We start from the raw sequence: 112,893 nt of genomic DNA on the forward strand, positions 1-112,893 counted from the left end.
AACGATTCGGGCGGCGCGCGTCGCGGTCGAACATTCGGAACATCTGGCGCCGGTCGGCGACGCCTTGGAAAACCTTGCGGATGGGAGAGAGGGCAGGCTCGTCGGGCTGGAGCGCGGCTCCCCGCCTCGGGGAACGCCATCTTCGCCTCGTCAGCCCTCGTGACCCCTCCTCCGCGGCCGCCTCTTCATCCGGCCGGGTCAAGGGCCGCGGCACGCGGGCGAAGCCGGATTTTCCTTCGGTCTTCTTTCGTTTCCTCCTCCCTTCCTTCCTTGCGCTGCTTCACTCCAATTGCTATCATTGCTCTCATTGAGAACAATGGAGCCATACCGATGCCCGGAAACCTGCACGTCCGCAATCTGGACGACGACCTGATTTCGAAGCTGAAGATCCGAGCGGCCCGCCATGGACGCTCGGCGGAAGCGGAACATCGCGAAATCCTGCGCCAGGCCTTGGCAAGCGAGGGCGGACCCGATTTCGAAGAACTTGCGGCCGATTTGCGGAAGCTGACCGCATCCCGCAAGCAGACGCCCTCTGAAGTCCTGCTGCGCGAAAGCCGAGACGAGCGCTGATGGAGACGCTCGTCGCCGACGCCAGCATCGCGATCAAGTGGGTCGTGGAGGAGGAAGGAACCGACAGCGCCGTTGAGCTGCGGTCGCGTTTCCGATTTGCGGCACCTGAGCTTCTCATTCCGGAATGCGCCAACATTCTCTGGAAGAAGGTTCAGCGTGGCGAGCTTTCGCGCGACGAAGCCGTGCTTGCCGCAAAGCTGCTCGAGCGTTCCGGCATCGACTTCGTTTCGATGACAGGGTTGCTCGAAGAGGCCACGAACCTTTCCATCGTGCTTTCGCATCCGGCGTATGACTGCACCTACCTGATAGCGGCGCAGAGGACCGGATCAAGGTTCGTCACGGCTGATATGCGCCTGCTGCGCATCGTTTCCGAGCGCGCGCCAGGCGAAATTGCACGGCTGTGTGTATCACTCCAGGATGCCCGGAATGATGCGCATTAGGGGTCGGACCCGTCCGCGTAATTCGTCTTTCCAGTCGACGTCCTTCGATCGAAGGCGCTCAAAGCTTCGCCATCTCAGGCGGTCCGCATACTTATCGCCCTGGACATTGTTGTCAGTCGCCGCGACCAAGCGGCTCAAGAGCGCTCGGATCACCGTCACGAGCAGTCGGTCGACGCACACGGCGTCCTCGATCAAGGACCTGCAGACGCTTCTCAGCCAAGAGGCTGGCGATCTAAAGATTATGCGGGAAATCCTCCACCGCATCGAAGGCAGCTTGATGCGGCGAAATTGAAAGGAAGCGCCCCTGGAGGTAGGGCGCTGTCCCGTTCGTCACGCGGATCGATTCCCTGGCTGGCGAAATCGATCTGCTCGTCAGCGTCGATGCCGATTCAATCGACAGTGTCGAGGACGTGCGCCGCCAGGTAGCTTCCGTTCCCGGCATTGCGGCCGTTACCACCGCGCTTGTCCTGCGTCGCCATCTGTGAGCCGCACGCGCGGCTTGACACCTATTGTTCCGCCGCTGGCAGCCAAATCGAGAAGGTCGCCGCGCTCGCCGATCTCGGGACGAGTCCCGCACATTCCGTCTGTCCAAGAGCGGACTCCGACGATCAGAACCGTGAGTTAACCTACTGCGCGGGCTGCGTGTTGGGCGGCTGAGTGGTTGATGGTTGCGGCGCCGGCGTCGTTGGGGCTGGCTCGGTCGTCGGAGGAGGAGCGCTCGTCGAAGGTTGAGGAGTCGTCGGCTCAGTCGTGGTAGCCGGCGGTGTCGCTGTTTCCGTCGCATTTTCGTCGGTTCCGGGCATCAGCAACGCGACAGCTACCAGAATAATCACGATGCCTATTGCTACCGCGATGTAGGTGTTCCGATTCACGCCGGGTCCTCCTGAGCTGTAATGCGGGCGATGGAGCTCCCGAGCTACCTAGAGCGTAGCCGTCTTTCGGGATTAGCGTTTCCAGCGGCCTTCGTATTTGAACTCGGGGGCCGCCTTAAGCTGATCCTTGGTCGCGTCCATCACAGCCGTCCATTTCTTGTCGTTTTCGACGTAGGTGATTTTGACAGCCTTCGGGCTGACAACCACGTAGCGCTCGCCCATCCCGAGGACACCTCCGACCGACAGGATATATCCGGCCAGCTGACCTTCCGAGAGGACCAGATCCTTGATCTCCCCGATCGACTCGTTGGCAGTGTTGGTGACGTTGAGATTGATGAGATTGTAGCTCAGCACGTCGGTCGGCTTGGCGGTGACGAAGGTTTCGGTGGTCGTGGTTTCCGCCGTCTGTGCGGCAGCCGCTCCAACAATCGTCGTGGTCGCAGCAAGAGCAATCAGAATACGTCGCATGGTCCCACCCCTTTGAGGATGCTCAGGAACCCGGAAACGCCATGATGCAATCGAAAGTTCCAACGACCTCAGCGAATTGGGCAGCCTTCGAGCTGGTCGCGTTTAAATGCCGTTTATGAAGATCACCGGCGCTGTCGATCCCCGAACTGCCACCGGGCAAGATGGACGCTTTCCTCATAGAGAGTGACATTCGATATTCTTATCGTGCCTTCCGCCTCGTGATGACCGACCACCCCAACTTCGGTCGTCGAGGCGCGGAAGACAGCGGCTGTGACTGGCGTAGCACAACGACACGAGGCAACGGATCTTTGTACGCGGATCTTTGGATGAATGTCGGCAACTGGAACAACGTTGGTTCCTTAGCGTTTGCTCATTTGAGGTTAGGGAGGGTGCCATGGTCCTGGTCACACATGATCCAAGCCGGCAGAGTTGCCAAGGCTCCGACTCGGCGTCCCTCATTGCATCTGTCCGTTGCGCGATTGCATCGGAAGTGCCATTCGCCGTGACGAATTTATCCTACCGTGTTTTGGGCGACAGCATTGTAATCGAAGGCAATGTGATTAAGCGAAGCGACGCCGAGCTGATCCACCGAATTGCCGAGGACATTGCCGGTCACGGGCGTGTAATTATGAGGGTCGGCGGCATAAACCTCTAGGGCCGCGGTTCAGGTCGGCTTCGGACTCCGATAATCCCCTCAAGTTGACACGGGAAGGGTCGGGATAGACCTAGGTAACCCGAAATGCGCGAACGCACCTGATCAACTCCGCATCTGCTTCAACGAGGGCTTCAGTCCTGCGTTGTTCGCCTTAGCGTTGCTTGGCGTACTTTCAACGCGATGTCCTCAAAGCCAGTCGAGATCGAGCTCTATGACATCGCGCCATGCCCGCTGGGCTTCCTTGACCAGGCCGCGAAAACGGCGTCAACCGCCGGTCCAGATCCTTCGTCAGATCGACGGTTCCTTCAATGATGCTCATGTTCCTGTCCTTCCGTTTCCGTGTTTCAGACCCGACATTGGACCGGAAGGACGGCGAAGGTCAGCGGCAGACTCGACGGCTTCGGGGCATTTGTGCCAAACTTGGATGGTACCGATACCCCCACGCCCTACCGCCTGACCCCGGCAAGCCGGGATCAGGCGCTCGCGGTCTACTGATGCGCCGCCACTCGCCAACGTCCTTCACGCTTGACGTAGACGGTCAGGCAGTCGACCGCCTCGGCGGTTGGCTGATCGTTCCATCGGGCGTCGGCGTGATACGCCACCAAGCAGGTCCCGGCCGCGACCTCAACCGCCGTCTCGGCCGAGAAAGAGACCTCGGCCCAGTGACGGCCCGCGGCGTTCTCGCCGCGGATCGCCTCGACTGCCGTATCGACATCGATGCGGCCGATGCCAGGAAAGATGAGCACGGCCTCCGGCAAATAGGTTGCGGCATAGATGTCTGCATCGTTCCGCCAGAGCCGCCGCTCGATCTCCAGAAGTTCGTCCAACGGCGTCATCGCATCAGCCCTCCACCTTCTCGTCGAACGGCATTGGTTCGGAGCTGTGTTCGTGCACGATGCGCCAGCCGTCCGGCGTTCTCGTCAGGCCGAGCGTCAGCCTCAGGGTATATTCGACGGGTCGGCCGTCTTCGGTGCCGCCGCAGTCCAGGAGGCCGGTGGCAAAGGCGATGTCGCCGCCGGCGTGAACGGAAAGCTCGCGCAACGCGAACTTCCCGGTTCCGCCATGCCAAGGAAAAAACTCGTCCTCCCACGCTCGGCGATAAAGCGCCTTGCCCTCGCGCTGCAATTGCCCCACCACGTCGAAGACGAGCAACGGGTCCGCGTAGCAGACGGCTTCAATGTCGCACGCTGCGACAGCACCCGCCCACGACCGGATCGTATCCTCTGCTGTGATTGGTGCTTTCGTATGTGTCATCGCTTCAGCCTCACCTTCTTGGGGAAGCCATTTTGACCTATGATGCCGCAGGTTTCCGCCAGTAATACGCCGGATGCGCAGGAAAATCGCCGGAGCGAGGACTTGGACGAGAAAGATCTGAAGCTGATATCACTGTTGCGCAGGAACGCCCGCGCCCCGATCGTCGCGCTGGCGCGGCACATCGGGTTGTCGCGCAGCGCCACGCAGGATCGGATGGCTCGTCTGGAAGGAAGCGGGGCGATTGCCGGCTATAGGGTCGTCGAGGGAACGCCCGGCACCATCGTGCAGGCCGCACATCTTCTTGCCCGCTTCGAGAGCGGCAAAACGTGCGACCAAATCGCGCCGCGGGTGAAAGCGATCCCGTTCGTCACGCGGATCGATTCCCTGGCCGGCGAAATCGATCTGCTCGTCAGCGTCGATGCCGATTCAATCGACAGTGTCGAGGACGTGCGCCGCCAGGTCGCTTCCGTTCCCGGCATCGCGACCGTTACCACCGCTCTGGTCCTGCGTCGCCATCTGTGAGTCGCACGCGAATGGATGCAATATCTGGCGAGCCACGCGAAGGAGAGTTGAATGGCTAAAGACCTGTCGCCGCGGCTTCTCGCCATCGTGGATGCGCTGCCGCTGCGGCGGGGCATGCGTGTGCTGGAGATCGGCTGCGGGCCCGGTGCGATGGCCCGCGAGATCGCGGGCCGGATTGGCGACGGGCACGTTCTCGCCATCGACCGATCGGCCAAGGCGATCGCGCAGGCACAAGCCGCATCCCAGGCGGAGATCGGATCCGGAAGGCTGAGCTTGCGCCAGGTTGCCGCTGAGGATTTCGAGCTGGAAGCGGGTGAGATGCCTTACGATATCGCAGTCGCCGTGCGCGTCGGTGCGCTGGATGGACGCCATCCCGAAGCGGGGCGACGGGCCAAACGCCGTGTTGCGGCGGCGTTGACGCCGCAGGGGCAACTGTTCATCGACGGAGGCGATCCCCTGCGCAGGCTCTTGCTAGACGATTGATTGTTCGCTCACCACTGTCTCGCGACATTCGGATTTCGTAAGAACGCCCAAGTTCTTGCGGCAGGTATTAAGTCAAACCCTCTGCCCTGAGCGACTTTTGTACCGACGGCCGCGCCTCGACCCGCTCGGCATAGGCGGTCAGCCTGTCCGGAAGCTCGAGGCCCGAATCGCGCGACCAGCGAACCATTTCGTACCCAAGCGCGTCGCCAGTGGCGAAAGCGTCGCAGAGCAGATAGTCGCCTTCCAGCTGTTTTCGCGATCAGCGCCGGCGTTCGGCGATCGCCTGGCGTGCTGCCTGTTGCGAGACCGTCCGAGACTGCGTTCAGGCGCAAGGTGCGGTGTCTCTCCCGCAACCCAATCCAAAATCGCTACATTCTCGGTCAGCACCTGACGGCGATGAGATCGTCGCCGTACTCGGTGCGCCGCGTTCGCCACGTTCCAGTTTGACGGCTGAGATCGTCCGGAAGTCAGGCCGCCTGGACGATCTGGTCCAAGCCATAGAGCCTCTCGACCTCATCTTGGATGATGCAGTTAAGTGGCGCGAGTTGATCAGCTCTGACGTAAGATCATCTACTCACTCGAAAGGAATCGATCCGCAGACCACGGGCGGTGAAGAGCCATGTCCCTACGCCAATGGTCGACGCTCGCGCCGGCGGTTCCCTTCAATACAACGCCGACCCCAGAGACATTGCGGGTTTCAATCAATCCGGAGCGTCGAACACGGGGCCATCAGGGCTGAAATTGAAGGTCTCCAGGCGCATGCCACCGGGCTTGTCGGCAAGCACTGTAACACTTGCGGGCCCGACGGGTATGATCCGCTTCGGCGGCAGGCCCAGCAATCCATCAAGCAAGGCGCGAATGACGCCACCGTGGCAAACGACAAGCAGCCTTTCTCCCGGGATGGAAACCGCTTTGCCGAGCCCGGCTGTCACCCGGTCACGGAATTCCTGCCACCTCTCCCCTCCTCTCGGCGCATAGGTGCCCGCGCGCCAGCCAAGATAGGCATCCTGATCTTCAGCCATCAGGTCGCCGATGGCACGGCCGGTCCAATCGCCGACGTCGATTTCGCGCAAGGCCGGGGAAAGCTGCGCATGCGGATACCCCAGAAGCGCCGCCGTATGCCGTGCACGCAAAAGATCCGATGCGATGACATGGTCGGGGCGCATCGCCTCAATCGTAGCGCGCAAGGCGGTTGCCTGCGCCTCGCCTCGTGCCGAAAGTCCAATGTCAGCCTGCCCCTGCAGGCGGCGGACGGAATTCCATGCACTTTCGCCGTGGCGTACCAGAATGATCCGCTTCATTGCGCGCGCACTCCTTCTGGCGTGAAGAACATGGATGGTGCCGGCGGCAGCTGGAAGTGGACCTCGTGGCCCACCGAGAACGATGGCAGGCTGTCGACGATCGCCGTGAGGCGAAGATCGGCACGGATGCCGGTCACCATGACCCGCCCGGCCATGGGGCTCGCCTCGGCATAGTCGAGCGTCAGGGTTCGGTCCGACGGGCTCTCGGCAAGCGTCAGCTCTTCCGGCCTGAACATGGCCGATCCATTGCGACCGGCCAGTGCCGCATCGGCGAGACGGCCGCAATAGGCCCCGTTTACCACGGGCACCAGGTTTGCCGGAGGCGTGCCGACGAAGGTCGCGACGAAAGCGGTCCGCGGGCGGGCCACCAATTCCCCGGGACTGCCGAACTGCTCGATCCTTCCCGCGTTCATGACCGCGACATGAGTAGCCATGGTCATGGCCTCGACCTGATCGTGCGTAACGTAGACCGAAGTCGCCCCCGTCGCGCGATGGACGCGCAACAGCTCCGTCCGCATCTCGACGCGCAATTTCGCATCAAGATTGGAAAGGGGTTCGTCGAACAGCAGGATGCCCGGCTTCGGTGCGATCATGCGGGCGATCGCCACGCGCTGCTGCTGACCGCCGGAGATTTCGTTGGGATAGCGCGCAGCAAGTTGGCCGATGCCGAGTAGATCGAGCACCTCCCCGACACGCGAGCAGCGCTTGTCCCTGTCGAGACCGGCCACCTTCAGCGGCCAGTCGATGTTTCCTGCGACAGTCATATGCGGCCAGAGCGCATATGACTGGAAGACAAGCCCGGCATCGCGCCGGGATGGTTCGATGACCCAGCCTCGCCCACCATCGGAGACCGTGTTGCCTCCGAAGGTGATGGTGCCGGACGTCGGCGCTTCGAGACCGGCTAGCATGCGCAGTATGGTGGACTTGCCGCAGCCGGATGGTCCGACCAGCACCAGAAAAGCGCCTTTCGGGACGGAGAGGCTTACGCCTTGTACGGCTTCATAGCTGCCGAACTGCTTATGAAGGGATTCGATCTGTATCATTATTGCAACCACGGCTGTGACTTGGCCTGCAGGCGATTGGCGAAAAGCGTCGCGGCGACGGAGATGACAAGCACGACGACAGTGAGGGCATTGGCAAATTGGGTGAAGCCGTCCGAGGCATAGCGGTAGGCAAGTACGGACAGCAGCGGCATGGTCGGCGTGAACAGGAACACGACCAGCGACAGATCGCGGACGATCTTGACGAAGACAATCAGAGCTCCAGCCGATAGTCCGCGAATGGCAAGCGGCACGGTGATTGCGAAAAGGCGACGCAGGAAGCCGGCGCCGGTCATCCGCGCGCTCTCATCGAGGTCGCCCGATACCTGCTGGATCACCGCGCGTCCGGTCTGCACGGCAAAGGGCACCAGATAGGCTGTGGCGGCGATGACCAGCAGTAGGAATGTCCCGTAGAGCGCTGGCAGCGGGCCGATCGGCGCGCCGAGCAACGCGACGTAGGCCGCGCCGAAGGCGATGCCCGGCACGAGCAGCGGCAGGAAACTGATCTGGTTGATCGCGGCCGACAGAAAGCCGGACCGGAAGCGGGCAAGAACGAAGGCCACCAGTAGCCCCACAAGCGAGGCGGAGAAGGCAACCGTCACTCCAAGGCCGACAGTAACGCCAGTAGCCGACAGGATCAGCGGATTGTTCCAGATTCCGGCCTGACCGCGGGCTATCGCCGGATCAGACGCGCCGATCCAGTAGTGCAACGACCAGTCAGAAAATAGCGCTGAGGAGGATGGCGCCAGGCTAGAGGCGATGAGAATCACGACCGGAACGACAGTGGTGAGTACGCAAATGGATGCGGCCGCAACGAACAACGGCAATCGCGCGGTCCCCAGCGCAAAGCGCTTCGACCGACCGCCCTTGCCCGTGATCGTGGCGTAGGATCGGCGCCCCGAAATGACCCGGTTGCCAGCCCATAGGAAGAACGCCGAGACGAGGATGAGCAGAATTGCCAGCACATAGCCGCGCTCCGCTTGACCGATTTCGATCATGCCGTAGAGGCGAGTGGCGAGAGTCTGCATGCGAACCGGCAATCCAAGCAGTGCCGGCGCCGCGAAATTGGAGACTGCCCCGGCAAATGTGAGCGAGGCCCCGGCGACCAGCGCGGGAAGTGCCACCGGCAGTACGATACCGAGAAAGATGCGGCGCCGTCCGGCGCCCGTCATCTGCGCAGCCTCCACCAGGTCGGAATTCACCGTGGCGAGGGCTGCTGCGATGACGGTAAAGGCAAGAGAATAGTAGTGCGCCATGAGAACGACCAGCGTCGGCACCATGCCCCAGGCAAGCCAATCGGGCACAGAAAATCCAAGCCCCTCAAGGAAACCAATCTGGCCTCCCACGCGGGCATTGCGAAACAACGAACCCCAAGCGAGCGCAGTTGCGAAACTGGGAATCATGAAGGGCAGCGTTGCCAGAAGGCCAATCGTGCGTCGGAACGGCACGTCCGTCATGACCACGAGCCAGGCGAGAAAGCCGCCGACGAGCACACAGCCAGTGGCGACACCCGCGCCGAGGATCATTGTATTAGCAAGCGGTAGCCAGAAGAGGTTTCGTGACAGATTGCTTGCAAGCACGTCGGACCAGGCGGACCACGCACCGGGTGCAAGCGTGGCGCCGAAGACCTTCAATAGCGGAGCGGCGACGAGTGCAGTCAGCAGCACCAGCACGGCCGCCTTCAGCCCCAGGCCGGGGCTGAGGAACGCGTCCTTGAACGAGCGATTTCGAGACTGAGTAGACATCAAAATATCCGATAGCGCGGATGCGCCGCGGCCCGAGGGCGACGGCGGCACGCGGATCATTGCAACTGGAGAACGAGGTCACCGACGGACTTGCGGATCGTGGCCGTCGCGGCCGGGTCAACCCGCCAGGCCTTGAAGTCCGCCAGCGGGATCGCATCCGGGTGGCCCTTGATGTCGCTGCGCGTTGGCCAGTCACCCGCCACGTAGAACGGAGCATAGCCCGGTCCGCCAGTCTCGCTGTCATCACCCATCAGGAAGTCGATAGCGAGGCGTGATGCCGCCGGGTTCTTTGTGTCAGCGGTAAGCGCCAGCAGAGCCGGGAATACGATCCCGTTGGAAGGAACGACATCGTTTACGACCTGCAGCGCCCACCCCTCGTCCTCATTGTCGCGTCGGTCGGAATAGCTGGTGAAGCCGACGGGCGGCTGATCCTGACCGAGTTTACCAACCGCCGCATTCACATCGTCCGTCGAGGCGAGCAGAACCAGATCATTCTCGAAAAGATCTACGATGAACTGGTGCCCGGCTGTTTCCACGCCGTCATCCAGTTCGATCGGTTTGCGGAATAGCGCTTCGTACGCCTTAGCCATCTCGTCGGACCTCAGGACGAACTCCGTCATCAGGTCCAGATAATCACCACGCTGAAGCGGATCGACCATCAGCACCTTGCCCTTCCACTCCGGCGTCGTGAGATCCCAGAGGTTCTTGATCGGAGCGCCGTTGGGATAGGCAGCTTCGTTATACATCAGGACCTTGGTCGAAAGGCGTTGGGCCAGGAGCGGAGACTTGAACGCCGTGTCGAGCTTGTCGGCAATGCGGGGCGGTACATAGTTCTTGAGCAAACCCGTTTCCAAGAGATCGCTGAGCACCACCGGAGCGTCGGAAACATAGACAACATCCGCATTGGTGATGCCGGCTGCGGCCTCCGTGCGCAGGCGCGTGATCATTTCTGTCGAGGACATATCAAACCCGATCAGATCGATGCCCGGATACGCTTCCTCGAATGCCTTTTCCACTCGCGCGATACGGCTGGTGAAGGAATAGACCGTCACCTTGCCTTCCTTCTGCGCCAAAGTCAGCAGCGCTTCCGGCGAAAGCGTATCAACGTCTTGCGCCATTGCCGGCGCGGCAAGTGCGACCAGAACAGCGCCAATCATCATCATGCGTTTCATCGTGCTTCCTCCCCAATGGTGGCGGACTTCGCCACCGAATATGCATTTCTTTTTGCACCACTAGCGCGGGACGCAAGTATTCTTGCAGTCTCCAAGCATGCCAAAACGGCGCCACCCCCTTCGGCGCTCAGCGTCCCTCAAGTTCCCCGATCAGTTCTCCCAATTGTTCCAGGTTGCTCAATGAGCGCACCTCGTCGGATTGTGCCATGCTGAGAATGAGCCCGTTACAAATCGCCATGGGCACCGTCAGCGTCTGGAATGCATCGGCGTCGCCAGCGCGCGGCGCAGCAAGCAGGTGATCGGCCTTCGGCGATAAGGAAGGTCCCACCGTTCCAGAGACGACGACACTAACGGCGCCAACCTTTCCTGCTCGCTCGATCAGCGGCGCATAAGCACGCGGCTGACGGCGAAACGCAAAGACGAGCAGCGCATCATCCGGCCCCATGGACAGGATCTGCTCAGCGATATCGCGGCTATCACCGCAAACCAGCACAGTTTCGAACGCCATTCGGCGCAGACGCCGGTTCATCAGAACGGCCAGTGTTTCCGCATTTCCGCGCGCAAAGATGAAAATCCTTCTGCGGTCGCTCAAGGCGGCAGCAGCGGCAGCGAGGCGCTCCTCGTCGACATAGCTCGACAGTCGGGTCAAGGCCTCGATTTCCTGCTGGACGAGCATTTCCAGCATGCCATGGCCACGGGACGTTTCCAGCGTACGCCGCACGCGCAACGCCGGATCGGTCTTCACGATGAACTCATCCCGGATTGCGTGTCGAAACCCGGCATAGGTTTCGAAACCGAGCTTGCGCGCAAGTCGGGATGCCGTCGCCTCATGCACTCCGGTACGCCGCGCCAATTCCCCGGCCGTCCCTAGCGCCACATCGCGCGGCTTGGCGATGATCTCCTTGACGAGACGGCGTTCAGCAGGCGTCAGCGTATCGGCAATAGTTTGCACACGTTCGGCAATGAGCATCGGTTCCTCTCCCTACCGCCAGCTATACATTCCGCATGCAGAATTGCAAGATGTAAAATGAACGCAAGTCGGCTTGCATAAATCAAACGCCAACTTCGCTCACGATTGATTTCTCGCCTGACACGTCTGCCTAAATCTTCCCTCAAAAAGCTACGACATATTTTGACGAGCCGTGGCCCCGCCTTCTCGGCCACCTTCATGGCATAGGCTCTTCGCAAGCGATCACGCGGGCGCATTTGAACGGCTTGGGTTTGGCAGCTCTTTGGAGCCGCTGCGGCTCCAAAGCCGGACGTCTTGGAACCCTACGCCGTCGATCCATAAGCCAGGAAGGACGGCTTCCCAAATACTCGTGATGACATCACAGCTTGAATTCGCTGGCGGACATCACGTGGTGGTGGATTCGACCCTCGAAGAATTCGGCAAGGACGGCCTCGGTCGCCGCACGGGCCTCGGCGCGCACGGGGCTTGCGAGAGCTTCTTCCACGGCTTCGAGGTCGGGATAGTTGATGGCGAGGATCATGGATAGTTCCGGGGCCCCCTCGTCGCGGCTTTCGGCAAACGAGATGCGCACGTCGGTGGCGTGCGGAAACTGTTTCCATTTCGGCAGGATACGTTCGATGACGGCCTTGCGGAAGGCTTCGGTATGGCCGTCCTTCACTTTGCCCTCGAACAGTGCGTACCGCGTAATCATTTGAAGTTCTCCTTATTCGGTCCACGAAAAAATTCCATCAGCGCCGCCTGATCCTCGCCGCCCAGCCCGGCAGCCGTCAGCATTCGGTGGATCTCGGCACAGGCGGCGGTCAGTGGCATGGCGGTGTTGGTGCGGCGCGCGAGGTCCTGCGCGCCGGCAAGGTCCTTCACCATGTTGTCGATCCGCCCGGTGTGGCGGTAATCCTTCGTCACGAAACGCGGCATGTATTCCTGCAGGATCGCACTGTCGGCCCTCCCGCCCATTAGCGCCTGCGGGATCTTTGACGCGTCGACGCCCGCATCTAGCGCGAGCTGGGTGGCTTCCGCGACAGCGAGGAAGCCGAGGCCGCAGAGTACCTGGTTGATCAGCTTGGTCGTCTGACCCGCACCGACCGATCCCATATGGGTGTAATTGCTGGCGACATGCCTGAGGACGGCATGCGCATCCTTCACATCCTGCGCCGTGCCGCCAGCCATCAGCGTCAGTTCGCCGATCAAGGCCTTGGGCGCGCCGCCGGAAAGCGGGCTGTCCACCCACCGCAGGCCCTTCTCGGCCGCGTCCGCCGCCAGTTGCTTGGTCGCGTTCGGGTCTATCGACGACATGTCGATGATCAGTGTGCCCGCCTGCGCGCCGGCCGCCACACCCGCGTCACCGAAGACGGCCTGGCGCACGATGGCGGGGGCGTTGAGGCTGAGTATGACGTAGTCGCTGAAGGCGGCGGCCTCCGCGGCCGACGGGGCGGCAAAGGCGCCTTTGTCCACCAGTGCCTGCACCTTATCCGGACCGGGATCGAAGACGGTCAGACGATTGCCGGTCTCCACCAGCCGCGCGCCAATACTGCCACCCATGGCGCCCGCGCCAATCAGCGCAACCCTGTTGGTCATGATGGGGTCTCCTCCAGTTTTACGGCGATTTCGTCGACGAGCACCTCAAGCGGCTGGTCGATATCGACGGTTATGACGTTTTCGTCTGTCGTTGGGGGTTCGAGGGCTGCGAACTGGCTCTCGATGAGGCTCACGGGCATGAAGTGGCCGGCGCGCGCGCCCATGCGGGCGGTGATGAGGACCTTCGTGCCGGAGAGGTGGACGAAGGTGACGGGCGCCCCCGCTTCGTTGCGGATATGGTCACGGTAACGACGCTTCAGCGCCGAGCAGCCGATGATCAGAACGCCGTCAGGGGCCGCGAGCCTTCGTCCGACGAGGGTGAGCCAGGGCCAGCGATCGTCGTCGGTGAGCGGTTCGCCGCGGCTCATCCTGGCGATGTTTTCCGGCGGGTGCAGGTCGTCGCCGTCGACATAGGTCGCGCCGAGACGGGTGGCGAGCGCGGCACCGATCGCCGACTTGCCGCAGCCGGCGACGCCCATCAGGACGATTCCCCGTCGAGCGGAATGAGGGGCCATCTCAGAGCGAGGCCGTGATGCCGCCGTCGACATAGAGCACGTGTCCGTTGACGAAGGAGGAGGCGTCCGAGGACAGGAAGATGCAGGCCCCGACCAGTTCCTCCACTTTGCCCCATCGGCCGGCTGGCGTGCGCCTTTCGAGCCAGTCGGAAAAGCTCGGGTCGGCGACAAGCGCAGCATTCAGCGGCGTGTCGAAATAGCCGGGCGCGATCGCGTTGCATTGCAGGCCGTATCTCGCCCAGTCGGTCGCCATGCCCTTGGTCAGGTTGCCGACGGCACCCTTGGTGGCGGTATAGGGCGCGATGCCGGGGCGGGCGAGCGCCGTCTGGACGCTGGCGATGTTGATGATTTTGCCCGCGCCGCGCTTGATCATGTGGCGGGCGACCGCCTGGCCGACATTGAAGACACTGGAGACATTCGTCTTCAGGAGTCGCTCGAAGGCGTCGGCGGGAAAATCCTCCAGCGGCGTGCGGTGCTGCATGCCGGCATTGTTGACGAGGATGTCGATCGCGCCGACGTCCGCCTCGAAGGCGTCGACGGCCTTGCGCACAGCCTGGTGGTCGGTGGCGTCGAAGGCGAGCGTGTGCCCTGCCCCGAGGTCTCTTGCGGCGGCCGCGAGCTTGGCGGCGTCGCGGCCGTTCAGGATGATCTCGGCGCCGGTCGCGGCAAGACCCTTGGCCAGCGCGTAGCCGATGCCCTGCGAGGAGCCGGTGACGAGGGCGCGCTTGCCCGTCAGGTCGAAGAGTTCGGTGCTCATAGTGATGTCTCTTTGTTCTCGCAATTGCGGACGGAAAGCCGCTTCACACTTTTCCTGCGATCGCTTTAGCTAGGCAAAGGCGATCTGCGTCTTCATCGATTGCCCCTTGTCCGAGGCGATCTCGAAGGCTTTCAGCGCCTCGCCAAGCGGCAGCGTGTGGGTGATCAGCGGCTTGACGTCGATCAGGCCGCCCTGCATCAGCTTCACCGCAGTCGCGAATTCCTCATGGAAGCGGAAGGAGCCGCGCAGGTCGAGTTCCTTGGCGGTGATCGCCATCATCGGCAGGGCCATGTCGCCGCCAAGACCGAGCTGGACGATGACGCCGCGCGGGCGCAGTGCCTGGATGCCGGCTACCAGCGCGGGCTGCGCCCCCGAGCACTCGTAAAGCACGTCGAAAGTGCCCTTGTTCTCGCTAAAGGGAACAAGACCGTCGCGGTCTTCCGACAGATTGACCGTGCGGTCAGCACCGACGGCACGGGCAAAGCCGAGCGCGCGTTCGGAAAGATCGGCGGCGACGATCTCGGCGGCGCCCGCCCTTCGGGCGGCGAGGATCGACAGCGTGCCGATCGGCCCGCAGCCGGTGACGAGGACGCGCTTGCCCAGCATCTCGCCGGCGCGCCGCGTGGCGTGCAGCGTCACGGAGAGCGGCTCCGCCATCGCCGCCTCGCCGGCCGAAAGCCCTTCGGCCTTCACGCACTGGCTGGCCTTGGCGACGAGCCGCTCGCGAAAGGCGCCCTGGATATGCGGGAACGGCATGGCCGAGCCGTAGAAGCGCATGTGGAAGCAATGGTTGGGCAGGCCTTTGAGGCAGTAGTCGCAGGCGCCGCAGGGCCGCGAGGGCGAGACCGCGACGAGATCGCCGATGGCAAGGTCCGATACGCCTTCGCCGAGCGCCGCGACATGACCGGAGACCTCATGGCCGAGGATCATCGGCTCCTTGAGGCGCACCGTGCCGAAGCCGCCGTGGTTGTAATAGTGCAGATCCGAGCCGCAGATGCCACCGGCCGCAAGGCGGATCTCCACCTCGCCGGGGCCGGGCTTTTCCACCGCACACTCTTCGACGCGCAAGTCCTTGGCCGTATGGATGACGATCGCCTTCATGGCCTCTTCCTCACAGAACCGGAGTTGGCAACGGCCGGCCGCCGAAATGGGCCGACAGGTTGTCGAAGACGAGCTGGCCCATCGCCTTGCGGGTCTCCGCGGTGCCGGAGGCCATGTGCGGCTGCAGCAGCACATTGTCGAGCGCCAGGAAGCGCGGATTAAGGTTCGGCTCGCCCTCGAAGACGTCGAGCGCGGCAGCACCGAGCACCTTGCTTTCGAGCGCGTCCAGCAGGGCTTCCTCGTCGATGTTGGAGGCGCGCGAGATGTTGATCAGCATGCCGTCCGGCCCGAGCGCCTCGATGACCCTGCGCCCGACGATATGACGCGTCTCGGCAGACGCCGCGAGCGTCACGAACAGGAAGTCGGAGCGGGCGGCAAGCTCGACCGGATCGGCAATGAAGCTCCAGTCCCTGGCAAAATCCTTCGCACCGGTATCGCTATAGGCGATCTCCATGTCGAAGCCGGCAAGGCGTTTTGCCACCTCGAAGCCGATGCGGCCAAGGCCGAGCACGCCGGCGCGCTTGCCGTGGACGCGGCGCTTCAGCGGATAGAGGCCCTTCTTCGCCCAGTCGCCGCTCTTCACCCAGGTCTCGCCGCCGATCATGCCCCGCGCATGCGCCAGCATCATCGCGACGCCGAGGTCGGCGACGTCCTTGGTCAAGACGTCGGGCGTATTGGTGACGCGGATGCCACGCTCACGCGCCGCAGCCAAGTCGACCGCGTCGTAGCCGACGCCATAGACCGAGATGATCTCCAGCCTGGGCAGCGCCTCGATCATCGCCCAGTTGGCACCAAGCTCGCCGCGTGTGGCAATGCCGCGGATGGCTGCGCCATGCTCGGCGAGGAACGCCGCTTTGTCCGCCGCCTCGAAATAGCGGTGCATGGTGAAGTTCGCATTCAGACGCTCCTCGTCCCATGAAGGGTACGGGCCAACCTGCAATAGCTCGATCTTGGGCATGGGTGCTCCTTCGGCAGAGCGTTTCTGCCAATGATGTCAGACGATGGGGCGGACGAAACTGCCTCGCGAGGCTCAGCCTACTTCCGCGTGGAGGAAGGCTCGAAGTTCAGGCGTTTTCGGCGAAGAGAAGAATTCGGCGGAAGGCCCTTCCTCGTGGATGATGCCGTCCCTCATGAAGATCGTCCGATTGGCCACGCGCCGGGCGAAGCCCATTTCATGGGTCACGAGGATCATGGTCATGCCGTCGCGCGCCAGCTTTTCGATGACGGCGAGCACTTCACCGGTGAGTTCCGGGTCGAGGGCCGACGTGACCTCGTCGAAAAGAAGGACCTTCGGCTGCATGGCGAGCGAGCGGGCGATGGCGACGCGCTGCTGCTGGCCCCCGGAGAGCATGTCGGGATAGGCCTCGAAACGATCGCCGAGTCCGACGAGCGACAGACAGCGTTTCGCCTCGGATCGCGCGGCGTCCTTGCCGATTCCCTTCACCTGGACCGGGGCGAGCATGATGTTTTCGCCGGCGGTGAGATGCGGGAAGAGATTGTAACTCTGGAAGACAATGCCGACATCGCGCCGCAACCGGCGAAGCTCGGCCGGTTTGCGCGACATTCGGTGGCCGGCGACCTCGATCTCACCGGAATCGACGCTTTCGAGGCCGTTCAAGCAGCGCAGGAAAGTGCTCTTGCCGGAGCCGCTGCGGCCGATCAAGGCGACAACCTCGCCGCCTTCGACCGTGAGCGATACGCCCTTCAGCACTTGGAGCCCACCGAAGCTCTTTCGAATATTTTTGGCGACGACAACGGACATTTCGGACCTCTTCATGTGGGGGCGCCGCGGGCGCCCCCGGTTCTGTCGATTAGAACGACGGCAGTTCCGGGATGGGCGTCTTCATCCACTTCTCATAGATCGCACCCAACTCCCCGCTCTGCTTGTGGACGAAGAGCACGGTGTTGAGCCAATGCAGGAGGTCCGGATCGTTACGGCGCAGCCCGACGCCGTAGAAGCTCTGGAGATAGGTGGTCTTCTCCTCGAAACCGCGGTCGGGATAGCGCTCCTGCAATTGCGCGGCGATGTAATTTACAGTGCCGATGGCATCGACCTGGCCAGAGACAAGCGCGTTCAGCGTTGTGCTGTCGTCGTCGAAGCGCACGAGTTCCATGCCCTCCACGTTGGCCGCCGAAAGGATCTTTTCATGCGCCGTGCCGCGTGGGACGCCGACACGCTTGCCGGCAAGGTCGGCCAGGCTTTTGATGGTGGCTTCCTTCGGCGCGATAATGATTGACCTGTGGCCGCCATATGGATTGGAGAAGGCGACCGAAAGCGCCCGCTCGGTATAGATGCCGAAGCTTGCCACGACGAAGTCGACCTTGCCGGTCTGAAGCGACGGAATGCGGCTCTGGCCGGTGACGGGCACAAGTTCCAGCTCGACGCCGAGATCCTTCGCGAGCAGCTTGGCGACATCGACGTCCAGCCCGTCCGGCTGCATCTCCTCATTGGTGATACCGAAGGGTGGGACGGACAGGTCGACGCCGATCATCACTTTCTTACGGGCGATAATGTCGTCGAGGGAGGAAGCCGACGCCGTTGCGGCGCCAACGGTGATGGCAAGAAGCCCGACGAGGGGCAGAAGAAGGGATTTCAGGCGCATGGTCATCCTCTCAGTTCTGGAGTTCCGGGTGGTTTGGACGGCCTTCTTCGGGCCGTTGGGTGATCAGGTTCGGGCGCCCCGGCAGGCCGTGCGCCGCTCGAGCCAAAGGCTCAGTTGCGTGAGCGGGAAGCAGACGGCGAAGTAGAGGGCGGCGACGCTCAGGAAGGCCTTGAGCGGCTCGAATGTGGCATTGCTGACAAGCTGGCCGGCGCGAGTGATCTCGATGAAGCCGATGATAGAGGCAAGCGAGGTCTGCTTGATGATCTGCACGAGGAAGCCGACGGTGGACGGCAGGGCGAGGCGGATCGCCTGCGGCGCGATGACGAAGCGCAGTGTTTTGTAGGGCGTCAGCGCCAGCGCGTCCGCACTCTCCCACTGCGCCTTGGGAATTGCCCTGAGCGCGCTTTCCCAAATGGCGCCAAGGAAGGCGCTGGAATTGATGGTGAGCGCAATGGCCGCCGCGGTGAGCGCCGCGATCTCGATGCCAAAAAGCGACGGCGCATAATAGCACAGGAACAAGAGCACGAGCAGCGGCAGGCCCTGGATCACCTGCATGTAGAAGGTCGTGATTGCACTGAAGGCCCTGATGCGGGCAATGCGCAGCAGCGCCAGCACGATGCCCATGATGCCGCCGCCGACGAAGGCCAGGACGGTGAGGGTCAGCGTCCAGCGAAGCGCATAGACGATGAACAGGAATTCGGGGGAGCCGAACGTGCGCATCTCAGGCCCTCCCGAGCAGGCGGCGGCGCGACCGCGTGAAGATCATGAGGCCGGCAACGTTGAGCACGGCGCGGAAGACGAAGTTCAAGACCACATAGACCATGGCGACGACCAGGTAGATTTCCATCGTGCGGAACGTTTCGGAGCTTGCGATCATCGCGGCTCCCGTCAAGTCCTCGACGCCGATTGCCGAGACGAGGCTGGTCGACAGCATCAGCAGCACGCATTGCGAAACGACCGGCGTAAACACCTTCTCCAGCGCCGGCGGCAGGATCACGTAACGCAGCGTCTGGAAATAGCTAAGGCCGAGGCTTTCGGCCGCCTCCACCTGGCTGCGATGGGTGGCCTCGATGCCGCCGCGAACGATCTCCGCGACATAGCCGCCATTGTTCAAAACGAGGGCGATGAAGACGGAGGTGAGCGGCGACAGACGGATTCCGATATTCGGCAATCCGAAGAAGATCACGAAGATCTGCACCAGCAGCGGCGTGTTGCGGACCACCTCGACATAGAGGCGGACGAGCAAGCGCGGGATTGGCGAGGACGAGGTCGACATCACCGCGCAGAAAATCCCGAGCGCGATGCCGCCGAAAATGCCGACGAAGGACAGGCCGATCGTCAGCCACAATCCGCTGACGATTTGCGGCAGGTAGTTCAGCAATGGGCCGAACTGGAACGTATAGTCCATCTCTAACCTCGGCTTTCCCTCTTGGCAGTTTTTTACGGCTTCCTACTGCATGCCGATCGGGCGGACGCGCAAGTTCGGGCCGGCGAAACCGATCGTCTCCGGATGGCACAGATCGAGCGCCGCAGCGACATGCCACCAGGCATGGTCGGCCTGACGGATGATGTAGCATTCCGTACTGTGGCCGATATGCGCCCCTTCGAGCGAGTGTCCCATGCAGATATGGCCAATTTCTTCCGGCAGGCCGACCGAGAGGCAAACATGGGTGCCGTAGGCCGAATGGCGGAAGGACGGTTCGCCGTAGCGGTCGCCGCGTTCGCGCCAACGCTTCAGGTTGATCGGATCGAACTCCCAGGTCTTGCCGATGTCGTGGCAAAGTCCGCCGGCGAGAATGATGTCACGATCGACCCTGGCCTCGGGATAGGTCCTGGCGAACTCGTCGTAGATCGCAAGCGCAAGGCGCGTGACACCGCGCAGGTGGGCGTCCTGAGTGCCCCGCTTGAGCGCAAAGACGTTCGGGCTGCCCTCGCCAGGAATGTCGACCACGCGATCGAAGGACGAGCGTTCCAGCGCGAATACCCAAGCGTCCACCACCTTTTCTCTCAGGTCGTCCGACTGGATCTCCGCGATCTCCGGCAGGTCTTCGAGAATGTGTTCCCGGGAGATGGTTTTGTGCATGGTGTCCCCGCGTCTCTGATGTGGATGTTGAAAACCTACGCGGTCTTGAGATCAAAATCTAATTAGGATACTTAGAGCTATCGATAGAAAAATTCTATTCAAATGACCTTAAGTTTTTCCGCCCTGGAATCCTTCTATTGGGTATCTCAGCTGCGCAGCTTCAATGCGGCGGCCAACAAGCTGAATGTCAGCCAGCCTACGGTTTCTTACCGGATCCGCGAACTGGAGGAGCGGCTCGGCGTGTCGCTCTTCGTGCGCCAAAGGCGGCAACTTGTGCTGACCAGCGAGGGCGAGGCGCTGAAGCACTATGCGGAATCGATGATCGCCATAGCGCGCGACATTGAATCCAATATCAAGACCCGCAACACCCGCCTGCCGACGCTGAGGGTCGGCGTGATCGATAGCTTCGCAGCCGTGTGCCTCCCTTCCCTGCTCGATGAACTCGACATCCGTTTTGCCGGCGCACGCATCGCCGCGACGGTGGACACCAGCCACAAACTTGCTGATCAACTCTCTGAGGGGCTGCTGGATATAGCGGTCCTCTCTACGCCGCCGTCGCACGACAATGTCGCGCTTGAGCTTCTCGGACGCCAGAGCGTCGATTGGATCGCCAGCCACAAACTCGGCTTGCCGCAGACGATCGTCTCCGACGAGGAACTCCTACGTCAGCGCATCTTTGCGACACCCGCACCGTCCAACCTTCATTCGCTCACCACTGGTTTCCTCGCCGCAACGGCTGGTGCCGGGCTGCGGCTCAATGTCTGCAACAGCCTTGGCACGATCCTCAATCTCGTGGAATCGGGAACCGGTATAAGCATCCTGCCCTCGCGGCTGCTTCAAGAGCAGATTCGGCACGGGACAATACAGGTTCTGAAGACCCGGACGACACTACCCTTGCAGGAAGTTTTCATCGGAACAAACAAGGGCGCAATCGTACGCGCACTCCCGCAGGTCTCTCAGATGATCCGCAAGGTCAGCGCAAGCGTGGGCTTCTGCGTGTGAGATCATCTTGGCAGCATCTTGACTGACCTCCGGCATTTGACGGCATGAGATGCCGGGCCGTTTTCAGCATGGCCAACTTACTGCTTACTGTTGCCGCCAGCCACCTTCGCCGCATCACCGTTGAGATAGTTGTATACCGTGGCCCGGCCCATACCGAGGAGTCGACATATGTAGCCTGCCGCGTTTTTCCCGCTAAACGCGCCATCGTCGGCGAGAGCCTGCACGAGTTCCTTCTTCTGTGCGCGCGACAGGTCGGAAATATTGAGCCCGCGTGACGTCGTCCAATGCCGAATATAGCTGTTAATGCGCTCAAACCAGTCATCGCGAAAAAGGCTGTCCAGCTTACCGGCCGTGGCAGGAAGAGAGACGAAGGTCTGCAGCGTAAGAAGGATGTTTTCGAAGACGGAGACGTCGACGTTTATACACAACACACCCACTTCCTTGCCCGAGGCGGTTCTCAGCACCGAGCTGATCGACTTGATCCGCCGACCATCCCAGTTTGTCTTTTCGTATGGCCCGATTAACACATCGGCGGGTTTGAAGTCGATCTCCTCGAGATTTGAGGGGTCGCCGAATTCCCGCTTTGAGAAATTCCCGGCAATGTAGACCACGGATGCACTCGCCATGTCATGCAGCACCACCTCCGCGAATGGGGCGAATAGGTTCGCAATGGCGTCGCAGACGGGGACGAACGGCGAAAGCTCCGGACCTATGCCTTTTCCCAATTCCTGGTCTTTCTTCTTCAACGAACGGTCTCCTTCAGAGGCTGGCGCAGGCGAAATGTAGCTCAAGTGCCATGCGATCGGCATTCACAATATACAGACTGGACAGTCTATTTTGGATGATCTAGTCTATTTCCTATGGTGCTTCCGTGCAAGCAGCTAGAGAGACAACCCGCTGCAACGAGGTTGTGCCGGTACCAGAAAAAACGAGAGGGGAATGAACGCAATGAAAAACTGGCAAACGTCCCTCACCGGACTAATCACAGCAGTGCTCCTCAGTGCTGCGCCGGCGAACGCGGACACGCTTCGCGTCGGCATGGAATGCACCTATGCGCCGTTTAATTATCGAACCTCCGATGGAAAGCTTGAAGGCTACGATGTCGATGTTGCCAAAGGCATTTCTGAAATCATCGGCGTCGATTTCGAGTATGTCTGCCAGGAATGGGACGGCATGATCCCGGCCTTGCTGGCCAACAAGTTCGACCTGATCATTGCCTCGATGTCGATTACCGACAAGCGCAAGGAACAGATTGATTTCTCTTCGCCCTATCGCAACTCGGTCGGCCGCATCGTGGGCCCGGTCGGCAAGGATTTGAAGCTTTTCGACGACAAGGGCCAACCGGTCGTAGAAAATTTCGATGGACTTCGGATCGGGGTAGAGCGCGCCTCGACCTACTTCGAATGGTTCTCGGCCAAGCTGCCGAAAGCCGACCTGGTGTTGTACGATAGCAATGAGGCGATGTATCTCGACCTCAAGAACGGCCGGGTCGATGTGATCATGACCAACCCGATGAAAGCGCATTTGAGCTTCCTCAGCGGCGAGGGAAAGGGAAAGTACGAATTCATCGGTCCCGAGGTCAATGAGCCGAAATTCTTCGGGCCCGGCGTCGGCGTGGGCCTGCGCAAGGGCAACGACGAACTGCGTGATAAGATCAGCGCAGCGATCCGCAAACTCATCCGCGAAGGCAAGCTTAAGGAATACGCGCTGAAAATCTTCCCGTTCCAGATCCACGATGACGCCTGGGCCGAAGAGTAATCATCGGTGGGATGACATCCAAGAACACGGAGTAGGGCATTGGAAGCACTGAACGGCTGGTGGGATGATTATCTGTTGGCGTCGGTAACCGTCGCAAAGGTTTTCGTCTGTTCGCTGATCCTGATGGTGATCTTCGGGCTGCTTGGCGCGTCTGCCAAGCTCTCTTCCAACCGCCTGGCCAACGCTGTCGGCAACGCCTACACCGTGTTCTTCCGCGGGACCCCCGAAATACTCGTCATCCTGCTGTTGTATTTCGGCTCGGCGGTTTCGCTGACGACCATCGCCCGAGTTTTCGACCCGTCCGTTGCTTTTGTCGATATCCCGCCCTTCTGGGCGGGATCGATAGCGATTGCATTGGTGGTCGGGTCCTACGCCACCGAGACATTCCGCGGCGCGTTCAATGGCGTGAAGAGCGGGAGCATCGAGGCCGCACGGGCGCTCGGAATGAATGGACTGCAAACGTTTTTCTACATCCGCATCCCGGAAATGTGGCGAATTGCCCTCCCGCCCTTCGGCAATCACATGCTGTCGCTCATCAAGGACACCGCCTTGATCTCCATCATCGGACTGAACGAGACGCTCTTCGTCGCAAAGCAGGCTGCCAGCACGACGGGAAAACCATTCACGATGTATATCGTCGTCGGGCTTATATACCTGGGCTTCTCAACCGCCATTACGATCTCGGTCCTGCTTCTTGAGACCCTTGCGAACAGACATATTCAGCGGAGGCCGTCTTGAATATCGGCATCGTATTCGACGCGATACCTCGGATGCTAAGCGGCATCGTGATGACATTCCAGCTATTGCTGCTCTCCCTGGCGATCGGGACAATGATTGCCGTCTTGCTGCTCCTGATGCGGATCAGCGGCCGCTGGTGGCTGTCGTGGCCTGCCCAGTTCTATACCTATGTCTTTAGGGGCACGCCGATCCTGGTGCAGATTTTCATCGTCTACTACGGGTTGCCCCAGTTCGAATGGATCCGCGAAAGCATATTCTGGCCGATACTGCGAGACCCGTTCGGCTGCGCGATTCTGGCGCTTTCGCTGAACACCGGCGCTTACCTCTCGGAAATCTTCCGCGGCGGCGTGCTCGCCGTCGAGCGCGGCCTTCTCGAGGCGGGCGCGGCCCTCGGGATGAGCGCGACGCACCGCTTCATTTATATAACGACGCCGCTTGCCATCCGCATTGCCCTTCCGGCCTATGGCAACGAAGTCATCAGCCTGATGAAATCGACCGCTCTCGCCAGTACCATCACGCTCGTCGACATGACCGGCATCGGGCGGACGATCGTCGCCGAGACCTTTGCCCCCTACCAAGTATTTCTCTCACTGGCGATCGTCTACGTGGCCATAACGTGGATCATCCAACGATCGGTGAAGCGCCTGGAGGTTTACCTCGGCCGGTCCACCGCACGCTGACGTGAATAAGGATGATTGAGGCGACATTCATGAATAAACCCAATGACACGATGATTCAGCTGATTGGCGTGGGAAAGCGCTTTGGTCAGTTCGAAGCGCTCAAGCAAGTTAGTCTCGAGGTACGTCGAGGCGAGAAGATCGTCCTGTGCGGCCCCTCCGGTTCCGGAAAGTCAACGCTCATCCGGTGTATCAACCGTATGGAGGAACACACGAGCGGACGAATCATAATCGACGGCCGGGAGCTCACCGACAGGACGAAGAACATCAACGCCGTGCGGCGCGAAGTTGGCATGGTGTTCCAGAGTTTCAATCTCTTCCCTCACATGACCATCCTGAAAAATCTGACCATTGCGCAGCGCCTTGTCCGCAAAACCCCCGAGAAGGAGGCAAAGGAGGTCGCGATGCATTATTTGAAGCGAGTGAAGATCCCGGAACAGGCCAGCAAATACCCGGTACAGCTTTCCGGCGGTCAGCAGCAGCGCGTTGCAATCGCGCGAGCACTTTGCATGAAGCCGCAGATCATGTTGTTCGACGAACCCACCTCGGCCTTGGACCCGGAAATGATCTCGGAGGTTCTGGACGTCATGGTCGATCTGGCACGGGATGGGATGACGATGATTTGCGTCACCCATGAGATGGGCTTCGCCCGGTCCGTTGCGGATCGGGTAATGTTCATGGATGGCGGCCAGCTGATCGAGGAAGGCGACCCGGAAACGTTCTTCGCTAATCCGCGCAACGAGCGAACCGCGCTTTTCCTCCGCCAGATTCTAAGACATTGAGCGTTTAGGCACCCGCCGAGACGGGTGGCCCCACCGGTGCCAAGAGCGGCGCCGCAACGCAAAAAGACCTGAAACAGCCACGGATGAGCCATGCACGGCGCATTCGGACGAAGCCCTGCGGGCTCATGAAATGACATGAGGCACTAGATGACCAAGGTTTTTGGAATTGAAGAAATACGCGCTGCCACGGCGTCGATGGATCTGACGTCGGAGATGGAAGCCGGATTCGTCGCCTACTCCGACGGCAAGGTGGTCGTTCCCCCGGTAGGCGAGCTGCTGTTCGAAGAACCGCCTGGCGACACGCATATCAAATACGGGTACATCCGGGACGACCGGGTCTTCGTGATAAAAATCGCGTCCGGCTTTTACGGCAATGCGGCCTTGGGCCTGCCTTCGAGCTCCGGGTTGATGCTGGTGTTCTCGCAGAAGACGGGCTTCCTTGAATCGGTGCTGCTCGACGAGGGCTATCTCACCAACGTTCGCACGGCGCTTGCCGGCCGGATAGCCGCGCGTTACCTGGCCCCGAAAGAGGTAAAGGCGATCGGCGTGTTCGGCACCGGTACCATGGCCCGGATGCAGGTCACCTATCTTTCCACCGAGACGGACTGCCAAAATATTGTCGCATGGGGTCGGTCGGATGACAGCCTCCGGCGCTATTGCGATGACATGGCGGCGCTCGGCTATCACGTCACCACTACTCGTGACCCGCGCGAAGTGGCCGAGGCGTGCAACCTCATCATCATGACCACCCCCTCGACCAAACCCCTGCTTATGGCGAGCCAGCTGCAGCCGGGCACCCACATCACGGCGATGGGGTCGGACACCCCGGAAAAACAGGAACTCGATAGCCTGATCCTGGCACGCGCCGACATCGTCGTCGCAGACAGCCTCGAGCAGTGCCTGTCGCGCGGAGAGATATTTCACGCGGTCCGCGCAGGCCATATCGCGGCCGCGCAGGTACGTGAGCTCGGCGGCCTGATACGCGCCGGTACGCGGGTGCGCACTTCACAGGACCAAATTACGGTCGCCGACCTGACCGGCGTCGCAGTCCAGGATATTCAAATCGCAAAAGCGGTATGCGAGCGGCTGTCATCGTGACGTCGACATACCTGCGTTCCAACACACACATTTGCCGTCCATTTTCACTTCAGGAGGAAAGCCAATGATCAAGTATGTTAGCACGACCGGGGGAATAGAGCCGGTAGGCTTCGACGAAGCCGTGCTGCAGGGCTTTGCAGCCGATGGGGGCCTGTTCGTACCCGATCGAATTCCGGTGATCGACCAGGAGCAGCTGCAGGCATTTTCAACCCTTAGCTTTCAAGACCTCGCCTTCGAACTGGTATCGCTCTACATCGATGCATCGATCATTCCGCGGCAGGATCTCAGACGTTTGATCGACAACAGCTACCGCGAATTCCAGCGCCCCGACATCGTCAATCTCGTGCCTATCCGCGGCAATCGCGACACATACGTACTAGAGCTTTTCCATGGTCCGACCCAGTCCTTCAAGGACATGGCAATGGGCTTCCTGATGCAGGTGGTCGACTATCTTCTCGGGCAGCGTCGGGAAAGACTGAACATCGTGCTTGCGACAACCGGTGATACAGGCCCCGCCGCCGCATGGGCGGCCGCAGGCAAACAGCGCATCGATTGCTGGCCGCTTTACCCGAGAGGAATGATTTCCCGGGAGCAGGAGCGCCAGATGACCACATTGAGGGCGGATAATGTGCATCCCGTCGGGGTCGAGAACTGCCCGGACGGCGGGGACGACCTCGACCTCGTGGTCGCAGAGTTGTTCTCCGACGAAAAACTCAAGCGCACCTTGGCGCTCTCCAGCGTCAATTCCATCAACTGGTGCCGCGTCATGACGCAGACGGTGCACTATTTCTACTCCTACTACCGGGCAGTCGAGCGCGTCGGCGATCCCGTCGTCTTTTCCGTACCGTCCGGTGCGTTCGGTAATTTGTTCGCCGGCTACCTCGCGCGCTCCATGGGCTTGCCGGTCGCCCGTTTCGTCTGCGCCAACAATGTCAACAACGCGCTGCATACCGCGTTTTCGCGGGGGGTGCTGCCCCGTCACGATCTCGTTCAAACGCCTTCGTCCGCCATTGATATCGTGGCCCCTTACAACTTCTGGCGGCTCCTATATTTCGCGACGAACAGAGACACCGCCCGTATCCGCCAGTGGATGAAGGACTTCGCCGCGCGTCGGGAGGTGGTGCTCGACGTCGAAACGACGAAGACCATCCAAGGGGGCTTCATTTCCGCTTCGATATCTGATGAGGAGACACTGGCCACCGTCCGCAGTGTCTACGAAGCGGAAGGCCATTACCTCATTGACCCGCACACGGCTGTTGCCGTTGCGGCGGTTGAAGCGGTCAGGGACAGCCTGCCCGCGGCTGCCGCGATCGTTTGCTTTGCAACGGCGCATCCGGCCAAGTTCCCCGATGTCATCAAACGCGCCCTTGACGTGGAGGAACTGCCGGCAGCAGGGCACCATCCGGTAATCGACGAGGCTCGCGATGCCTGTGAGCACCTGCGTATATGCCAGTTGGAGAACCTCAGATCGAATCTGATTGGTGAGATGACGCGGCACGTCGCACGCAGAAGAGGTTGATCCTCTCGCCGCGCGATGGCCAAGCAAAGATCGGTCACCGCACAGAAGGGTGATGCCACCCATGCAATTTCTTCGCGCGCGGAGGTCTCCCGCCGACAACCGTCTGTCCATCGGGATCGCCATTCCGACATGCCGACGCTGGACCTGCTCGCCTGCTGGCGGGACGGTGCCCCCAACGACAATCAAAGGAGTGCAGAACTCGATGTTTGATCCGCCGCTCGGAGAATTTGCCAGTTTCGCTCACGACATCGCCGACCTTGCGCGACAAACGATCAGCAGCGCGGCGGGGGTAAGGCGCGAACCTATCGCGAAGTCGGACGCCAGTCCGGTGACGGAGACCGACCGAGCCGTGGAGAAATGCCTGCGCGAGCGCATAGCCGACCACTTTCCCGATCATGGGGTGCTTGGGGAGGAATTCGGCGCCGAAGGATTGGGCAATGAATTCGTCTGGGTTATCGATCCAATCGACGGCACGAAAGCCTTCGTTGCTGGTCTTCCGGTATACGGCACGTTGATTTCACTGACGCGCGGAGGAACGCCCATCCTTGGCCTGATAGACAATCCCATGACAGGCGACCGCTGGCTCGGCGTATCTGGCCAACCGACCACTCTCAACAACGTTCCGATTAGAACGGCCTCCACAACCGCTCTCGCAACAGCTTTCATAGCGAATGGCAACCCGGACGCGTTCAGCCCCGCTGACAAAAGCAGGGTTGAATCTCTCAGAAGGATCACACGCTGGTGCGTCTACGGCGGAAGCTGCATAGCCTACGGCCGTGTAGCCGACGGCAGCGTGGACATCAGCATAGATGGAGGCTTAGACCCCTATGACTATTGCGCGCTTGTTCCCGTAATCACAGGCGCTGGCGGCTGCATAACCGACTGGCAAGGGCGGCCGCTTACGCTCAACTCAGGAGGTTTGTGCGTAGCCACAGCTACCGACCTACTGCACCGACACGTGCTCGAGATATTGGCTTAAGAAGGGGCGCTGTGCGTAAGCGGCACGATAAAGCTTTCAGGATGCGTGCGCCCTCCCCCTGCAGGAGGTGTTCATCGGCACGAACAAGGGAGCAATCGTACGCGCCTTGTCTCAGGTGGCATAGATGGTTCGCAGGGTGAGTGCAGGCGTGGGCTTCTGCGTTTAAAGGCCCTCGTGGGACCCAGGCTGCGGCTGCCGACATAGAAAGCCTCTGCCAAGCCCTGACTTCATTGGACACCGCACTGATAGTGCGTTGCACACTCAAGGCCTCATGCATCCGGAGTAAGGTTCCGGTGGATACATTATGCGATCCTGGACGAACAAGCCGGGAAGGGACTGTCAGGAATTCTGTGCGGTGGGCCATGATGATGAAAAGGAGAGAATCATCACATGGCTATCGAGAAAGAACTTCTGGACCAGCTCCTGGCTGGACGTGATCCATCCGAGGTTTTCGGCAAGGACGGTTTGCTGGACGATCTGAAGAAGGCGCTTTCAGAGCGCATCCTCAATGCGGAGCTTGACGACCATCTCGACGTCGAGCGCCTGGAGGGCGGCCCCGCCAACAGGCGCAACGGTTCCTCCAAGAAGACGGTTTTGACTGGCACATCGAAGATGACGCTGACCATCCCGCGCGATCGGGCGGGTACCTTCGACCCAAAGCTGATCGCCAGATATCAGCGCCGGTTTCCCGATTTCGACGATAAGATCATTTCGATGTACGCCCGTGGTATGACAGTGCGCGAGATCCAGGGGCATCTTGAAGAGCTCTACGGCATCGATGTGTCGCCGGATCTGATCTCGGCGGTGACCGATACGGTTCTGGAGGCCGTTGGAGAGTGGCAAAACCGGCCGCTCGAGCTTTGCTACCCCCTCGTGTTTTTCGACGCCATCCGGGTCAAGATCAGAGACGAGGGCTTCGTACGCAACAAAGCCGTCTATGTCGCCCTGGCCGTGCTCGCTGACGGCAGCAAGGAGATCCTCGGGCTCTGGATCGAGCAGACGGAAGGGGCAAAGTTCTGGCTGCGGGTCATGAACGAGCTGAAGAACCGCGGTTGCCAGGATATCCTAATCGCCGTGGTCGACGGCTTGAAGGGCTTCCCCGAGGCCATCACCGCCGTCTTTCCCCAAACAATCGTCCAGACCTGCATCGTCCACCTGATCCGGCACTCGTTGGAGTTCGTATCCTACAAGGATAGAAGGACCGTTGTGCCGGCGTTGAGAGCCATCTACCGCGCCCGAGATGCCGAGGCGGGCCTGAAGGCGCTGGAGGCCTTCGAGGAAGGGTACTGGGGCCAGAAATATCCCGCTATCGCTCAAAGCTGGCGGCGCAACTGGGAACACGTCGTTCCCTTCTTCGCCTTCCCCGAAGGGGTCCGCCGCATCATCTACACGACGAACGCAATAGAGGCCCTCAACTCGAAGCTTCGGCGAGCTGTGCGTTCCCGCGGGCATTTCCCTGGTGACGAAGCCGCGATGAAGCTGTTATATCTCGTTCTTAACAACGCGGCCGAGCAATGGAAACGGGCGCCGCGGGAATGGGTCGAGGCAAAGACACAGTTCGCCGTCATCTTTGGCGAGCGGTTCTTCAACTGATGAAACCGGCCCACCGCACAGAATTCCTGACAGTCCCAGCCGGGAACATTTCGCAATTCCGGTGGGCCACGTCTCTGCCCCATAAGGAACTTTACGCGTCCAGGGCCTCCGGCTGAGGATCGATCTCAGCGATTTTCTGAAACTCCCCAAGATATTCTTGGCGGTGATACGAAAGCCACCGGGTGATGCGAGTGTTGGCGAGCAGCTTGGCAACGTATCCGCGTGCGACGGTAAGATGCAGATTGTCGATGCCGTAAGTTTCCTCGACGCTTTTCACTTGAGTCTGAAGTGATGCAGTTCCCTTTCCATCCGGGCAATCTGCTGGCCTGTCGGCGTGGATGCAGCAGCGCCTGTCATCTTTTTGGCTGCGACCAACTGGCTGTCAGGCGTGGCAGCGCGTATCGCTCGCGCGAACATAAGCGTAAAATTGTGCTGACCGATCATCAAATCTGCCGCTTCGATTTGCCGAACGGCGTTCATCTGCCGCAGGACATCGAACACCTTCATCGAGCAGGGCGTGTCTTTCAGCATCTCGGCTACCTCGGGCTGATGCCTTCCAACAGACGGAACCGGCGAATGACGGACTCTGAAGCCCCAATGCATCGGCTATATCGGCCGAAGAAACGCCCCGCTCGATGGCACGAGCAATCATCCTGTGCTCCTGGATCGGGGCCAGCCGGTTGACCCGCTTGTTGTAGTGTAGGTGTCGTCGTCAATCGCAACCAAACACTCGACCTCCGCGAAGCCAAGTTCCTTCAGTGCTTCCAGCCGCAGGTGTCCATCGAGCAGGTACCAGGTTCCCGCGCTCCTTGTATCTGCAATGACCACCGGTGCCTCGACGAGTCCAATTGCCTTGATCGAGCTCAGGATCTGCGCAAACTTTCGGCTCTCGCGAGCGCCCTCCGGGAGTGACTTCAGGGGAACGATCGCAGAAATTGCGATGGTTTGTATGTCGCGGTCAAAAGCGAAGTGGATTCGCCCGTCCCCACCGTCGTCGCCTTTGCACTCTTCATTCATCGCATCTCCCGGAAATCCGTGTAGCGAGGGCTCTTGGCATAGTCTCAAGCCCCTCGGCTCGCAGCAAGTTGAGAAACCCTTCGTCAGCGAGCAGGTCCTTCAGGGCCTCGACGATGAACAGAAGGCGCGTCTGCGCACGTCCGCGATGTCCTTGCCACTCATATCCTAAAGCAAACCGGATCCTACGACAGCCAAGGTACGCTATCCAGGGCACGCCGGAGATGATTGCCATCCCTGCGGGTCCCTTCTCGCCACAAGACAAAGCGGCGCTTGCTGCGACGATTCTGAATCAGGTATGGAAGCGGCGTAGTTCCTGCAACTTTTTTCCCGGAAACTTGATAGGTGTAGCACGGAGTGCTATATGAAGAGATGTCAGGACGGACTTTCAAAACGGCGTGGTTTTCCAAAGCAGCGAAGAAAGCGCGGATCTCCGACAAGGCCCTTTGCAAGGCGATTGAGCAAGTCGCACGCGGACAGGCTGATGACCTCGGTGGCGGCGTGTTCAAGAAGCGGCTCAACGACAACATGCATCGTTCGATCGTTCTGGCGAAGGCCGGTGAGTACTGGGTGTTCGCCTATCTGTTCGCGAAGAAGGACCGCGCAAACATCGATGACGACGAGCTCCTGGCTTTCCGGAAGCTTGCCGAACTCTATCGGCGCAAGACACAGGCCGAGCTTGATGCGGACATCGGGACCGGCGCCCTATTGGAGATTTGCAATGGCGACTAAGCGCAAGTTCAAGAGCGATGCCTTTGAGGCGATCCATAGCGCCGTCGAAGACATGTATTCGGCAGGTACCATCGACAAGGAAACCATGAAGACCTTCGATGAGACTTGCCTTTCCATCCCGCAGGAGCTGACGCCAAGCGAGATCAAGGCGCTGCGCGAGAACAATCATGTCAGCCAACCAGTCTTCGCGCGCTACCTGAACACCAGTGCATCAACAGTGCAAAAGTGGGAAACCGGCGCGAAGCGGCCGAGCGGCCCCGCCTTGAAGCTGCTCTCGATCGTCCGGAAACACGGTCTCGAGATGTTGTCCTAGAAGGACACTGCCGCAGAAGGATAAGCGCGCGCAGTTCCAGCCGATACATTATGCGATCTATTTAGCCCAGAACGTGAAGATCCTTGCAACAAGCCGTGCCCGGGCTCGTGATGCACGGCTTCCTTCGACCAAGAACGAAGCCGCTCGCGCGACGGTGGCGCTCGTGGTGACGGTACAGCAGTGATGTGAATTATGTTCTACGGCCGACATCAGGCGGCGTCCCGTGGTAGCGGTTCAGGCCGATATCCATCAGAGCCGCCCTATGATGGATCTCCGCCATGACAGGTTCGAAAATTCTGTTGCGGCGCTCGAGGTCAGCATGTTCGGCAAGATACGCCGGCACCAGCTCGGCAATCTCGTCGAAGATGGCCGGCTCATCCAACGCGGTCAACCGCCTGTCATGCATCACGATCCGACCGGCGACGATCACGGTCTCGATAGAGGAACCGTTCTCCGAATAGACCAAATGCTTAGCTAGATCGTTCAGTGGCATGAAGGGGTAGGTGCGCAAATCGAGAATCAGAAGATCTGCCGCCTTGCCGGCCTCAAGCGAGCCGGTCACCTGTTCCAGCAAGGCCGTCCTCGCACCGCCGATCGTGGCCATCGCGAGAATCTCGTCCGCCGCAACCCATTTCGCATAGTCGGGCCCGGAAACGCTATGGATGAGGCCGGCAACACGCATAACATCGAAGATGCGCGAGGTGTCGTTTGAAGAGACGCCGTCGGTGCCGAGGCCAATCGTCACTCCTGCATCGAGCAGGCGGCGGATCGGGGCGATGCCAGCGCCTAGCTTCATGTTCGATACGGCATTGTGGGCGACGGAGACACCCGCCTCCCCCATCAGGCACATGTCCTCATCGCTTACCCAGACTGAATGCGCGATGGTTGTGTTGCGCTTCAAAAGGCCAAGGTCGGCCATGTAAGCGATCAGCGACTTGCCGTGGAGCAAGTGGCCCGTCACGGCCTGGGTTTTGGTTTCCAAAATATGCGTGTGGAACGGCACGTGATTTTCGATTGCAAGATCCATGCAAGCGGCCATGAGATCAGGCGAGCAACGCTGCGGCGCCGAGGGCGCAATCATGAAATTCAGGCGGCCGGACTTGCCATGCAGGCTGGAGAAGGCCGACTTGCAGTAGTCCAGATACGCGGCGGCAGTCATGGGCGGGCCGAAATCGAGAAGGTCCTGCAATTGAGTGGGCATTACCTCGCGCGCGAAGGGCAGCGCTTCGAGCGTGTGGACGTTCATCACGGCACTCGACACATTGGCGCGGATGCCCGCATCGTCGTAGGCGCGGAACACCGTCGCCAGTCTGTCGAGATCGTGACGGGGCGGATCGAAGAAATCGTCACACAAGGTGGTGACGCCGTTACGCAACGACTCCATCGCCAGCAGCAGGCTGCGCAGGTAGAGCAGGCGTTCGCCGATCGGGTCGTTCATCAGCAGCGGATAGGCATAGAGCAGCCAGACTTCAAGCGGCATGCGATCATAGCGGCCGCGAAGGAAGGTCTCGCTGGAATGGGTGTGGGCGTTCACGAGTCCAGGCATGACCAGCTTGCGGTGCCCCTCGATGATGCTCGCATCCGGCTTGGCGGCAAGCGCCGCGCCCATCGCCTTGATCTTTCCTCCATCAATCAGAATATCACCGGTAAACGGCGCTGTACCATGGGTAGCGTCCATAGCGACGATCGTCGCATTGCGGATCAGGATTTCACTCATGGCAGGTTCCCCAAAGATTGAATGAGAAGGTCGTAGTAGGCGACGGGGTCGCCATCCCTGACATAGAAGACATTCTTCGGACGGTCGGTGGTCTGCCACCAGTCGGCGACCGTCATCCCCGCTGTCAGCGTGCCGTTGAGCTCCACCGAGACATTGATCTGCCGGCCTGAAAACATGTCCGGCGCCAGCATGAAGGCGGGCACGCATGGCCCATGCAGCGGTGCGCCCTCCCAACCGTATTTGTTGAGGTCGAAGGCTTGGGAATATTCCAGCATTTCGGCGGTCGCCACGCCGCAGCGGTTTGCCAGAGCCCGCATTGCGCTGAGCCGCTCCGGCGTCGAGCGCATTCGGTGTGTCACGTCGAGTGGCAGGAGCGTGGTCTTGATGCCGGCCTTCAGCACGACGTCCGCGGCTTCGGGGTCAACATAGCAGTTGAATTCCGCCGCCGGCGTGATGTTGCCGACCTCGAAATAAGCTCCGAGCATCGCGACAACCTCATGAATCTTGCCGGCAATGTCGGGCGCCTTGCGTAAAGCCATGGCCAAATTGGTCACGGGGGACAGCGAGCATATGGTGACCTCGCCGGGATGCGCGCAGACGGTGTCGATTATGAAATCGATGCCGTGCTTTTCCTGCGGCTTGATCGACGGCGGCGGCAGGTCCGGACCGTCGAGACCCGTCGGACCATGCACATGCTCGGCCGTGACCAGCGGACGGATGATCGGATGCGAGCAACCGGCGAAGACGGGAATATCCGGCCGGCCGGCCAGTTCCATCAGTTTCAGGCAGTTGGCGATGGTGTGATCGAGGTTGATGTTGCCGGCGGTGGCGACCAGTCCGAGAACCTCGAACGCTTGCTTCTGCCCGAGGATCGTCAGGATGGCAGCCGCCTGGTCCTGACCCGGATCGGTTAGGATGATCAGCTTGCGTGTCATGCGGCCACCCTGCCAGGAGCGCCGCCATCAAGCCACGCGTAAAGCTCCCAGGTCTCGCCGTCAGGTCCGCGGAAATAGAGGCACCGGGCGTTCCACGGGTAGTCGGCCGGGGGATTGACGAAGGTCACGCCATCTTTTTCGAGGTCCGCATAGAGGACATCTATATCAGCGGGACTGTCGACTCGCACCGCCACGAGCACGGCCGATGCCGACCCTACGGGCACGCGCACATCAGTGTGGCTTTCGATATGCGACCGCTCCCACAGCGCGAGCGTCAGCCCCGCGCCGATGAAATCGGCAAAGCCTGGTGCGCGGTGCTTGAGTTCGAAGCCGAGCTTCTGCGTATAAAAGCGGATCGACGCCTCAACGTCGGTGACCAGGATGCAGACATCCTGGATCGGATGGAGTTGCGCGAACTTCATGGTGCCTCCCTATTGATCCTTGAGTTCGGCGAACGAGCTGGCGGCCTTCGCGCCGCCGCGCAGCTTGCCGGAAAGCCAGACGCCGAAGACAGTCGCGAGATAGGGCAAAGCCTGCAGAAGGTCGTGCGGGATCTTGTCGCCGAACATCAATTGCGCCCGGATACCGAGCGCGCCAACGACGGCGAAGAACAGCGCAGCGAAAGTGGCCCCCACCGGATGGGAAGCGCCGAAGATGACCGCAGCAAAGGCCATGAAGCCGCGACCCGCCGTCATGCCCTGGGCGAAGAACTGCAGGCTGCCGGCGGCAAGTTCCGCCCCGCCGATGGCACACAGCACCCCGCCGATCGCCAGCGCCACGAGGCGCATCCGCGAGGGATTGGCCCCGACGCTGCGGGCAGCGAAGGGATGCTCGCCACAGGCGGCGAGGCGGAGACCGAAGCGTGTGCGGCGGAGCATTACCCACATGCCGAAGACGACGAAAGGCATGGCGGCGACCGCGATCGACAGCACGCCATAGGCGCCGAAGGCCGGCCCGAGCTTCGGAATGCCGAACGGTGCGGTCACGCTCGCCTGGCTTCCGAAGATCGACTGAACGGCGAGCGCCGTGCCACCGAGGCCAAGGCCCGTCAGGCCGAGGCCGGCGATGATCGGATTGGCCTTGAGCCTGTCGATGACGAACCAGAGGAGGACGGAGGCAAGCACACAGATGAGGATGGCGATGAGGATGGCCGCAACGATGGAGTTGGTCAGCATGATGCCGACGATCGTGGCGCAGGCACCCATGATCATCAGGCCCTCGAGACCGAGGTTCCACACCCCTGCCCGCTGCGCAATGACGCCAGCGAGGGTGACGTAGATCAGCGGCGTCCCGGAACGCAGGATGGCGATGATGATCTCGTTCATGACGGGCGTCCTCCGAGACGCAGCACTTGGTCGACGAGTTTCGACCTTGCTGTGATGAACAGCGCGATCGCCGCATTGATGATGTCGATCGCGGCGGCCGGCAGCCCGGCCATGATCGGCAGATAGAGCGCCGCCGAGGCAAGGCCGCCGAAAAACACCGCCGCCGCCGCAGTGCCGACCACGGAGAGATTGGCGACGAGTGCGATCAGGATTGCCGTGAAGCCGTGGGCCGGCAGGAACCCGGACGCAATGCGGCCGTTCGGCCCCATGAACTCGATAGTTCCGGCAAGACCCGCCAGTGCGCCCGAGATGATGAAGCTCGACAGGCCGAGCTTCCACAGCCGCGCGCCCTGCCACTCCACCATCGTGCCGTTGCGGCCGGCAAGGCTTGCAAGAACCCCGAATGCCGTGCGGTTGACAAGGAGCCACATCAAAATGCCGACGGCGGCCCCGATGGCGATGGTGGTCGGGGATATGCCAAGCGAGTCCGAGATGCGGTAGGCCGCGTCGAGGGGGCGGCTCGATGCCTGCTGACCGGACCCCGAAGGATCCTTGAGCGGTCCCGAGGTCACATAGACCAGAAGCAGGCCGGCCATGAAGTTGCCCATCAGCGTGGTGATCACCTCGTCAGTGCCGGACCGTAGCCTTAGAAGTCCCGGCCAGAGAGCCCAGAGGGCGCCGCCCAGCGTACCGGCAATGATGAGTGCCGGGATGACGAGGAAAGCCGGCCCGCCCTTGAATGCCTCGGCGGCGAAGGCAGCGCAGATTGCGCCGACATAGAACTGGCCCTGTGCGCCGATGTTAAAGAAACCCGCCCGGAAGGAAATCCCGACGCCTACGGCCGTGATGAACAGTGGCAATGCCCATCTGAGGCTCTGTTCAATCGCACCGCTGCGCAGGAAGGCGCCGTCGGCCACCGCCCAGAGCATGACCGGCGCATTGTAGCCGGCAAACTGGAACACCAGCGCGCACAGGATGAGCGCAAAGGCGACAAAGATCAGGCTGCGGGCAACCGTGACGAGACTGTCTTTCATGCGCTTACCCTCGCAGCCGCATCGGTCATGGCTGCGCCCACCGACGCGATATCGAAGGGCGCGTGGAATTCACCGTTCACACGTCCCGACAGCATCACCACCACACGGTCGGAGATGTCGAACAGCTCGTCGAGATCAGACGAAATCAAAAGGATGGCGGCGCCGCGATCGCGTGCCTGCCGGAGCGCCTGCCACACGAAGGCGGTGGCACCGATGTCGAGACCACGCGTCGGCTGAGCCGCGATGATCAGCCTGGCATCGCGATCGACCTCGCGCGCAAGGATCACCTTCTGGGCATTACCGCCCGACAAGGACCCCGCCTTCTGAGCTGAATTGTGGTAGTGAACGCTCCATTCCCTAAGCGACCGGTCGCAGGCTTCGCGCACCGCCGAGGGGCGGATCACCTTGAGCAGGCTCCCCTGCAGCAACTCCCTTGCGCTCCAGTTCTGCCAGAGCGAACTCGTGAGGCTGAGACCTTCGACGTTGCGCTCGAAGGGAATGATCCTGAGCCCAATCGCGCGACGGGCGGCGAGCGGTTTGCCGGTCACGTCATGGCCTGCAAGCACGATCGATCCGCCGGCAAGATCGGCAAGGGCGGAAATGGCGCGCACCAGCGTCTTTTGTCCGTTGCCCTCCACGCCTGCTATACCAACGATCTCGCCTGGGCGAATGTCCAAATCGACGCCATCGAGTGTGATGCCCTCACTGTCGGGCCGCGTGGAGACGGCCTTCAAGGATAGCACGCTCGGACCTTTTGCATTTTTTGGATGACCTGCGCCCTCGCCTGAGGGCGGTTTCGTTCCGACCAGCGCGTCGCGCTCATGCCGATCAAGAGTCTTGGCAGCCGCTTCACCGACGATCAGGTTGGCGAGCCTCTCGGCCGAAACCTCGGCTATCGGAAGCGGCCCCTCGACCTTTCGGCCGCCGCGCAACACCGTTACCGTGTCAGCGATGCCGAGCACCTCACGGATCTTGTGCAGGATCAGGATGACGGTAACGCCACGTTCCCTGAGGCGGCGGACACGAGCAAACAGCATGTTTATGCCGGAGGGCGAGAGCACCGCGGTCGGCTCGTCGAGGATGAGCACGCGCGCATCCATCACGAGCGCCCTTGCGATCTCGATGCCCTGTTGGGTCTCGATCGGCAGGTCGCGGATCCGCCGGTTTAGGTCAACTTGGACGTCGAGGTCGGCGATATGCCCCCGCCATCTTTTGGCGAGCCCCTTGCGGCTGTAAATACCACCTTTGCCAGTGGCGCCGAACTCCATGATTTCCGCGACCGTGAAGGATGGCGGCAGGGCGAAACTCTGATGAACCAGCTCCACACCCGCCGTTCGGCTCACGCTGACCTGGCCGGTGCGAATTTCGTGGCCCATCACGTCGACGGCACCGGCAGTCGGTTGAACGAGCCCCGCAGCGACGCGGGCGAAGGTTGTCTTGCCGGCGCCGTTCTGGCCCACGACCGCGTGGATCTGGCCGGGAACAAACGAAACGGCAACGCCCGACAGTGCAGTCACGTCTCCGAATTTCACGGTGACATCCCGGCACTCCAGCGCAGGCTTCAGAAGGTTGCACATCAAAAGTTCCCATCGAGAGCGAAGGCTCACGGACCGTCAACAGGAAGGAAGACGATCCGCGAACGTCCGGCGGCCCTCCCCGAAGGCAAAGGCCGATACCGGTTTTCCGTCAAGGCTCCGGGGGCCGACCCTGCGGCCGGCGCCGGAGCTCAGAGCGTGGTGTTGAACGGAACCTTGATGGAGCCATCAAGAATACCGGCACGCGCCTTTTCGACCTCGACCAGCGCTTCCTTCGCCCTGGCGTTCAGCTCAGGCGGCCCCTGTTCGGCGAAGACGGGCGAGGGAATGAAGTCGATGACGCCGGTCCCAAGGCCCGTATGCTCGTGCGTGCCGCCCTTCCATTCAGGACCGACGGCCTTCGTTGCCTCGTTGTAGAGCGAGACGCCGAAATCGAGGCCGACGATGGAGATGAGCGACTTCGGACCGAGTGCGTACTGTCCTGGCGCAAGACAGCTCACCATGCGGCCTTCCTTTTCGTTGGCTGCGGCGATAATGCCGCCGTCGGTGGCGGCTGCGTCCGTCTGAATGTAGTCGATGCCGTCATTGTACATCTGGGCGGCGATTTCCTGGCCCTTTGCAGGATCCTGGAACGAGCCGGCAAAGGCGGCGATGACGCTGGCGTCCGGCTTGATCGAGTGGACGCCGGCTTTGAATGCGTTGAAATCGGCGTTGAGCGGCGGGATCGAAACACCTCCGATGAAGCCGGTCTTGCCCGTCGTTGTCATCTTGGCCGCAAAGACGCCAGAGAGATAGCAGCCGAGATAGTAGTCGTAGGACACCGTCACCACGTTCGGGATCGCCGGCTCGAAGGGGTCGGCGAACAGCTGGATCCATTTGGTACCGGGATAGGACGGCGCCAGCGCCTTGAAGGGCTCGGCCACTTCGTTGAAGGTGGAGATGATGATCGCAGCACCTGCGTCACCGAGCGTGCGGTAGATGGTCTCGTAGGTCGCGGGGTCCTGCGCGTAGATGGCACGGTGCTCAAACCCCTTCTCTTCCGACAGCTGCTTGAGCTTGGCGATCATCTGATCGACCGGGCCGTTGTCGCCGGCGGCCTGCGTGTGGACCAGTGCGACCAGCCCACCGGACGCCCTGGCAAATTCGGGCACAATGCTGGCGGCAAGACCGAGCGCAGCGGCGCCCGCGCTCGCCTGTAGGAATGTGCGACGGTGCATTATGTGTTGTGAAGCCTTGTCAGTCATGATCGTTCCCTCTTTTGTTAATTGTCTTGTGTCATGCGCATTCCGACACGCGGGCAATGGCGACACGTGCCTGGTCGTCTCAAAGCGGCGGCGAATAGGATGCAGGGTTCATGATCATCACCTCCTGCTTCTGGATCGCATCGAGCGCCCAGACCTCGGAGATGAATTTTTTCCAATCCGGATCGGCGTACATGGCCGAGCGGCGCGCCTCGCGATCCGCAAGGCTGTCGTAGGCCCACAGGAGAACGGTGGTGTGAAGCGTGCCGAGCTCCGAAACGTAGAGGCCGACGAATTTGTTGAGATGACGTTTCTGCACCGGGAGACCGTCAGCCTCGTATTTCTTCATCCACTTGTCGACCGTGCCGGGCTTGAACGTATAGGTGCGGTGTTCGAGGATCATCGGATCACTCCCTTAGCTGTTCAGGATCAATTCGGCGCATTTCTCGCCGATCATGATGGCGGGCGCGTTGGTGTTGCCGCTCGAGATGATCGGCATGATCGAGGCGTCGGCGACACGCAGACCCGCGATGCCATGGACCTTGAGCTGCGCATCCACCACCGCCATGGGATCGTTACCCATCTTGGCGGTGCCAACAGGGTGGAACGTCGTCATGGCCGTGGCCCGTAGCCAGCGGGTCAACCCAGCGTCGTCGTTTGCTTCCGGCCCGGGCGCCAGCTCCTTGCCGCGATAGCGGTCGAAAGCCCTCTGGCCGACGATGTCGCGCGTCAGCCGGATGCCGTCAATCATCGTGCGGACGTCAAAATCGGACTGGAGGTAGTTCGCCTGGATCTTCGGTTTGTCGGTGGGGTTCGCCGACCGTAGCGTGATCTCGCCGCGGCTCGCCGGATTGACGGGTCCGACCCGGATAGTGAAGCCGTGATCTGCCTCGACCGCCCGCTTCTTGGCGAAGGGATTGGGGAAATGCAGGTTGGCGGTCTTTTCCAGCGCCGGCATGAAATGCAGCTGGATGTCGGGCGAGACGAGGCCGTCGTTCGAGCGAATGAAGGCACCCGCCTCGTAGGGAAACGTCGTTGTGATACCCTCGCCGAACAGCATCCCTTGCGCGACAGCAGGAATGAGCTTGTCGGCGCGCAGGTCGCCGAACAGCGTGACCGGCTCGCGGCATTCCCAGCTCATGACGCAGTCGACGTGATCCTGGAGGTTCTTGCCGACACCGGGAAGATCGAGCGTCGGCTTGATGCCGAGGGCACTCAGTTCGTCTGCCGGCCCGATGCCGGAAAGCAACAGCGCCTTGGGCGAGTTGACCACGCCGGCGGACAGGATGACTTCGCGACCTGCACGCGCGAGGCCGGGCCTGCCGTCCTTCAAATATTCGACACCGCAGGCCCGGCCGCCCTCGATGAGGACACGCGTCGTTTCAGCGCCCGTCAGTACGGTAAGGTTCTTTCGGCCGAGCGCCGGGCGCAGGAAGGCCCAGGATGTGGACCAGCGCTTGCCCTTGCGGATGGTAAAATCGTATCGGCCAAACCCTTCCTGGGTCACACCGTTGAAGTCGTCGTTCTGAGGATAGCCGGCCTGCAGTCCTGCCTCGCAGAACACGTCCATCAACGGATTGTGGCCACGGGCACGGCAGACAGTGAGCTCGCCGTCCACATTGTGAAATTCCCCATTGCGCTGGATATGCGCTTCCGAGCGGCGAAATGCCGGCAGGACTTCGTCATAGGACCAGCCGGGCAGGCCGAGCTGCGCCCAGCGGTCGTAGTCGTGGCGATTGCCACGCACGTAGATCATGCCGTTGATCGTGGAGGTTCCGCCCAGCACCTTGCCGCGCGGCCAGTAGAGGGACCGGCCGTTGAGATAGGGCTCGGGTTCCGTGTGATAGTGCCAGTTGTAGATGCCCGAATGGAAAAGCTTGCCCATTAGCATTGGCAACCGAAAGAGCGGATTTTGGTCCTTGCAGCCAGCCTCGATGAGCAACACGCGGTTCGCAGGGTCCATCGACAGACGGTTCGCGAGAACGCAGCCGGCCGAACCCGCGCCGACGATGATGAAATCATATTCCGGGGTAGACGCCATGGTTCACCATGCGATGGGCCGGCCGCCCATCGCCTCCAGATAGGAATTGCAGAGAAGGAAAGGATTTTCCCGGCCGAGCACCTTGTCGGCGAAGGCGGGATGCTCGCGCTGGACATAGCCGACATGGCCCGCATGCCCCTCGCGAATGCTTGCTTCCGCAAGAATGTCCGCAGCCGCCGCGCCGAATCCGAGGAACACGACCGGCTCACCCCGCGCCACCAGCATATCGATCACACGCAGCATCAAGGGTCGCCAGAAAGGAAGGTGCCCGCGCGACTGATGCGGATCGATATCGACCCGGAAGCGCGAGAGCGTCAGCGACGCGTTGAGCAGCAGCACGCCCTCGCCCACCCAGCGGCCGGCAATCACTCCGGGTGCCTCGAACGGGCCGGCGGGGTCGCACAAGAGACGTCGCACGTCGGGCCAGCGGTCGAAGCTTTGCGCCAGACTCTCATCGCCGAGACGCGCGGCCGCAATGAGCTGCATATAGGCACGGATGCTCTTGGAGAACATCTTGTCCAGCTCGTTCCACGCGGCCAGGTTGCCGGCCTCGAAGGCGCGACCTGTTGCCAGACCCGGTTCCGGATAGGGATCCTGGCCAAGGATCATGCAATGGACGCCGTTCGGCGCGATGCCGTCGAAGGCGGCGAGGACATGGGCACCCCGGGGCTGGCCGGGAAAGGTCTTGCCGCGGCGTGCGGGAAATATCGGCTCCCAGGCCTCCAGATCGAGCCCGGCATCGATGCGGTCGAAATCCTCTTCGACGGGTCCGAGCGCATCCCGCCAGGCATGCGGCAGGTCGGCTTGCCAGCCGGCGAGCGTTTCTGCCATCGCCTCTCTCAGTCGTGCCGGCATCACGCCGCTCCCCTGCGTTCGTTGAAATGAGACTAGACAAAAGCTGACCAAAGTGTCAACTTTTAAAAGGAAAAAAATGACGAATGGGTCAGTTTTTTTTGACCAGATCGTCGGTTTTTTGAATAGTGGCGCGCTTGCATTTCGCCGTAAAACGCGGCAATTGCGGAAACGACCTCGCCGCCACGCATGATTGCCTGGTAGGAAGCGGCGACGTGAGAGGGACGAGATCGCATGGCAACGGCAGCACGGGATCCAGAGGAGCGCATCCGCGAACGCAACATGCGCCTCATCATCAAAACTGGGATCGAGATATTCGCGCGCAAGGGCTTTGATGGTACGCGGATCGCCGAGATCGCCGAGGCCTCGGGCCTGCCCAAGGCCAACGTCTATTACTATTTCTCTTCTAAGGAGGAGATCTACAGGGCCATCATTGCGCACCTCATTACCAGCTGGGACGAGGCGCTAAAATATATTTCGCCCGAGCGTGAGCCGGCGGAGGCCTTCCGGCTCTACATCAAGGCAAAGCTCGACTACACGCGCAAGAACATCGCCGAGTCCCGGCTCTTCGCCAGTGAGATCATTCAGGGAGCGCGGTTCCTGAAGAAGAAGGATCGCGACCATATGCGCCAGGTCACGGATGCGCATGTGGCGGTCGTGGAGGGTTGGATTGCGGCCGGAAAGTTGCTGCCGGTTGATCCGCGCCACCTGTTCATCATGCTGTGGGCTTCAACGCAGTTTTACGCGGATTTTGAGCCCATCGCCGCCGACGGGCTAAGGAAGGCGCGTTTGAAAGCGGAGGATTATGAAGCAGCCGCAACGACAATTACGGAGACGATCCTGAAAGGCATTCTACCCGGCCCGGTGCACAGTTGAATCGATGCCGGACAGAGTCGCCTCTTGGGACCCTCTGGCCGAACGCGCCTACCGACGTGATGGACTTGATGGACTTGATGCGATTCGATCGGCCCTTCTCTTCATTCACCCCCGTCTTTCGAGAAGCGCGAATTAGCCTTGAGGAAACGGTGGGACGAAACGTTGTTGGTGGATCGCAAGGGCGGTCGACCGGGACGGGCATCGGGGTGCTTGACGACAAACGGCAAGAGTCCATCCGCAAGACCATCATCAGATACTACCTAAAGTGTAATCGACCGACACTTTCGCTGTGTTGGTCCGGGATGTGCAAACGAACTGCATGTCGGCCGGGCTTAACGCCCCCGTCCAATTGATACCTTATGCGATCTTCTGTAACGGGCTTTGCGTCAATCCCTTGTGCGCTTAATCCGTCGCCGAGGGCTTGCTTCTGTCCGCAGTCGGAGCTTTGCCGCTGCTCTATGGTGTCTGCTGAGGACCGGTTGGCCAATCTTAGAAGCGCAGTCACCGCGTGCTGCTGATCGCATAGCGGCCTAACCCATCCATCGTCCCGGCGAAGGGACCTTGCTGCGGAGGGCTGATGGCTGTGCCCGTCCGAAAGCCTGTCTCGTCGTCTCCTCCGATCAAGCCGCCAGGGCTGGCGCTCCCTTATGAGCAATGAAGTTCTATCCCTGAGTATGCAATGCAACACCACCGCCAGCTTGCGGGCCAGCGCCACGCGCGCCTTTTTGGGGCCGGCACGTCTTGCGACCGCCAACGCCCAACCCTTCAGATCGGAGCCTTTGACCGGTCGCGTCAGGATTGACATTGGCCGCCTCGTAGAGCGCGGTTCGCACGCTGCCATCGCCGATCTTCGAGATGCGACCGCTATGATCGGTCTCGCCCGACTGACACTTCTTCGGCGTCAATCCGAAGTGCGGCCCCACCGCGCGCGAGGAGCGGAATCGCTCCGGCGCATCGACGGCCGCCACAAACGTCAGCGCCACCAGGAGCAACGGCCAGGGGGAAGGCGAAATCAACCGCCTGAAGGCAATCAAGCGTGCAATCTATGGCAGAGCTGGCCCGGAGCTGCTCAGGGCACGCGTGCTGCCGCTTGACCAAAATCGCCACCACACAAAGTGAGGAAGACCCCATTTATCTGCCAAGCGACAGGTCAGCAGGCAGAGGAGCCGCTTGGTGATGATTAGAAGGGATGGGGGGTGGATGACGATGGGGGGCGGCAGCAGCAGCCCGGCCCTAAAAAACGGCGCGCGGCGCTCCGTCAGAGTGTCGAGACGGCTTCCGCGCCGAGAGCCTTGAGTTGCTCGACCGAGGCAATCCCCATCAACGCAAGACTGATCGAAATCTCGCGCTCGAGGATGGCAATCACCTCGGCCACCCCCGCCTGCCCGGCGGCCGAGAGGCCGTAGGCATAAGCCCGGCCAAGCATCACGCCGTCTGCGCCGAGTGCGATCGCCTTGATGACGTCCGCGCCGCGGCGGATACCGCCGTCAAGCATAAGGCAGAAGTCGGTTCCCACGGTGGCGCGAATGCTGGGCAGGGCTCGGATCGTGCTCGGGGCACCGTCGAGCTGGCGTCCGCCGTGGTTGGAAACCACCACCCCATCGCAGCCGAGATCGCGAGCGCGCACAGCATCAGCGGGCGTGAGAACGCCTTTGATCACGAGCTTGCCCGTCCAGCGTTCGCGCAGCCAGGCGATGTCCTTCCACGACAGCGTCTTGTCGATTCGGCGCGAGAGATTGGCCGCCTGCTCCAGCGCGCCGCGACCGAATTCCGGCCGGTGCTCGATAGCCCTGACCGACGGCATGCCGGCAAGGACCACCTCTGCAAGCCAGCGCGGCTTCAGCGCGAGGCGCGCGAAGAGGTCCGGCGTCACCCGCGTCAGCGATCGGAATCCGTTTCGCACGTCCCGTTCGCGAATGCCCGTAATGGCGGTGTCGACCGTTACGAACAGGGTGTCGACGCCGGCGTATTCTGCCGCTCGCAGGAATTCCTCGCAGAGCGAGCGATCCTCCAGCACATAGAGCTGGAAATGCAGCGGCCCGTCCGTGACGATCCGAAGGTCGGCGAGTGAGGCGATGGAAAAGGTTGATAAGCAGAAGGGGATGCCCGCGGCATGCGCCGCCCGCACGGCCTTGACCTCGCCCTTGCCGGAATAGAGGCCGAGGAAGCCAACCGGCCCGAGCATGAACGGCAGGGGATGACGTTTCCCGAGATAGGCCGTGGCAAGGTCCTGCGGCTGCGGCTCGACCAGCACGTTCTGGCGCAGGGTTAGGCGGGAGAAGTCCGAGCGATTCGCCCGCATCGTCTCCTCCTCGAAGGAACCGCCGTCGATATAGTCGAAAAAGATCTTCGGCAGCCGCCGCCGGGCGAGATCGCGAAAGTCGTCGATGTTGACCAGCGCCATGTCAGCCGTTGTCCGGATCGATTGTGTCGATGAAGCGGGAAATTAAATCGTCTCCCGCAACCGGCTCGCTTCCGGCCATCACCGCGACGGAGAAGCCTATCAGGGAGGAAATCGCGTTATGGGTCGTTGCGCCAGCCCGCAGGTTCATCACCAGCGTTGGGCAGAGGAAAAGGCCAAGCCGGATGACCCGGCGCCAGTCGGCCGGAAGCATGCCCCGCGCCTTCAGTTCGCTAAGCAGCGGACGCCAAAGTGCCTCTGCCTTTACGTCGAGAAGCGCCCGCCTGACAGGACTCGGCGCGAAATCGGTGGTAACGCGGAGCAGAGCGCCATCAAGCACTGCGCTTGCCTTGTAGCGCCCGGCCGCCATGGCGGGATCGTAGAGCCACAGCGGATGGGCAAGGATGTTGTGGAAGGTCGTCTTCACCTCGGCGAGCAATGCAGGAATGTTCTCGCCGGCAAAGGCGGGATCGAAGAAGGACAAGTGTGCCCCGCCATCGCGCTCCTCGTACCAGACATTCGCATTGTGGGCGTCGCCATGCGCGACCACTCCCCCGGCATCCGCCAGCCGCGCGGGGTTCAGCCGCTCATGCGCGGCATCGAACAGGGCGCCGATACTGTCGCTGTATTCGATGCCGTTCACCACAAACCGGCAGCGCGAGAGCGTCTCCCAATCGAGTGTCAGGTTGGGAAAGGCAAAGTCCTTGCCGACATAGAAGCTTGCCATGCGCCCGCCCGGATAGCTTGCTGCCGAAGGGTCTACGAGCCTTTCGTAAAACAGACGGTGGATCGGCTCGGCCGCAACCTCCCTCGCACCCACCGTATGCAGTGTGGCAAGATAGACCTTCAGCACGGCTTCGCTCAGCCGGCGTTCGGCCTCAACCGCCCTTCCCCTCGCCGCGGCATCGTCATTCAAGTCCAATGCCCTCAGCACATCTGAAAAACGCGGATCGGTGCGTCGGCGATAGACGAGTATCTGTTCGCCAGGAAGCACCGACATCAGCAATGGCTGGTCCACCGGCAGGCCGGCGCGCGCCAGGATGTCGGCGCGATAATATTCGCCGCTCATGGCCTCTTCTCCCTCTTCCTGGTGGAACTTGAAGAAGAAGGCGCCGTCCTCCGTCTCGAAGAAGCCATTGAGCGAATTGAGGCTGTACTGGTCGTGATTGATCGCGACGTTCCTTGCCTCGATCCTGAAGAGATCACGCAGCAGCTCGGCCAGCAACTGTTCCGCCTTGCCGTCTCCGGTTTTGGCGACCTTTCTTATTTCCGCGGTGCGGCTCGTGGGCTGGCTCATGGCGTTCTTTCCGGATGGGTCTTTCTGGGCATAGGAACGGCGGTCACTTGCCGCCGTGCAGATAGCGGCTGCCGAGCGAGTAGCGGCTGCCGACATAGGTGAAGGTATTGACGGTTGCGACGACCGGCCCTGACCAGGTCTTGCGGTGCAGGATCAGGCAGCAGTCACCAGGGCGAACGTTCAGCAGGCGAGCCTGTTCAGCATTGGCCGGCAGAGCGCTGATGAGATGCTCCACCTCGGTCAGCGGCGTGGCGTTCTGCAGGTAGTCATAGGTGGCGACGGTAGTAAAATCCTGGTCGGCATAGCCGGAAACGAGGTTGGGATTGACGTAACGTTCCTCGAGCTGAACCGGCAGGTCGTTCTCGAAATGAATGACGACGGAATGATCGACGGGCTTCACCGTCTCGAACTCGAAGGCGAGCAGAAGCTCCGGTTCCGGTCGCGCGATCCGCTCGAGCACGACCACCTCGGCCCGGTGCCGGCTACCGCGCGTCTTGATCTCGGTAATGATGTTGCTGATCTCGATCAGCGTCGACCGGGGCCTGGGCGGCGCAACGAAGGTGCCCACCCCCTGAATGCGGCGCAGATGCCCCTCGGAGGTGAGTTCCCGCAGCGCCCGGTGAACGGTCATGCGCGAGACACCGAGTGCCGAAACGAGTTCGTTCTCCGAGGGAAGCCGGCTGTTGCGCGCCCATTTGCCGCTGCCGATGTTACCGAGGACGAAGTCCTTTACCTTCTCGTAGAGGGGCGATGCGGAATCTGAAAGCGTATTCATGGTTCACTGCCTCCACCGCCGCCAAATCGGGCCGGCATTCGGAATGACATGACGGACCCGGTTCAGCCCGCCACCTCGATGATCGTCTTGAGCGCATTGCTCTCGCCTCGCAGCAGCCTTTCATAAGCTTCCGGCACATCGTCGAGCGTCGGCAGCACCTCAATGAAACGTTGCAGCGCCGGCGCCAGATCGGCGAGCAATTCGATGGCCTCGGGCAACTCGCCCGCAAAGGCATGACAGCCGACGAGCGATATCTCCCGCTCCACTATGATGTTCGGATCGAAATCGAGCTTGCCGTGGCCGATGCCGACGAGCGCCAGCGCTCCGCCGCCTGACAGAATGTCGAGAGCTCGGGCGATCGCCTGGATGCTGCCGGTGGCATCCAGTGCATAGCGCACCCTTCCGCCGGAAAGCGCGGCCTCGACCACCGCCCTGTCAAGAGCAACGACCGCGCCGCCAGTCACCTCAGCGACAAGGGCGGCTTTGTCGGCGTTCAGATCGCCGAGCAGCAGCGGACCATCATGCAGCCGGGACAGAAGAAGCGCACTCAACCCACCGATCGTGCCGCAGCCGATGACGAGGACCGGTTCGCCGGCCGGAATGGCAAGGCGACGTACGGCATGCAAGGCCACTGCCAGCGGCTCGGCCATGGCGGCAACATGGGGCGAAAGCTGCGGATCGTGGCGCACGACCAGTCGGGCTGGCAATTGCACTGCCTCGGCAAAGCCGCCGTCACAAATCTCGCCGACGAAGCCCAAGGTCTCGCAGACATTGCTGCGGCCGCTCGTACAAGCCGGGCAAGTGCCGCACCACATGCGTGAGTCCGCCGAGACGACGTCTCCCCGCACCACGTGACTGACGCCCTCTCCGATCGCAGTCACGCGACCGCAGAATTCATGGCCTGCCGTCGAGGGCCGGCGCGAGATCCATTGGCCGGTACGGTAGTTGTGAAGGTCGGAACCGCAGATGCCAGCAGCCCTTACTTCAAGGTTGACGAAGCCCGGCGGCGGAGCCGACGGTTCGGCGACCTCTCCCACCCGCAAATCCATGGCGCCGTAAAGCCGCACAGCCTTCATGGTTCAGGCGCCCTTCTTCAGATAACGATCGCGCACGGGCGATACGGCAAGCGCATGCGAGGAGAAGCCCTCGTAGATCGCCAGATTGTGGGAATGCCTGGCGAATTCCGGATAGGCCGGTGCCGTGACATAGCCGATCGAACTGCGCTTGACGAAATCGGTGACCGACAGCGGGCCGAAGGTGCGGGCCCAGCGGCTGGTTGGCAATACGGCGTTGGGCCCGAGCGAGAAATTGGCGATGCTGACCGGGGTATGGGTGCCCATCAGGATTTCGGCCGCTTCCGTGATGTGGCCGAGATGTATGAAGGGCTGCTCCGACAGGAGTTCCAGATGCTCGGGCGCATAGGCGTTGACGAAGGCGTAGCTTTCCTCAATCGAAGAGGTCAGAACGATGCCGCCCGTCTTCCCCGTCAGCACGGCCTTTGAAAAGGCGACGCGCTGCTCGGTCATTTTCGCCCAATGTTCCGGAAGGGCTGCGAGCGCCTCCTCGGCGACGCGGCGGCTGTGGGTAACGAGGTAAGCGGAAGAATCCGGGCCATGTTCGGCCTCGATCAGCAGGTCGAGCGCGGCAAGGCCACCATGGACCGTGTCGTCGGCGAGGATCATCACCTCGGACGGACCAGCGGGAAGCCCGGTATCGATGACGCCGGAGAGCGAGCGCTTGGCGGCGACCACCCAAGGGCTGCCGGGACCGACGATCTTCAGCGCCGGCTTGACCGTTTCGGTGCCATAGGCGACAGCAGCAACGGCCTGCGCGCCGCCCGCCTTGTAGACGGTTTCAACGCCGGCGAGACGTGCAGCAACCAGCGTCGCGGCATCGACCGAACCGTCCGGCGCCGGCGGCGTGACAATGGCCAGGTTCGGGACGCCTGCAACCACGGCCGGGACCGATGTCATCATAGTCACCGACGGGAAGGAGCCCTTGCCCCGTGGGACGTAGAGCGCGACCGACTGAATGGGCGTGAAGCGGTCTCCGGCAAAAGCGCCGGGGCGGATCTCCTTCAGCCACATGGCTTCTGGCTTCTGCTCCTCATGGAATTTGCGGATGTTGTCGATGCCGAATTGAACGGACTCGAGGACACTTGCATCAACCAGCTTGAAGGCCGCATCGAACTCTGCCGCCGTAACCTTGAGATTGGCTTCCGTTACATCGGCCTTGTCGAGTTCGCGGCCGAAGCGTGCCAGTGCCTTGTCGCCCTCGGTGCGGACCGCTTCGAGGATCGGCGCGACCTTTTCGATGAAGCCCGATATGTCGGTTTCCGAACGGCGCAGCAAGGCGGCCTTCTCTTCGGCGTTCAGCTTCGAATATTCGTAGAAAGACACTGATGTCATCGTCTTGTCCTTGTATCTGGCCAGTTGGGGCCGGAGGGTCATTTCGATTTCAGGAAGATATCCAGACCGACCAGGCGGTCGAGCAGCGCGATCGCGAGACCGGCGCAGGCGATGAACACGACCGAGATCGCGGCCAGGTCCGGCGTGATGATCGAGCGGATGGAATTGTAGATCTGGACCGGCAGCGTCACGCTTCGGGCGTCGACCAGCAGCAGGCTGACCAGAAACTCGTTGAGCGCCAGAATGAACATCAGCAGCGATCCCGTGATCACGCCCGGCAGGACCGCCGGCAGCGTGATGTAGAGGAAGCGTTGCAGCGGCGGGGCTCCGCAATTGGCCGCCGCCAGCTCCAGATCGGGCGACAGATTGCTGGCACTCGCCGTCACAGCCCAAATCATGAAGGGCAGGTTGATGACAGCGCAGGCGATCCCGACCGGCCACAATTTTCCCAGAACGCCCATATTGCCGAGTACCAGCATCATGCCGATGCCGGAACCGATCAGCGGAATGGTGAACGGCAACAAGAGATAGATCTGGATCGAACGGGCAAACCGCACCCGATACTTGGCCAATGCGATGCCGGCGAGCGTGCCGACCGGGATCGAGACCAGGGTGCATATCGTGGCAACGATCAGCGAACGAACAAAAGCTTGCCTGAGGTCACTTGCCTGGGCGATCGCCCCGTACCATTTCAGCGACAGGCCGTCCGGCGGGAAGGTGATGATGTTGCCGGCGGTGAATGAGGCTCCGAGCACCACGACCGTGGGCGCGGACAGCATCAAAAGTGCAGTCGTGACGAAGGCCCACAGGACGAAGGATTTGCTTTTGCTGGCCGTCATTTGCGGTCTCCCGTCATGGCGAGCGTACCTGCACCGAACAGCATGAAGACGACGCCGACGAGCATGGACCCGACCGCAACGAGCATCAGCGACAGCGTGGCACCCATGCCCTGGTCGGAGGTGCGGAAGAACTGGTCGTATATCGCGTTGGCGATAAAATCCTGCGTGCCGCCGCCGAGGATGGCGGGAATGGCGAAGTCGGTGAGCGACAGCGTCAATACCACCAAGCCGGCACCCACCAGCCCCGGCCGGGAGAGCGGCAGAACGATGTGGCGGAATGTCCGGGTCCAGCCCGCGCCGAGCGAGGCGGCAGCGGCCTCGAGTTCGCTCGGGATAGCGGTCAGAGCCGGTGCGAGCATCAGCACCGCGAAAGGCAGCATGTACTGGACGAGGCCGAAAAGGACCGCCGGGTAGTTGTAGAGCAGACGTATCGGCGGCACGCCGACGAGACCGAGCGCCTCGTTGACCATGCCCTGGTTGCCGAGAATGATGAGCCAGCCATAGGCGCGCACCACCTGCCCGATGAAGAAGGGCAGGAAAAGCGCAACCAGCAGAAATTTGCGAAGGGCGGACGACGGCGTACGCACCATGAGGTAGGCATATGGAAAAGCGAGCAGCAGGGTGATCACCGTCACGATCACCGAACCGACAAGGCTGCGGCCGGCAACCGTCGCGAAGAAGCTTTCGGTCAGAACACGCTGATAATTGGCGAGCGTGTAGCTCTCCGACATCAGGAAGGTATTGGTGTCGAGCGTTCTCAGGCTCGTGTCGCCGATCTGGACGAGACCGAGCACCAAAAGGCCCACAAGCACGAGCGCGGGCATCAGCATGAGATAGGGCAGGCCCCGCTGGAAGCTCGATGGCCAGACGATGGCCGCAAGGCGTTCGAGCACATCCATGACGCGCCACGTCAGGGGATATGCAGCACGGGGAGCGCGCATGGCAACGATCCTGTTTCACGAGAGAAGGCTGCCCGCCGCAAGGGTGCGGCGGGCAGATAAGGCATCAGCCCTGCATGATTTCCTTGAACTTGGCGAACCACTGGCTCTCGTTCTCGACCTGTACCTTGGCCGAGATACGGATCAGCTGCTTGAAGTCCTCCTCCGTTGTTGGATAGGAGGGGTCGCCCACGAGATCGGCGGGCGGCGTGATGCCGGGGATGACGCCGGGCAAGCCGAGACCGTCCAGCCAGATCTGCTGCGCTTCCTTGGTCAGGGCGTGGTTGATATATTGCTTGGCCCAGTAAAGCTCGTTCTCGGGCAGACCCTTCGGTATCCAAAGGCCGTCCGTGTCGAACTTGGCGCCTTCCTCCGGCACGACCCAGGCGATCTCGATGCCGTTCTTCTTGGCTTCGCGCGCATTGGTCGAGATGGTGCAGGCGGCGTCGATCTCGCCCTTCTGGAACCAGGTGGTAAAATCCGGGTCCTCGCCGAGCAGCGGCTGTTGCTCCTTGATCTTGGAGATGAAATCCCAGGCCGGCTGCATGTTGCCCGGAATGTCCTCGAGCTTGCCGCCGCCGGCGACTTGTGCGGGGAAGTGGAAGCCGATCCCGTCGTTATACAATGCGATCCGGCCCTTGAGCTTGGGGTCGAGCAGATCCTTCCAGGATTTTGGCGCGCCGTTCGGGAAGGCCGACGGGCGATAGGCGAGCACGTAGACATAACCGTAGGTGTTGACGATCGGATAGCCGTCGAGGCCGACCGGCTTTGCGAGATCCGTGGCGTTCTTGAGGTTCGGCAGGTCGGACAGGTCTTCGGTCACGCCGCGCAAAGCGGACTTGGTGGCGTTCGTCGTCGTATCCCAGTTGATGTGGATCGGCGGGACGCGCTTCTGGGCAACGGCGGCCCAGACCTTCGGCTGGATCTCGTTGTCCTCGGTCAGGTCGTGACGGACGGCAATCCCGGTCATCTTGGTAAAGCTGTCGGACACGCCAGCCTTGAGCGCATCGACCCAGCTGCCGCCCCAGGCGCGAACGATAATCTCGGCCGGCTTTTCCGGCTCCTGGGCAAAGGCGCGGCTGACGCCGAGGGTCGAAAGACCCGCCGAAGCGCCGGCCGCGGCCATGGACGCAAGCAGCGTCCGGCGGCCGATCTGCGCGGACAGGAACTTTTCATGCGACATTACAGGTTCTCCTCTGGCTGGACCTTCTGGGGGTCACTTTTGAAAGACATGCATATCCCTTGCATTCCAGCCGAGACGAACCTCGTCGCCCGGACCGAACTGCAAGTGGGATTCCGGATCGTGATCGAAGACGCGCATCAGCACGCCTGCCAGATCCGGAACCCGGATCTCGTAAACGACTCGATCGCCTTCGAAAATGCAATCGACCACTTGGCCGTCGACCAGCGTTTCCAACTCATCGAGCCGCCCGCCCCTGGGCGCAATGCGTATTTGTTCCGCACGAAGCGCTCCGCTGCAGGATAGACCGGGCGCGAGAGCGGCATCGGCAGCGATGCCGACGAGACGTACACCGTTCGTTTCAAACACGGCCTGCGTCGAAGTAAGTTCGACGATCCTTCCTTCGAGAAAATTGGTCACGCCGATGAAGTTGGCAACGAAGGCATTCGACGGCGCGCGATAGGCATCGACCGGCCGGGCCTTTTGCTGGATGGCTCCGCCATTCATGATGATGATCTCGTCGGAAACCACCAGCGCCTCTCGCTGATCGTGGGTGACGTTGATCGTAGTGACGCCGAGCTCTTTCTGGATGCGGCGGAACTCGAGCTGCATCTCCTCGCGCAGCTTGCGATCCAGCGCGGCAAGCGGTTCGTCGAGCAGCAGCAGATCGGGCTCGAACACCAGCGCCCTGGCGATGGCGACACGCTGCTGCTGGCCGCCCGACAACTCATTGATCCGTCGGTCTCCGTAGCCGCCAAGGCGCACGAGATCGAGATAGCGCTCGACCTTTTCCGGGATCGTGCGCGCGTCATGGCGGCGCATCTTGAGCGGAAAGGCGACGTTTTCGGCCGCCGTCATATGCGGAAAAAGCGCGAGCTTCTGAAACACCATACCGATGGCGCGCTTGTGCGGCGGCACGGCACTGACCGGGCGCCCATTGATGAAGATCTCACCGTGGGTCGGCCGGTCGAAACCGGCGATCATGCGCAGCAGTGTCGTCTTACCGGATCCGGACGGGCCGAGAATGGTCAGGAACCGCCCCTTCGGGAGGTCGAATGAGGCATTCCTGACAGCGTGAACATCGCCGAAAGCCATGCCGACGTCCTTGACGGAAACAGCGACCGGATTGACGGATACGGTCGGACGGAGACCAGCAGCAACAACGCCCATACGATTCCCCTGTCTTGCTCCAACCGATGAGACCGCGGCGAAGCTTTATTCTATTCGACCCGGCGGGAAGGCACTCCACCAGCCTTTACGCCTAGTTGTCTATACATATTAGTACAAGTACCGTCAACCGGCATTGCGCATTTTTTGCGCTGCAATTCTATATGCCAATTATTTGTGCAGGTGCGAAAGGAAGGCGCACAGCCGCTGACAGTTTGGCAGCGACGGACAGAATGACAAGCAGTCAAGACGGGTCCGTCGTACGGTTTGCACCCCACACGGAGCACTCACGCAAGTTCGCGCACGGATCAGATCGAGGCGAGGTAGCCGCCGTCGGCAGGAATACAATGCCCCGTGATATAGGCAGCCGCATCGCTGCAGAGGAAAACCGCGACACCGCCGATGTCGCTTTCCTTGCCAAAGCGCCGCTGAGGGATTTTTTCCAGCATGCGGGATTGCCAGTCCTCGTCCTCGTAGAAGCCCGCAGTCATGGCAGTGCGGAAATAGCCGGGAGCAATGGCGTTCACCCGGATGTTGTGCGCTGCCCACTCGGTTGCCAGGGCACGCGTCACGCCGAGTAGGCCGGATTTCGAGGCGCCGTAGGGTACCGCCGTCGGAATGCCGACGTAGGATGTCAGGGAACAGAGATTGACGATCGCTCCGCCGTTTGCGTCCGCCATGATCCGGCCCGCCGCCTGGGCACAGAAGAAGGCGCCCTTCAGATTGGTCGAGACAATAGTATCCCAGAGCGCCTCGTCTACATCGAAGGAAGGCCGGACATTCTCGAACCCGGCATTGTTGACCAGGATGTCGAGACCGCCCAAACCCTCAGCCGCTGCTCTCGTGACGCTTGCGCAGGCTTCGACGTCGCGGACATCCTGGGCAAGCGCCACCGCGCGCCTGCCGGTCTTTTCGATCAGTGCCCGGGTCTCGGCCAAACCCTCTACCGTTCGCGCGGTCACGGCCACGTGCGCACCGGCCTCGGCCAAAGCGACGGCGATAGACTGCCCTATGCCGCGGCTTGCTCCCGTAACAAGAGCGCGGCGGCCGGAAAGGTCGAAGATCGGGCTGGTCATGACGGCTCCTGTTCTGGTTCCCCACCGGGATGGACATCATTATCTCAACAACATGTCTATACATATATACAGATCATGAATCCCGGCTTATGAATAGCACATGGCAATGGCACCCCATGGAGACGGTAAAATGGCAATCCCTTCAAGGCCCATACGGGAAGAAATCCGCTCGATCGCCCCCTATAATGCCGGACTGACGCTCGAGGAGGTGCGAGCGAAGTACCATGTCGACGAAGTTGCCAAGCTCGGCTCCAACGAGAACCCTCTCGGTCCCTCGCCCGCCTTGCGCCGGCTCTTTCCCGACATCGGCGAACTAGCCCGGCTTTATCCCGATCCGCAGGGCCGCGCGCTCTGCGCCCGGCTGGCTGCCAGCTTCGATGTCGAGAACAATCAGGTTATCCTCGGCAACGGCTCGGAAGATCTGATCGCCGTCATTTGCCGCTCCGTCGTGCGCGCGGGCGACACTGTGGTGACGCTCTATCCATCCTTCCCCCTGCATGAAGATTATACGACTCTGATGGGCGGAAAGGTCGATCGCGTCACCGTTACCCCCGACCTCTCCGTCGACATGGACGCACTTCTCGCCGCGATTGCCCGCAAGCCGCGTATGCTGATGTTCTCGAACCCGATGAACCCCGTCGGCTCATGGCTGACACCGCTCCAACTGGCAAAGGTTGTCGCCGCGCTCGATCCGGAAACGCTCATCGTGGTCGACGAGGCCTATGCGGAATATGCAGCCGGCGACGACTATCCAAGTGCGGCCGAAGTGCTGAAGGTGACGGGCTTGAACTGGGTCGTCCTACGCACTTTCTCCAAAGCCTACGGACTGGCAGGCCTGCGTATTGGATATGGTATTGTCAGCGACGGCAGCCTTTGCGATTTTTTCAATCGTGCGCGCACTCCGTTCAACACCAATGCGATCGCGCAAGTATCCGCCCTCGCCGCCTTTGATGATACCTATCACCTAAACCGTTCCGTCGAGCTTGCTCTTGTCGAACGCGAACGGATGAAGAAAGAGCTCGCGACGATGGGCTATCGAATTGCACCATCGAAATGCAATTTCCTGTTCTTCGACGCACGCACAGAAGCGACCCCGGTGGCCGAAGCACTGCTCCGGCGAGGCGTCATCGTCAAACCCTGGAAACAACCCCGATTCGAGACGTATATTCGCGTCAGCATCGGCTCGCCTGTGGAAAACGACCACTTCATCCATGCGTTGAAGGAGGTCGAGGCTGCCGGATGAGGCAGGCGTGAACCGGACTGGTTAGGCATTTGATGGGGTCGAACCTGAAGCGTTTGGGCTCGTTTGTCCAGAACTCGCAGATGTATTCCGTAGTGGGTGAGCCCCCTTGAGCGTCTTCAGACTAATGTCAAGCCGCCGCAACGACCGCTGTTGTCGCGAAGGTAAGCAGGAATAGACGGCACGCGCAAAACCATTGTCACATTTACTCCTCTTCGACCAGACACAACTGAGTCGTTAATGCAGCAGCGGCGGAAGATTGCCATCCCCTGTGACGATCGACATCGTCGGGATCACAGTCGTAATAGCAACGGGACTTGCGCCCGCAAAGGCAGTCCAGCCCACGACAAATGATTCCTGATGATACATTATGCGATCTTTCGAGCCAGAACGTGAACATCCTCGCAACAAAGCCGGGCATAGGGCTCGTGAAGGACCGCTCCGTTCGGCGCGAGACAGTCATCGAAAGCAGGCACAGCGAATGGCCGATTTAATCCCCTCTGGTGCACCGGGCGGCCCGGTGGCCTGACTGGCATCAATCGATGCCCGGGTGGTATGTGGTGCGCCGGTCGAGGCGACCCTCGAAAGGCGCAGGCCCTCGACCGCGCGACGTACATAAGTTCCTGGCGGCTGCATTCGCCACAGCTTAAACGTGTATGGCCAAGAACATCCCGATATTGGCGGAGAATGTTCGAAACGAGTTCTCGCAAGTGACTGAATTCAGTTTGCTTCGCCGCAGCTACTTCATTTGAGGATTCGTCTGCGAGATCCTGTCCGGAAATGTACGCGATGAGTCTGAAATCGTCCCAATAGACCCATTTAAGACAAAACTGCTGCGTGCTTTAATCCTGTCAGCATCTTTTCGGACAAGGAGCAGCCGATGACCATTCAATCCATCAATATCTCGAGCAGCTCGCCGCTGGCGCGCCGTTCGATTTCGCAGCTTCCCATTAATCTGTTCGCCTCAGTAATGGGGATCACCGGGCTGGGCCTCGCTTGGCGTGAGGCGGCAAAGTCTCTGGGACTACCGAGCTTGCCGGGAGAATATATCGGCGGGCTCGGCACTTTGGTCTTCGTTGCCCTAGCCATCGGCTATGTCAGCAAGTGGGTGCGGCACCCTTCTTCAGTTTCGTCAGAGTTCGCCCATCCGGTTCAAAGTAACTTCTTCGCCACCGTGGCTATCGGCCTTCTGCTGCAATCTGCTTTCCTCAATCGATACAGTCCGCTTCTTTCCCAAGGTGTTTGGATAGCCGCGTCGGCGTTAACCTTTGCCTTGGCCTATGTCGTCGCCAAAGCCTTCCTGGGGCGTCAGCAATTACACGAGACGACACTGCCGCCCCTGCTCATTCCCGGTGTAGCGACACTGGACATAGCGGTAACCGGGTATGCCATGCCGTTTTCCTGGGCGCATGAAGTAAACATGCTCGCGTTCGCGATCGGCAGTGTCATGGCCGCAGTTTTCGTTGCGCTCATTTTTGCCCGTCTGCGGCACGAGGATCCCGTTCCGCTGCCTGCCCGCCCATCCTTGATGGTGCTGGTCGCTCCATTTGCGGTCGGCTTTCTCGCCTACACCAACGTCACTGGTTCGGTCGACCTATTCGCCACGGTTCTCTTTTACTTCGGCCTATTCCTGATGCTTGTGCTCTCGCCGATGGTCTTCCGGACGCATATTCCCTTCAGCATTACCTGGTGGGCAATCAGCTTCCCGCTCGCAGCTCTGTCTATCGCCTTCTTCCGATATGCTGAGGCTGTGCAAAGCAATTTCCTCGTCATGCTGGCAGGGGTCATGTTCGTCTTCCTTGCCGTTGCGATCACCGTCGTTTTCATCCGCACTGCGTGCATCGTTCTGACCGGCAGGCTTTTCGAGGTAAAGTGATGTCGACGCACAAAATTGCGATCGTAGCGATGCAGGGCGTGCAATTGCTCGATGTGATCGGCCCGTCCGACGTGTTCGCGGAAGCAAACCGCCAGAGTGGTCTCGGCTACTACTCGGTAGAGGTCGTCAGCACTTCTGGCAGCCCCGTCAGAGGATCATCTGGATTGGCACTCATTCCCGATCGCCTAATCGACGAAGAACCGTCCGAAGTCGATACGCTTCTTGTAGCAGGCGATCCGCTCATCCAGGAGCGGCCGCTCACCGAAAACCTCCTGCGCTGGGTGAAGCAGACCTCGGCCAAAGCCAATCGCGTTGGGTCCGTCTGCTCCGGGGCTTTTGTGCTCGGCGAGGCAGGTTTACTTACCGGCAAGCGAGCGACCACGCATTGGTCGCAGGCATCGGAGTTTGCAAGGCGTTTTCCGGATGTGAAGCTTGAACCAAATCGCATTTTTACAAAGGACGGCAACGTTTGGACATCGGCCGGGGTTACCGCTGGGATCGATCTGGCGCTTGCGATTGTCGAGCAGGACCTCGGTTTAGAGATTGCCCTCAGAGTCGCTCGAGAGCTCGTGGTGTTTCTCAAACGGCCCGGCGGACAGACACAGTTCAGCACGCTCCTTGCCGGGCAGATGGCCCAGAAGACGCCGATCCGTGCGGCCCAGGACTTCGTCGCCGACAACCTCGCCGCCGACCTCACCGTGGCGGCCCTGGCGAAGCGCGTGGGAATGAGCGAACGAAACTTTTCAAGGCAGTTCAAACAGGAGGTCGGCATGACACCGGCCGACTATGTCGAAAGCATGAGGCTAGAGGCGGGTCGCAGATTGTCCGAGGACACCAGCATTCCACTCAAGAGGATCGCCATTGATATAGGCTTCAGCGACGATGTCCCCTTCCGGCGATCCTTTGCCCGCAGATTTGGCACATCCCCGGCTGCCTATCGGAGGAGCTTCGGGTCCTAGTCGTATGCCGCCATCAGCTGCCCGTTCCCTGAGCGTTGATACCCGGAACCTCACCGCCCGTCGGCGGTTCCCCCTTCCCTAACAGGAGAAACAACATGGCGAACGACGAACTGAGCGCCGGCTTCACCGGAACGCCGACAGAACCGCCCACTGGTGTCCGAAAGATAGCGAAGGCAGCCACCGGCGCAGTTAGCCGCGAAGCGAACGCTGTTGTGGTAGGAGCCGCAGATCACCCATACACTGCAACAGGATTGGCGCTCGCCGTCGGCGCCGTTGCCTTTGCCATCGGCTATATTATGGGTCGATCGTCAGGTGACAACGGCCGAAGTCAATGGCGATAGAAGCCGCGCAATGATCGCGCCGCCGGTTGGCGCGCTGCTGGTATAGACGCAGGTGGTGGCCGCGCCGGCTCAGAGGGCGATCTCGATAGATTCGGATCTCTTCGGCGGCGAGGCCCTTGTTAATGTAACGTTGCCCCTCATTGCCGGCAGCGTTTGCTGCGCAGGCGGGGTTTCCTCTTAGTCTCCGCACCAAGAAATTGGCGAAGCATTTCTTTTGACACACCGGCTTCGAGAGCAGGAAGCCTTGGAAACCGCAGCCGAGACGGTTCAGAATTTCGCTCTGCTCTTCGGTCTCGACACCTTCGGCCGTGGTGCGCAGCCCCTTGGCTTGCGCTACACCGATTATCGACTGCACAATAGCCACGCCGCCACCGGGTTGGTCAAAGGCAGCGACGAAGGAACCCTTTCAATCGTCCCATAGTCGTGCCGGTCTACGCACTCAGCTCCAATACGTGTATTCCCGTTGATACATTATGCGATCTGTTGAGCAGAGAACGGGAACATACTTGGCAAGTAAAAGATTTACCAAGTATTCCAGTCCAGTATGCATAATCCACACATGACAACCTTGAGGCGCCGAGCTAGACCAGGGCAAGATGGCGCTTGGACGTGTTCGACGGGGTTCACCGGCAGCCGTTGGTGTTTGCGAGAAGCAACCCGACGCGAAGGTACACCGAAGCTCGAGAGGTATCCCATCTGTTGCACTTCCATGACGCGCTGCCGCGCGAACATGCGGTCTGGCCTGGCCAGGAACCTGAGCAGGCGCCGAATTCAGTCACATTAAGGGAACAGTTTGCCAAATCGCGCGTTCACGGGAACCTTATTCTCGGGGGACAGGCATTAGAATCAGTCACCATATTGCTCGCGGAAGACGAGACTCTCCTGCTGTTGGACTTCGAAGACGCGCTTAAAGAGGCGGGGTTCATGGTTCTGGCTGTGACTAGCGGCAAGAAGGCAGTCGAGCACTTGAAAGCCGCAGAGTCCTCCATTGCTGGAATAGTCACGGACATCCGCTTCGCCGAATCCCCAAGCGGTTGGGACGTCGCCCGCATTGCAAGGGAGATCGACCCTGAGATGCCGGTCGTCTACATCAGCGGGGACAGTGCTCCCGATTGGGCCTCTCAAGGCGTTCCTAAGAGTATCATGATCGAAAAGCCTTTCGTCATGTCACAATTGATCGTGGCAATTTCGCAGTTGCTAAATGACAGGAGGGCAGGAGCCGCAGCTTTGGAATAACTTGGGGGGCTAACCTTCACGAGGAGGCATTTCGCCTCTGTCCTGTGACAAGATCCGCGACCCCAATGCACGGCGTGTGGACTACCGATTTCGACTCGACTTCCCGCCGCCCCGCATTCTGCCTCGGCCGCTGAACCAACGCGCCAACCGCAAATTGCTTGGCGCCCATGAAACGGACGAATGGCCTATCGTCATCGAGGCCCTCGGGCCTGGCAGCTGTACCGCCTCAGCACGGTAGACGTTCCACCTTGCCATTGCTACAGAGCGATCCCGACAAGAATCTTATGCCTCATCATCGCCGTTGCCCCCGCTACTCTGCGACAGAACCTGTACGAGTCGGTCGCAGTCTGCATTTTGACCTGCAAGCAGGCTTGCCGGGTCAATGAGTCCTACGCTGACCCCGACGGCATTCGCAGCCGCCCATCCCCAATCTTCCTGGGCGCGTTGGAGAAGCCTTGGAGCTTCGGCAGCGACGCAGGCGCGTCCTGCCTGGACAATCTCGCTTGACGGCACACCTCGAAGGTGCTCGGATATTTCCGCCTGCAGCGGACCGACGACAAGGATGGCAAACAGATAGCTGATGAATTCCGACACTGCATTCTCCGGGCTGGTTTCGGGAGAGATATGGGGATCGCTGCAGAATAAAACCATAGATCGGCGCGGCGCTACCTAAACGGCTCAAGCGGCGGAAGGATATTCTCCCAGGATAATGCGCACCCCCTTACCAAGGGAGGCCCGTTCCCCCCGGCGAGTTGAAGGTCCGACCCCGTGCGGCTGCTTGGGCGCGAGGATAGAACGACCAACGAAACGCAGCGATCGCAGTTGCACGCGATGTGGCGGAACAAGATCGCGCGGTAGACATTGTTTCCCCACTTGATCCCAGCCGCCGAGGCTGGTGGTCGAACTACATCGTGAACGGGGAACGACGTGACGCCAGCTGAAGTAGTCGTCGGTCCGACACCGCGCGAGTTCTGGATTGGTCTTGGCCGCGCGTTCGCCGGAGCATTGATCTTCGCAGTGCCTGTACTGATGACGATGGAAGCTTGGGCTCTGGGCTTCCACCTTCACCCCTTGCGCCTTGCGCTGTTGCTAGTAGCCACCGTTCCCACCCTGGTGCTGCTGCACAAATATGGTGGCTTTCGCAAGTCAGTGGGGCTGCGTGATCGAATCGCGGACGCATTCGTGGCCCTTCTTGTGGCCGCTATAGCTGCGTCGGCGATTCTCTTTACCTTTGGCATCGTGGACGCAGACATGCCGTTGCGGGAGATCGTCGGGAAGGTTGCCGTGCAGATTGTCCCCGGCAGCTTGGGCGCATCGCTGGCCCGGGCCCAATTGGGTCCCGGTCCATTGGAGGGGGATGCCGTTCCGGAGCCCGCCTATGCGGGAGAATTGTTCCTGATGGTGGTCGGAGCGCTGTTTCTGTCAGTGAACATCGCACCGACCGAAGAGGTTGTCCTTATCGCCTACAAGATGAATCCCTGGCACGAAATTGCTCTAGGGCTGGGCACCCTGGGCCTAATGCATGTCTTCGTCTATGAACTCGAATTCCGCGGTACGCACAATCCAGAACCGGGCGCTGGGTTTGTCAACATCTTCTTTCGTTATACGATCGTCGGCTACTGTCTGGTGATGCTCGTGAACTTCTACATCCTTTGGACTTTCGGCAGAACTGATGGTGTCGGTTTTTCGGAGACGCTCAGCGCTGTCGTGGTCCTATCCTTCCCAGGCGCACTTGGCGCGGCGGTAGCGAGGCTCATTCTGTGAACAAGGGCTCCACAAAAGCCGAAAGGCAAGAGAACTCTCGCTCCGAAAACGAGGAACCCACGCGAAAGCCGGGGACCTCCATCGCGGAGTGGATCGTGGCAGGAGTAAGCTGCCTGGCCCTGCTTGCAGTCCTCGGCTACCTCATCCTCGACGGCTTAAGCGGACGTAACGGGGCCGCCGATATCATTGTGCTGCCGACCGAGGTCACGGCCATGAACGATGGTTACGTGGTCGAGTTCGCCGCCAACAATCGTGCAGGAAAATCGGTCGCTGCGGTCGAGATCAAGGGTGAACTTCGCGATGGCGAAGAGGTGGTCGAGGAGAGCGGTGTCACGATTGACTATATTCCGCAAAAATCGGAGAGGAAGGGCGCACTGATCTTTCGAAGTGATCCGGAGGCCTACGAGCTGCGAATTTTTGCGAGTGGATACAGTGAGCCTTGACCAGCAGGACTGCGACGAGCTTGTTCTGCGGTTCAGGTGGCCGCAGAAGGTCGGTTATTCATCTGTTTTCACGAGACCTGGCGCAAGGCAAAGTCCCGGCCGGACACGGCCTCGATCGCCTCAGCAGAACGGCTTGCGATAGCTCCACGCTACTTCGGGCGACTTCGATGCAGCGGTGCATCGGCATCGCTCATTTCCGACGGGGATGGCGGCCGCAAGCGAGATCGACCGCGCCGCTACTAAAAAGGCAGGCAGCGGCCATCTAACCGGTTCGACTTTGAAGGGCTCGGAACTCCTCGACACTGCCTTGATATGCGAGTTTTATATTCCGACACATCGATTTAGTATGGAAGCTCACATGCTCGCAGTTGCGGAAATGCAGAAGGCGAGCGAGGCCGCCGTTGTCTCACGCGTGAGCCTACGCGACATCAATCGCGTTATAGATGAGCACATGCTGTCAGACGCCTTCGTTTCGCTCGACAATGGCCGCCACGCGCTGGCGGGAGCCTGTTCGCTCATCGCCTTCTATTTTGAAAGCGCGCGCCGCCTGACGTCGGAGGAGCGACTGTTTGCTATCCGCACCGTACAGGCCCGACTGGCAAAAGCGCGCACTCCCCTGGGCGGCCCTGTTGCGCGAGGACTGGACCGTGCATCACGAGTTTCTGACGATCGATCTTATGCCCTTTATGAGAGGTGCGAGCGAACGGCTGGACGACCTTGCCGCAGCGCGAGAAATCGTCACATCACCCGACGTCCTTGGCGGGACGCCTGTCATCCGCGGCACCCGCGCTCCAGTCTATGATGTTGCCTCATCCGTAGCTGCTGGTCATTCGGTTGAGCGCATCTTGGAAGCCTGGACACGGAGAAGATAAGGCTCGCCTCTATCTGCGCGGAAGCGAACCCGTTGCGCGGCCGGCCCCGCGTCTCCGGCGACATTCCCGAAGGCTCGGTCATCGTCACGGATCGTCGCGTCCCCCGTCGTAGGAAGACGGGATGAAGTTTCTGATCGATGAGTGCCTCAGTCCTCAACTGGCAAAAGTGGCAATCGAAAAGGGCCACGGCGAAACAAGCCACGTCGTCTGGATCAAAATTGGCGGTCTGAAGGACTGGGAGCTCAAACCGATCATTCTCGAAGGCGACTGGACGTTTGTCACGAGGAACTCGGTCGATTTCCGGGGACCAAAAGACAAGCCGGGCACCAAGGGACAATATCCCGAAGCGGTGCAGCAGTCGCTGACAAGTCGGTAAACCAGGCCGCGCGCTACTACAATGATGCGGAGCGAAAGTTTGGCAGAGCGGCACCTCTGTTCGTCTGAGCTGGCGCAGCGCTATCGGACCACCCGGCGCTCTGTTCCTCACAGGCAGCCGAGAAAATATGTCGATCCTCTATTCTGTCGACACGGCTCCGCTGTCAGATCGCGAAGATAGCCGCGCGAGTTGACATGCCCTGCTCTCTTCAGATTGCATGCAATACGGATGTTCTCGATTTGAAGAGGAGCGAAGACGCTCGAAACAGCCTGATGGTCGAAATCAAAGAGGCCATGGAACGCTGCGGTATCCCAGGCCCGAATCCCTCCGCGGCCGACCTGATCCGAGCTCAAACTCCAAAGGAAGCCAGGATCGGACACGGCCCGGTCTTGTCCTCTGCGCATTCAGAGACCAGCTTACGGAGTGCTTCCCGGGCGCGATTAAGCTCTCCAATTCTGGCATCCAGCTGCTCAAGCTTCTTCTTCGCCAGTTCCCGTGCGGCCGAGCGGTTGTGCCCGGCATCCAGTGCCAGAAGCTGCCCGATCTCCTCAAGCGTGAAACCGGCCGCCTGCGCCTGTTTTATGAAACGTAGTCGGCGCACGTCTTCGCCTCCATAGCGGCGCACGCCTTCTAACCGCTTCGGCGTCGCCAGCAGGCCCTTGCGCTGGTAGAAACGGATGGTTTCAACACCCACGCCTCCGGCCGCCGCAAGTTTTCCGATCGTCAGTTCTTGAAGGCCTTGACTCTGTACCATGCTACGGAACTTATAGTCCTGCCAACGATTTCACAAGAACAAGGAGATGTGAAAATGTTGGACAGGACCATTCCGCATAATCTCGCCAGGAAGGCCGTCCTGTACCGGATGGTAATGCCAGGCCACACCTGCCCCTACGGATTGAAGACGAAGGATCTGCTGCAGCGGTCAGGCTACGAGGTGGATGATCATCACCTGACCACCCGCGAGGAGACGGACGCCTTCAAGGCGCAGCACGGCGTGCCGACGACGCCTCAGGTCTTCATTGATGGCAAGCGGGTCGGGGGCTACGACGATTTGCGTCGTTTTCTCGGGAAACCCGTTGCCGATCCGAAGGCGACTACGTACCGTCCGGTTATCGTTTTGTTCACGCTGACCGCACTCACGGCGATGGCGGCGAGCCATGCCGTCAACGGAACTCCATTTACTTTGCGCGCCGCCGAATGGTTCATCGCCTTTTCGATGGTGGTTTTGGCGATGATGAAACTCCAGAACGTCGAGAGCTTTGCGACGATGTTCTTGAACTATGACCTCCTGGCAACGCGCTGGGTTCCATACAGCTACATTTATCCCTATGCCGAGGGATTGGCTGGTGTGCTCATGGTGGCAGGCGCTCTGAACTGGTTGTCTGTTCCAGTCGCGATGTTCATCGGTACGGTAGGGGCTGTTTCGGTCTTCAAGGCGGTTTACATCGACAAGCGTGAACTGAAGTGCGCCTGCGTCGGGGGATCGAGCAACGTCCCCCTTGGTTTCATCTCGCTTACCGAAAACCTAATGATGATCGCGATGGCAGTCTGGATGGCCGCTGGGAGCATTGGGCTCATAGCAACCCACGCTATGTAACGCCGCGCGATGCAAACGCGGCCGATGAACGTGCGGGGCATGGAGAGTGGCTTACCGGCGCATTCTACGAAGGACGATGCGTTCCGCCTATCGGCGCGGTTTGCCATAAACCATGATCTCAGGGAGAGTACTAGCGGAGAAGAACCATGGGCATCTATCGGGACGTGATCTTGCCGAGGCTATGCGATCTCTCGATGCGCAACGAACGTCTGCGCCCCTACCGTGAGCGCGTGATCGGCGCCGCGCAGGGGCGCGTTCTGGAAATAGGCGTCGGCTCTGGCTTGAACCTCCCGTTTTACGGCCCTGTGGTGGGTGAAGTTCTGGCGCTCGAGCCGTCCGCGGGTCTTGTGGCGATGGCCCGCGAAGCCCCGCGTCCCGACTTGCCCGTCAGCTTCATCGACGCGTCTGCCGAGGCCATACCGCTCGATGACAAGAGCGTCGATACCGTCGTGACCACTTGGACCCTATGCACGATTCCGGACGCGGCCGCAGCGCTGACGGAAATGCGCCGCGTACTCAGACCTGGCGGAAAACTGCTGTTTGTTGAACACGGCCTTGCGCCCGACCGCGGGGTACGTTGGTGGCAGGATACTCTCACGCCTGTCTGGCGGCGGATCAGCGGCGGCTGTCATCTCAATCGTCCGATCCGGTCAATGATCGAATGCGGCGGTTTCCGAATGGAGCGGGTCGAGACCGGATACATGCAGGGACCGAAGCCCATGACGTTCATGTACGAAGGCAGCGCCCGCCCGGAGTGATGCGTACCGCCGAGGTCACCCGGCTCGGCGCGCGGGCCTCTATCTAGGTAATACCCTCTACCGCATTCCTGGTTCGAACGAGCCGGAAAGTGTCAGGCGCTCCTCATCGTCAGGCTGCTTCCGCATGACGAACGAGGACGTCCTCAGACCTCTACAAAAGGGTGAAGATCGGGGCGAAACTGGTCGTCCTCTAGATCCTTTGCCCAGCGGTTCCAGATGGAGGCGGCCGTTAGACATACCACCCGTTGCGAATTGAAGAGCCAACCGCTCCTGAAAACGCTGGAGCTTTGTAAGGGGTGCAGGAAAAATTGATCCATTGGTGGACTTTAATGGCGCGAAGATGAGTGGATATGGCGCAAAGGGAGGATTAGCCCACCTTGCTACTTATCTGTACACCAAGAGTGCTACATTCAACGCTAGATCCCATGATTTTAGGTCGAGTCGGCCCGGTGGCACGCAAGACTTCCGATCGGGTTATGACGACCTTCACCGGCCGCTCGCCAGCCTTGCGCGACCCGGCGGCATCCCATCTGGGACGGGTGTGGTCGGCAGAGCCCGCCCGGATAGCATGAGCATCCGGCTTGATCGCATCATCGACCTCGATGACATGCAGTAGTGGCTCATATTGCACACGGATCAACCGGGCGGCATCTTGCGCCAGCAACGCCGAGGCCGCAAAGGCTGCACCTGCGTCGTCGCTTCGTCCCTGGCTTGTTCAAACCTCAGGCAAGGCGCGACATGGCGGCTTGAATGGCAGGGGGCCTTCGGAACCTGAAATCTCAAGGCATTGGACTCGGATAAGCAGATGGACAAATCAGTTATCAATCACTGTCTCGCGAAACCCTGAGGAGGACACATGGAGAAACATCGCATCTATTCGGTCAGCGTCGCGAGCGTCTATCCCCACTATGTCGCCAAGGCTGAGAAGAAAGGACGCACGAAGGCGGAGGTCGATGAAATCATCTGTTGGCTGACGGGATATGGCCCACAGGCCCTGGACGACCAGCTGGCGAAGAACACCAGCCTCGAGAACTTCTTTGCGCAAGCACCTCGGATGAATCCCTCCCGAGCGTTGATTACAGGGGTGATCTGCGGCGTCCGCGTGGAAGAAATCCAGGATACGACTATGCGGGAGATCCGCTACCTGGACAAACTGATCGATGAACTCGCGAAGGGGAAAGCGATGGACAAAATCCTGCGAAAGTAATCAGCCACGTTTCAGATTGTGGAGCACGCGTTCGACAGTCAGGAGCGACGTCCGGTCGAGCCACCGCTCCTGCTACAGCAGAGCGCACGTCACCCGCTTTGGCAGCAATCTCCCTCGGGCCGACCACCCGAGGGCACGCCGTCGTCGATCTCACCCTCAATCCATTACGTGTGGGTGATCTTCGTGCCGAGCACGTTCAGGCACTCGCGCATGAATGCCGCAAGGCCCGTCCACCCCTTCGCCGAGACCATGTTGCCGTCGACATAGGCCGCGGTGGGCTCCACGTCGATGTAGGTCCCACCAACAGCTGTCACCTCTGGCTCGCAGGCGCCAAGGCCGGCGACCTTGCGGCCCTTCAGCACGCCAGGCACAGCCATGAGGATCTGCACGCCATGGCAGATCGTAAAGATCGGCTTGCCCGTGTCGTGGAAATGCCGAACCATGTCCTGAACGCGCTTGTCGGTGCGGATATATTCCGGGCCGCGTCCGCCCGCCGCATAGACGGCGTCATACTCCTCAGGCCGCACATCGGAAAAGGTCTTGTTGATGTCGGCATAGTGGCCGAGCTTCTCCGTGTAGGTCTGGTCGCCCTCGAAGTCGTGCAAAGAGGTCTTGATACGGTCGCCCGCCTTTTTGTCTGGGCAGACGACGTGCACCGTGTGGCCGACGGCCTCCATGCCCTTCTGGAAAACGTAGATTTCGTACTCTTCGGTGAATTCGCCGGTCAGCATGAGGATCTTCTTGCCGCTCATGTCATATCTCCTGTTGCCTTAGATAAGTTGAGACGCGGAATGCGGGTGGAAAACCCCACATATTTTTCCTCACCCCGCTCTCGTGTTTGATCGATGCTCGGCCATTGGGCCGGGCGACACTCAGAATGGGGAGTCGGGGAAGTAGAACTGGTCGGCGTTCTCCGGAGTGATAAGCGGTGCACCGAGCAGGAACGAACCGCGCATAGGCGCCTGACCAGCGAATTGTGCCGCTGTCATATAGATGGCCGACTTGATCATCGACGGCGGATAGGGTGTCGAGACCGGTGTGCGCTCGTTGCCTTCCTTCACCATTTCGATGACTTGCTTCATGCCGTTGCCCCCGAGCGCATATTTGATGTCCTTGCGGCCCGCACGGTCGACGGCCTCGATAACGCCGAGCAACATGTCGTCATCGTTGGCCCAGACGGCGTCGATCTTCGGGTACTTTGCAAGATAGTCCTGCATGAGCTTGAAGGCTTCGTCCTGGTTCCAGTTGGCGTATTGGATATCGAGGATCTTGATGTTCGTCTTGTCGATGACGTCCGAGAAGCCTTTGATGCGTTCGTCGTCGATCACGGTCGGGATGCCGCGCAAGACGACGATCTCGCCTTGCCCGCCAAGTTTGTCGGAAAGCCAGCGCGCGGTATTGGCACCCACGGCGATGTTGTCGCCAGCGACATAGAGGTCCTGGATCGTCGGGTCGGTGAGGCCACGGTCGACCACGGAAATGAAGGTGCCGTTTTTCTTAATCTGCTCGACCGGTCCTGTCAGTTCCTCCGACGTAAACGGCAGAATGACCAGCGCGTCGAGCTTCCGGGTCGCCGACAGGTCTTCAAGCGCGGAGACCTGAGCGGTCGCCGATGACGCGGTCGACAGCACGACGTCTACATTCGGAAACGCGGCCTCGACCTCTTTCTCAGCCTGTTCCGCATGGTAGACGACTCCTCCCGTCCATCCATGCGTTGCGGCCGGAATCGACACGGCGACAATCCTCTTCTCCTGGGCCTGAGCGGTGCCCAGTGGCTGAGCCAGGACCAGGGTAGCCGTCGATAACAAGAGTCCAGCCTTGCGGATAATAGACTTCATTTTCTCCTCCTTCGAAGTCGGTGCTGTTTTCAGCGGTTGGCAGTAAAGCGGTGCGCCAGCATGGCGATGATGATGATCGCTCCCTGAACGGCGGCGACGAGGTACTCCGAGACCAAGTCCGACAGAACCATGACGTTGGCGATCACCTCGAGGATGAGGGCGCCGGCCACCGTGCCGCCAATGCGTCCGCGCCCGCCGCGGAGCAGCGTGCCCCCGATCACGACCGCGGTGATGACCTGCAGCTCCCAGAGCTGGCCGGTCGTTGGCGTCGCCGCGCCGAGGCGGGGCACATAGCAGATCGCAGCGACGGCGACGCAGAAGCCCTGGATCACGTAGGCGCCGGTGCGCACGCCGGCGACGTTCACGCCCGAAAAGCGCGCGACCTCGACATTGGATCCTGCCGACTTCAAGCGGCGGCCATACTTGGTCTTGTAGAGCAGGAAGGCGCCAGCCATGACCACCACGAAGGTGATGAGCACCGGATATGGAATACCGAAGACGCTGCCGAAATAGACCGGCCGATAGGCTTCCCGGAGGCTGCGATCGATGGGCAGCGAGCCGCCGTCGGTCATGAAGGTGATGAAGGCGCGGAAAATGCCCATCGTGCCCAGCGTGACGATGAAGGGCTCTATTCGCCCAACGGTCACGATAACCCCGTTGAAGAGGCCGCACAGTGCTCCGACCAGCAGCGCTACGCCCGCTCCCATCGGAATCGCCCAGGCTCCAAATGCCGGGGCGAGATGGTTCATCGCCATGATCATGATACCGGTGACGAAGGCCATCATCGAACCCACCGACAGGTCGAGCCCGCCGGACGAGATCACGAAGGTCGCCCCGACGGCGATAATCGCAATGAAGGCGCTCCGCGTGATGACGTTGATCAGATTGGCCGACGACACGAAATTGGGGTTCACCAGCGCCCCGAACAGTACGATCACCGCAAGGGCGATGAAAGGCGCCAGATCGGCCCAACGGATGCGCGCTCCTTCGTTAGTGGGTGCGAGTGTTGCTGTCGCTACGGTCATGTTTCTCCTCCCCGACGTCCGCGCACCCACCGGTCGTGGCGGCGTAGACGACATTTTCCTCATTGATTTCATCGCCGCGTAGCTCAGCGACGATCCTCCCGGCACGCATCACCAGCACACGGTCGGCAAGACCTACGAGTTCCGGCATTTCCGACGAGATGACGATGCAGGCTTTGCCGGCGCGCACCATCCCGTCGATGAAGTCATAGATCTGGCTCTTGTTGCCGATATCGATCCCGCGAGTCGGCTCGTCGATGATGATCACCGACGGATCGGCCATCATGACCTTGGCAAGAAGTAGCTTCTGCTGGTTCCCGCCCGAAAGCTGGCTGGCTTCAAGGCGCATCGAGCGCACGCGAATGTCGTAATCAGCCACCGCCTTTCGAAGGCGGGAAAGCTCACCTTGCTTGTCCAGAAAAACACCCGGATTGATCGTATCCAGCGCCTGCAGGGTGAGGTTAGGACCGAGCTTCTCCTCCAGGAGCAGGCCTTTGCCCTTGCGGTCCTCGGTCAGGTAAACGAGTCCGGCGTCCATTAGGGTACGGACGGAGCGGCTCCCTATCTCCCGGCCGTTCAGGACGATGCTTTCAGCCTCTGACGGACGAAGGCCCATCAGGCCCTCGATCAGTTCGGTACGACCCGCCCCGACCATGCCGCCGATACCCAGCACTTCGCCGGGGCTGACGCTAAAGGAGACGGTCTGCGAGCCGTGGTCGACGGCAAGGTTGGTGACTGACAGGATCGGAGCAGCGGTCGTGGCTGACCGCTTATGCGGATAGAGCATGTCCAGCTCTCGCCCGACCATCAGTTCCGCCATTTCCCGCTGGCCGAGGCCTGCCGCCGGCCAGGTTCCGATCATGCGGCCGTCACGAAGCACGGTGATCCGGTCGGCAAGAACCTGAACCTCATCGAGACGATGGGAGATATAGAGCACCGCAACCCCGTGATCGCGCAAGCTGCGAACGATGTCGAGCAGCGCCGCCACTTCGTCGTTTGCGAGAACCGCAGTAGGCTCGTCGAAGATGATGACCTTTCGCTCGTCGAGAAGGGCACGCGCGATCTGCACGAGCTGGCGCTGGGCGAGCGGCAGCTCACCCACACGGTCGCGCGGCCGCGCCGCTGAACCGACCCGTGCGAGGAGTTCGGCGGCACGACTGTTCATCGCCTTGTCATTGACCAGCAGACCGCGGCCGACCTCGCGACCCAAATACAGGTTTTCCGCAACGGTGAGGTCCGAAGCGAGCAGGATTTCCTGGTGCACGAGTACGATGCCGGCGTTCTCCGCCTCCACCGCATTTCGGAACTCGACCGACTTGCCCTCCAGGAGCAAGTGGCCGGCCGTTGGGACGACATGGCCGGAAAGGAGCTTCATCAGCGTCGATTTTCCGGCGCCGTTCTCACCGATAATGGCGTGAACCTCTCCAGCATGAACCTCAAGCGTGACGTCCGAAAGGACGGTAATCGGGCCGTAGGCTTTGCCAAGGCCCTCTGCCGCGAGTGCGGCGACAGCACGGTTTGGCGGCGGCGCGACCGCATTGGAAGGCAGAGCCGCGTTCATTCGAAAGCCGAAAGCAAGCGGTCGCGCGAGCGCTCGATGTGGACGCGCATGGCATCGTGTGCGGCCTGCGGATCGCGCGCCCGGAAGGCAGCCAGCAGGCTCTCATGCTCTTCGAGCGCCTCCTGAGTCACCCGGATGTGGAACATCAGCCGGAAGATGTGCAGATGGACATGCTGGTTCGACAGAGTGCTGCGGATCACGTCGTTTCCGGCGATTTTCAGGATCTCGTCATGGAACTGCGCATCGGCGCGGGCAAAGCGGGAGTAGCGTGTGTTACGATCGACCGGCGCCTCGCCGTGGCCCATGTCGGCGGCGGAATTCTCGAGCTGCTGGAGCGCCTCCGGAGTCATATTGGCGGCGGCAAGCCGGGCAGCTGCGGGTTCGATCAGCAGGCGAAAGGCATAGAGGTCTTCGAACTGCTTGCGCGTCCATTGCGGGGCTGCACTATAGCCGATCAGATGCTCTTTGCGAACGAGGCCCTCGCGTTCCAGCCGACTCAGGGCCTCGCGGATCGGCGTCTGCGAAACGCCGAGTTCGCGAGCGAGGACATCGATCGGAATGCGTGCACCGGGCGCAATATCGAGCGACATCAGCCGGTGATAGATGCTGTCGTAGACGCCTTCGACCACACTCGTCGGGCGAATACCAGCCCCCCTGCTTGCCCGCTCCGCTGCAATTGCCACTGCCATTCTCCGACTGCTTATTGACATACGACGTTTTGTTGCAAATAACATATCGCATGTCAAATACAATATCGTATATGATCTGATATAGGATTAGGAAATGAGGCTGCCGCCCGCCCGCCTGAGGAATTTGAGCGTCGCCCTGCTCGAAAAGCGGGGTGTTCCTGCCGACTCCGCTCGTCTTCAGGCAAATCTCCTCTTGGAGGCCGAGCTGCGCGGGTTGCCCTCCCACGGCCTGCAACGGCTGCCGTTGCTTCTTTCCCGGCTGGATAAGGGGCTCGCGAACCCCACGACCCGTGGAAACGGAACCTGGCGAAGAGCCTCATTTCTGAGCGTCGACGGCGAACGCGGTCTTGGCCCAGTCGTCATGATGGACGCCATGCGCGTCACGCGAAGGATCCTTAAGGAGACAGGGCTCGCCATTGCCGCGATCCGCAACGCCAATCACATGGGAATGCTTGCCTATTATGCGGAAGCCGCCGCAAGAGACGGCCTGATCGGCATTGTCATGTCGACCAGCGAAGCGCTCGTGCACCCATTCGGCGGAACGCAGGCCCTGATCGGCACCAATCCGGTCGCGATCGGCATCCCTGCGGCTGGCCGCCCTTTCGTGCTGGATCTCGCAACCAGCATCGTTTCCATGGGCAAGATCAACAACCATGCGATGCGTGGTCTGGCGATCCCGCCCGGCTGGGCAGTGGACCGAGACGGTCGCGCGACAACCGATCCGCACGCGGCACAGGCAGGGGCGATCGCGCCCTTCGGCGACGCCAAGGGATATGGTCTGGGCCTTGCGATCGAGCTTCTTGTCGCGGCGCTTGCCGGATCCAACCTTGCGCCTGATGTAAATGGAACGCTCGACGACATTCATCCCGCCAATAAAGGCGACCTTCTCATTCTGATCGATCCGTCGGCAGGCGCGGGTAGCATACCGGCACTTGCCGCCTATCTCGATCGCCTGCGCCTATCCCGCCCGCTCGACCCTACGCAACCAGTCGCCATTCCGGGAGATGGGGCACGAGCACGACGCGCTGCAGCAGCGAAGACGGGCATCGAGCTGCCGCAGCCGCTTTTCGACCACCTTACGGCTCTCGAGGCCGCCTGAACTCATCGGAGGACATACGGAATGAACCTATTCGGCACACTGAGGGCGCCGCGCGAACTGCTATTCGGCGCCGGGCAGCGCCATGCCCTTGGGGGCATCGCCGCCAAGCTCGGCCAGCGCGCGCTGATCGTCACGGATACGCGCCTTGCCGTGGATGCCGACTTGCTTGCACTGGTGCGGCGAGTCGAAGAGGCAGGGCTTGAGGTGATGGTGGACAGCTCCACCCTGCCGGACGTTCCGGTGGAATCGGCTATCGTGAGCGCTGCAGCGGCCAGAGGCTTTGCGCCGGACCTCGTCATCGGCATCGGTGGCGGGTCCTGTCTCGACATGGCGAAATGCGTCACCCTCCTCCTTACCCACGGCGGGCGGCCACAGGACTATTACGGCGAATATGCCGTGCCGGGACCCGTGATGCCATTGATCGCCATTCCCACCACCGCCGGCACCGGCTCGGAGGTGACGCCCGTCGCCGTGCTTTCGGATGCCGAGCGTAGCCTGAAAGTTGGCATTTCAAGTCCGCACCTAATTCCGGCGGTATCGATCTGCGACCCCGAACTCACCCTCTCCTGCCCATCCGGCCTGACTGCGATCGCCGGCGCGGACGCCCTGACGCATGCGATCGAAGCCTTCACGGCAATCCGGCGCGAGCCCGTCCCCGGTATCGCGCAGCAGCGCGTCTTCGTCGGTAAGAACGAGCTTTCCGATCACTTTGCCCTTAGCGCCATTACCCTCCTGTGGCAGGGGCTCGAGAGGGCCTGCAAGGACGGCGCCGACGCCGGCGCGCGCGAAAAGGTGATGCTCGGCGCAACGCTCGCCGGTCTTGCTTTCGGGGTGGCGGGTACTGCCGCGGCCCACGCCATCCAGTACCCTGTCGGCGCGCTCACCCATACGGCGCATGGCCTCGGGGTCGCCTGTCTAATGCCCTATGTCATGACTTGGAATGCGCCGCTCATCCGCGACGAACTCGCGCAGATCGCGCATGCGGCCGGGCTCGGCGGACCGGATGAAGTGATCCCTGCCCTCGTTTCGCTCTTCGAACGCATCGGCATTCCCGCCACCCTGCGGGACCTCGGCCTCGAGGAAGACCGGATCGATTGGGTGGCAGAACAAAGCTCGGGTATCGCACGCCTAATCCAGAACAATCCCCGCCCCTTGAACCCGCACGAGATACGCAACCTCGTCGCCGCCGCCCATTGCGGCGATCGCTCCCGCCTGAACTGAGTCGAAAGGACCCTCCATGACGTTTCATGCCAAGTTTTCCGGCTACGCCGATCCTGCCCTGCATGCCGCGGGCCTCTACATTGGCGGCAAATGGCAAAGCGGCAGCGGAATAACCGTTCTCGACCCTTCGACCGGTAATCTGCTGGCCGAGGTCGCCGACGCCTCCATCGAGGACGCACAGCGCGCAGTCGATGCCGCGGATGCCGCTGCGGCCGGGTGGCGCGCCACTCCAGCTCGCCAGCGCTCGGAAATCCTGCGACGCTGGTATCAGCTGATGACACAGCACGCCGAGGAGCTTGCAACGCTCATAGCACTGGAAAACGGCAAGGCCCTGGCCGACGCACGCGGCGAAGTCGCTTATGCCGCCGAATTCTTCCGCTGGTACGCTGAAGAGGCGACCCGCATTCCGGGCGAATTCCGGCACACTCCCTCCGGGTCGCACAATATCCTCGTTGACCATGAGCCGATCGGCATTGCCGTCCTGATCACGCCCTGGAATTTCCCGGCCGCTATGGCGACGCGCAAGATCGGGCCCGCCCTTGCCGCCGGCTGCACGGTGATCCTGAAACCTGCCTCGGAGACGCCGTTGACAGCCTATGCCATGGCCCGTCTCGGGGAAGAGGCGGGCGTCCCGCCTGGCGTCGTCAACGTGCTGACCACAAGCAATCCAGGCGGAATAACGAATGCGATGCTCGCCGATCCGCGCGTTCGAAAGCTTTCATTCACCGGCTCGACCGGCGTTGGCCGCGTTCTACTTGCCGAAGCCGCCAAGTCGGTCGTCAGCTGCTCGATGGAGCTCGGCGGCAACGCGCCTTTCATCGTGTTCGACGACGCGGACCTCGAGGCGGCACTCGACGGTGCGATGATCGCCAAGATGCGAAACGCTGGAGAAGCCTGCACTGCCGCCAATCGTTTCTATGTCCAGGCGGGCATCCATGATGCGTTTGTCGCCGGCCTCACGGCGCGGATGAAGTCACTGAAGCTCGGCCCCGGCTACGATCCCGAGACGCAATGTGGACCCATGATCACGCAAAACGCCGTCCGCAAGATCGACCGGCTCGTCTCAGAGGCACTCGCCGCGGGTGCGCGGGCAACGACCGGCGGCAAACCGCTCACGGAAAACGGGTACTTCTATCCGCCGACGGTACTCGAAAACGTCCCCGTAAACGCGTCGATCGCACGTGAGGAAATCTTCGGACCGGTCGCGCCTGTCTACAAGTTCGAAAGCGACGACGAAGCGATCCGCCTCGCAAACAATACGGAGTATGGCCTCGCCGCGTACATCTACAGCCGCGATCTCAAACGTGCGATGAAGGTCGGCAAGCGCATCGAAACCGGCATGCTCGGCATCAACAGGGGCCTGATGTCAGACCCCGCCGCTCCCTTCGGCGGCGTCAAACAGAGCGGCCTTGGCCGCGAAGGCGGCGTGACGGGCATCCTGGAATTCATGGAGCCGAAATATTTCGCAGTTGATTATTGATCGGCGGAGCAGACGATGACAGCACAGGACCTCTACCGCATTCGCGACTTCGTGCCCGATTTCGACACGATCGCCGCAGAGTTCGCCGAACGCAGCTGGGCCCTTTCGGCGCGCGCCGACGTTCGGGCAGACATACGGTACGGCTCGGGCGTGCGGGAGGTCATCGATCTCATCTTACCGGAGCGCGTGCAGGCCGGCGCGCCCCTGCATGTGTTCGTTCACGGCGGATATTGGCGCTCCGGCGAAAAGATCAACTATCGTTTCGTCGCTGCACCGGTTCTTGCGGCGGGCGGCATTGCGGCCTTGGTCGAATACGACCTGATGCCTGGCAAACGCCTGGACGTGCTGGTGGATCAGGTTCGACGATCGGTGCTCTGGCTTCAAGCCCACGCGGGGGATTTCGGCGCGGATCCTGCGCGACTGACCGTCAGCGGTCATTCGGCAGGCGCGCATCTTGCTTCCTTCCTTGCCGCGACCGGGCCCGAGGAAGCCTACCCGCCCTCCCTGCCGACGCTCCAAGGCTTGCTGCTCCTAAGCGGAATCTACGACCTGTCGGGAATACCGGACAGCTTCCTGCGACACGAAGCGGAGATGACACCGATGGAAGCGGCCGCATGGTCGCCTCTTACCAGCTCGCAGCTCCCCTGCCCGTTGCGCATCATCGCTTATGGGGCGGACGAGACGGCGCCATTCCAGAATCAGGCGGCCGGGCTATGTGAGCTGCTGCGTGCCCAGGACAAAAGTGCCGAACTGCTCCCGGTTCCCGATCTCAACCACATGAGCATCGTCCTGGACCTTGCCGACACCGACGGCGTACTCGGCCGGCAGCTTCACGATTTGGTAGCGCAACCCACGCGGTGAAACATGAAGGAGTTTTAGGGCCAAGGCGCTCGCGGCGGCAAAGGCGGGCGCCGAAGAAGTTCGCCGCTGGTGTGTTGGGCCACGTCGATGAAGGGATGCGAACCGCGGACCGGATCAAAAACTTCGCCGCAGCATAATATTATACACTCGTATAACAAATCTCTTGCCTGACGGAAGGTTCCCGATATTTTGGCGGCCGCCCCAACCGCCGCGCTCCGGCGCGGCGGACCACAGCTCCCTTCAGGATGGCAGGAAATGTCCCGAGACTCCCGCTTCGATATTCTATTCGAACCCGTCAAGATCGGCCCCGTGACGGCGCGCAACCGTTTCTATCAGGTGCCCCACTGTTCCGGCATGGGCTACCGCTATCCCAATGCGGAAGCCCATCTGCGCGGCATGAAGGCTGAAGGCGGTTGGGCCGTCGTTTCCACCCAGGAGGCGGAAATCCACCCGACATCGGACCTGACGCCAGCCAACGAAGCCCGTCTTTGGGACGACGGCGATCTCCCGGCCCTTTCCGCCGTTACGGAACGTATCCACGCCCATGGCAGCCTCGCGGCCATCCAGCTTGTGCACAACGGCCTGCACGTCGCCAACCGTTTCAGCCGGATGATCCCGCTCGCTCCCTCGCACGCCGTCAGCGACAGCCTCGATCCTGTCCAGGCGCGCGCAATGGACAAGGCAGACATCACCGACATGCGCCGCTGGTATCGCAATGCCGCGCTGCGCGCCAAAAAGGCCGGCTTCGACATCGTCTATCTCTATGCCGGCCACGACATGAGCGTGTTGCAGCACTTCCTGTCCCGCCGCCATAACGACCGCAGCGACGAATATGGCGGCTCCTTCGAAAACCGGCTCCGCCTGTTCCGAGAGATTCTGGATGATGTGCGCGAGGCGATCGGCGACACCTGTGCGCTGGCGGTGCGCCTCGCGGTGGACGAGCTGATGGGTCCGTCCGGGATCACCTGCGAGGGGGAAGGGAAGGACATCATTTCGGCGCTCGGCGAACTTCCGGACCTTTGGGACGTCAATCTCTCCGACTGGTCGAACGATAGCCAGACGGCTCGTTTCTCCGAAGAAGGCTACCAGGAGCCCTATATCCGCTTCGTCAAATCCGTCACGACCAAGCCGGTGGTCGGCGTCGGCCGCTATACGTCGCCGGACAGCATGGTACGGGTTGTAAAACAGGGCATTTTGGACTTCATCGGAGCCGCGCGCCCGTCGATCGCCGATCCCTTCCTGCCGAAGAAGATCGAGGAAGGGCGCATCGATGACATCCGCGAATGCATCGGCTGCAACATCTGCACCTCCGGCGACAATACCAACGTACCGATGCGCTGCACGCAGAACCCGACAGTTGGCGAGGAATGGCGCAAGGGCTGGCATCCGGAGACCATCGCAAGATCCGAAGCTCCCGAACCCGCCCTCATTATCGGTGGCGGACCGGCGGGCCTGGAAGCGGCACGGGCGCTTGCCCAGCGCGGCGTCGATGTCATGCTGGCGGAAGGCGGCGGCGAATGGGGCGGTCGCGTTGCGCGCGAATGTCGCTTACCCGGTCTTGCGACCTGGGGCCGCGTGCGCGACTGGCGCATCGGCCAACTCAGCACCCGCGTCAATGCAGAGCTTTACCTGCACAGTCCGCTTTCGGCCGCCGACATATTGCAATACGGCATCCCCCATGTGGCGATCGCGACCGGAGCGAGCTGGCGGACGGACGGCGTTGGCCGCACCCACCGGATGGCGCTCGATTTTCTGTCGGAAGGCATCCTCGTCTCTCCCGACGCCATTCTTTCCGAGGGCGCCGAGGCAGTGCCGTCGGACGGTCCCGTCGTCGTCTTCGACGACGATTGCTTCTACATGGGCAGCGTGCTCGCCGAACTGCTCGCCAGGAGGGGGCGCACGGTTACCTTCGTAACGCCCGAATCCCAGGTCTCGCCCTGGAGCAGGAACACGCTGGAGCAGGCACGTATCCAGAAGCGCCTCATCGGTCTCGGCGTCGAGATCGTCACGGCCATGGCGCTCGCCGGTCGAACGAAAGACCAGCTGGAACTATCCTGCGTCTACAGCGGCAGGTCCCGCCCGGTTGATTGCGCCACTCTCGTCCCGGTCACCGCCCGCCTGCCGGACGAAACGCTGTGGCTGGAACTCAAAGCACGCGAAGCCGAGTGGGCCGATGCCGGCATCAAGACCATCACCCGCCTCGGCGACTGCCTCGCGCCAGGCCTGATCGCCGCCGCCGTCTATTCCGGCCATCAATATGCCCGGACCTATCAGGAACAGGTCGACAAAGATCGGGTCCCATTCATGCGGGAAGATATTGCAAGGCTTTATGGTCTTCGCTCGGGGTAGAGCAATTCCAGGAAAAGTGCGCAGCGGTTTTCCATCCGGAGTTGCGGCAAAACAAAGGGGTAGAGCGTTTCCGCAATTCGGAGAAAAGCGGAAATGCTCTAGGATCGTTTTGCGCCGGGATCCTCCGCCCCACCGAATCGATTGGGCACGCTGGACCGCGATGGTAAACTATCTTCGCGCTCTGTATCTGTCGAAAGCCGTCAGCCGCTGCGTCGGAGGATCTGCCTCGTCCCAGCGATAGATCTCCTTCCGAAGGAAGCCGAGTTCAGCCTCGAGCTCCTCCTCGGCGACCTCTATCCACCAGGATTTTGGGCGGCCGTCGCTGCCATCGGACCAGCGGTACCCGCGAGCCTTCAGCACGTCCTTCAGGTCGAACGGCGCATTCTCCGCGAAAATCCTCACCCGTGAACGCTGGCTCGCTTTGTAAAGTTCGGCGAACGGCGGCAGTGCGGCGCCACCACTGGACTGTTCCAGGACCCCGAGGAGAGCAAAGCAGTCATCTACAGCCCGATGCCCGTCGTGGAAATATCCGCTCTGACCGATCAGATAGCCGAGCTTCGTGCCTTCAAAGCCGCGGCCACTCCAATCGATTTCGGAGACGGAGCACGCCCAGGCCTTGCGGACAAACACATCCGAAAACGCTTCGCAAAACGGCCGATCGAAGCCGGCATTGTGGGCGATGATGAGATCCGCAGGCCCAACGATTGCTTGGACTGCAGCAATATCGATTGACTGGCCGGCGACCATGGCATCGGTGATACCCGTCAACCGGGTGATGTCGGGTGGAATGGCAATTGTCGGCTGCTGCAAACCGCCATAAACAGCTACCACATCGCCGATCTCGCCCTCCTCGTTGTAGGTGAACGAGACAAGCCCGATCTCGATGATCTCGCATTTACGGGCATCGAGCCCGGTCGTCTCAGTGTCGAGGATGACGCCCCTCAGGGGAAAACCGGGCCTCACCTCGGATGCGACCGTGCGAGCTTCAAGCTTTCGCAAGATCCTGTAGCGACCCGTCGCCTTCAACGCGGCAAGCATCTCGGTTTCGGAGAAGGATGTCGACGTCTGCCGCCGGGCACGGCTTGCCTCGGCTCTCGCGGCTGCTGGTCGCACATCTCGGGCAAACATGTCGAGCTGAGAGGTCATCCGATCCCCATCGTTAAGGTGCGTCAACTCTAAAGCGCCGGTTGCCCTATGAACACCTCCCCATGCTCATACCCACCGATAATGCGATGGAGCACCCCACATGCGCTATTTTCAGCGCGTCGGCAACAATCAGGCCGGGACGGCCGTTTTTGCCTGCATATCCTGCTGCGGCCACCGCTGCAGTGCTTCCCGTCCAGCCGCTGTCAAGCCGTAGACACCTCTGTCGAGCCGTTCAAACCAGCCATAGACATTCGCAAGCAGTATCTTCCCGGCATCCGGTACGCTGGATCTGATTTCACGCACGCGCAGCGGGCCTGATGTCAGGGCCAGCGCACAGCCGAGCGCCTGCTGGCGGTACGCCGTCATGACAGGCGCGCGTGTGCTCCCGCCTATTGCGGGATCGCCGCGTCGCCTCCGGTGTTCGCGCATGAGCTTCGAACGCCGTTTCGGATTGGTTCGCGGCATCGGCGTCACGGAGCCGACGATCACGCTGACGTCGCCGGCGTCGGAAATGCCGAGCATGCCGACCCCGAGCCTGCGACAGAGATCGCGGTAGCGTTTGTCGGCCTCCCGACCCTTTCCCTTGGCCGAAACTCGCGCCGCGATCCAGACCTCGTCCGCGACAGCGGCGCGATCTACGGCCTGCAGTATGAGCTCCAGATTGAAGCGCAGCTTCAGCTCGCAGATCACGACCACGGGCGGATCGTCGTCGCTCAGGCCGACGAGATCGCAGCCGTCAACCTCGCCCTTGACGACGTAACCTGCCTTTTCGAGAAAGCCTTTGACGGGGAGATAAAGCGACGTTTCCATGTGCCTGCAGGTTTAAGCGAAGAATCGCTGTGTAAACTATCTCGATCCGCCCGTAGGAGACAATCGTCCTACGGAATCGATAAAAGCCCACGGCCGGTCGACCGTGGGCTTCCTGGAAGGCATAGAGCATGGCCACGTTCCGTGACCTAGCCAGTTCTTTTGTTTACTTGCGGATCTCTTCCAGCTTGGCGAGAATGGCGTCTACCACCTCGGCACCGATCTCAGCCTTGTGCTTTTCATAGACGACCATGGACTTCTCGCGGATGCGAGCCTGTTCTTCAGCAGACAGGGTGTTCACTTCGAGACCAGCTTCCTTGATTTTCTCCAGCGACTTCTTGTTGAGGTCCTGGATGACCTTACGCTCCTCGTCGCGACCGACGACTGCGCATTCACGCAGTGCTGCCTGCTCTTCCGGCGTATAGCTGTCGAAGATCGGCTTCGAGAACAGGAAGAGGAAGGGCGTGTAAGCGTGGTTCGTCTCGGTCACGTACTTCTGCACTTCGAAGAACTTCGACGTATCGATCGTCACATAGGGGTTTTCCTGCGCGTCGATCGCCTTGGTTTCGAGTGCCGAGAAGACTTCGCCGAAAGCCATCGGAGTGGCGTTGGCGCCGAGGTTCTGGAAGGTGTCGAGGAAGATGTTGTTCTGCATCACGCGAACCTTCATTCCTTCGAAGTCTTCCCACTTGGTGACCGGACGAACCGAGTTCGACAGGTTACGGAAGCCGTTTTCCCAATAGGCGAGATTGACCAGGCCGGCAGCTTCCAGCTTCTCGTTCATCATGTCGCCGAAATCGCCATCGAGCACCGTGTAGGCTTCCTGAGCGTTGGCGAAGAGGAACGGCAGGTCGAATACGCCGAGTGCCGGGATGATGCCGACGAGCGGCGAGGACGACGTGACGACGGCCTCCTGTACGCCGGAGCGCAGGGCCTGCGTCGCCTGAAGGTCGCCGCCAAGCGCGCCGCCCCAGAAAGCGGTGAGCTTTAGCTTGCCACCGGATTTCTGATCGAGACAGGCCTGCATCGCCTTGATGCCGTTACCGACCGGATGGTCTTCGTTGATGCCGTTCGACACGCGGATGTTGCGGTCGTTGAACTCGGCGAAAGCCGGCGCCGCGGCCGAATAACCGAAAGCGATGGCCGTCGTGGCAAGAAGCAGTTTTCTCACGGGGTATCCTCCCTTGGATTTGTTGGTGAGGGGTTGCGGGTTAAAGCCCTTCTAATGCAGCCAGCGTGCGGGCACGATGACGATGTCCGGAAACAGGACCAGAAGGAAAAGCACGAGAATCTGGGCCACCAGGAATGGTGTCACGCCGACAATTACCTTCCCAAGCGGAACCCGGCCGACGCCGCTGACGACGTTCAGTACGACGCCGACAGGGGGGGTCAGCAGCCCTATGCAGGTATTCATGATGAACAGGACACCGAAATAGACAGGATCGATTCCGGCTTGCTTGATAATCGGCATGAGCACTGGCGTCAGGATCAGGATCGTGGGCGTAAGGTCGAGTGCTGTGCCCACCACCAATACGACCAGCATGATGACGAACATCAGAAGCGTCGGGCGGTCGATCAGCGGAGAGATGAAGCCGGTGATTTCCGCTGGTATATTCGCTGCAGTTATCAGCCACGAGGAAACAAGCGCAGCGCAAACGAGGAACATGATCACAGCGGTGGTCTTCGCCGCCTGGAGGATGACACCCGGCAGGTCACGCGGCTTGAGTTCTCGATAAATGACCATGCCGACGAAGAGTGCATAGACTGCGGCGACCACAGCGGCTTCGGTCGGCGTCACGACACCGGCCTTGATGCCGCCGAGGATGATCACCGGCATGCCAAGAGCCCAAAGCGCCCGCCCGGTGGCGCCGACCCGCTCCTTCATCGGCGTGCGTGGAAGCGGCTGGATATCATCCTTCCGCACGACCAGCAGCCACGTTGCGACAAGGGCAATACCCATGATGAGGCCGGGCACGATGCCTGCCATGAAGAGCTGCGTAATCGAGACGTTTGCCGCCACCCCGAACACAATGAAGGCCATGGATGGCGGAATTACGGGGGCGATGATACCACCCGCAGCGATAAGGCCCGCGGACCGGGGAACGTTGTAGCCAGCCTTCGCCATCATCGGGATCAGGATTGCCGCAAGTGCCGCGGTGTCGGCTGCCGCCGAACCCGAGATACTTGCCATGATCACGGCCGCCATGATGGCAACGATGCCGAGGCCGCCGCGTATATGACCGACACAGGCGATTGCGAAATCGATGATGCGACGCGACAGTCCGCCGGCATTCATCAACTCACCGGCTAAAATGAAGAACGGAATGGCGAGGAGCGTGAAGGTATCGGCGCCCGCGATCATGTTTTGAGCGATGATCTGGGTATTGAACATGCCCATGTACCACATGAGTATGACGCCGCAGAACATCAGCGAGAAGGCAACCGGCACGCCGATTGCCATGGCGCCAAGCAGCGAAACGATGAAGACGACAAGGGTCATTAAGTGCGCTCCGCCAGCTGCTCGAGAGACATGTTTTCACCGGCGAAGGCGGCGATTTCTTCTTCCGTGACGCGCCCCGTCAGCAAGCGGAAAAGGCGCTCGAGCGCGATCAGGACCACGCCCGCTCCGGTGAAGAACCCGATCCCGTAGACCCACAGCATCGAGATGCCGGTGACCGGTGCGGCCATCGAGGCGTTGATCGGCGACTGCTTCCAGGTGCCCCAGAAGAAGATCGCCGAGACGGCGATGACGACGATATTGGAGAGGATCATACAGATGATGCGGCCCTTGCGGCCGAACAACGTGACCAAGGTCTCGACCCCGACATGCGAATTTTCGCGGAAGGTGACAACCGCACCGATGAAGGTGAGCCACACGAAGAAATACCGCGACATCTCGTCTGATACGTTGATGCCGGAGTTGAAGCCGTAGCGCATCACGACGTTCAGGAACACCATCACGGCCATGCCTGCGAGCAGCACGATCAAGAGCAGCTCGAGCAGTTTGTAGAAAGTATCGATCGCTTTTTGCATCTATCCCTCCCGTTTCGCCTACAAGAGCCCACGCTCGGCCAGGTTTTTCATCAGAGCGCCGAGGCCGAAGCTCCATTTCGGGCAGCGGTCGCTATGATCGACCCAATTTACGAGGCGTCCGAGGCGCGGCGTCGAGATCTCGACCCGGTCTCCAATTTCATGCGTGAAGCCGAGCCCGGTGCCCCTACGGTCCTTGACTGGCGCAAACATCGTTCCGAGGAAGAAGACCACGCCATCCGGATACTGGTGGTTGTCGTTGAGAAGCTGCGAGACGAGGTCTTCCGGGCTGCGGCTGATCGCCGACATCGGGCTGATGCCGGTCATCCTGAAACCTTCTTTGCCGTCGACGACGAGCGAGACTTCCGCCTGCTTCACGTCCTCGATCGTGAAAGCACCGTCGAAGAGCCGGATGAACGGGCCGATCGAGCATGACGCATTATTGTCCTTCGCCTTGCTGAGAAGCAGTGCGGAGCGGCCTTCGAAGTCCCGAAGATTGACGTCGTTGCCGAGCGTCGCACCGACGATCTTGCCCTTCGACGTGACGGCCAGCACCACTTCCGGCTCCGGATTGTTCCAGTCGGACTTGGGGTGGATGCCGATATAGGCACCACAACCGACCGAAGACATGGGCTGCGCCTTGGTGAAGATTTCAGCATCCGGACCGATGCCCACTTCGAGGTACTGCGACCAAAGACCGAGCTCCTGGAGCAGCTTCTTGACCTCGGCCGCCTTGTCGGAGCCGGCGACGAGGCCTTTGAGATTGTCGCCGAGGACGGGGGCCAGCCGGCCGCGAATTTCCTGCGCGCGCAGCGGATCGCCCTTGGCCTGCTCCTCGATCACGCGCTCCAGCATGCTGTCCGCAAAGGTGACGCCGGCCGCCTTGACGGCCTGCAGATCGGCAGGCGCCAGAAGATCGCCCGCCTCGCCACGGAGGAATGCATCGAGAGAGCCGAGACTTGCAAAGCGCGACGGGTCGCGCAAAGCGTCGACAAGGCCGTCGATCTCAAGAAGCGCGGAAATCGTTGCCGCGAGCGGGGTCAGGTCGAAGACCTCTCCTTCCGAGATCAGGACCGGGCAAGGTCCGCCGGCGGTTTTGGACCAGACGCGCCCGACGAGCATCGCGCTGGATGCATCCGCGGGTTGGATTGATTCGGCGCTCAGTGCCTGTTCGAAACTCACGAGAAAACCTCCGCTCATCTCGTACCTCGAAGGTACGGGTCCTCTATTGTCAGGATGTCTGACAACGAGATGACCTGCTTCTAGTATGACTTTTTGGCCATGTCTAGGCCGTCGGTAGGTAAAGTCTGATACGCCACCAAGACCTCACAGGCTGCGCCGTCCGACCCGAAAATTCAGGACGAGAAGCTTTCGATCGTCAGGTCCAGGCGGGCCGCCGCCCCGTTCAGATGATGGCGCATCGCCTCCTCGGCCTTGACCGGATCTCGCGCCGCCACGCCATTTCGGATGGAGACATGTTCCGCAATCGTGACTTCGACGATCTCCTCCAGTATTGCAGCGGCGCGTGCCGCGTTGATCGCCAGGCTGATCCGCTCCGCGATGAATCCGATGAAAAGCAGGAAATATTCGTTATGGGTGGCCGCCGCAATCGCGCGATGAAAAGCGAGGTCGGCGACGATCCCCTGCTCCGTCCATTTTTCCGCGCCGGTCATCTGCTGCAACGCCTCGTCGATCTTGCCCAAATCCTGCGGTGTATGATGGATCGCCGCAAGTCGAGCCGCCTCCACCTCAAGCGGAATACGGAGTTGAAACAAATCACGGAAACTTCCGCGATTAGCGAGATCTCCCTGCTCTATCCGGAGCGATTGCCGTCGCTCGATTTCCGTGGCGAAGGCGCCGACGCCCTGGCGGGTTTCCACCAGGCCTTCATTTCGCAATTGAGCTATAGCCTCCCGCACCACCGAGCGGCTGACCCCGAAGGTCGTGGCGAGCAGATGCTCCGTCGGTAGTTTCTCTCCGGGGGCGATACGTCCTTCGGTGATCTCCCTGCCGATCTTCGCCGCGATGCGCGCGGGCAAATGCTCGCTCCTGCTGATCTGGCCGAAATCCATTGTCGCCAAGATTGCACTCCCTTTTAGAATCTCAGTTGACAACCAGGATTCATGATCATTTCCGGGTCAACGGCATGCTTGAGCGCCGTCAACAGTTTTCGGCGGGTCGCGGGCAGCCTGGCGTCGAAATCCGGTCGCTTCAAGCGCCCAATGCCGTGCTCGGCGCTGATGCTTCCGGTATAGCGATCGAGCACCTCGTTCACGACCGTCTTGGCCCTGTAGATCAATTGGATCCGCTCCTCGGGCGTACTGCCGGCCGGCGGCAGGACGTTAAGATGCACATTGCCGTCGCCGACATGGCCATAGGAAACGCTGACGGCGCCCGGAAGCGCCTCGGAGACTGCCTTTTCCGCCTCCTCTACGAAGGAGGCCAGCTGTGAGAGCGGTACGGAGATATCGGTGCGCATATGAGTGCCGCGTTTCGCCTGACCTTCGTTCATGCCCTCGCGGATCAACCAAAGATTGCGCGCCTGCGTCTGCGAGGCGGCGATCGTTCCGTCAAGGACCAGCCCTTCCTCCATCACACCTTCAAGGAAGCGCTGCATCAGATCGTCGACATCGACGAGGCCGGAGCCGGAAATCTCCATCAGCACATAGGCCGGATATTCCGCCGAGATCGGGATCGGCAGATCGGGCATCGCCTCCTGCGCCAGGGTGAAGGCGAGCGGCGGCATGAATTCGAAAGCCGACATCAGGTCGCAGCAGTCCCGACGCGCCCGGCGATAGAGCTTGATGGCATCTTCCAGGGAGGCAAGACCGAGCAGCGCCGTGGCTACGTGGTCGGGATAGGGCGTCAGCTTGACGGAGACGGCGGTGATGATGCCGAGCGTGCCTTCTGCACCGATGAACAGCTGCTTCAGGTCGATGCCGCGATTGTCCTTTCTCAACGTCGACAGGCCTTCGAGGATGCTGCCGTCCGGGAGGACCACTTCAAGGCCCAGCACCAGTTCGCGGGTCATGCCGTAGCGGAGCACATTGACGCCGCCGGCATTCGTCGAAACATTTCCCCCGATCTGACAGCTTCCCTGCGCGCCGAGCGCAAGCGGAAAGAACATGCCCATCTTCGCTATCGCGTCCTTGAGCTCGGACAGGATGCAGCCGGACTCGACAACCGCCGAAAAATCGGCCGGATCGATCTTGCGGATGCGGTTCATGCGGGAGAGAGAAAGCACGACCTGCCTCTCCGGAGCATCGGGGATCGCGCCGAGCACGAGGCCGGTATTGCCGCCCTGCGGCACGATCGAAAGCCCAAGTTCCCGGCAGGCTTTCACGGCCGCCGCCACCTGCTGCGTCGAGCGCGGGCGAATCACCGCCACGGTGCCGCTGGTTACGTCGCCATGCCAGTCGCGGCAGAAACGGAGCAATTCCTCCGTTTCGCTCAGCACGATATCTTCACCAAGCATCTGACGTAGCGCCAGGCGCAGTTCCGCAGGGCCTTTCGCATCCTCTATCGTGCCTGCGCTCGTCATGCTGCTTGCCCCTCCTCGCGCGCCTCTCAGAAAGCGCCCGCCATGCCTGCACGCGACCGAGAATCTTTCGCTCGAACCGCCACTATCCTGTTTTCAATCGAACCATATAAGGTTATCAGACAACCGTACAAGACAAAATTTCGACCCGCATGAAGACCTGATCGCATGCGGCCTCACTCAAGGAGGAGACATTCATGCATATCCTGATCATCGGCGCTGCCGGCATGGTCGGCCGCAAGCTCACGCAGCGGCTCGTCAAGGACGGCACTCTCGGCGGAAACCGGGTGGAGAAGCTGACGCTCGTGGACGTAGTGGCGCCGGAAAGGCCGCAGGGCTTTGCCGGAACGGCCGTTGCACGCGAAGGCGACCTTTCCGCTTCCGGCGAAGCCGAGAAGCTCGTCGAGGGGCGCCCGGATGTCATCTTCCATCTGGCGGCAATCGTCTCCGGTGAAGCCGAACTGGATTTCGACAAGGGCTACCGGATCAATCTCGACGGCACGCGCTATCTCTTCGATGCGATCCGCCTTGCTCACGATCAGGACGGCTACAAGCCTCGCCTTGTCTTCACCTCATCGATCGCCGTGGTCGGAGCGCCGCTCCCCTTCCCCATCCCGGACGATTATCATCTTACTCCGCTTACGAGCTACGGCACCCAGAAAGCGATCTGCGAGCTGCTGCTCTCCGACTACAGCCGCCGCGGCTTCTTCGATGGCATCGGCATCCGCCTGCCGACGATCTGCATCCGCCCCGGCAAGCCCAACAAAGCGGCTTCCGGCTTCTTCTCCAATATCCTGCGCGAGCCGCTGGTCGGCCAGGAAGCCGTGCTGCCTGTTTCGGAGGATGTCCGCCACTGGCACACCTCGCCGCGCTCGGCGGTCGGCTTCCTCATCCATGGCGCGACCATCGACCTTGAAAAAGTTGGCCCGCGTCGCAACCTTTCCATGCCGGGTCTCAGTGCCACCGTGGGCGAGCAGATCGAAGCGCTGCGCCGCGTTGCCGGCGAAAAGGCCGTGCAGCTGATCCGCCGCGAACCCGACGAGATGATCATGAAGATGGTCGCCGGCTGGGCGCCGGGCTTCGAGGCCAAACGCGCCACCGAACTTGGCTTCACTGCCGAAAAGAGCTTCGACGAGATCATCCGCGTTCACATCGAGGATGAACTGGGAGGGAAGCTGTGAGCGGGAAGACGAAGATTGCCTTTCTCGGCACGGGCTTGATGGGGGCACCGATGGCGCGGCGCCTGCTCGGTGCCGGTTTTTCGGTTACGGTGTGGAACCGTGACGCCGCCAAAGCCGAGCCGCTGGTCGCCGACGGTGCTGACATCGCTGCCTCGCCGGCCGATGCTGTTGCCGGCGCAGCTATCGTCTTCACCATGCTGACCAACGGCCAGGCCGTATCCGAGGTCCTGTTCGAGCGCGGCGTCGCCGATAGCCTGGCGGAAGGTACGATCGTGGTGGATTGCAGCTCCATAGCCCCGCAGATCGCCCGCGAACATGCGCGCAGATTGGCGGAAAAAGGCATCCGTCACCTCGACGCACCGGTTTCAGGCGGCGTGGTGGGCGCGGCCGCCGGTACGCTCGCCATCATGGCCGGCGGCGATGGCACCGCGGTCGAAAGCCTGAAGGAAGTTTTCGCGTGTCTCGGTCGCGTGACCCATGTGGGCCCGAGCGGTGCCGGCCAGGTCTGCAAGCTCGCCAACCAGCAGATCGTCGCCGTCACCATCGGCGCGGTGGCCGAAGCCATGGTTCTGGTGGAAGCCGGCGGTGCCTCGCGCGCGGCCTTTCGAGACGCAATCCGCGGCGGCTTTGCCGAAAGCCGGATCCTCGAACTGCACGGCGCCCGTATGGTGGAGCGCAACTTCGCCCCCGGCGGCGCATCGAACAACCAGCTGAAGGATCTGAACGCCGTCATGGCCATGGCGGATGAACTCTCCCTCGAGCTTCCCCTGACCAGGCAAGTGCGGCAGGAATTTGCCGATTTCGTTGAGTCCGGCGGCGGCGAACAGGACCACAGCGGACTGCTTCTGCAACTCGAAAAGCTCAACCCAAGGAATTAGGTCCCGCCATGACTGACAAACCCCAGCGCCGCCTGCGCTCACAGGACTGGTTCGACAATCCGGACCATATCGATCTGACGGCGCTCTATCTGGAGCGCTTCATGAACTACGGCGTGACGCCGGAGGAATTGCGTTGCGGCAAGCCCATCATCGGCATTGCCCAAAGCGGCAGCGATCTCACTCCATGCAATCGGGTGCATATGGATCTGGCGAAGCGCGTGCGCGACGGCATCCGCGATGCCGGGGGCATTCCGATCGAGTTCCCGACGCATCCGATTTTCGAGAACTGCAAGCGCCCGACGGCCGCCCTCGATCGCAACCTCGCCTATCTCGGCCTCGTTGAAATTCTCTACGGCTATCCGCTGGATGGCGTGGTGCTGACCACCGGCTGCGACAAGACCACTCCCTCAGCCCTGATGGCGGCCTCCACGGTCGACATTCCGGCGATCGTGCTCTCCGGCGGCCCCATGCTCGACGGCTGGCACGAAGGCGATCTCGTCGGCTCCGGCACGGTGATCTGGCGCATGCGCCGCAAGCTCGCGGTAGGCGAGATCGACCGCGAGGAGTTCATGCAGGCAGCACTCGATTCGGCTCCCTCCGTCGGCCATTGCAACACGATGGGCACGGCTTCGACAATGAACGCGATAGCCGAAGCGCTCGGCATGTCGCTCACCGGTTGCGGCGCCATCCCCGCTGCCTATCGCGAGCGTGGGCAGATGGCCTATCGTACCGGACGCCGCGCCGTGGAACTCGTTTTCGAGGACCTGAAACCCTCCGACATCCTGACCCGGGAAGCCTTTCTCAATGCCATCCGCGTCAACTCGGCGATCGGCGGATCGACCAACGCCCAGCCGCATCTTGCGGCCATGGCGAAGCATGCCGGCGTCGAGCTTTACCCGGACGACTGGCAGGTCCATGGTTTCGATATCCCGCTGCTCGCCAACATCCAGCCGGCGGGCGCCTATCTCGGCGAACGCTATCACCGCGCGGGCGGCACCCCCGCCATCATGTGGGAGCTCCTGAAGGCCGGAAAGCTCGACGGCGGCTGTCGCACCGTCACGGGAAGGACGGTGGCCGAGAACCTCGAAGGGCGCGAACCCACGGATCGCGAAGTTATTCGCCCCTTCGACGAGCCCCTCAAGGAAAAGGCAGGCTTCCTGGTGCTGAAGGGCAATCTCTTCGACTTCGCCATCATGAAGATGAGTGTCGTCTCCGACGATTTCAGGAAGCGCTACCTTCAGGAACCGGGCCGCGAGGGCGTTTTCGAGGGCAAGGCCGTGGTCTTCGACGGCTCGGAGGACTACCACAAGCGCATCAACGACCCTGAACTCGACATCGACGAGAACACCATTCTGGTGATCCGCGGCGCCGGCCCGCTCGGCTGGCCGGGGTCGGCGGAAGTCGTGAACATGCAGCCGCCGGATCACCTCTTGAAACGCGGCATCAGGAGCCTGCCCACCATCGGTGACGGACGTCAATCCGGCACGGCCGACAGTCCCTCCATCCTGAACGCCTCGCCGGAGAGTGCGGCTGGCGGCGGTCTCGCCTGGCTGCGCAGCGGTGATGTGATCCGCATCGATTTCAACCTGGGTCGCTGCGACATGCTGGTTTCCGACGAGGATATCGAAAGACGCAAGGCGGACGGCATTCCCGCCGTGCCGGCCGATGCCACGCCCTGGCAGCGCATCTACCGCAAGTCCGTCACCCAGCTTTCCGACGGCGCGGTGCTCGAAGGCGCAGCAGACTTCCGGCAGATCGCCAAGAATATGCCCCGCCACAATCACTAGAGCACTTGCAGGAAAACTGTGTAACGGTTTTCCGTCTGGAAGTGCGTTGGATCAAATGCTCAAGCGCAATTCCAGGAAGCGTTCGTAGCTTCCAAATCCCTGATGATGGAAGGGCGGCTCCGGCCGCCCTTTTGTATTCAGCGGGCAGCTGCCACCCGGGGCATGAAAGTGCGGCTGCGCGGAAATCATCACCCACCGCCGACAAACCCGCCATTTATCCAAGTTCGTCCACGCCCCCCGAATCACAAGCGCTTGAAACGGCTTCGACACCGGAGCGGCCGTCGCGGCTCCACGCGCGAGTTGCACCCTCTCGACGATTTTCGCGTCGGTGGGATCGTCTGCGTCGGAAACGCGTTCCCCCTCCTGAACGTTTGAGCGCCAAGTGTATATTTTCTTGAATGAAAGGAATTCGGCATGAGCCGTCTCGTCATTGTTTCCAATCGTGTGCCCGTCCCTGACAAGGGAGGCATTGCGCCTGCCGGTGGGCTGGCGGTCGCGCTGAAAGTCGCCCTTGAAGAGCATGGCGGCATCTGGATGGGCTGGTCGGGACGATCGAGCGGAGAGAACGAGCCGGAGCCGCTTGCTCAGTTGCACCAGGGCAATATCACCTATGCGCTCACGGACCTGACTGATACCGACGTCGGAGAATATTACCACGGCTTCGCCAACCGGGTTCTTTGGCCGATCTGCCACTACCGGCTTGATCTTGCCGAATACGGTCGCAAGGAGATGGCCGGGTATTTCCGCGTCAACCGCTTCTTCGCCCATCGGCTGGCGCCGCTCGTCAGGCCCGATGACGTGATCTGGGTGCACGACTACCATTTGATCCCTCTCGCCGCAGAACTCCGTCAAATGGGCTTGAAGAACCGGATCGGCTTCTTTCTCCACATTCCCTGGCCGCCTGCCGACGTACTCTTCACGATGCCCGTTCACGAGGAGATCATGCGCGGCCTGTCGCACTACGATGTCGTCGGTTTCCAGACCGATCATGATCTTGAGAACTTCGCCGGCTGCCTCAGGCGGGAAGGCATTGGCGATGAACTCGGTGGAGGCCGCTTCAGTGCCTATGGCCGCGTATTCAAGGGCGGCATCTATGCAATCGGCATAGAGACTGCGGCCTTTGCCGAATTTGCCAAAAAGGCATTGACCAACAAGACCGTCAGGAAAGCGCGTGAAAGCATCGAGCACCGGAGCCTGATCATCGGTGTCGATCGCCTTGATTACTCAAAAGGGATCACGCAGCGCATCGACGCGTTCGAGCGCTTCATCCTGGCCAATCCGGCCCAGCAGGGGCGCGTCACCTATCTGCAGATCACGCCGAAGTCGCGGTCCGAAGTGCCGGAATACGAAGCCATGCAGCGAACTGTGGCCGAACAGGCCGGCAGGGTGAACGGCGCGCTCGGCGCTGTTGATTGGGTGCCCATACGCTATATCAACCGTTCGGTAGGCCGGCATATTCTTGCAGGGCTTTACCGGCTTGGCAAAGTCGGCCTGGTGACGCCGCTTCGAGACGGGATGAACCTGGTTGCGAAGGAATATGTGGCCGCGCAGGACCCGGACGATCCGGGCGTGCTCGTGCTTTCGCGTTTCGCCGGGGCCGCCCGCGATCTAAGAGGCGCCCTGCTGGTCAATCCCTACGATATTGAGGGTACCGCAAACGCTATGGCGCGCGCGCTCAGCATGCCGCTCGAAGAGCGGAAGGATCGCTGGAAGACTATGATGGATCACTTGCTGGAACACGACGTCTCGCGCTGGTGCCGGGATTTTCTCAATGATCTGGCGACATCACCGGATCCGTCGGGTTAGATTGCTGGCTGCCTGCCAGCATCATGCGGCACTGGGACCTGGATCATCATCATGTGGAATGGCCGCTTTCCTGGGCCGCGGCCGGAAATTGACCACTTGCGGAGCGTGGTCGATCAGTTGCACGGGTTCGGTGCTCGTCTGTTTCAGGCGAGCCTCTGACTCGGGTTGAAAGACGATTCGCTCGACCGCCAGGGTTTCAGGCCAGCCGTCCTCTCCGAGGATCTCGGTCCTCTCGCCGACGGCCAGCCCAAGTAACGCCAAACCGCGCATCGTCCGCACGGAGATGGCGGAGTTGGCAGGTCTACCCGCGGCGTTGCGGACCAGAAGATGTGGTCCGGTGCGCACGCCGTTGACGGTGTAGCCCACCTGCGTGTCCAGAGTGACTACATTCTCAGGTATGTCTTCGCGGAAAAACACGCTGGCATAGTTCAACTTCTCGCGCAGTAGGATCGTGAAGGATTCCGTGTGGCCGGTTTCGTCCAGCATGGACATCAGGATGTTCAGGTCTCCTGCAGTCAGTTGGCAGAAAGCTTCTCTCGACATGGCGCATCTCTCCAGCTTCCGTCGGGTCATGGACCTGCCCTCTCGAGCAAGTATGGGGCACGAACGGCCGCGACCATCACAGTCGGCCTTTGCTCGTGCTGACGAGACAGGAACTCCCTGCGCCGACCGCGAGCGGTTCGGCACAGGGCTACGAGCCTGCGGTGAGGCGACCTCCTCTGGCTTTCCGCTTTCTGCTATCGAGCAAATGCATGGGGTCCTCGGCGGAGACTGTCTGGGTTCGGCGAAGCATCAAAGGGCGAGTTCGTCCTTCACGTCGTCCTCGACCCGAACGACCATCAGATGGTTTCTCTGCCCATCTCGAGAGAACCACTCGACCGCCTGTCCGGGCCGAAGACCCAGGAGCGCCACTCCGACCGGCGTGAGGACGGAAATCCTTCCCTTCTCGGCATCGACGTCATCGGGGTAGACGAGAGAGAAGGTCCGGCAGGGGCCGTCCTCGACCTCGCAAGTGACGATAGACCCTATCTTGACGACATCGGGCGGCACCTGGTCGTCTGGCAGAACACAGGGGCGCTCCAGCTTTTCGATCAATTCAGCGGCGATGTCGAAGTCCCTCGACAAGGCCTGGTAGGCAAGGCGGCTAAGCAGACGGTAGTCCGTCGCTCCAATGAAAGGCAGGGGCAGATTCGAGGAGACCATGATGCTGGACATCGTTCGCAATACCTCCGGAACAGGCACGGGATTTCCGCGTGCATGCAGTTGAAATATTCGGGAAGATTGTCGCGCATGTCAGCGAGAATTTGTGCTGAACGCGTTCACCCAGGATCCGGCGGGCGACGAGGCCGGATCCGGGTTACGATCCTGCGATCAGGCGAATCCCAAGAGCGTTAAGCGGATATATGTCGCGGTTGGTCAACATGGCCGCATGATCGCCCGCGGTATCGGGGAAGTCAAGTCGCCCGGGTCAGTGCCGCTAGTGCGGAAGCACCGCGGCACGCACCCCGAACGGCTTGATCGCCTCCGGCGCGCTCAGATCACGCCGAGGGCATCCATTGCCTCGGCCACTCTGACGAAGCCCGCTATGTTGGCTCCGAGAACATAGTCTCCAGGGGTGCCATACTCCTCTGCGGTCTCGGCGCAACGGTCGTGAATCGCCTGCATGATGGTTGCAAGGCGCGCCTCGGTCTGTTCGAACGTCCAGCTGTCACGTGAGGCGTTCTGCTGCATCTCGAGAGCGGAGGTGGCAACGCCCCCTGCATTCGCGGCCTTGCCCGGGGCAAACAGTACACCCGCCTCCTGGAAGATGCGGACCGCCTCCGGCGTGCACGGCATGTTGGCGCCCTCACCCACCGCAAGAACACCGTTCTTCACCAATGTTCGTGCATCCTTGCCGGTAAGCTCGTTCTGAGTCGCTGAAGGCATGGCGACATCGCATGGAACGTCCCAGACCGAGCCCGCTTCTATATAGTGAGTCCCGGCGCCTTTCAGTGGCGCGTACTCCGAGATCCGCTCGCGACGCACTTCCTTGATCTCCTTGACCAGTTCAAGGTCGATGCCGTCCTCGTCGACCACGTACCCGTTCGAATCGGAGCACGCCACGATTTTTCCTCCGAACTCGATCACCTTCTCCATCGTATAGATCGCTACGTTGCCGGATCCGGAGACGGTCACCCGTTTGCCCTCGAAGTCCAGGCCCTTGGTTGCGATCATGCGCTGGACGAAATAGGTCGCCCCGTAGCCCGTCGCTTCCTTTCGGGCCCGCGAACCGCCGTAGAACAATGCCTTGCCCGTGAGCACACCGGCTTCGTAGCGGTTGGTAAGCCGCTTATACTGACCGAACATGTAGCCGATCTCCCGGCCTCCCACACCGATATCACCCGCGGGAACGTCCGTGTATTCGCCGAGATGCCTGTGAAGCTCGGTCATCAACGACTGGCAGAAGCGCATGATCTCGCCGTCCGAACGGCCCCTGGGATTGAAGTCGGAGCCACCCTTCCCCCCGCCGATCGGCATCCCGGTCAGTGCGTTCTTGAAGGTCTGCTCGAAGCCGAGAAACTTGATGATTCCGATGTTCACCGAAGGATGAAAACGGATTCCGCCCTTGTACGGCCCAAGTGCGGAGTTGAACTGAACCCGGAACCCCCGGTTGATCTGGACCTGGCCCTTGTCGTCCACCCAGGGCACGCGGAAGATGATCTGACGCTCTGGTTCGCAGATCCTCTCGATGAGCGCGTTTTCGGCGTAACGGGGATGTTTGGCTATCACGCGCCCGAGGCTCTCGAGAACCTCGCGCACTGCCTGGTGAAACTCGTGTTCACCTCCGTTACGCCTCAGGACTTCCGCTAGAATGGGTTCCAGTTTCTCGTCGACATTCACAATGATTCTCCTAGTGCCATCTCACCTCAATCGGCACCGGCGCCATATCTGAAAGGTGTGCTTCAGGGAACAGCAATTTTCGGTTGTTCAACCAACAGCAGGCGGAAACGCACTTCGAAGCCACCGGACCTCGAATAGGGCCGCAAATTCCTGTCCGCGGGAGACGTCACCGCCTGAAGATGTGAATTGCGCCACCGGCGTCGTCGGATACGAGGATGGCCCCGTCGGGCGCCTCCTTGACGTCCACCGGACGGCCGACGTTTCTGAGGAAAGTGGCCGCCGAGACCGGACGGCCGCCACGGAAGCGGACCCGCACGACCTGATAGCCGACTGGTACCGACCTGTTCCAACTGCCGTGCTGCGCCACCAGAGCATCGCCGCCCAGGCTGCGGAAGAAATGAATCCCAAGCGCTGCGACATGGGCCTGAAAATTGAAGACAGGGGGAATTTGGCGCGCGGGCGGCATCGCGTCTTCGAACCCTGTGAGCGGCACCTGGCCGCCGAAATAAGGAAAGCCGTAAAAGCCGCCCGGCCGAAGCGCGTTCAACTCGTCGGGCGGGACATCGTCTCCCATCCTGTCGGCGCCGTTGTCGGTGAAGAACATTCTGCCGCCGCGCCAATCGAAGCCGACCGAGTTGCGCACGCCCCAGGCCACTCTGCGAAGGTCAGACCCGTCCTGGTTCATGCTGACGATCGTGCCTTGCAGCCCGCGGGGAACGCAAATGTTGCAGGGTGATCCCAATGAGACATAAAGCCGGGCATCCGGGCCGAGGGCGATATAACGAAAACTGTGGGCCCCCGAATTCGGCAGGTCGCGCCGGATGTCGCGTCTGCCGCTCAACGTACCGCCGCGGCCGATCTCGAACGCCGTTATGCTGCTTCTTGAAGCCACGAACAGTCGACCACGTGAGCAGGCGACGCCGTTCGCATTGGAAAATCCGGAGGCGACCCGCCGGGCGCGGCCGCCGGGTAAGGACACGGCGTAGACCGAGGAGCCCTTGGTTCCGACGAACAATGTGTCGCCGCAAACCGCCATCTCGCGCGCGGCCGGCACGCGGGCGAGCAGTTCCCCCCGCGCCGCATCGAAGGGCACGCCGAAGGCGAGCGCCACGACCATGACTAGCGCGAGGAAACCGGCCCTCGGGAATGAGACGCTCATCGCCACTCCTCCGAATGCACCCTGAATTGCGCTGGAGCGGATTTGGAGCGGCGTTAGTCCCGTTTCAAGCCGGCGCCCGAGCCTCACGGCGAAGTGATCTCCTTCAGCCCCTCGTCAAAATGAAAATGCGCAGATCAGCGTCGGTGGCACGAGGCATCTGGAGCGCTGGCGGGACCTTCATCCTGCGCGTTGGGAGTAATTACTCCGGCAATTTGCTCGGCAGCCAGAGCCACGCCACCATCCCGACTGCGAGTGTCAGGAGACCGCCCGTGCCGATCGCGACATGCATGCCGGTGAGGAACGCTTCTTGAGCCTGAATCAGGCTTTGATGTGCAAGTCCGGGCTGATCGAGCGTTTCGTCGAGCGTCCCTGCCACGCCGGGGCCGAATAGCCGGAAGCTCAGTGTCGCTAACGATCCGAGCAGGGAAATACCTAGCGCGTTGCCCAGTTCGTTGCTGGTCTCTGCTATCGAACCCGCCGCACCCGCCCGGTTCGCAGGAACCGCCGAAACCGCGATATCGGCTACGAGGCTGAAGGACAGTCCATATCCGATGCCGGCGATCATGGTCGAGGCGATGAAGACAGCAATCCCTGTCTCGGTCGTCGTGAACAGCAGCAGGAAGACGCCTGCGCCGATCAGCAGATGTGTTGCCACAAGTGCGGTCTTCCGACCGATCCGTTCTACGATGCGAGCAGTGGCCACGCAGGTGGCCGTCAGCACGATCGCGCCCGGCAGGGTTAACAGCGCGGCGGCGAAGACATCGATGCCCAGCACCGATTGCAGGTAGACGCCCGACAGATAGCCGGCAGCAGACCATACGACCAGCGACAGAAGGCCGGTCAGAATAGCGATAGAGAAGATACGGTCGCGGAAGAGACCGAGGTCGAGCAGCGGATATTCAAGTTTCGTCTGTCGGCGAGCGAATAGCGCCAGTGCAAATATGCCGGCGGCTCCGGCGACGATTTGTGTTGGAGTGAAGCCATAGGCGGCCGCATTCTTGAGCGAATAGGTGAACAGCAGGATGCCGGCAAAGGACAGCACGAGGCTTGCCAGGTCGATGCTGCCGCCGACGGTAGATCGCACCTCCCGCAACAGGATCGGCGCGCCGATCATGAAGCCGATGACGACGGGGACATTGATGAGAAACACGGCGCCCCACGCGAACTGCCGCAGCAGCATGCCGCCAATCAGCGGGCCGATCGCAAAGCCGGCTGCGAAGGTGGCCGCAAAGATGCCGATAGCTTGGGCGCGCAGTCGCGGATCGGGGAACAAGGCGCTGACGATTGCCAAGCCGGAAGGCAGTAATGTTGCGCCGCCCAGTCCCATCAGGGCACGCGACGCGATCAGCTGCTCAGGCGTTTGCGAATAGGCCGCGCCGAGCGACCCTGCGCCAAAGACCGCCGCGCCGGTTATGATGAGTTTCAGCCGGCCGTAGCGGTCGCCGATATTTCCGAAAGCGATCAGCAGCGATCCGACCACGAAGCCGTAGATATCCAGGATCCAGAGCGCCTGATCAGCGGTCGGCATGAGGGCCGAAGTGACATGCGGCATAGCGAGATAAAGGATCGACCCGTCCATGGCCACAAGTAGGACCAGGGGTAAAATGGCGATCAGGCCCAGCCATGCGGTGCGATCGACGGTGCGGGGGAGTGAAGTATCGGTCATGGGCACAAATCCTCTGCGAACGGCATGCGAAGGCATGCCGCTTCGGCCGCCGGCGCGAGGCCGGTGGATGGTTGCGATTGAAGGCTAGCTCCTATATACTTCAAGTAAGTTACTTTTGGTATATAGTGATGTCAAGCACGCCGAACAAAACGCAGCCTCCCGCCAAGCGCGTCCGTCTCAGCCGCGAGCAGCGGCGGCGCCAGCTTCTCGACCTAGCGTGGCACCTTGTGCGCGAAGAAGGTTCGGATGCCCTGACGCTCCCGAGGCTCTCGCAAGAAGCTGCTGTCGCCAAGCCGGTGGTCTATGACCATTTCGGCACGCGCAATGGCCTGCTGATAGCCCTTTATCGGGATTTTGATGCGCGACAGACGGAGATGATCGACGCCGCACTCGCGGGGAGCGGCCCGACCCTCGAAGATCGAGCCAGGGTCATCGCAACCTCCTACGTCGACTGTGTACTCGCGCAGGGCCGGGAAATGCCCGGCGTGCTCGCGGCCCTTGCGGGCTCTCCCGAGTTGGAGGCGGTAAAGAGAGACTATCAACTGGCTTTCATCGAGAAGTGTCGAAGGGCACTGGCGGCTTTCGTGGGGCGGCGAGGCATCGAACCGGCGGGCTTCTGGGCTATGCTCGGCGCTGCTAACGCCCTGTCGGATGCGGCCTCGACGGGAGAGATCACGGCTGAGCAGGCGCAAGACGAGCTTTTCGAGACCATTGTCGCGATGATCGAAAGAAGCCATCCTTGATCATGGGTGGGATATCAAGTCCGAACGGGAACGTGGGTCGAGCACGGCTCCACACTTAACCGCCAGAAAACGGTCATTCGAACAGGTCTGGATTGTCGGCCTCGATCTGCGGCAGGTCGGCCAGAATGCCGTTGAGGTGGCTGCGCATGGCGGCCGCAGCCGCGTCGGCATCCCGCGCGTCGATGGCGGTGATGATCGCCTCATGTTCGGCAATCAGTTTCTTCATCGAGTCCGGATGGCGCAGCTGAAGGTTGCAGACCCGATCCATGTGTGCCTTGATATCGGAGACGGCGTTCCAGGCGAGGCCGCAGCCTGCACCCTCGGCGATCGCAATATGGAACTGCTCGTCCTCCCGGCGAAAAGCATTGTGGTCATGTGCTTCATTCGCCGCCTTTTGCCGAGCTAGGATCGTGTCGATCTTGCGCCGTGTCCAGCTATCGAATGTCTCGCTGGCCCGGCGCGCCACCGCGACTTCGATCGCCTCGCGCACGAAGCGCGCTTCCATCATTTGTCTGGCTGAAATCCGCACGACGACTGTGCCCCTGTTGGGCCGGATATCCACCAGTTTCGATTTGCCGAGGGCGATGAGCGCTTCGCGCACGGGTTGACGCGACACGCCCATGCGCGTGGCGATTTCCTGTTCGGAGAGCCGCATTCCGGGGGCGAGCTCCAGCCGGATGATGGATTCGCGCAAGTCCCGCTCGACTTGGGCCGCGGCGGTTTCGCCGGTGTCGATCTTCAGGGATTCGAGGTTCATGTCTTTCGCTGCCGTCATCCGTTGACATCCAATTTGAACCACCATACAGTACCATACAATTCAGGCGCAACAGAAATCCGGCAAACCGGATGAACAGGGAGGGGCTGGCACCGCGCGGGCCGGCCTGAGAACGCTATTGCTGTCCAATTTCATCGCACCCGATTCCAATGATCCCCGCCTCCGCATTAAATCCCGCTACCAGATGCTTGTCGATGGCAAGTCGGTCGATGCCGCTTCAGGCAGCACGATCGATCGGGTGAGCCCCGGCCACGCCGGCGTGGTGGTCGGCACCTGGCCGGAAGCCTCGGCCGACGACGTGCGCAAGGCCGTCGCGGCCGCCCGGAAGGCTTTCGATGCCGGCCCGTGGCCGCGCATGTCCGGCGCAGAGCGGTCGCGCCTGATGCTCAAGGTCGCCGACCTCATCCTCGCGCGGCAGGAGGAACTGGCGCTGATCGAGAGTCTCGAGGTTGGCAAGCCTATCGCTCAGGCGCGCGGCGAAATCGGTTTCTGCGCGGATCTCTGGTCCTACGCCGCCGGCCAGGCCCGCGCGCTGGAAGGACAAACCCACAACAATATCGGCGACGATCGCTTGGGCCTTGTCCTGCGCGAGCCGGTCGGGGTCGTCGGCATCATTACGCCCTGGAACTTCCCCTTCATCATCGCCTCGGAACGCGTGCCCTGGGCTATCGGTAGCGGCTGCACCGTCGTGCTGAAGCCCTCCGAGTTCACGTCGGGCACGTCGATCCGTCTGGCGGAGTTGGCGCGCGAAGCTGGCATTCCCGATGGCGTGTTTAACGTCGTCACCGGTTATGGCGATCCCGCCGGCCAGGTGCTGGCCGAAGACCCGAACGTCGACATGGTCGCCTTTACCGGCTCTGTCCGCGTCGGCACGAAGCTTGGCGAGATCGCGGCGCGCACCGTCAAGCGCGTCGGGCTGGAGCTTGGCGGCAAGGGGCCGCAGATCGTCTTCGCCGATGCGGATCTTGACGCGGCGGCAGACGGCATCGCCTATGGCGTCTACCACAATGCCGGCCAGTGCTGCATTTCCGGCAGCCGGCTTCTGGTGCAGGAGGGCATCCGCGATGCGCTGATGGAGCGCCTGCTCGACATATCGCGCAGGGTCGCCTTCGGCGATCCGCTGAACGAACGCACCAAGATCGGCGCGATGATCTCGGAGGCCCATGCCGAAAAGGTGCATTCCTATGTGACGGCCGGCATCACATCCGGCGCGGAACTGCTGCTCGGTGGCGAAAGGATCGGCAGGGAGGCCGGCCTTTACTATGCACCGACGGTGTTTGCCGGCGTCACGCCCGACATGTCGATCGCACGCGAAGAGATCTTTGGTCCCGTGCTTTCAACGCTGACCTTCAAGACCGCGGACGAAGCCGTAGCGCTGGCGAACGCCACCGAGTTCGGTCTTTCGGCCAGCGTCTGGTCGACCAATCTCGAAACGGCCCTGCAGAGCATCCGCCGCATCCGCGCCGGCCGATGCTGGATCAACAGCGTGATCGACGGCACGCCGGAGCTGCCGATCGGCGGCTACAAGAAGAGCGGCCTTGGCCGCGAGCTCGGCCGCTACGGCTTTGACGAATATTCCCAGTTCAAGGGCGTCCATGTGACGCTCGGGCGTCCCGCGCCCTGGTTCACATAACCGGCCGCAGACTGGGGTCAGGAGGAGGAATATCTCGGCTGGCGTGATCTTTGGTCGGAGCCCGCCAGCCGAGACTTGGGTCTTGCGACCCGCAATGCACATCCAAAGGGAGGATACGCAATGAAACTGACCAGGCTCAGAACCGCAGCTCTGGCTGCGGGCCTTGCCACCTTGTTGACGTCGACTGCGCTCGCCGCAGATGTCAAGGCAACGATGATCATCTATCTCGATCCGAGCGTGCAGTTCTTTAATCCGGTGGTGAAGGGAGCGCAAGACGCCGCCGCTCAATTCGGTGTCGACCTCGACGTGCAGTATGCCAACAACGATCCGGTGCGCCAGAACGACCTGATCGAGAGCGCGACGGCCAGCGGTGTCGACGGCATCGCCGTAGCGATCTCCAGTTCGGATGCTTTCGACGAGAGCATCTGCGCGGCAGTCAAGGCCGGGATCATCGTCATCGGCTTCAACAACGATGACCTCGACGGCGCCAAGGGCAACTGTCGCCAGGCCTATGTCGGCATGGACGAGCTTGCCTCCGGCTATGAGCTCGGCAACCGCATGATCAAGGAATTCGGCCTCAAGTCCGGCGACGTCGTCTTCAATCCGCGCGAAATTCCGGAAGCGAGCTTTGCGGTCGCCCGTGGCGGCGGCATCGAGAAGGCGATGACCGAAAACGGTATCAAGGTGGAGACGGTTCGTGCTGGTCTCGACCCTGCCGAAGCGCAGAACATCATCGCGCAATTCCTCATCGCCAACCCGAACGTGAAGGCGCTGTTCGGCACCGGCTCGGTCACCTCGACCGTCGGCGCCGGCGCCATCAAGGACGCCGGCGTAGACATTCCATTCGGTGGTTTCGACCTTGCGGTCGAGATCGTAAACGCGGTGGAATCCGGCGCGATGTACGCGACCATGGACCAGCAGCCCTATCTGCAGGGCTATTACCCGATCGCCCAGATCGCGCTTGCCAAGAAATACGGGCTGACACCGACCGACATCGACACGGGTCAGGGCGCCTTCCTCGACAAGTCGCGCATCGGTTCGGTCAAACCGCTGATCGGCAGCTACCGCTAACCGTGTTCCGTGGGAGCCCGCCGGCGCGCCCGGCCGGTTCCCCGTTCCCCAACGATCGAGTGCCAGACCGTGACACCTGTCCTAGCCGAAAGTGCCGCGCCACGCTCGCGGACCCAGAGACAATCCATCCTCAAGCAGATCATGGGCATGCCCGCGGGAGCGATCTTTCTCGTCTTCATGACCCTGCAGATTGTCTGCATCGCCGGCGCGCTCCTCTATCCGGACGAGTTCCGCTACCTCTCGCCGCAGAACCTGACGATCCTGATGAAGGCGATCCCCGTGCTCGGGTGCCTCGCGCTCGGAGCCGGCGTATTGATGATCGCCGGTGAATTCGACCTTTCCATCGGCTCCGTCTACACGTTCACGGCCGTGCTGATGGCCTCGCTCGTCAATGCAGGGCTGAGCGCCTTCATCGCAGCACCGATCGGTATTCTGACCGGCCTGCTGATCGGCTCGCTCAACGGCCATATCACCCTGCGCTTCGGCCTGCCGTCCTTCATCGTCACGCTCGGTGGGCTCCTCTTCTGGCGCGGCGCGGTGCTGCTCTACAACGGTGCCGTCCAGGTGCGTTTCGACCCGGAGCCGGTCTTCACCAGCCTCTTTTCCGGCACTCTGTTCGGCGTGAACGCCGCCTTCATCTGGATCGTCCTCTTCGTCATAGGCTTTCACCTGCTGCTACACCGCCACCGCTTCGGCAACCACGTCTTCGCGACGGGTGGAAATCGCGGTGCGGCCGAGGCGATCGGCATCAATACCAGCCGCGTCAAACTGATTGCCTTTGCGATTGCGGGCGGCATGGCTGCGGTCGCGGGCATTCTTGCCACGGCCCGCGTGGGCAGCGTGCAACCCGGGCAGGGTGCGGGTCTGGAACTCCAGGCGATCGCCGCCTGCGTCATCGGCGGGCTTTCGCTACGCGGAGGACGCGGATCGATCATCGGCATCTTTCTCGGCGTGCTGCTCATCCACACGATAACCGACGTCCTGCTTCTCCTGCGGGCACCCGGCTTCTATCTCGACATGTTCATCGCCACGCTGATCGTGCTGGCCGCCATTTTCAACCATCTAATCGAGCGGCGAGGTCTTGCGTGATGTCGACCCCCAATCTTCTCGAACTGCATAACATCTCGAAGAGCTTCGGTGCGCTGACCGCGCTTCGCAATCTGAGCTTCCATATCGGCGAGGGTGAAGTTGTCGGCCTTTTGGGCGACAACGGCGCCGGCAAATCGACGACTGTCAATCTCATCTCCGGCATCCACAAGCCGACGGACGGCTATCTCAGCGTCGACGGCAAGAAGACGACCTTTTCCTGCCGCTCGGATTCCGCCGATGCCGGCATCGAAACGATCTACCAGCATACCGCGCTGGTCGATTCGCTCTCGATTACCCGCAATATCTTCATGGGCCGTGAACTGACCGATCGCTTCGGCTTCCTTAGGCAGCGCGAGATGCGCGACATCGCCATGGAAGTCTTGCAGAACGCCGTGCACATCTCCGGCATCGATTCCCCGGATACGCTCGTCGGCAATCTCTCCGGCGGGCAGAAACAGGCGGTCGCAATCGCCCGCGCCGTCTATTTCAAGAAGCGCGTGCTGCTCCTCGATGAGCCGACCTCGGCGCTCTCCGTACGCGAGACGGAAGCGTTGTTGAACCAAGTGCTGAAGCTCAAGGCGGAGAATGTCTCGAGCGTGCTGGTGACGCACAATCTCTACCACGCCTACCAGGTCTGCGACAGGTTCGTGATCATGAGCCATGGCACGAAGGTCTTCGACGTGCAGAAGGCCGATACGACGATCAGCCAACTGACCGAATATGTCGTGCTCACCTGATGCCCATCCTCGAAAGCAAGAGGCAGATGCCGTGACTATTTCCGTATCAGTTCGCCAGGTGGTCGGGCCTGAGGATGCCGCAAGGCGCAACACGCAGGGCCTGCGCGATGGCTTCGTCATCGAAGCGCTTTTCCAGCCGGGCCGAGCCAACCTCACCTATAGCCATCTTGACCGCATGATCGTCGGCGGCGTGGTGCCGGCGGCGGACAGGCTCGTGATCGACCGGATTGCCGAGACAGGCACGCAGCGCTTTCTGGACCGCCGCGAAGCGGCGATCATCAATATCGGCGGCTCCGGCACGGTCAGCGTCGGGGACAAGGATCATGTGCTCGGCTTTCAGGAAGCGCTCTATGTCGGGATGGGCGGTGGTGCGCTCGGCTTTGCCAGCGACGATGCGAACGCGCCGGCCTTGTTCTACGTCCTGAGCGCGCCCGCGCACCGCTCCTGTCCGACCGTGCACATCACCCGCGACATGGCAAAGAAGTTGAGCCTGGGTTCGGCAGAAGAGTCCAACGCTCGCACCATCAACCAATATGTTCATCCGGATGTCTGCGAGAGCTGCCAATTGCTCGTCGGCCTCACGATGTTCGAGCCGGGTTCGGTCTGGAACACCATGCCGGCGCATGTGCATGACCGGCGAATGGAGGTCTACCTCTATTTCGGTATGCAGGAGGCGACGCGAATCTTTCACTTCATGGGCGAGCCGGGCGAAACCCGCCATGTCGTCCTGAAGAACCATGAAGCCGTGCTCTCGCCGGGTTGGTCGATCCACTCCGGCGCGGGTACCGGGCGCTACGCCTTCATCTGGGCGATGGCTGGCGACAACATGAGCTTCACCGACATGGACAAGGTGCCGATGGAAGCGCTGCGGTAAGTAAGCCCCCAAGTCCAACCAAAAAAATGCGATCCCCGACCCATCCTGGGAACAGCCGGTATGGGCGTAGGACCTTTGGCGCTTTGGTGTCGGACCAATGTCCCATCGTCGTAAACAGACGGCATGCTAGATTCCGCACTCGGTTTGGTGCCTTGCAAGACTGAGGTCCTGTGATTTCCACGGCAGACCTTAACTCGCGAGGCTATGCAACCACCCGTTGCTTGGGGATTGGGACATGGACGACCGCGATACGAATCACAACGGCGAGAAAAATTCTGCTTCCGACCTTTTGGAAATAGCGGCACAGCTCGCCGCGCTGGCCGAGGACATCAAAACCTTGGCTGCAATGCCGATCGAGCAGATTTCAACATTGATCGAACCCGGCGATAGACCTGAAGCAAGCTCGGAATGACGGTGCTTCCCGCACGAGTGGGTGCGGCCCTCGTTGTTTTGCCCGCCGTGATCGAAAAGCCGCCGCCTCGGTGCACTCATGGAACCATTTTTCAGCAACAGCCATTGCGCATTCACCTCGTCGATGGATACAGGGCGTAACAATGGACGTGCAGAAGGCTGGAATGGCTCGGCTGCTGTTGGCGGCACCTGATGTTCGCGACAGTGCCTGGATGATCCATGACCTCACTTTCTTGAAGCTATGCGAGGTCTACGAGCATGCGTGCCTGCGGCGCGACGTTCTGCGATGTGCAGCATCAATAGACGACGCCGCCCTGCTCAAATCCGAGGAGGAGTGCAAAAGCCTCGAAGCGGCCGCCATCGCTTACATTCGCGAACGCCAAAAGTTCTCAGGCCTCGGGAGCCATTGAGGCAGCAGCATCACAATCATCAAGAAAGCCGCGCTGCGATGGTCCCTGATGATCGCTGGCCAAATCACTACTCCCCCTTTCCCCACTCCATGCAATTAAAACGGTAGGGAGACGTCTTCATCGATCTCGACGGCTCCTGTCCTTCAGACAGGCCTTAAGGTGCTTCCTGCCTTCGTCCGGCAGCATGGCGGCTCCTGCTCGGATGCCTGCCCTCCATGCGTCGCCGCGTTGCCATGCTTCATTGTATACTAGCGCAAGGTCGGAGCTTCGGCGGGTCTGCAGAATAGCTTCGAACAGTATCCCAGCCTGCCGGATGTCCTTGTCCCTCTTGACCGCACTTTGGCCGTCGTTGTGGCGGCGCGAGGCCACGATCAGCTTGTGAACGGCATACCGAGACGGATCAGGGACCGTTACTGGGATTCCGCTCTTGTGCAGCACGACCGTTCTGACCGGATCGCGGATCAAGAAATCGAGAAATCGAAGTGGATCCGCACTGGCGCCGCCCAGCGCCGGCATTCTTGCCGGCTGGTCCATGTAGTCATCGGAGGACCGGTTCGTCAGGAATTCGACCTTATAGCTATTCTTGTTTTGAAAGCTCGAGAAGGCGGCTTGTCCGGATCGATGTGGGACAGGCCGAAAGGTCGGGTCGACCGACTGCAGCAATTGTAGGATCGGCGGCATGCTGTCGCCGACTTCGCGGCTGACAGCGAAATCCTGCGCGACGTCCGCGTCGCCCGTCATGATCGAATGACCCGGGAGGCGCACTGACAGGACTCCGGCGTAAGTCTGAAATGCGATTGTGCCGATCAGGATACCCCGGAGCCGGAACAGGCCCCCGGATGCAAGCGCCTCAATGACATCCCCCGACATTCTATCCGGCGCAACCATTCCGCCTTCGCGGGTGAGGGTGGACACCATTCGACGCCGGCCCGAAGGTCGTCCTTTTGCGCTTTGAAGTCCTCGACACGTTTTGCGATTTCGGGATCGCTCGCAGGACCTACATAGTCGCGTGTCCTACCACTTTTACCGTCAGGCCGATCGAAATACCAAATATCGTCGCTGCTTCACCGTAAGGGGAGTGAAGCGACCATCCGAGGGAAAGTCCGCAGACCATGCCGCGTCGAGCGACCGCTGCCCCAGTTCCGCGAGCATCGCCTGATACATGAGATCGATCGACTTCAGCATGGAGGCATCCTGCCGTTATACCTTTTTTGTGAAAAGGCATAACACAGCAGGAAATAGAGCAAGGGAATACGGTTCTCCAGAGCGGTTCACCAAGGCCAGACTGAAGCTTTCGCAACGCCTGGAGACTATTTTCCGTCCAACCACTCCTGCAGTTCCGCTTCCGCCCGCTCCAGCGCGCTGTAATTCAGGAGTTTGCGCAGGAAGGCGATCGTGATGGCGCGGGCACGCAGATTAAAGCGGCCGTCGTCATTGTCATCGCTAGCGGCCTGGTAGACGTCGAGCTTGTCGTAAAGCTGCTGCAGGCGATTCTGTACGCTGCGCAGCGACAGGCCGCGGCGCCTGGCAATAGCCCTGTCGGTAAGACCAAGTGCGATGTCGACGAGGATCTCGTATTCGGAATCGTTAAACCCGTTCGTCTGGCCGAGGCTCTTCTGCTGAAGACCCCGCACCTCCCGATCGATGACGCATTGGCTCTCGATGAAGATCGAGCGCAGTGCAAGCTTCAGCCGCTCGTCGGACGCGGATTTCAGGACGTAGCCATAGGCAGCTCCATCCGGAACGATGCGCGAGACGCCGCGCACATACGCCTCGTCCGAGTAATTCGACCAGAACAGGATGCGAGTCTCCGGCCGTTCCTTCCAGATCGTGCGCGCCGCCTCGATGCCATTGCGGCTCGCCATCTGCAGATCCATGACGATATGCGCTGATTTATGCTCACGGGCGAGCTTCTCGCCGACCGTTCCATTTTCCGCCTCGATCACAGTGTCGCATTCCGGCAGGGCGGCATTGACCGCCTCATGCAGGTAGGAGCGATGCAACGGGTCGTCCTCGACGATCAGAACCTTCATTCCGCCCTCTCCTCAATTGAGCCCGAGTCGTGCGGCGCGAGCGGCAGCACCACGCGGACCACGGTGCCGCGATTATTGTGGCCCGGACCGATCGTGAAACGCGCGGAAATCAGTCGCGCCCGGGTCTTCATGTTGTCGATGCCCTCGCCGATCCGTCCCCGCGTTTTGGCAAGTCCGGTTCCATCATCCGAAATCTCGATCGACAACCGGTCGTCGGCGGCGTCGAGCCGCACCTTGACGGCAAGCGGAGCAGCGTGGCGCACGGCATTGTTGATCGCCTCCTGAGCGATGCGGAACAGCGCGACGATGACGGTCGGCTCCAGCCGTTCCAGCGCGCCATTCGTCTCGTCGGCAAGGCCCCATTCGATGATGGAGCCCGTGTCCCGGGTCGAGCGGTCCAGGTGGTGCTCGATCGCCTGGGTAAGTCCGAAGAGCTGGAGAACGGAAGGCTTTGCCTGCTCGATGATCTGCCGCAGGTCCTGCATGCAATGCTGCAGGGAGCGGGAGACGGGCTCCAGTGCCTCCGGCGCCACCTCGCCGTTGCGCGACAGCCGATCGATCCTGCGGGCGAGACGCGTCAGGTCGGCGAGGGTCTGGTCGTGCAGGTCCATGCCGATGCGCTGGCGCTCCTGCTCCAATGCTTCGGTGAGTTTCAACGCACCCAGCCGCAGGCCCTCCTCGCGGGCCCTGGCCTCTGCCTCCACGATCGCCGACCGTTGCGCTTGCTCGGCCGCCCGCAGCGCGAAGAAATAGGGCGTAAGCAGGTCTGCGATGATGCGGGCCCGCTCGACGTCCTCCATCGTATAGGCACCCGCTTCCTGCGAGGAACATGAAAGCGCCGCGATGATCGCGCCCTGCACCTTCATCGGTACATGCAGACGGCTCCTCAGCGACTGTTCGACGATCGGCCGCTTGAACGCGCCGTCGAAATGGAAACGCGGGTCGGTCATTGCGTCGTCGGCCAGCAGGAAGTCCACTTCACCCCATAGAAGGGAGCGGATCGGACTGTTGACGACAGGTGCGCCGGCGAGGTCGCCCCAGGCGGTCTCAATGCCCGTCTCATAGGCGGTGTGATAGTTGCCGTCCTCGAGGAGCACACAGACATCGAGATGGTCGTGCGGGATGATGTGCGCGACCTCCGCTGCGACGGAGCGAATGGCCGAGCGAAAGTCGAGCTGGCCCGCAAGCAGCCGGGAGATGCCGAGATAATGATCAAACATGGCTGCGGGTGCGGAATGCAGCATGGTGGGTTCCTCCAGAAACGGCAGGCTCCTCAACCCGCCGCAATCGCTTTGCCAGTAAGCGCCCGCGGGAGCGCCGCCGTCTTGCGTAAACCCGCAGCTTGTACCGCAAAACCCGCAAACATCTTGCCGCCTTGCGCCTGTACAGGTCCGCCGATCTCCCGCATCCTGCCCTTACTGAGAGGAGGAAGCTCAGTGCAAGAACAATCTCACTCGAACCGATTGGCCGGGACGGGTGAAGCGATCGCCTGCCAGGCGATCATGAGGGAGAGAGACATGACCATCCGTAAGATGCTTCTGGCATCGGCCGCGATCACTTGCGCCGCGATGCCCGCCTCCGCATTTGCCGACACCTCGGCCAAGAAGATCGCCCTTTCGAACAACTATGCCGGCAATTCGTGGCGCCAGGCCATGCTGACGAGTTGGGAAAAGGTGACGGGCGAAGCCGTGAAGGCCGGCATCGTCGCCTCGGCCGACGCCTTCACCACCGCCGAGAACCAGGCAACGGAACAGGCCGCGCAGATACAGAACATGATCCTGCAGGGCTATGACGCGATCGTGCTGAACGCCGCCTCCCCGACAGCGCTGAACGGCGCGGTCAAGGAGGCCTGCGATGCCGGCATTACCGTCGTCTCCTTCGACGGCATCGTGACCGAACCCTGCGCCTGGCGCATTGCCGTCGATTTCAAGGAAATGGGCCGCAGTCAGGTCGAGTATCTTTCGAACAAGCTTCCGGACGGCGGCAATCTGCTTGAGATCCGCGGCCTTGCCGGCGTATTCGTCGACGACGAGATCTCGGCCGGCATCCATGAGGGCGTCAAGCAGTTCCCCCAGTTCAAGATCGCCGGCTCCGTGCACGGAGACTGGGCGCAGGACGTGGCGCAGAAGGCCGTTGCCGGCATCCTGCCGAGCTTGCCTGACATTGTCGGCGTGGTGACGCAGGGCGGAGACGGTTATGGTGCCGCGCAGGCCATCGCCGCGACCGACCGGAAGATGCCGATCATCGTGATGGGCAATCGCGAGGATGAACTGAAATGGTGGAAGGAGCAGAAGGATGCGAACGGCTATGAGACCATGTCGGTCTCGATAGCGCCTGGTGTCTCCACTCTCGCCTTCTGGGTCGCCCAGCAGATCCTCGACGGCAAGGAGGTAAAGAAGGACCTCGTCGTTCCCTTTCTGCGCATAGATCAGGACAATCTCGAAGCGAACCTCGCAAATACGCAGGCCGGTGGCGTCGCCAA

Annotated in this window: 113 protein-coding genes and 6 pseudogenes (2 of these 119 only partly in view); 49 read left to right on the forward strand and 70 right to left on the reverse strand. The window is 61.2% G+C overall.

The window, feature by feature from the left end; genetic code table 11:
• A pseudogene (locus JOH52_RS36350) lies at positions 1-82 on the reverse strand (DUF1419 domain-containing protein) (its annotated part extends 8 nt beyond the left edge of the window); the annotation flags it as partial.
• 248 nt (positions 83-330) lie between these two features.
• On the opposite strand from JOH52_RS36350, the gene JOH52_RS31130 reads away from it, so the two are divergent.
• The 3 genes from JOH52_RS31130 to JOH52_RS31140 all read left to right on the forward strand — a co-directional run bounded on the left by JOH52_RS31130 (position 331) and on the right by JOH52_RS31140 (position 1,495).
• Positions 331-570: a FitA-like ribbon-helix-helix domain-containing protein gene (locus JOH52_RS31130; RefSeq protein ID WP_010967281.1), complete on the forward strand. Its 240-nt coding sequence runs from the start codon at positions 331-333 to the stop codon at positions 568-570.
• A complete protein-coding gene (locus JOH52_RS31135; protein WP_014531995.1) occupies positions 570-1,010 on the forward strand; it encodes a type II toxin-antitoxin system VapC family toxin in 441 nt (146 codons plus the stop codon). The genes JOH52_RS31130 and JOH52_RS31135 overlap by 1 nt, the downstream gene beginning before the upstream one ends.
• Positions 1,011-1,375: 365 nt before the next feature.
• Entirely contained in the window at positions 1,376-1,495 is a 120-nt protein-coding gene (locus JOH52_RS31140) for a hypothetical protein (protein WP_234704647.1), read from the forward strand.
• A gap of 459 nt (positions 1,496-1,954) precedes the next feature.
• On the opposite strand, the gene JOH52_RS31145 is transcribed toward JOH52_RS31140, so the two are convergent.
• Positions 1,955-2,350 carry a PRC-barrel domain-containing protein gene (locus JOH52_RS31145; protein ID WP_014528751.1) on the reverse strand — a complete coding sequence of 132 codons (396 nt, stop codon included), beginning with the start codon at positions 2,348-2,350 and terminating at the stop codon, positions 1,955-1,957.
• Positions 2,351-2,744: 394 nt separating this feature from the next.
• Between JOH52_RS31145 and JOH52_RS31150 the strand changes: the two genes are divergently transcribed.
• On the forward strand, positions 2,745-3,005 hold the full coding sequence (locus JOH52_RS31150) for a hypothetical protein (RefSeq protein WP_014989730.1): 261 nt from the start codon (positions 2,745-2,747) through the stop codon (positions 3,003-3,005).
• Between the two features lie 488 nt (positions 3,006-3,493).
• Here JOH52_RS31150 and JOH52_RS31155 read toward each other — a convergent pair whose 3' ends face one another.
• Both JOH52_RS31155 and JOH52_RS31160 read right to left on the reverse strand, forming a co-directional pair.
• Positions 3,494-3,841: a nuclear transport factor 2 family protein gene (locus JOH52_RS31155; protein WP_014531999.1), complete on the reverse strand. Its 348-nt coding sequence runs from the start codon at positions 3,839-3,841 to the stop codon at positions 3,494-3,496.
• A gap of 4 nt (positions 3,842-3,845) precedes the next feature.
• On the reverse strand, positions 3,846-4,259 hold the full coding sequence (locus JOH52_RS31160; RefSeq protein ID WP_014532000.1) for a YybH family protein: 414 nt from the start codon (positions 4,257-4,259) through the stop codon (positions 3,846-3,848).
• A 39-nt stretch (positions 4,260-4,298) separates the two neighbouring features.
• On the opposite strand from JOH52_RS31160, the gene JOH52_RS31165 reads away from it, so the two are divergent.
• Positions 4,299-4,781 (forward strand): Lrp/AsnC family transcriptional regulator, encoded by a 483-nt coding sequence (locus JOH52_RS31165; RefSeq protein WP_014532001.1) that lies wholly within the window; start codon positions 4,299-4,301, stop codon positions 4,779-4,781.
• Between the two features lie 51 nt (positions 4,782-4,832).
• The gene (locus tag JOH52_RS31170; protein ID WP_014532002.1) at positions 4,833-5,264 is read left to right on the forward strand and encodes an SAM-dependent methyltransferase; all 432 of its coding nucleotides are present in this window, start codon (positions 4,833-4,835) and stop codon (positions 5,262-5,264) included.
• A gap of 701 nt (positions 5,265-5,965) precedes the next feature.
• Here JOH52_RS31170 and JOH52_RS31175 read toward each other — a convergent pair.
• From JOH52_RS31175 to JOH52_RS31250, 16 genes are all read right to left on the reverse strand, one after another.
• Entirely contained in the window at positions 5,966-6,565 is a 600-nt protein-coding gene (locus JOH52_RS31175) for a histidine phosphatase family protein (protein ID WP_010967273.1), read from the reverse strand.
• The gene (locus JOH52_RS31180) at positions 6,562-7,608 is read right to left on the reverse strand and encodes an ABC transporter ATP-binding protein (protein ID WP_014532005.1); all 1,047 of its coding nucleotides are present in this window, start codon (positions 7,606-7,608) and stop codon (positions 6,562-6,564) included. The genes JOH52_RS31175 and JOH52_RS31180 overlap by 4 nt, the downstream gene beginning before the upstream one ends.
• Positions 7,608-9,410, reverse strand: coding sequence for an ABC transporter permease (locus tag JOH52_RS31185; protein WP_014532006.1), 1,803 nt, complete (start codon positions 9,408-9,410; stop codon positions 7,608-7,610). Before JOH52_RS31185 ends, JOH52_RS31180 begins: the two co-directional genes overlap by 1 nt.
• The gene (locus JOH52_RS31190; protein WP_014528757.1) at positions 9,407-10,522 is read right to left on the reverse strand and encodes an ABC transporter substrate-binding protein; all 1,116 of its coding nucleotides are present in this window, start codon (positions 10,520-10,522) and stop codon (positions 9,407-9,409) included. The genes JOH52_RS31185 and JOH52_RS31190 overlap by 4 nt, the downstream gene beginning before the upstream one ends.
• Positions 10,523-10,649: 127 nt before the next feature.
• On the reverse strand, positions 10,650-11,492 hold the full coding sequence (locus JOH52_RS31195) for a MurR/RpiR family transcriptional regulator (RefSeq protein ID WP_010967268.1): 843 nt from the start codon (positions 11,490-11,492) through the stop codon (positions 10,650-10,652).
• A 358-nt stretch (positions 11,493-11,850) separates the two neighbouring features.
• Positions 11,851-12,183: a hypothetical protein gene (locus JOH52_RS31200; RefSeq protein WP_010967267.1), complete on the reverse strand. Its 333-nt coding sequence runs from the start codon at positions 12,181-12,183 to the stop codon at positions 11,851-11,853.
• Complete coding sequence (locus JOH52_RS31205; protein ID WP_014532007.1) at positions 12,180-13,067, reverse strand: NAD(P)-dependent oxidoreductase; 888 nt, start codon at positions 13,065-13,067, stop codon at positions 12,180-12,182. Before JOH52_RS31205 ends, JOH52_RS31200 begins: the two co-directional genes overlap by 4 nt.
• A complete protein-coding gene (locus JOH52_RS31210) occupies positions 13,064-13,582 on the reverse strand; it encodes a gluconokinase, GntK/IdnK-type (protein WP_010967265.1) in 519 nt (172 codons plus the stop codon). Before JOH52_RS31210 ends, JOH52_RS31205 begins: the two co-directional genes overlap by 4 nt.
• Before the next feature lies 1 nt (position 13,583).
• Entirely contained in the window at positions 13,584-14,339 is a 756-nt protein-coding gene (locus JOH52_RS31215; protein WP_010967264.1) for an SDR family oxidoreductase, read from the reverse strand.
• Positions 14,340-14,408: 69 nt separating this feature from the next.
• Positions 14,409-15,440, reverse strand: a complete 1,032-nt coding sequence (locus JOH52_RS31220; protein WP_010967263.1) for an L-idonate 5-dehydrogenase — start codon at positions 15,438-15,440, stop codon at positions 14,409-14,411.
• A gap of 10 nt (positions 15,441-15,450) precedes the next feature.
• On the reverse strand, positions 15,451-16,398 hold the full coding sequence (locus tag JOH52_RS31225) for a 2-hydroxyacid dehydrogenase (protein ID WP_010967262.1): 948 nt from the start codon (positions 16,396-16,398) through the stop codon (positions 15,451-15,453).
• Between the two features lie 72 nt (positions 16,399-16,470).
• Complete coding sequence (locus JOH52_RS31230) at positions 16,471-17,202, reverse strand: amino acid ABC transporter ATP-binding protein (protein ID WP_014528759.1); 732 nt, start codon at positions 17,200-17,202, stop codon at positions 16,471-16,473.
• A gap of 49 nt (positions 17,203-17,251) precedes the next feature.
• The gene (locus tag JOH52_RS31235) at positions 17,252-18,043 is read right to left on the reverse strand and encodes a transporter substrate-binding domain-containing protein (RefSeq protein WP_014532009.1); all 792 of its coding nucleotides are present in this window, start codon (positions 18,041-18,043) and stop codon (positions 17,252-17,254) included.
• Between the two features lie 63 nt (positions 18,044-18,106).
• Entirely contained in the window at positions 18,107-18,763 is a 657-nt protein-coding gene (locus JOH52_RS31240) for an amino acid ABC transporter permease (protein WP_010967259.1), read from the reverse strand.
• A 1-nt stretch (position 18,764) separates the two neighbouring features.
• Positions 18,765-19,451 (reverse strand): amino acid ABC transporter permease, encoded by a 687-nt coding sequence (locus JOH52_RS31245; RefSeq protein ID WP_014532010.1) that lies wholly within the window; start codon positions 19,449-19,451, stop codon positions 18,765-18,767.
• A 42-nt stretch (positions 19,452-19,493) separates the two neighbouring features.
• Entirely contained in the window at positions 19,494-20,126 is a 633-nt protein-coding gene (locus tag JOH52_RS31250; RefSeq protein WP_010967257.1) for an HD domain-containing protein, read from the reverse strand.
• A 102-nt stretch (positions 20,127-20,228) separates the two neighbouring features.
• On the opposite strand from JOH52_RS31250, the gene JOH52_RS31255 reads away from it, so the two are divergent.
• Positions 20,229-21,128 (forward strand): LysR family transcriptional regulator, encoded by a 900-nt coding sequence (locus JOH52_RS31255; RefSeq protein WP_010967256.1) that lies wholly within the window; start codon positions 20,229-20,231, stop codon positions 21,126-21,128.
• A gap of 77 nt (positions 21,129-21,205) precedes the next feature.
• Here the strand turns inward: JOH52_RS31255 and JOH52_RS31260 are convergent, their stop codons facing one another.
• Complete coding sequence (locus JOH52_RS31260) at positions 21,206-21,874, reverse strand: helix-turn-helix transcriptional regulator (protein ID WP_010967255.1); 669 nt, start codon at positions 21,872-21,874, stop codon at positions 21,206-21,208.
• Positions 21,875-22,067: 193 nt separating this feature from the next.
• On the opposite strand from JOH52_RS31260, the gene JOH52_RS31265 reads away from it, so the two are divergent.
• The 8 genes from JOH52_RS31265 to JOH52_RS31300 all read left to right on the forward strand — a co-directional run bounded on the left by JOH52_RS31265 (position 22,068) and on the right by JOH52_RS31300 (position 30,272).
• Entirely contained in the window at positions 22,068-22,886 is an 819-nt protein-coding gene (locus JOH52_RS31265) for a transporter substrate-binding domain-containing protein (protein ID WP_017266558.1), read from the forward strand.
• A gap of 39 nt (positions 22,887-22,925) precedes the next feature.
• On the forward strand, positions 22,926-23,624 hold the full coding sequence (locus tag JOH52_RS31270; protein ID WP_014532012.1) for an ABC transporter permease: 699 nt from the start codon (positions 22,926-22,928) through the stop codon (positions 23,622-23,624).
• Entirely contained in the window at positions 23,621-24,304 is a 684-nt protein-coding gene (locus tag JOH52_RS31275) for an ABC transporter permease (RefSeq protein ID WP_014532013.1), read from the forward strand. Before JOH52_RS31270 ends, JOH52_RS31275 begins: the two co-directional genes overlap by 4 nt.
• Before the next feature lie 11 nt (positions 24,305-24,315).
• Positions 24,316-25,083 carry an amino acid ABC transporter ATP-binding protein gene (locus tag JOH52_RS31280; protein WP_017266559.1) on the forward strand — a complete coding sequence of 256 codons (768 nt, stop codon included), beginning with the start codon at positions 24,316-24,318 and terminating at the stop codon, positions 25,081-25,083.
• 147 nt (positions 25,084-25,230) lie between these two features.
• Entirely contained in the window at positions 25,231-26,181 is a 951-nt protein-coding gene (locus JOH52_RS31285) for an ornithine cyclodeaminase family protein (RefSeq protein WP_014532015.1), read from the forward strand.
• A gap of 64 nt (positions 26,182-26,245) precedes the next feature.
• Positions 26,246-27,700 carry a threonine synthase gene (gene thrC / locus JOH52_RS31290; RefSeq protein WP_014532016.1) on the forward strand — a complete coding sequence of 485 codons (1,455 nt, stop codon included), beginning with the start codon at positions 26,246-26,248 and terminating at the stop codon, positions 27,698-27,700.
• A 202-nt stretch (positions 27,701-27,902) separates the two neighbouring features.
• Positions 27,903-28,679, forward strand: a complete 777-nt coding sequence (gene hisN / locus JOH52_RS31295) for a histidinol-phosphatase (protein ID WP_014528764.1) — start codon at positions 27,903-27,905, stop codon at positions 28,677-28,679.
• Positions 28,680-29,069: 390 nt separating this feature from the next.
• Positions 29,070-30,272 carry an IS256-like element ISRm3 family transposase gene (locus JOH52_RS31300; protein ID WP_010967204.1) on the forward strand — a complete coding sequence of 401 codons (1,203 nt, stop codon included), beginning with the start codon at positions 29,070-29,072 and terminating at the stop codon, positions 30,270-30,272.
• 91 nt (positions 30,273-30,363) lie between these two features.
• On the opposite strand, the pseudogene JOH52_RS36670 reads toward JOH52_RS31300, so the two are convergent.
• The 3 genes and pseudogenes from JOH52_RS36670 to JOH52_RS35590 all read right to left on the reverse strand — a co-directional run bounded on the left by JOH52_RS36670 (position 30,364) and on the right by JOH52_RS35590 (position 31,289).
• Positions 30,364-30,752 (reverse strand): annotated as a pseudogene (locus tag JOH52_RS36670) (plasmid partitioning protein RepB C-terminal domain-containing protein).
• Entirely contained in the window at positions 30,655-30,924 is a 270-nt protein-coding gene (locus JOH52_RS35585; protein WP_202881847.1) for a plasmid partitioning protein RepB C-terminal domain-containing protein, read from the reverse strand. Before JOH52_RS35585 ends, JOH52_RS36670 begins: the two are co-directional and overlap by 98 nt.
• Positions 30,921-31,289 carry a ParB/RepB/Spo0J family partition protein gene (locus tag JOH52_RS35590; RefSeq protein WP_017273423.1) on the reverse strand — a complete coding sequence of 123 codons (369 nt, stop codon included), beginning with the start codon at positions 31,287-31,289 and terminating at the stop codon, positions 30,921-30,923. Before JOH52_RS35590 ends, JOH52_RS35585 begins: the two co-directional genes overlap by 4 nt.
• Before the next feature lie 135 nt (positions 31,290-31,424).
• On the opposite strand from JOH52_RS35590, the pseudogene JOH52_RS35595 reads away from it, so the two are divergent.
• The 3 genes and pseudogenes from JOH52_RS35595 to JOH52_RS31315 all read left to right on the forward strand — a co-directional run.
• A pseudogene (locus JOH52_RS35595) lies at positions 31,425-31,654 on the forward strand (hypothetical protein); the annotation flags it as partial.
• A gap of 4 nt (positions 31,655-31,658) precedes the next feature.
• On the forward strand, positions 31,659-32,018 hold the full coding sequence (locus JOH52_RS31310) for a type II toxin-antitoxin system RelE/ParE family toxin (RefSeq protein WP_017265519.1): 360 nt from the start codon (positions 31,659-31,661) through the stop codon (positions 32,016-32,018).
• A complete protein-coding gene (locus JOH52_RS31315; protein WP_018009569.1) occupies positions 32,008-32,331 on the forward strand; it encodes a helix-turn-helix domain-containing protein in 324 nt (107 codons plus the stop codon). The genes JOH52_RS31310 and JOH52_RS31315 overlap by 11 nt, the downstream gene beginning before the upstream one ends.
• 190 nt (positions 32,332-32,521) lie before the next feature.
• Here JOH52_RS31315 and JOH52_RS31320 read toward each other — a convergent pair whose 3' ends face one another.
• The 10 genes from JOH52_RS31320 to JOH52_RS31365 all read right to left on the reverse strand — a co-directional run bounded on the left by JOH52_RS31320 (position 32,522) and on the right by JOH52_RS31365 (position 42,990).
• On the reverse strand, positions 32,522-34,048 hold the full coding sequence (locus JOH52_RS31320) for an amidohydrolase family protein (protein ID WP_014532023.1): 1,527 nt from the start codon (positions 34,046-34,048) through the stop codon (positions 32,522-32,524).
• Positions 34,045-34,983 (reverse strand): nucleoside hydrolase, encoded by a 939-nt coding sequence (locus JOH52_RS31325; protein WP_014532024.1) that lies wholly within the window; start codon positions 34,981-34,983, stop codon positions 34,045-34,047. Before JOH52_RS31325 ends, JOH52_RS31320 begins: the two co-directional genes overlap by 4 nt.
• Positions 34,980-35,405, reverse strand: coding sequence for a VOC family protein (locus JOH52_RS31330; RefSeq protein WP_014532025.1), 426 nt, complete (start codon positions 35,403-35,405; stop codon positions 34,980-34,982). Before JOH52_RS31330 ends, JOH52_RS31325 begins: the two co-directional genes overlap by 4 nt.
• A 9-nt stretch (positions 35,406-35,414) precedes the next feature.
• Positions 35,415-36,308, reverse strand: a complete 894-nt coding sequence (locus JOH52_RS31335) for an ABC transporter permease (protein ID WP_014532026.1) — start codon at positions 36,306-36,308, stop codon at positions 35,415-35,417.
• Entirely contained in the window at positions 36,305-37,342 is a 1,038-nt protein-coding gene (locus tag JOH52_RS31340; protein ID WP_014532027.1) for an ABC transporter permease, read from the reverse strand. Before JOH52_RS31340 ends, JOH52_RS31335 begins: the two co-directional genes overlap by 4 nt.
• On the reverse strand, positions 37,339-38,919 hold the full coding sequence (locus JOH52_RS31345; RefSeq protein WP_014528771.1) for an ABC transporter ATP-binding protein: 1,581 nt from the start codon (positions 38,917-38,919) through the stop codon (positions 37,339-37,341). The genes JOH52_RS31340 and JOH52_RS31345 overlap by 4 nt, the downstream gene beginning before the upstream one ends.
• Before the next feature lie 149 nt (positions 38,920-39,068).
• Entirely contained in the window at positions 39,069-40,094 is a 1,026-nt protein-coding gene (locus tag JOH52_RS31350; protein ID WP_017265517.1) for a BMP family ABC transporter substrate-binding protein, read from the reverse strand.
• A gap of 106 nt (positions 40,095-40,200) precedes the next feature.
• Positions 40,201-40,521: an NIPSNAP family protein gene (locus JOH52_RS31355; protein WP_127657769.1), complete on the reverse strand. Its 321-nt coding sequence runs from the start codon at positions 40,519-40,521 to the stop codon at positions 40,201-40,203.
• A 12-nt stretch (positions 40,522-40,533) separates the two neighbouring features.
• Positions 40,534-42,159: a GMC family oxidoreductase gene (locus JOH52_RS31360; RefSeq protein ID WP_014528774.1), complete on the reverse strand. Its 1,626-nt coding sequence runs from the start codon at positions 42,157-42,159 to the stop codon at positions 40,534-40,536.
• 3 nt (positions 42,160-42,162) lie between these two features.
• Positions 42,163-42,990 (reverse strand): uracil-DNA glycosylase family protein, encoded by an 828-nt coding sequence (locus JOH52_RS31365; protein WP_017265516.1) that lies wholly within the window; start codon positions 42,988-42,990, stop codon positions 42,163-42,165.
• A 255-nt stretch (positions 42,991-43,245) separates the two neighbouring features.
• On the opposite strand from JOH52_RS31365, the gene JOH52_RS31370 reads away from it, so the two are divergent.
• Positions 43,246-43,887, forward strand: a complete 642-nt coding sequence (locus JOH52_RS31370) for a TetR family transcriptional regulator C-terminal domain-containing protein (protein WP_014528776.1) — start codon at positions 43,246-43,248, stop codon at positions 43,885-43,887.
• Positions 43,888-44,566: 679 nt separating this feature from the next.
• Here JOH52_RS31370 and JOH52_RS31375 read toward each other — a convergent pair.
• The 11 genes and pseudogenes from JOH52_RS31375 to JOH52_RS31425 all read right to left on the reverse strand — a co-directional run.
• Positions 44,567-44,909: pseudogene (locus tag JOH52_RS31375) on the reverse strand (transposase); the annotation flags it as partial.
• 236 nt (positions 44,910-45,145) lie between these two features.
• Complete coding sequence (locus tag JOH52_RS31380; protein ID WP_014532031.1) at positions 45,146-46,291, reverse strand: alpha-hydroxy acid oxidase; 1,146 nt, start codon at positions 46,289-46,291, stop codon at positions 45,146-45,148.
• 1 nt (position 46,292) lies between these two features.
• A complete protein-coding gene (locus JOH52_RS31385) occupies positions 46,293-47,513 on the reverse strand; it encodes a hypothetical protein (RefSeq protein ID WP_017266170.1) in 1,221 nt (406 codons plus the stop codon).
• Between the two features lie 115 nt (positions 47,514-47,628).
• Entirely contained in the window at positions 47,629-48,360 is a 732-nt protein-coding gene (gene hutC / locus JOH52_RS31390) for a histidine utilization repressor (RefSeq protein WP_014532033.1), read from the reverse strand.
• A gap of 62 nt (positions 48,361-48,422) precedes the next feature.
• Positions 48,423-49,436 carry a zinc-dependent alcohol dehydrogenase gene (locus JOH52_RS31395; RefSeq protein ID WP_014528781.1) on the reverse strand — a complete coding sequence of 338 codons (1,014 nt, stop codon included), beginning with the start codon at positions 49,434-49,436 and terminating at the stop codon, positions 48,423-48,425.
• Positions 49,437-49,439: 3 nt separating this feature from the next.
• Positions 49,440-50,810 carry a histidinol dehydrogenase gene (gene hisD, locus JOH52_RS31400; protein WP_014528782.1) on the reverse strand — a complete coding sequence of 457 codons (1,371 nt, stop codon included), beginning with the start codon at positions 50,808-50,810 and terminating at the stop codon, positions 49,440-49,442.
• Positions 50,807-51,607: an ABC transporter permease gene (locus JOH52_RS31405; RefSeq protein WP_014528783.1), complete on the reverse strand. Its 801-nt coding sequence runs from the start codon at positions 51,605-51,607 to the stop codon at positions 50,807-50,809. The genes hisD and JOH52_RS31405 overlap by 4 nt, the downstream gene beginning before the upstream one ends.
• Positions 51,604-52,548 (reverse strand): ABC transporter permease, encoded by a 945-nt coding sequence (locus tag JOH52_RS31410; protein WP_003526864.1) that lies wholly within the window; start codon positions 52,546-52,548, stop codon positions 51,604-51,606. Before JOH52_RS31410 ends, JOH52_RS31405 begins: the two co-directional genes overlap by 4 nt.
• Positions 52,549-52,612: 64 nt before the next feature.
• Positions 52,613-53,728: an ABC transporter substrate-binding protein gene (locus JOH52_RS31415; protein WP_014528784.1), complete on the reverse strand. Its 1,116-nt coding sequence runs from the start codon at positions 53,726-53,728 to the stop codon at positions 52,613-52,615.
• Between the two features lie 33 nt (positions 53,729-53,761).
• Positions 53,762-54,895, reverse strand: a complete 1,134-nt coding sequence (locus tag JOH52_RS31420; RefSeq protein WP_014532035.1) for an ABC transporter ATP-binding protein — start codon at positions 54,893-54,895, stop codon at positions 53,762-53,764.
• A 305-nt stretch (positions 54,896-55,200) separates the two neighbouring features.
• A complete protein-coding gene (locus JOH52_RS31425; RefSeq protein WP_010967206.1) occupies positions 55,201-55,968 on the reverse strand; it encodes an SDR family NAD(P)-dependent oxidoreductase in 768 nt (255 codons plus the stop codon).
• Positions 55,969-56,098: 130 nt separating this feature from the next.
• Here JOH52_RS31425 and JOH52_RS31430 point away from each other — a divergent pair, with 130 nt between their 5' ends.
• The 4 genes from JOH52_RS31430 to JOH52_RS35600 all read left to right on the forward strand — a co-directional run bounded on the left by JOH52_RS31430 (position 56,099) and on the right by JOH52_RS35600 (position 60,384).
• Positions 56,099-57,211, forward strand: a complete 1,113-nt coding sequence (locus JOH52_RS31430; protein ID WP_014528787.1) for a histidinol-phosphate transaminase — start codon at positions 56,099-56,101, stop codon at positions 57,209-57,211.
• Between the two features lie 877 nt (positions 57,212-58,088).
• Complete coding sequence (locus tag JOH52_RS31435; RefSeq protein WP_014532038.1) at positions 58,089-59,084, forward strand: SLAC1 anion channel family protein; 996 nt, start codon at positions 58,089-58,091, stop codon at positions 59,082-59,084.
• Positions 59,084-60,043, forward strand: a complete 960-nt coding sequence (locus tag JOH52_RS31440; RefSeq protein ID WP_017266093.1) for a GlxA family transcriptional regulator — start codon at positions 59,084-59,086, stop codon at positions 60,041-60,043. Before JOH52_RS31435 ends, JOH52_RS31440 begins: the two co-directional genes overlap by 1 nt.
• 95 nt (positions 60,044-60,138) lie before the next feature.
• Positions 60,139-60,384 carry a membrane protein gene (locus tag JOH52_RS35600; RefSeq protein WP_014532040.1) on the forward strand — a complete coding sequence of 82 codons (246 nt, stop codon included), beginning with the start codon at positions 60,139-60,141 and terminating at the stop codon, positions 60,382-60,384.
• Here JOH52_RS35600 and JOH52_RS31445 read toward each other — a convergent pair.
• On the reverse strand, positions 60,338-60,748 hold the full coding sequence (locus JOH52_RS31445; protein WP_014532041.1) for an EAL domain-containing protein: 411 nt from the start codon (positions 60,746-60,748) through the stop codon (positions 60,338-60,340). The two genes, JOH52_RS35600 and JOH52_RS31445, sit on opposite strands and share 47 nt — an antisense overlap.
• Before the next feature lie 458 nt (positions 60,749-61,206).
• Here JOH52_RS31445 and JOH52_RS31450 point away from each other — a divergent pair, with 458 nt between their 5' ends.
• Positions 61,207-61,620, forward strand: coding sequence for a response regulator (locus tag JOH52_RS31450; RefSeq protein WP_026029889.1), 414 nt, complete (start codon positions 61,207-61,209; stop codon positions 61,618-61,620).
• 282 nt (positions 61,621-61,902) lie between these two features.
• Here the strand turns inward: JOH52_RS31450 and JOH52_RS31455 are convergent, their stop codons facing one another.
• Positions 61,903-62,214, reverse strand: a complete 312-nt coding sequence (locus tag JOH52_RS31455) for a hypothetical protein (protein WP_017266091.1) — start codon at positions 62,212-62,214, stop codon at positions 61,903-61,905.
• Between the two features lie 333 nt (positions 62,215-62,547).
• Between JOH52_RS31455 and JOH52_RS31460 the strand changes: the two genes are divergently transcribed.
• From JOH52_RS31460 to JOH52_RS31475, 4 genes and pseudogenes are all read left to right on the forward strand, one after another.
• A complete protein-coding gene (locus tag JOH52_RS31460) occupies positions 62,548-63,384 on the forward strand; it encodes a TIGR02587 family membrane protein (protein ID WP_014532044.1) in 837 nt (278 codons plus the stop codon).
• Positions 63,381-63,827 carry a TIGR02588 family protein gene (locus JOH52_RS31465; RefSeq protein WP_014532045.1) on the forward strand — a complete coding sequence of 149 codons (447 nt, stop codon included), beginning with the start codon at positions 63,381-63,383 and terminating at the stop codon, positions 63,825-63,827. The genes JOH52_RS31460 and JOH52_RS31465 overlap by 4 nt, the downstream gene beginning before the upstream one ends.
• 346 nt (positions 63,828-64,173) lie before the next feature.
• A pseudogene (locus JOH52_RS31470) lies at positions 64,174-64,824 on the forward strand (DUF433 domain-containing protein).
• Positions 64,821-65,075: a DUF5615 family PIN-like protein gene (locus JOH52_RS31475; RefSeq protein WP_014532047.1), complete on the forward strand. Its 255-nt coding sequence runs from the start codon at positions 64,821-64,823 to the stop codon at positions 65,073-65,075. Before JOH52_RS31470 ends, JOH52_RS31475 begins: the two are co-directional and overlap by 4 nt.
• 349 nt (positions 65,076-65,424) lie before the next feature.
• On the opposite strand, the gene JOH52_RS31480 is transcribed toward JOH52_RS31475, so the two are convergent.
• The gene (locus JOH52_RS31480) at positions 65,425-65,829 is read right to left on the reverse strand and encodes a MerR family transcriptional regulator (protein ID WP_014532049.1); all 405 of its coding nucleotides are present in this window, start codon (positions 65,827-65,829) and stop codon (positions 65,425-65,427) included.
• Positions 65,830-65,883: 54 nt separating this feature from the next.
• On the opposite strand from JOH52_RS31480, the gene JOH52_RS31485 reads away from it, so the two are divergent.
• From JOH52_RS31485 to JOH52_RS31495, 3 genes are all read left to right on the forward strand, one after another.
• Entirely contained in the window at positions 65,884-66,672 is a 789-nt protein-coding gene (locus JOH52_RS31485) for a glutaredoxin family protein (RefSeq protein ID WP_014532050.1), read from the forward strand.
• Between the two features lie 146 nt (positions 66,673-66,818).
• Positions 66,819-67,430: a class I SAM-dependent methyltransferase gene (locus tag JOH52_RS31490; RefSeq protein WP_014532051.1), complete on the forward strand. Its 612-nt coding sequence runs from the start codon at positions 66,819-66,821 to the stop codon at positions 67,428-67,430.
• 856 nt (positions 67,431-68,286) lie between these two features.
• Positions 68,287-68,637, forward strand: a complete 351-nt coding sequence (locus tag JOH52_RS31495; protein ID WP_014532052.1) for a DUF2200 domain-containing protein — start codon at positions 68,287-68,289, stop codon at positions 68,635-68,637.
• Between the two features lie 164 nt (positions 68,638-68,801).
• Here the strand turns inward: JOH52_RS31495 and JOH52_RS31500 are convergent, their stop codons facing one another.
• The 5 genes from JOH52_RS31500 to JOH52_RS31520 all read right to left on the reverse strand — a co-directional run bounded on the left by JOH52_RS31500 (position 68,802) and on the right by JOH52_RS31520 (position 73,747).
• Positions 68,802-69,389, reverse strand: coding sequence for a DJ-1/PfpI family protein (locus tag JOH52_RS31500; protein WP_014532053.1), 588 nt, complete (start codon positions 69,387-69,389; stop codon positions 68,802-68,804).
• A gap of 120 nt (positions 69,390-69,509) precedes the next feature.
• Positions 69,510-70,475 (reverse strand): substrate-binding domain-containing protein, encoded by a 966-nt coding sequence (locus JOH52_RS31505; protein ID WP_010967146.1) that lies wholly within the window; start codon positions 70,473-70,475, stop codon positions 69,510-69,512.
• 29 nt (positions 70,476-70,504) lie between these two features.
• Positions 70,505-71,500, reverse strand: coding sequence for an ABC transporter permease (locus tag JOH52_RS31510; RefSeq protein ID WP_014532054.1), 996 nt, complete (start codon positions 71,498-71,500; stop codon positions 70,505-70,507).
• Positions 71,466-73,058 carry a sugar ABC transporter ATP-binding protein gene (locus JOH52_RS31515; protein ID WP_014532055.1) on the reverse strand — a complete coding sequence of 531 codons (1,593 nt, stop codon included), beginning with the start codon at positions 73,056-73,058 and terminating at the stop codon, positions 71,466-71,468. The genes JOH52_RS31510 and JOH52_RS31515 overlap by 35 nt, the downstream gene beginning before the upstream one ends.
• Positions 73,055-73,747 (reverse strand): GntR family transcriptional regulator, encoded by a 693-nt coding sequence (locus JOH52_RS31520; RefSeq protein WP_017264484.1) that lies wholly within the window; start codon positions 73,745-73,747, stop codon positions 73,055-73,057. The genes JOH52_RS31515 and JOH52_RS31520 overlap by 4 nt, the downstream gene beginning before the upstream one ends.
• A 94-nt stretch (positions 73,748-73,841) precedes the next feature.
• Between JOH52_RS31520 and JOH52_RS31525 the strand changes: the two genes are divergently transcribed.
• The 5 genes from JOH52_RS31525 (at position 73,842) to JOH52_RS31545 (ending at position 80,757) form a co-directional block, all read left to right on the forward strand.
• Positions 73,842-74,846 carry an Ldh family oxidoreductase gene (locus JOH52_RS31525; protein ID WP_014532057.1) on the forward strand — a complete coding sequence of 335 codons (1,005 nt, stop codon included), beginning with the start codon at positions 73,842-73,844 and terminating at the stop codon, positions 74,844-74,846.
• Between the two features lie 21 nt (positions 74,847-74,867).
• A complete protein-coding gene (locus JOH52_RS31530) occupies positions 74,868-76,067 on the forward strand; it encodes an iron-containing alcohol dehydrogenase (RefSeq protein ID WP_127657770.1) in 1,200 nt (399 codons plus the stop codon).
• Between the two features lie 16 nt (positions 76,068-76,083).
• Complete coding sequence (locus tag JOH52_RS31535) at positions 76,084-77,547, forward strand: NAD-dependent succinate-semialdehyde dehydrogenase (RefSeq protein WP_014532059.1); 1,464 nt, start codon at positions 76,084-76,086, stop codon at positions 77,545-77,547.
• A 15-nt stretch (positions 77,548-77,562) separates the two neighbouring features.
• The gene (locus JOH52_RS31540) at positions 77,563-78,408 is read left to right on the forward strand and encodes an alpha/beta hydrolase (RefSeq protein WP_013845080.1); all 846 of its coding nucleotides are present in this window, start codon (positions 77,563-77,565) and stop codon (positions 78,406-78,408) included.
• Positions 78,409-78,663: 255 nt separating this feature from the next.
• The gene (locus JOH52_RS31545; protein ID WP_014532060.1) at positions 78,664-80,757 is read left to right on the forward strand and encodes an oxidoreductase; all 2,094 of its coding nucleotides are present in this window, start codon (positions 78,664-78,666) and stop codon (positions 80,755-80,757) included.
• Positions 80,758-80,925: 168 nt separating this feature from the next.
• Here the strand turns inward: JOH52_RS31545 and JOH52_RS31550 are convergent, their stop codons facing one another.
• The 8 genes from JOH52_RS31550 to JOH52_RS31585 form a co-directional block, all read right to left on the reverse strand.
• Positions 80,926-81,903, reverse strand: a complete 978-nt coding sequence (locus tag JOH52_RS31550) for a 3'-5' exonuclease (RefSeq protein WP_010967137.1) — start codon at positions 81,901-81,903, stop codon at positions 80,926-80,928.
• 129 nt (positions 81,904-82,032) lie between these two features.
• The gene (locus JOH52_RS31555; protein ID WP_010967136.1) at positions 82,033-82,713 is read right to left on the reverse strand and encodes a DUF2161 domain-containing phosphodiesterase; all 681 of its coding nucleotides are present in this window, start codon (positions 82,711-82,713) and stop codon (positions 82,033-82,035) included.
• 163 nt (positions 82,714-82,876) lie between these two features.
• Positions 82,877-83,881 (reverse strand): TRAP transporter substrate-binding protein, encoded by a 1,005-nt coding sequence (locus JOH52_RS31560; protein ID WP_013845082.1) that lies wholly within the window; start codon positions 83,879-83,881, stop codon positions 82,877-82,879.
• A 51-nt stretch (positions 83,882-83,932) separates the two neighbouring features.
• Positions 83,933-85,210, reverse strand: coding sequence for a TRAP transporter large permease (locus JOH52_RS31565; RefSeq protein WP_013845083.1), 1,278 nt, complete (start codon positions 85,208-85,210; stop codon positions 83,933-83,935).
• Positions 85,210-85,743: a TRAP transporter small permease gene (locus JOH52_RS31570; RefSeq protein WP_003535253.1), complete on the reverse strand. Its 534-nt coding sequence runs from the start codon at positions 85,741-85,743 to the stop codon at positions 85,210-85,212. Before JOH52_RS31570 ends, JOH52_RS31565 begins: the two co-directional genes overlap by 1 nt.
• An 18-nt stretch (positions 85,744-85,761) precedes the next feature.
• On the reverse strand, positions 85,762-86,940 hold the full coding sequence (locus JOH52_RS31575) for a fumarylacetoacetate hydrolase family protein (protein WP_013845084.1): 1,179 nt from the start codon (positions 86,938-86,940) through the stop codon (positions 85,762-85,764).
• A 155-nt stretch (positions 86,941-87,095) separates the two neighbouring features.
• Positions 87,096-87,821 (reverse strand): FadR/GntR family transcriptional regulator, encoded by a 726-nt coding sequence (locus JOH52_RS31580; protein WP_013845085.1) that lies wholly within the window; start codon positions 87,819-87,821, stop codon positions 87,096-87,098.
• A gap of 14 nt (positions 87,822-87,835) precedes the next feature.
• The gene (locus JOH52_RS31585) at positions 87,836-89,281 is read right to left on the reverse strand and encodes an FAD-binding oxidoreductase (protein WP_013845086.1); all 1,446 of its coding nucleotides are present in this window, start codon (positions 89,279-89,281) and stop codon (positions 87,836-87,838) included.
• Between the two features lie 194 nt (positions 89,282-89,475).
• On the opposite strand from JOH52_RS31585, the gene denD reads away from it, so the two are divergent.
• From denD to otsA, 4 genes are all read left to right on the forward strand, one after another.
• Positions 89,476-90,459 carry a D-erythronate dehydrogenase gene (gene denD / locus JOH52_RS31590; RefSeq protein WP_013845087.1) on the forward strand — a complete coding sequence of 328 codons (984 nt, stop codon included), beginning with the start codon at positions 89,476-89,478 and terminating at the stop codon, positions 90,457-90,459.
• Positions 90,456-91,337: an NAD(P)-dependent oxidoreductase gene (locus tag JOH52_RS31595; RefSeq protein ID WP_014532061.1), complete on the forward strand. Its 882-nt coding sequence runs from the start codon at positions 90,456-90,458 to the stop codon at positions 91,335-91,337. Before denD ends, JOH52_RS31595 begins: the two co-directional genes overlap by 4 nt.
• 8 nt (positions 91,338-91,345) lie before the next feature.
• Positions 91,346-93,124, forward strand: coding sequence for an IlvD/Edd family dehydratase (locus JOH52_RS31600; RefSeq protein WP_014532062.1), 1,779 nt, complete (start codon positions 91,346-91,348; stop codon positions 93,122-93,124).
• Between the two features lie 414 nt (positions 93,125-93,538).
• Positions 93,539-94,930, forward strand: a complete 1,392-nt coding sequence (gene otsA, locus JOH52_RS31605; protein ID WP_013845090.1) for an alpha,alpha-trehalose-phosphate synthase (UDP-forming) — start codon at positions 93,539-93,541, stop codon at positions 94,928-94,930.
• Positions 94,931-94,951: 21 nt separating this feature from the next.
• Here otsA and JOH52_RS31610 read toward each other — a convergent pair whose 3' ends face one another.
• From JOH52_RS31610 to JOH52_RS31630, 5 genes are all read right to left on the reverse strand, one after another.
• Positions 94,952-95,473 (reverse strand): GreA/GreB family elongation factor, encoded by a 522-nt coding sequence (locus JOH52_RS31610; protein WP_013845091.1) that lies wholly within the window; start codon positions 95,471-95,473, stop codon positions 94,952-94,954.
• A gap of 249 nt (positions 95,474-95,722) precedes the next feature.
• Positions 95,723-96,145: a nucleoside diphosphate kinase regulator gene (rnk, locus tag JOH52_RS31615; RefSeq protein ID WP_013845092.1), complete on the reverse strand. Its 423-nt coding sequence runs from the start codon at positions 96,143-96,145 to the stop codon at positions 95,723-95,725.
• A gap of 318 nt (positions 96,146-96,463) precedes the next feature.
• Complete coding sequence (gene gdhA / locus JOH52_RS31620) at positions 96,464-97,810, reverse strand: NADP-specific glutamate dehydrogenase (RefSeq protein WP_014532063.1); 1,347 nt, start codon at positions 97,808-97,810, stop codon at positions 96,464-96,466.
• 166 nt (positions 97,811-97,976) lie between these two features.
• Positions 97,977-98,969, reverse strand: a complete 993-nt coding sequence (locus JOH52_RS31625) for a PQQ-dependent sugar dehydrogenase (protein WP_013845094.1) — start codon at positions 98,967-98,969, stop codon at positions 97,977-97,979.
• A gap of 199 nt (positions 98,970-99,168) precedes the next feature.
• A complete protein-coding gene (locus JOH52_RS31630; RefSeq protein ID WP_013845095.1) occupies positions 99,169-100,635 on the reverse strand; it encodes an MFS transporter in 1,467 nt (488 codons plus the stop codon).
• A 128-nt stretch (positions 100,636-100,763) separates the two neighbouring features.
• On the opposite strand from JOH52_RS31630, the gene JOH52_RS31635 reads away from it, so the two are divergent.
• On the forward strand, positions 100,764-101,378 hold the full coding sequence (locus JOH52_RS31635) for a TetR/AcrR family transcriptional regulator (RefSeq protein ID WP_017266085.1): 615 nt from the start codon (positions 100,764-100,766) through the stop codon (positions 101,376-101,378).
• A 73-nt stretch (positions 101,379-101,451) separates the two neighbouring features.
• Here JOH52_RS31635 and JOH52_RS31640 read toward each other — a convergent pair whose 3' ends face one another.
• A complete protein-coding gene (locus tag JOH52_RS31640) occupies positions 101,452-102,153 on the reverse strand; it encodes a GntR family transcriptional regulator (protein ID WP_013845097.1) in 702 nt (233 codons plus the stop codon).
• Positions 102,154-102,271: 118 nt separating this feature from the next.
• Here JOH52_RS31640 and JOH52_RS31645 point away from each other — a divergent pair, with 118 nt between their 5' ends.
• The 7 genes from JOH52_RS31645 to JOH52_RS31675 all read left to right on the forward strand — a co-directional run bounded on the left by JOH52_RS31645 (position 102,272) and on the right by JOH52_RS31675 (position 108,378).
• A complete protein-coding gene (locus JOH52_RS31645; RefSeq protein ID WP_014528221.1) occupies positions 102,272-103,786 on the forward strand; it encodes an aldehyde dehydrogenase family protein in 1,515 nt (504 codons plus the stop codon).
• A gap of 120 nt (positions 103,787-103,906) precedes the next feature.
• Positions 103,907-104,857: a sugar ABC transporter substrate-binding protein gene (locus tag JOH52_RS31650; RefSeq protein ID WP_013845099.1), complete on the forward strand. Its 951-nt coding sequence runs from the start codon at positions 103,907-103,909 to the stop codon at positions 104,855-104,857.
• A 69-nt stretch (positions 104,858-104,926) separates the two neighbouring features.
• Positions 104,927-105,946: an ABC transporter permease gene (locus JOH52_RS31655; protein WP_013845100.1), complete on the forward strand. Its 1,020-nt coding sequence runs from the start codon at positions 104,927-104,929 to the stop codon at positions 105,944-105,946.
• Positions 105,946-106,683 (forward strand): ATP-binding cassette domain-containing protein, encoded by a 738-nt coding sequence (locus JOH52_RS31660; protein ID WP_003525223.1) that lies wholly within the window; start codon positions 105,946-105,948, stop codon positions 106,681-106,683. Before JOH52_RS31655 ends, JOH52_RS31660 begins: the two co-directional genes overlap by 1 nt.
• A 31-nt stretch (positions 106,684-106,714) precedes the next feature.
• On the forward strand, positions 106,715-107,557 hold the full coding sequence (kduI, locus tag JOH52_RS31665) for a 5-dehydro-4-deoxy-D-glucuronate isomerase (RefSeq protein WP_014528218.1): 843 nt from the start codon (positions 106,715-106,717) through the stop codon (positions 107,555-107,557).
• Between the two features lie 235 nt (positions 107,558-107,792).
• Complete coding sequence (locus JOH52_RS31670; protein ID WP_013845102.1) at positions 107,793-107,969, forward strand: hypothetical protein; 177 nt, start codon at positions 107,793-107,795, stop codon at positions 107,967-107,969.
• A gap of 142 nt (positions 107,970-108,111) precedes the next feature.
• Complete coding sequence (locus JOH52_RS31675) at positions 108,112-108,378, forward strand: hypothetical protein (protein ID WP_010967112.1); 267 nt, start codon at positions 108,112-108,114, stop codon at positions 108,376-108,378.
• 95 nt (positions 108,379-108,473) lie between these two features.
• On the opposite strand, the pseudogene JOH52_RS31680 reads toward JOH52_RS31675, so the two are convergent.
• The 3 genes and pseudogenes from JOH52_RS31680 to JOH52_RS31690 form a co-directional block, all read right to left on the reverse strand.
• Positions 108,474-109,560, reverse strand: a pseudogene (locus tag JOH52_RS31680) (nucleotidyltransferase family protein).
• 128 nt (positions 109,561-109,688) lie between these two features.
• On the reverse strand, positions 109,689-110,411 hold the full coding sequence (locus JOH52_RS31685; RefSeq protein WP_010967110.1) for a response regulator transcription factor: 723 nt from the start codon (positions 110,409-110,411) through the stop codon (positions 109,689-109,691).
• A complete protein-coding gene (locus tag JOH52_RS31690; protein WP_013845104.1) occupies positions 110,408-111,655 on the reverse strand; it encodes a GAF domain-containing sensor histidine kinase in 1,248 nt (415 codons plus the stop codon). The genes JOH52_RS31685 and JOH52_RS31690 overlap by 4 nt, the downstream gene beginning before the upstream one ends.
• 273 nt (positions 111,656-111,928) lie before the next feature.
• Between JOH52_RS31690 and JOH52_RS31695 the strand changes: the two genes are divergently transcribed.
• Positions 111,929-112,893 carry the 5' portion of an ABC transporter substrate-binding protein gene (locus JOH52_RS31695; RefSeq protein WP_010967108.1) on the forward strand. Its footprint extends 52 nt past the window's final position, so 965 of the gene's 1,017 nt are visible here — the first part of the coding sequence; the start codon lies at positions 111,929-111,931; its stop codon lies beyond the right edge, outside the window.

Source organism: Sinorhizobium meliloti, from assembly GCF_017876815.1.
Taxonomy (GTDB): Bacteria; Pseudomonadota; Alphaproteobacteria; order Rhizobiales; family Rhizobiaceae; genus Sinorhizobium; species Sinorhizobium meliloti.

Bases quoted from the DNA above. Each gene is read 5' to 3' on its own strand.
- JOH52_RS31130 (WP_010967281.1), top strand. From the start codon at position 331: ATGCCCGGAAACCTGCACGTCCGCAATCTGGACGACGACCTGATTTCG.
- JOH52_RS31135 (WP_014531995.1), top strand. From the start codon at position 570: ATGGAGACGCTCGTCGCCGACGCCAGCATCGCGATCAAGTGGGTCGTG.
- JOH52_RS31145 (WP_014528751.1), bottom strand. From the start codon at position 2,350: ATGCGACGTATTCTGATTGCTCTTGCTGCGACCACGACGATTGTTGGA.
- JOH52_RS31150 (WP_014989730.1), top strand. From the start codon at position 2,745: ATGGTCCTGGTCACACATGATCCAAGCCGGCAGAGTTGCCAAGGCTCC.
- JOH52_RS31155 (WP_014531999.1), bottom strand. From the start codon at position 3,841: ATGACGCCGTTGGACGAACTTCTGGAGATCGAGCGGCGGCTCTGGCGG.
- JOH52_RS31160 (WP_014532000.1), bottom strand. From the start codon at position 4,259: ATGACACATACGAAAGCACCAATCACAGCAGAGGATACGATCCGGTCG.
- JOH52_RS31165 (WP_014532001.1), top strand. From the start codon at position 4,299: ATGATGCCGCAGGTTTCCGCCAGTAATACGCCGGATGCGCAGGAAAAT.
- JOH52_RS31170 (WP_014532002.1), top strand. From the start codon at position 4,833: ATGGCTAAAGACCTGTCGCCGCGGCTTCTCGCCATCGTGGATGCGCTG.
- JOH52_RS31175 (WP_010967273.1), bottom strand. From the start codon at position 6,565: ATGAAGCGGATCATTCTGGTACGCCACGGCGAAAGTGCATGGAATTCC.
- JOH52_RS31180 (WP_014532005.1), bottom strand. From the start codon at position 7,608: ATGATACAGATCGAATCCCTTCATAAGCAGTTCGGCAGCTATGAAGCC.
- JOH52_RS31185 (WP_014532006.1), bottom strand. From the start codon at position 9,410: ATGATCCGCGTGCCGCCGTCGCCCTCGGGCCGCGGCGCATCCGCGCTA.
- JOH52_RS31190 (WP_014528757.1), bottom strand. From the start codon at position 10,522: ATGAAACGCATGATGATGATTGGCGCTGTTCTGGTCGCACTTGCCGCG.
- JOH52_RS31195 (WP_010967268.1), bottom strand. From the start codon at position 11,492: ATGCTCATTGCCGAACGTGTGCAAACTATTGCCGATACGCTGACGCCT.
- JOH52_RS31200 (WP_010967267.1), bottom strand. From the start codon at position 12,183: ATGATTACGCGGTACGCACTGTTCGAGGGCAAAGTGAAGGACGGCCAT.
- JOH52_RS31205 (WP_014532007.1), bottom strand. From the start codon at position 13,067: ATGACCAACAGGGTTGCGCTGATTGGCGCGGGCGCCATGGGTGGCAGT.
- JOH52_RS31210 (WP_010967265.1), bottom strand. From the start codon at position 13,582: ATGGCCCCTCATTCCGCTCGACGGGGAATCGTCCTGATGGGCGTCGCC.
- JOH52_RS31215 (WP_010967264.1), bottom strand. From the start codon at position 14,339: ATGAGCACCGAACTCTTCGACCTGACGGGCAAGCGCGCCCTCGTCACC.
- JOH52_RS31220 (WP_010967263.1), bottom strand. From the start codon at position 15,440: ATGAAGGCGATCGTCATCCATACGGCCAAGGACTTGCGCGTCGAAGAG.
- JOH52_RS31225 (WP_010967262.1), bottom strand. From the start codon at position 16,398: ATGCCCAAGATCGAGCTATTGCAGGTTGGCCCGTACCCTTCATGGGAC.
- JOH52_RS31230 (WP_014528759.1), bottom strand. From the start codon at position 17,202: ATGTCCGTTGTCGTCGCCAAAAATATTCGAAAGAGCTTCGGTGGGCTC.
- JOH52_RS31235 (WP_014532009.1), bottom strand. From the start codon at position 18,043: ATGCGCCTGAAATCCCTTCTTCTGCCCCTCGTCGGGCTTCTTGCCATC.
- JOH52_RS31240 (WP_010967259.1), bottom strand. From the start codon at position 18,763: ATGCGCACGTTCGGCTCCCCCGAATTCCTGTTCATCGTCTATGCGCTT.
- JOH52_RS31245 (WP_014532010.1), bottom strand. From the start codon at position 19,451: ATGGACTATACGTTCCAGTTCGGCCCATTGCTGAACTACCTGCCGCAA.
- JOH52_RS31250 (WP_010967257.1), bottom strand. From the start codon at position 20,126: ATGCACAAAACCATCTCCCGGGAACACATTCTCGAAGACCTGCCGGAG.
- JOH52_RS31255 (WP_010967256.1), top strand. From the start codon at position 20,229: ATGACCTTAAGTTTTTCCGCCCTGGAATCCTTCTATTGGGTATCTCAG.
- JOH52_RS31265 (WP_017266558.1), top strand. From the start codon at position 22,068: ATGAACGCAATGAAAAACTGGCAAACGTCCCTCACCGGACTAATCACA.
- JOH52_RS31280 (WP_017266559.1), top strand. From the start codon at position 24,316: ATGATTGAGGCGACATTCATGAATAAACCCAATGACACGATGATTCAG.
- JOH52_RS31285 (WP_014532015.1), top strand. From the start codon at position 25,231: ATGACCAAGGTTTTTGGAATTGAAGAAATACGCGCTGCCACGGCGTCG.
- thrC (WP_014532016.1), top strand. From the start codon at position 26,246: ATGATCAAGTATGTTAGCACGACCGGGGGAATAGAGCCGGTAGGCTTC.
- hisN (WP_014528764.1), top strand. From the start codon at position 27,903: ATGTTTGATCCGCCGCTCGGAGAATTTGCCAGTTTCGCTCACGACATC.
- JOH52_RS31300 (WP_010967204.1), top strand. From the start codon at position 29,070: ATGGCTATCGAGAAAGAACTTCTGGACCAGCTCCTGGCTGGACGTGAT.
- JOH52_RS35585 (WP_202881847.1), bottom strand. From the start codon at position 30,924: ATGATTGCTCGTGCCATCGAGCGGGGCGTTTCTTCGGCCGATATAGCC.
- JOH52_RS35590 (WP_017273423.1), bottom strand. From the start codon at position 31,289: ATGAATGAAGAGTGCAAAGGCGACGACGGTGGGGACGGGCGAATCCAC.
- JOH52_RS31310 (WP_017265519.1), top strand. From the start codon at position 31,659: ATGTCAGGACGGACTTTCAAAACGGCGTGGTTTTCCAAAGCAGCGAAG.
- JOH52_RS31315 (WP_018009569.1), top strand. From the start codon at position 32,008: ATGGCGACTAAGCGCAAGTTCAAGAGCGATGCCTTTGAGGCGATCCAT.
- JOH52_RS31320 (WP_014532023.1), bottom strand. From the start codon at position 34,048: ATGAGTGAAATCCTGATCCGCAATGCGACGATCGTCGCTATGGACGCT.
- JOH52_RS31325 (WP_014532024.1), bottom strand. From the start codon at position 34,983: ATGACACGCAAGCTGATCATCCTAACCGATCCGGGTCAGGACCAGGCG.
- JOH52_RS31330 (WP_014532025.1), bottom strand. From the start codon at position 35,405: ATGAAGTTCGCGCAACTCCATCCGATCCAGGATGTCTGCATCCTGGTC.
- JOH52_RS31335 (WP_014532026.1), bottom strand. From the start codon at position 36,308: ATGAACGAGATCATCATCGCCATCCTGCGTTCCGGGACGCCGCTGATC.
- JOH52_RS31340 (WP_014532027.1), bottom strand. From the start codon at position 37,342: ATGAAAGACAGTCTCGTCACGGTTGCCCGCAGCCTGATCTTTGTCGCC.
- JOH52_RS31345 (WP_014528771.1), bottom strand. From the start codon at position 38,919: ATGTGCAACCTTCTGAAGCCTGCGCTGGAGTGCCGGGATGTCACCGTG.
- JOH52_RS31350 (WP_017265517.1), bottom strand. From the start codon at position 40,094: ATGCACCGTCGCACATTCCTACAGGCGAGCGCGGGCGCCGCTGCGCTC.
- JOH52_RS31355 (WP_127657769.1), bottom strand. From the start codon at position 40,521: ATGATCCTCGAACACCGCACCTATACGTTCAAGCCCGGCACGGTCGAC.
- JOH52_RS31360 (WP_014528774.1), bottom strand. From the start codon at position 42,159: ATGGCGTCTACCCCGGAATATGATTTCATCATCGTCGGCGCGGGTTCG.
- JOH52_RS31365 (WP_017265516.1), bottom strand. From the start codon at position 42,990: ATGGCAGAAACGCTCGCCGGCTGGCAAGCCGACCTGCCGCATGCCTGG.
- JOH52_RS31370 (WP_014528776.1), top strand. From the start codon at position 43,246: ATGGCAACGGCAGCACGGGATCCAGAGGAGCGCATCCGCGAACGCAAC.
- JOH52_RS31380 (WP_014532031.1), bottom strand. From the start codon at position 46,291: ATGGCGCTGGTCAACATCGACGACTTTCGCGATCTCGCCCGGCGGCGG.
- hutC (WP_014532033.1), bottom strand. From the start codon at position 48,360: ATGAATACGCTTTCAGATTCCGCATCGCCCCTCTACGAGAAGGTAAAG.
- JOH52_RS31395 (WP_014528781.1), bottom strand. From the start codon at position 49,436: ATGAAGGCTGTGCGGCTTTACGGCGCCATGGATTTGCGGGTGGGAGAG.
- hisD (WP_014528782.1), bottom strand. From the start codon at position 50,810: ATGACCCTCCGGCCCCAACTGGCCAGATACAAGGACAAGACGATGACA.
- JOH52_RS31405 (WP_014528783.1), bottom strand. From the start codon at position 51,607: ATGACGGCCAGCAAAAGCAAATCCTTCGTCCTGTGGGCCTTCGTCACG.
- JOH52_RS31410 (WP_003526864.1), bottom strand. From the start codon at position 52,548: ATGCGCGCTCCCCGTGCTGCATATCCCCTGACGTGGCGCGTCATGGAT.
- JOH52_RS31415 (WP_014528784.1), bottom strand. From the start codon at position 53,728: ATGTCGCATGAAAAGTTCCTGTCCGCGCAGATCGGCCGCCGGACGCTG.
- JOH52_RS31420 (WP_014532035.1), bottom strand. From the start codon at position 54,895: ATGGGCGTTGTTGCTGCTGGTCTCCGTCCGACCGTATCCGTCAATCCG.
- JOH52_RS31425 (WP_010967206.1), bottom strand. From the start codon at position 55,968: ATGACCAGCCCGATCTTCGACCTTTCCGGCCGCCGCGCTCTTGTTACG.
- JOH52_RS31430 (WP_014528787.1), top strand. From the start codon at position 56,099: ATGGCAATCCCTTCAAGGCCCATACGGGAAGAAATCCGCTCGATCGCC.
- JOH52_RS31435 (WP_014532038.1), top strand. From the start codon at position 58,089: ATGACCATTCAATCCATCAATATCTCGAGCAGCTCGCCGCTGGCGCGC.
- JOH52_RS31440 (WP_017266093.1), top strand. From the start codon at position 59,084: ATGTCGACGCACAAAATTGCGATCGTAGCGATGCAGGGCGTGCAATTG.
- JOH52_RS35600 (WP_014532040.1), top strand. From the start codon at position 60,139: ATGGCGAACGACGAACTGAGCGCCGGCTTCACCGGAACGCCGACAGAA.
- JOH52_RS31475 (WP_014532047.1), top strand. From the start codon at position 64,821: ATGAAGTTTCTGATCGATGAGTGCCTCAGTCCTCAACTGGCAAAAGTG.
- JOH52_RS31480 (WP_014532049.1), bottom strand. From the start codon at position 65,829: ATGGTACAGAGTCAAGGCCTTCAAGAACTGACGATCGGAAAACTTGCG.
- JOH52_RS31485 (WP_014532050.1), top strand. From the start codon at position 65,884: ATGTTGGACAGGACCATTCCGCATAATCTCGCCAGGAAGGCCGTCCTG.
- JOH52_RS31490 (WP_014532051.1), top strand. From the start codon at position 66,819: ATGGGCATCTATCGGGACGTGATCTTGCCGAGGCTATGCGATCTCTCG.
- JOH52_RS31495 (WP_014532052.1), top strand. From the start codon at position 68,287: ATGGAGAAACATCGCATCTATTCGGTCAGCGTCGCGAGCGTCTATCCC.
- JOH52_RS31500 (WP_014532053.1), bottom strand. From the start codon at position 69,389: ATGAGCGGCAAGAAGATCCTCATGCTGACCGGCGAATTCACCGAAGAG.
- JOH52_RS31505 (WP_010967146.1), bottom strand. From the start codon at position 70,475: ATGAAGTCTATTATCCGCAAGGCTGGACTCTTGTTATCGACGGCTACC.
- JOH52_RS31510 (WP_014532054.1), bottom strand. From the start codon at position 71,500: ATGACCGTAGCGACAGCAACACTCGCACCCACTAACGAAGGAGCGCGC.
- JOH52_RS31515 (WP_014532055.1), bottom strand. From the start codon at position 73,058: ATGAACGCGGCTCTGCCTTCCAATGCGGTCGCGCCGCCGCCAAACCGT.
- JOH52_RS31520 (WP_017264484.1), bottom strand. From the start codon at position 73,747: ATGGCAGTGGCAATTGCAGCGGAGCGGGCAAGCAGGGGGGCTGGTATT.
- JOH52_RS31525 (WP_014532057.1), top strand. From the start codon at position 73,842: ATGAGGCTGCCGCCCGCCCGCCTGAGGAATTTGAGCGTCGCCCTGCTC.
- JOH52_RS31530 (WP_127657770.1), top strand. From the start codon at position 74,868: ATGAACCTATTCGGCACACTGAGGGCGCCGCGCGAACTGCTATTCGGC.
- JOH52_RS31535 (WP_014532059.1), top strand. From the start codon at position 76,084: ATGACGTTTCATGCCAAGTTTTCCGGCTACGCCGATCCTGCCCTGCAT.
- JOH52_RS31540 (WP_013845080.1), top strand. From the start codon at position 77,563: ATGACAGCACAGGACCTCTACCGCATTCGCGACTTCGTGCCCGATTTC.
- JOH52_RS31545 (WP_014532060.1), top strand. From the start codon at position 78,664: ATGTCCCGAGACTCCCGCTTCGATATTCTATTCGAACCCGTCAAGATC.
- JOH52_RS31550 (WP_010967137.1), bottom strand. From the start codon at position 81,903: ATGACCTCTCAGCTCGACATGTTTGCCCGAGATGTGCGACCAGCAGCC.
- JOH52_RS31555 (WP_010967136.1), bottom strand. From the start codon at position 82,713: ATGGAAACGTCGCTTTATCTCCCCGTCAAAGGCTTTCTCGAAAAGGCA.
- JOH52_RS31565 (WP_013845083.1), bottom strand. From the start codon at position 85,210: ATGACCCTTGTCGTCTTCATCGTTTCGCTGCTTGGCGCCATGGCAATC.
- JOH52_RS31570 (WP_003535253.1), bottom strand. From the start codon at position 85,743: ATGCAAAAAGCGATCGATACTTTCTACAAACTGCTCGAGCTGCTCTTG.
- JOH52_RS31575 (WP_013845084.1), bottom strand. From the start codon at position 86,940: ATGAGCGGAGGTTTTCTCGTGAGTTTCGAACAGGCACTGAGCGCCGAA.
- JOH52_RS31585 (WP_013845086.1), bottom strand. From the start codon at position 89,281: ATGACGAGCGCAGGCACGATAGAGGATGCGAAAGGCCCTGCGGAACTG.
- denD (WP_013845087.1), top strand. From the start codon at position 89,476: ATGCATATCCTGATCATCGGCGCTGCCGGCATGGTCGGCCGCAAGCTC.
- JOH52_RS31600 (WP_014532062.1), top strand. From the start codon at position 91,346: ATGACTGACAAACCCCAGCGCCGCCTGCGCTCACAGGACTGGTTCGAC.
- otsA (WP_013845090.1), top strand. From the start codon at position 93,539: ATGAGCCGTCTCGTCATTGTTTCCAATCGTGTGCCCGTCCCTGACAAG.
- JOH52_RS31610 (WP_013845091.1), bottom strand. From the start codon at position 95,473: ATGTCGAGAGAAGCTTTCTGCCAACTGACTGCAGGAGACCTGAACATC.
- rnk (WP_013845092.1), bottom strand. From the start codon at position 96,145: ATGTCCAGCATCATGGTCTCCTCGAATCTGCCCCTGCCTTTCATTGGA.
- JOH52_RS31625 (WP_013845094.1), bottom strand. From the start codon at position 98,969: ATGAGCGTCTCATTCCCGAGGGCCGGTTTCCTCGCGCTAGTCATGGTC.
- JOH52_RS31630 (WP_013845095.1), bottom strand. From the start codon at position 100,635: ATGACCGATACTTCACTCCCCCGCACCGTCGATCGCACCGCATGGCTG.
- JOH52_RS31635 (WP_017266085.1), top strand. From the start codon at position 100,764: ATGTCAAGCACGCCGAACAAAACGCAGCCTCCCGCCAAGCGCGTCCGT.
- JOH52_RS31640 (WP_013845097.1), bottom strand. From the start codon at position 102,153: ATGACGGCAGCGAAAGACATGAACCTCGAATCCCTGAAGATCGACACC.
- JOH52_RS31650 (WP_013845099.1), top strand. From the start codon at position 103,907: ATGAAACTGACCAGGCTCAGAACCGCAGCTCTGGCTGCGGGCCTTGCC.
- JOH52_RS31660 (WP_003525223.1), top strand. From the start codon at position 105,946: ATGTCGACCCCCAATCTTCTCGAACTGCATAACATCTCGAAGAGCTTC.
- JOH52_RS31670 (WP_013845102.1), top strand. From the start codon at position 107,793: ATGGACGACCGCGATACGAATCACAACGGCGAGAAAAATTCTGCTTCC.
- JOH52_RS31675 (WP_010967112.1), top strand. From the start codon at position 108,112: ATGGACGTGCAGAAGGCTGGAATGGCTCGGCTGCTGTTGGCGGCACCT.
- JOH52_RS31685 (WP_010967110.1), bottom strand. From the start codon at position 110,411: ATGAAGGTTCTGATCGTCGAGGACGACCCGTTGCATCGCTCCTACCTG.
- JOH52_RS31690 (WP_013845104.1), bottom strand. From the start codon at position 111,655: ATGCTGCATTCCGCACCCGCAGCCATGTTTGATCATTATCTCGGCATC.